At 65.2% G+C, this 111368-nt stretch carries 105 protein-coding genes, 1 tRNA gene, 1 other RNA gene and 1 pseudogene (1 of these 108 running past the window's edge); 50 read left to right on the forward strand and 58 right to left on the reverse strand.

Going from position 1 to position 111368, the window contains the following annotated elements; all coding sequences use genetic code 11:
* The 6 genes from CCOS191_RS00540 to CCOS191_RS00565 form a co-directional block, all read right to left on the reverse strand.
* Nucleotides 1-1635, reverse strand: the 5' portion of a protein-coding gene (locus CCOS191_RS00540) for a DUF7844 domain-containing protein (RefSeq protein WP_046853645.1). The gene continues 324 nt to the left of window position 1, outside the view; the window shows 1635 of its 1959 coding nt (coding positions 1-1635); its start codon is at nt 1633-1635; its stop codon lies off the left edge, out of view.
* Entirely contained in the window at nt 1632-1952 is a 321-nt protein-coding gene (locus CCOS191_RS00545) for a DUF2388 domain-containing protein (protein ID WP_011531558.1), read from the reverse strand. The genes CCOS191_RS00540 and CCOS191_RS00545 overlap by 4 nt, the downstream gene beginning before the upstream one ends.
* A gap of 35 nt (nt 1953-1987) precedes the next feature.
* Nucleotides 1988-2281, reverse strand: coding sequence for a DUF2388 domain-containing protein (locus CCOS191_RS00550; protein ID WP_046853646.1), 294 nt, complete (start codon nt 2279-2281; stop codon nt 1988-1990).
* Nucleotides 2282-2367: 86 nt separating this feature from the next.
* On the reverse strand, nt 2368-2685 hold the full coding sequence (locus tag CCOS191_RS00555; RefSeq protein ID WP_046853647.1) for a DUF2388 domain-containing protein: 318 nt from the start codon (nt 2683-2685) through the stop codon (nt 2368-2370).
* A gap of 297 nt (nt 2686-2982) precedes the next feature.
* On the reverse strand, nt 2983-3195 hold the full coding sequence (locus tag CCOS191_RS00560; protein ID WP_011531561.1) for a DUF1127 domain-containing protein: 213 nt from the start codon (nt 3193-3195) through the stop codon (nt 2983-2985).
* Between the two features lie 374 nt (nt 3196-3569).
* Nucleotides 3570-4958, reverse strand: coding sequence for a NorM family multidrug efflux MATE transporter (locus tag CCOS191_RS00565; RefSeq protein WP_046853648.1), 1389 nt, complete (start codon nt 4956-4958; stop codon nt 3570-3572).
* 155 nt (nt 4959-5113) lie between these two features.
* Between CCOS191_RS00565 and CCOS191_RS00570 the strand changes: the two genes are divergently transcribed.
* The 3 genes and pseudogenes from CCOS191_RS00570 to CCOS191_RS28615 all read left to right on the forward strand — a co-directional run bounded on the left by CCOS191_RS00570 (nt 5114) and on the right by CCOS191_RS28615 (nt 8205).
* Nucleotides 5114-6043, forward strand: coding sequence for a LysR substrate-binding domain-containing protein (locus tag CCOS191_RS00570; protein WP_046853649.1), 930 nt, complete (start codon nt 5114-5116; stop codon nt 6041-6043).
* 182 nt (nt 6044-6225) lie between these two features.
* Nucleotides 6226-7338 (forward strand): annotated as a pseudogene (locus CCOS191_RS28610) (Cache 3/Cache 2 fusion domain-containing protein); the annotation flags it as partial.
* Between the two features lie 135 nt (nt 7339-7473).
* Nucleotides 7474-8205 (forward strand): methyl-accepting chemotaxis protein, encoded by a 732-nt coding sequence (locus CCOS191_RS28615; RefSeq protein WP_371041516.1) that lies wholly within the window; start codon nt 7474-7476, stop codon nt 8203-8205.
* 61 nt (nt 8206-8266) lie between these two features.
* On the opposite strand, the gene hglS is transcribed toward CCOS191_RS28615, so the two are convergent.
* Nucleotides 8267-9652 carry a 2-oxoadipate dioxygenase/decarboxylase HglS gene (gene hglS, locus CCOS191_RS00580; RefSeq protein ID WP_046853651.1) on the reverse strand — a complete coding sequence of 462 codons (1386 nt, stop codon included), beginning with the start codon at nt 9650-9652 and terminating at the stop codon, nt 8267-8269.
* A gap of 145 nt (nt 9653-9797) precedes the next feature.
* Entirely contained in the window at nt 9798-10697 is a 900-nt protein-coding gene (locus CCOS191_RS00585) for a LysR family transcriptional regulator (protein WP_046853652.1), read from the reverse strand.
* Between the two features lie 136 nt (nt 10698-10833).
* On the opposite strand from CCOS191_RS00585, the gene amaB reads away from it, so the two are divergent.
* Both amaB and amaA read left to right on the forward strand, forming a co-directional pair.
* On the forward strand, nt 10834-12324 hold the full coding sequence (gene amaB / locus CCOS191_RS00590; protein WP_046853653.1) for an L-piperidine-6-carboxylate dehydrogenase: 1491 nt from the start codon (nt 10834-10836) through the stop codon (nt 12322-12324).
* A gap of 83 nt (nt 12325-12407) precedes the next feature.
* Complete coding sequence (gene amaA / locus CCOS191_RS00595) at nt 12408-13694, forward strand: L-pipecolate oxidase (RefSeq protein ID WP_046853654.1); 1287 nt, start codon at nt 12408-12410, stop codon at nt 13692-13694.
* A gap of 123 nt (nt 13695-13817) precedes the next feature.
* Here the strand turns inward: amaA and CCOS191_RS00600 are convergent, their stop codons facing one another.
* Nucleotides 13818-15245, reverse strand: coding sequence for a mechanosensitive ion channel domain-containing protein (locus CCOS191_RS00600; RefSeq protein ID WP_046853655.1), 1428 nt, complete (start codon nt 15243-15245; stop codon nt 13818-13820).
* Between the two features lie 272 nt (nt 15246-15517).
* On the opposite strand from CCOS191_RS00600, the gene ycaC reads away from it, so the two are divergent.
* The 3 genes from ycaC (at nt 15518) to CCOS191_RS00615 (ending at nt 18867) form a co-directional block, all read left to right on the forward strand.
* Nucleotides 15518-16147 carry an isochorismate family cysteine hydrolase YcaC gene (gene ycaC, locus CCOS191_RS00605; protein ID WP_046853656.1) on the forward strand — a complete coding sequence of 210 codons (630 nt, stop codon included), beginning with the start codon at nt 15518-15520 and terminating at the stop codon, nt 16145-16147.
* A gap of 118 nt (nt 16148-16265) precedes the next feature.
* A complete protein-coding gene (locus CCOS191_RS00610) occupies nt 16266-16832 on the forward strand; it encodes an antibiotic biosynthesis monooxygenase (protein WP_082120339.1) in 567 nt (188 codons plus the stop codon).
* A gap of 64 nt (nt 16833-16896) precedes the next feature.
* Nucleotides 16897-18867, forward strand: coding sequence for an amidohydrolase (locus tag CCOS191_RS00615; protein ID WP_046853658.1), 1971 nt, complete (start codon nt 16897-16899; stop codon nt 18865-18867).
* Nucleotides 18868-18936: 69 nt separating this feature from the next.
* Here the strand turns inward: CCOS191_RS00615 and CCOS191_RS00620 are convergent, their stop codons facing one another.
* Both CCOS191_RS00620 and CCOS191_RS00625 read right to left on the reverse strand, forming a co-directional pair.
* Nucleotides 18937-19848, reverse strand: coding sequence for a LysR substrate-binding domain-containing protein (locus CCOS191_RS00620; protein ID WP_046853659.1), 912 nt, complete (start codon nt 19846-19848; stop codon nt 18937-18939).
* Nucleotides 19849-20235: 387 nt separating this feature from the next.
* Nucleotides 20236-20520, reverse strand: coding sequence for a DUF6124 family protein (locus tag CCOS191_RS00625; RefSeq protein WP_046853660.1), 285 nt, complete (start codon nt 20518-20520; stop codon nt 20236-20238).
* 502 nt (nt 20521-21022) lie between these two features.
* On the opposite strand from CCOS191_RS00625, the gene CCOS191_RS00630 reads away from it, so the two are divergent.
* Both CCOS191_RS00630 and CCOS191_RS00635 read left to right on the forward strand, forming a co-directional pair.
* Complete coding sequence (locus CCOS191_RS00630) at nt 21023-21301, forward strand: type II toxin-antitoxin system RelE/ParE family toxin (protein WP_046853661.1); 279 nt, start codon at nt 21023-21025, stop codon at nt 21299-21301.
* Nucleotides 21302-21313: 12 nt separating this feature from the next.
* Nucleotides 21314-21598: a HigA family addiction module antitoxin gene (locus CCOS191_RS00635; protein WP_046853662.1), complete on the forward strand. Its 285-nt coding sequence runs from the start codon at nt 21314-21316 to the stop codon at nt 21596-21598.
* A 3-nt stretch (nt 21599-21601) separates the two neighbouring features.
* Here the strand turns inward: CCOS191_RS00635 and CCOS191_RS00640 are convergent, their stop codons facing one another.
* The 4 genes from CCOS191_RS00640 to CCOS191_RS00655 form a co-directional block, all read right to left on the reverse strand.
* Nucleotides 21602-23389, reverse strand: coding sequence for a monovalent cation:proton antiporter-2 (CPA2) family protein (locus CCOS191_RS00640; protein WP_046853663.1), 1788 nt, complete (start codon nt 23387-23389; stop codon nt 21602-21604).
* Between the two features lie 195 nt (nt 23390-23584).
* Nucleotides 23585-24601, reverse strand: a complete 1017-nt coding sequence (locus CCOS191_RS00645) for an alpha/beta hydrolase (RefSeq protein ID WP_046853664.1) — start codon at nt 24599-24601, stop codon at nt 23585-23587.
* 31 nt (nt 24602-24632) lie between these two features.
* On the reverse strand, nt 24633-24884 hold the full coding sequence (locus tag CCOS191_RS00650; RefSeq protein WP_046853665.1) for a DUF2790 domain-containing protein: 252 nt from the start codon (nt 24882-24884) through the stop codon (nt 24633-24635).
* Between the two features lie 178 nt (nt 24885-25062).
* Entirely contained in the window at nt 25063-26550 is a 1488-nt protein-coding gene (locus CCOS191_RS00655; protein WP_046853666.1) for a YifB family Mg chelatase-like AAA ATPase, read from the reverse strand.
* Nucleotides 26551-26749: 199 nt separating this feature from the next.
* On the opposite strand from CCOS191_RS00655, the gene CCOS191_RS00660 reads away from it, so the two are divergent.
* Entirely contained in the window at nt 26750-27016 is a 267-nt protein-coding gene (locus CCOS191_RS00660; protein WP_046853667.1) for a type II toxin-antitoxin system RelB/DinJ family antitoxin, read from the forward strand.
* 9 nt (nt 27017-27025) lie between these two features.
* Here CCOS191_RS00660 and CCOS191_RS00665 read toward each other — a convergent pair whose 3' ends face one another.
* The 6 genes from CCOS191_RS00665 to CCOS191_RS00690 form a co-directional block, all read right to left on the reverse strand.
* Entirely contained in the window at nt 27026-27298 is a 273-nt protein-coding gene (locus tag CCOS191_RS00665) for a type II toxin-antitoxin system RelE/ParE family toxin (RefSeq protein ID WP_046853668.1), read from the reverse strand.
* Between the two features lie 144 nt (nt 27299-27442).
* The gene (locus tag CCOS191_RS00670; RefSeq protein ID WP_046853669.1) at nt 27443-27823 is read right to left on the reverse strand and encodes a DUF2493 domain-containing protein; all 381 of its coding nucleotides are present in this window, start codon (nt 27821-27823) and stop codon (nt 27443-27445) included.
* Nucleotides 27824-27833: 10 nt separating this feature from the next.
* A complete protein-coding gene (mgtA, locus tag CCOS191_RS00675) occupies nt 27834-30545 on the reverse strand; it encodes a magnesium-translocating P-type ATPase (RefSeq protein WP_046853670.1) in 2712 nt (903 codons plus the stop codon).
* An 802-nt stretch (nt 30546-31347) separates the two neighbouring features.
* Nucleotides 31348-31776, reverse strand: a complete 429-nt coding sequence (locus tag CCOS191_RS00680) for a TOBE domain-containing protein (protein WP_031316465.1) — start codon at nt 31774-31776, stop codon at nt 31348-31350.
* A 41-nt stretch (nt 31777-31817) separates the two neighbouring features.
* On the reverse strand, nt 31818-32171 hold the full coding sequence (locus tag CCOS191_RS00685) for a gamma-glutamylcyclotransferase family protein (protein WP_046853671.1): 354 nt from the start codon (nt 32169-32171) through the stop codon (nt 31818-31820).
* 3 nt (nt 32172-32174) lie between these two features.
* Nucleotides 32175-32438 carry an accessory factor UbiK family protein gene (locus CCOS191_RS00690; RefSeq protein WP_046853672.1) on the reverse strand — a complete coding sequence of 88 codons (264 nt, stop codon included), beginning with the start codon at nt 32436-32438 and terminating at the stop codon, nt 32175-32177.
* 406 nt (nt 32439-32844) lie between these two features.
* Here CCOS191_RS00690 and glnK point away from each other — a divergent pair, with 406 nt between their 5' ends.
* The 3 genes from glnK to sutA all read left to right on the forward strand — a co-directional run bounded on the left by glnK (nt 32845) and on the right by sutA (nt 35325).
* The gene (gene glnK / locus CCOS191_RS00695; protein WP_002555808.1) at nt 32845-33183 is read left to right on the forward strand and encodes a P-II family nitrogen regulator; all 339 of its coding nucleotides are present in this window, start codon (nt 32845-32847) and stop codon (nt 33181-33183) included.
* 47 nt (nt 33184-33230) lie between these two features.
* Nucleotides 33231-34565, forward strand: coding sequence for an ammonium transporter (locus CCOS191_RS00700; protein WP_046853673.1), 1335 nt, complete (start codon nt 33231-33233; stop codon nt 34563-34565).
* A gap of 430 nt (nt 34566-34995) precedes the next feature.
* Entirely contained in the window at nt 34996-35325 is a 330-nt protein-coding gene (gene sutA, locus CCOS191_RS00705; RefSeq protein ID WP_023632536.1) for a transcriptional regulator SutA, read from the forward strand.
* Nucleotides 35326-35386: 61 nt separating this feature from the next.
* On the opposite strand, the gene CCOS191_RS00710 is transcribed toward sutA, so the two are convergent.
* Genes CCOS191_RS00710 through lptM form a run of 6 tightly spaced genes read right to left on the reverse strand, consistent with a single transcriptional unit; the run spans nt 35387 to nt 40000 of the window.
* Nucleotides 35387-36082: an HAD family hydrolase gene (locus CCOS191_RS00710; protein WP_046853674.1), complete on the reverse strand. Its 696-nt coding sequence runs from the start codon at nt 36080-36082 to the stop codon at nt 35387-35389.
* Complete coding sequence (xerC, locus tag CCOS191_RS00715) at nt 36079-36978, reverse strand: tyrosine recombinase XerC (protein WP_046853675.1); 900 nt, start codon at nt 36976-36978, stop codon at nt 36079-36081. Before xerC ends, CCOS191_RS00710 begins: the two co-directional genes overlap by 4 nt.
* Nucleotides 36978-37688, reverse strand: a complete 711-nt coding sequence (locus CCOS191_RS00720; protein WP_046853676.1) for a DUF484 family protein — start codon at nt 37686-37688, stop codon at nt 36978-36980. Before CCOS191_RS00720 ends, xerC begins: the two co-directional genes overlap by 1 nt.
* A 13-nt stretch (nt 37689-37701) precedes the next feature.
* Nucleotides 37702-38532 (reverse strand): diaminopimelate epimerase, encoded by an 831-nt coding sequence (dapF, locus tag CCOS191_RS00725; protein ID WP_023632258.1) that lies wholly within the window; start codon nt 38530-38532, stop codon nt 37702-37704.
* Between the two features lie 4 nt (nt 38533-38536).
* Complete coding sequence (gene lysA, locus CCOS191_RS00730; RefSeq protein WP_046853677.1) at nt 38537-39784, reverse strand: diaminopimelate decarboxylase; 1248 nt, start codon at nt 39782-39784, stop codon at nt 38537-38539.
* 9 nt (nt 39785-39793) lie between these two features.
* Nucleotides 39794-40000: an LPS translocon maturation chaperone LptM gene (gene lptM, locus CCOS191_RS26760; protein WP_052752569.1), complete on the reverse strand. Its 207-nt coding sequence runs from the start codon at nt 39998-40000 to the stop codon at nt 39794-39796.
* 207 nt (nt 40001-40207) lie between these two features.
* Here lptM and cyaY point away from each other — a divergent pair, with 207 nt between their 5' ends.
* The 3 genes from cyaY (at nt 40208) to rnk (ending at nt 41326) form a co-directional block, all read left to right on the forward strand.
* Complete coding sequence (gene cyaY / locus CCOS191_RS00740) at nt 40208-40540, forward strand: iron donor protein CyaY (protein ID WP_023630903.1); 333 nt, start codon at nt 40208-40210, stop codon at nt 40538-40540.
* A 1-nt stretch (nt 40541) separates the two neighbouring features.
* The gene (locus tag CCOS191_RS00745) at nt 40542-40760 is read left to right on the forward strand and encodes a DUF1289 domain-containing protein (RefSeq protein ID WP_046853678.1); all 219 of its coding nucleotides are present in this window, start codon (nt 40542-40544) and stop codon (nt 40758-40760) included.
* Between the two features lie 155 nt (nt 40761-40915).
* A complete protein-coding gene (gene rnk, locus CCOS191_RS00750; protein ID WP_046853679.1) occupies nt 40916-41326 on the forward strand; it encodes a nucleoside diphosphate kinase regulator in 411 nt (136 codons plus the stop codon).
* Between the two features lie 5 nt (nt 41327-41331).
* On the opposite strand, the gene CCOS191_RS00755 is transcribed toward rnk, so the two are convergent.
* The 3 genes from CCOS191_RS00755 to CCOS191_RS00765 all read right to left on the reverse strand — a co-directional run bounded on the left by CCOS191_RS00755 (nt 41332) and on the right by CCOS191_RS00765 (nt 44969).
* Nucleotides 41332-44196: a class I adenylate cyclase gene (locus CCOS191_RS00755; protein ID WP_046853680.1), complete on the reverse strand. Its 2865-nt coding sequence runs from the start codon at nt 44194-44196 to the stop codon at nt 41332-41334.
* A gap of 167 nt (nt 44197-44363) precedes the next feature.
* A complete protein-coding gene (locus tag CCOS191_RS00760; protein ID WP_028688612.1) occupies nt 44364-44615 on the reverse strand; it encodes a TIGR02647 family protein in 252 nt (83 codons plus the stop codon).
* Between the two features lie 51 nt (nt 44616-44666).
* On the reverse strand, nt 44667-44969 hold the full coding sequence (locus CCOS191_RS00765) for a hypothetical protein (protein ID WP_046853681.1): 303 nt from the start codon (nt 44967-44969) through the stop codon (nt 44667-44669).
* Between the two features lie 146 nt (nt 44970-45115).
* Here CCOS191_RS00765 and CCOS191_RS00770 point away from each other — a divergent pair, with 146 nt between their 5' ends.
* On the forward strand, nt 45116-45775 hold the full coding sequence (locus tag CCOS191_RS00770; RefSeq protein WP_046853682.1) for a glutathione S-transferase: 660 nt from the start codon (nt 45116-45118) through the stop codon (nt 45773-45775).
* 34 nt (nt 45776-45809) lie between these two features.
* On the opposite strand, the gene argH is transcribed toward CCOS191_RS00770, so the two are convergent.
* Complete coding sequence (gene argH / locus CCOS191_RS00775) at nt 45810-47204, reverse strand: argininosuccinate lyase (protein WP_046853683.1); 1395 nt, start codon at nt 47202-47204, stop codon at nt 45810-45812.
* A 297-nt stretch (nt 47205-47501) separates the two neighbouring features.
* Between argH and CCOS191_RS00780 the strand changes: the two genes are divergently transcribed.
* The 7 genes from CCOS191_RS00780 (at nt 47502) to CCOS191_RS00810 (ending at nt 54015) form a co-directional block, all read left to right on the forward strand.
* The gene (locus tag CCOS191_RS00780; protein WP_046853684.1) at nt 47502-48251 is read left to right on the forward strand and encodes a LytR/AlgR family response regulator transcription factor; all 750 of its coding nucleotides are present in this window, start codon (nt 47502-47504) and stop codon (nt 48249-48251) included.
* A gap of 182 nt (nt 48252-48433) precedes the next feature.
* Nucleotides 48434-49375, forward strand: a complete 942-nt coding sequence (hemC, locus tag CCOS191_RS00785; protein WP_046853685.1) for a hydroxymethylbilane synthase — start codon at nt 48434-48436, stop codon at nt 49373-49375.
* On the forward strand, nt 49372-50142 hold the full coding sequence (locus tag CCOS191_RS00790; protein WP_046853686.1) for a uroporphyrinogen-III synthase: 771 nt from the start codon (nt 49372-49374) through the stop codon (nt 50140-50142). The genes hemC and CCOS191_RS00790 overlap by 4 nt, the downstream gene beginning before the upstream one ends.
* A 46-nt stretch (nt 50143-50188) precedes the next feature.
* Nucleotides 50189-51289: a uroporphyrinogen-III C-methyltransferase gene (locus tag CCOS191_RS00795; protein WP_046853687.1), complete on the forward strand. Its 1101-nt coding sequence runs from the start codon at nt 50189-50191 to the stop codon at nt 51287-51289.
* A complete protein-coding gene (locus tag CCOS191_RS00800; RefSeq protein WP_046853688.1) occupies nt 51286-52524 on the forward strand; it encodes a heme biosynthesis HemY N-terminal domain-containing protein in 1239 nt (412 codons plus the stop codon). The genes CCOS191_RS00795 and CCOS191_RS00800 overlap by 4 nt, the downstream gene beginning before the upstream one ends.
* Nucleotides 52525-52816: 292 nt before the next feature.
* Nucleotides 52817-53314: a disulfide bond formation protein B gene (locus CCOS191_RS00805; RefSeq protein ID WP_046853689.1), complete on the forward strand. Its 498-nt coding sequence runs from the start codon at nt 52817-52819 to the stop codon at nt 53312-53314.
* A 230-nt stretch (nt 53315-53544) separates the two neighbouring features.
* Complete coding sequence (locus CCOS191_RS00810) at nt 53545-54015, forward strand: Rsd/AlgQ family anti-sigma factor (RefSeq protein ID WP_046853690.1); 471 nt, start codon at nt 53545-53547, stop codon at nt 54013-54015.
* 1 nt (nt 54016) lies between these two features.
* Here CCOS191_RS00810 and CCOS191_RS00815 read toward each other — a convergent pair whose 3' ends face one another.
* Nucleotides 54017-54682, reverse strand: a complete 666-nt coding sequence (locus tag CCOS191_RS00815) for an FKBP-type peptidyl-prolyl cis-trans isomerase (protein WP_046853691.1) — start codon at nt 54680-54682, stop codon at nt 54017-54019.
* A 224-nt stretch (nt 54683-54906) separates the two neighbouring features.
* On the opposite strand from CCOS191_RS00815, the gene CCOS191_RS00820 reads away from it, so the two are divergent.
* A complete protein-coding gene (locus CCOS191_RS00820; protein WP_046853692.1) occupies nt 54907-55962 on the forward strand; it encodes an AlgP family protein in 1056 nt (351 codons plus the stop codon).
* Here the strand turns inward: CCOS191_RS00820 and CCOS191_RS00825 are convergent.
* On the reverse strand, nt 55938-56417 hold the full coding sequence (locus CCOS191_RS00825) for a TIGR02444 family protein (RefSeq protein WP_046853693.1): 480 nt from the start codon (nt 56415-56417) through the stop codon (nt 55938-55940). The two genes, CCOS191_RS00820 and CCOS191_RS00825, sit on opposite strands and share 25 nt — an antisense overlap.
* A 50-nt stretch (nt 56418-56467) precedes the next feature.
* Between CCOS191_RS00825 and CCOS191_RS00830 the strand changes: the two genes are divergently transcribed.
* From CCOS191_RS00830 to CCOS191_RS00840, 3 genes are all read left to right on the forward strand, one after another.
* On the forward strand, nt 56468-58378 hold the full coding sequence (locus tag CCOS191_RS00830; protein WP_038707040.1) for an ATP-binding cassette domain-containing protein: 1911 nt from the start codon (nt 56468-56470) through the stop codon (nt 58376-58378).
* Complete coding sequence (locus tag CCOS191_RS00835) at nt 58378-58965, forward strand: mechanosensitive ion channel family protein (RefSeq protein ID WP_046853694.1); 588 nt, start codon at nt 58378-58380, stop codon at nt 58963-58965. The genes CCOS191_RS00830 and CCOS191_RS00835 overlap by 1 nt, the downstream gene beginning before the upstream one ends.
* A gap of 79 nt (nt 58966-59044) precedes the next feature.
* Nucleotides 59045-59677, forward strand: coding sequence for a LysE family transporter (locus CCOS191_RS00840; RefSeq protein WP_046853695.1), 633 nt, complete (start codon nt 59045-59047; stop codon nt 59675-59677).
* A gap of 75 nt (nt 59678-59752) precedes the next feature.
* On the opposite strand, the gene CCOS191_RS00845 is transcribed toward CCOS191_RS00840, so the two are convergent.
* Nucleotides 59753-60505 carry a slipin family protein gene (locus CCOS191_RS00845; protein WP_046853696.1) on the reverse strand — a complete coding sequence of 251 codons (753 nt, stop codon included), beginning with the start codon at nt 60503-60505 and terminating at the stop codon, nt 59753-59755.
* A gap of 3 nt (nt 60506-60508) precedes the next feature.
* Nucleotides 60509-61852: an NfeD family protein gene (locus CCOS191_RS00850; RefSeq protein WP_046853697.1), complete on the reverse strand. Its 1344-nt coding sequence runs from the start codon at nt 61850-61852 to the stop codon at nt 60509-60511.
* Nucleotides 61853-61948: 96 nt separating this feature from the next.
* On the opposite strand from CCOS191_RS00850, the gene CCOS191_RS00855 reads away from it, so the two are divergent.
* From CCOS191_RS00855 to CCOS191_RS00865, 3 genes are all read left to right on the forward strand, one after another.
* The gene (locus CCOS191_RS00855) at nt 61949-62407 is read left to right on the forward strand and encodes an aminoacyl-tRNA deacylase (protein WP_023629227.1); all 459 of its coding nucleotides are present in this window, start codon (nt 61949-61951) and stop codon (nt 62405-62407) included.
* A gap of 59 nt (nt 62408-62466) precedes the next feature.
* Nucleotides 62467-62709 carry a DUF2789 domain-containing protein gene (locus tag CCOS191_RS00860; protein WP_023629226.1) on the forward strand — a complete coding sequence of 81 codons (243 nt, stop codon included), beginning with the start codon at nt 62467-62469 and terminating at the stop codon, nt 62707-62709.
* Nucleotides 62710-62779: 70 nt separating this feature from the next.
* The gene (locus CCOS191_RS00865) at nt 62780-63418 is read left to right on the forward strand and encodes a hypothetical protein (RefSeq protein ID WP_023629225.1); all 639 of its coding nucleotides are present in this window, start codon (nt 62780-62782) and stop codon (nt 63416-63418) included.
* A gap of 6 nt (nt 63419-63424) precedes the next feature.
* On the opposite strand, the gene CCOS191_RS00870 is transcribed toward CCOS191_RS00865, so the two are convergent.
* Together CCOS191_RS00870 and CCOS191_RS00875 are read right to left on the reverse strand one after the other, a co-directional pair.
* On the reverse strand, nt 63425-63862 hold the full coding sequence (locus tag CCOS191_RS00870; protein WP_023629224.1) for a CBS domain-containing protein: 438 nt from the start codon (nt 63860-63862) through the stop codon (nt 63425-63427).
* A 323-nt stretch (nt 63863-64185) separates the two neighbouring features.
* Nucleotides 64186-65916: a dipeptidase gene (locus CCOS191_RS00875; protein ID WP_046853698.1), complete on the reverse strand. Its 1731-nt coding sequence runs from the start codon at nt 65914-65916 to the stop codon at nt 64186-64188.
* A 219-nt stretch (nt 65917-66135) separates the two neighbouring features.
* On the opposite strand from CCOS191_RS00875, the gene CCOS191_RS00880 reads away from it, so the two are divergent.
* On the forward strand, nt 66136-67986 hold the full coding sequence (locus CCOS191_RS00880) for a DUF3857 domain-containing transglutaminase family protein (RefSeq protein WP_046853699.1): 1851 nt from the start codon (nt 66136-66138) through the stop codon (nt 67984-67986).
* A gap of 93 nt (nt 67987-68079) precedes the next feature.
* On the opposite strand, the gene CCOS191_RS00885 is transcribed toward CCOS191_RS00880, so the two are convergent.
* A tRNA-Arg gene (locus CCOS191_RS00885) sits at nt 68080-68156 on the reverse strand.
* 276 nt (nt 68157-68432) lie between these two features.
* Here CCOS191_RS00885 and CCOS191_RS00890 point away from each other — a divergent pair.
* Nucleotides 68433-70961: a dermonecrotic toxin domain-containing protein gene (locus CCOS191_RS00890; RefSeq protein WP_046853700.1), complete on the forward strand. Its 2529-nt coding sequence runs from the start codon at nt 68433-68435 to the stop codon at nt 70959-70961.
* A gap of 3 nt (nt 70962-70964) precedes the next feature.
* Here the strand turns inward: CCOS191_RS00890 and CCOS191_RS00895 are convergent, their stop codons facing one another.
* Complete coding sequence (locus CCOS191_RS00895; RefSeq protein ID WP_046853701.1) at nt 70965-71828, reverse strand: ABC transporter ATP-binding protein; 864 nt, start codon at nt 71826-71828, stop codon at nt 70965-70967.
* Nucleotides 71825-73408, reverse strand: a complete 1584-nt coding sequence (locus CCOS191_RS00900) for an ABC transporter permease (protein WP_231867464.1) — start codon at nt 73406-73408, stop codon at nt 71825-71827. Before CCOS191_RS00900 ends, CCOS191_RS00895 begins: the two co-directional genes overlap by 4 nt.
* 299 nt (nt 73409-73707) lie before the next feature.
* On the opposite strand from CCOS191_RS00900, the gene CCOS191_RS00905 reads away from it, so the two are divergent.
* Complete coding sequence (locus CCOS191_RS00905) at nt 73708-74748, forward strand: ABC transporter substrate-binding protein (RefSeq protein WP_046853702.1); 1041 nt, start codon at nt 73708-73710, stop codon at nt 74746-74748.
* Between the two features lie 28 nt (nt 74749-74776).
* Nucleotides 74777-75682 carry a TauD/TfdA dioxygenase family protein gene (locus CCOS191_RS00910; RefSeq protein ID WP_046853703.1) on the forward strand — a complete coding sequence of 302 codons (906 nt, stop codon included), beginning with the start codon at nt 74777-74779 and terminating at the stop codon, nt 75680-75682.
* A gap of 33 nt (nt 75683-75715) precedes the next feature.
* On the opposite strand, the gene CCOS191_RS00915 is transcribed toward CCOS191_RS00910, so the two are convergent.
* A complete protein-coding gene (locus CCOS191_RS00915; protein ID WP_046853704.1) occupies nt 75716-76621 on the reverse strand; it encodes a LysR family transcriptional regulator in 906 nt (301 codons plus the stop codon).
* Nucleotides 76622-76813: 192 nt separating this feature from the next.
* Here CCOS191_RS00915 and CCOS191_RS00920 point away from each other — a divergent pair, with 192 nt between their 5' ends.
* The 6 genes from CCOS191_RS00920 to CCOS191_RS28305 all read left to right on the forward strand — a co-directional run bounded on the left by CCOS191_RS00920 (nt 76814) and on the right by CCOS191_RS28305 (nt 86452).
* Nucleotides 76814-79147, forward strand: coding sequence for a TonB-dependent receptor (locus CCOS191_RS00920; RefSeq protein ID WP_046853705.1), 2334 nt, complete (start codon nt 76814-76816; stop codon nt 79145-79147).
* 17 nt (nt 79148-79164) lie between these two features.
* Nucleotides 79165-80838, forward strand: coding sequence for an aryl-sulfate sulfotransferase (locus tag CCOS191_RS00925; protein WP_046853706.1), 1674 nt, complete (start codon nt 79165-79167; stop codon nt 80836-80838).
* Nucleotides 80839-81154: 316 nt separating this feature from the next.
* Nucleotides 81155-82597: an NADP-dependent succinate-semialdehyde dehydrogenase gene (gene gabD, locus CCOS191_RS00930; protein WP_046853707.1), complete on the forward strand. Its 1443-nt coding sequence runs from the start codon at nt 81155-81157 to the stop codon at nt 82595-82597.
* A gap of 183 nt (nt 82598-82780) precedes the next feature.
* A complete protein-coding gene (gene gabT, locus CCOS191_RS00935; RefSeq protein WP_046853708.1) occupies nt 82781-84058 on the forward strand; it encodes a 4-aminobutyrate--2-oxoglutarate transaminase in 1278 nt (425 codons plus the stop codon).
* 136 nt (nt 84059-84194) lie between these two features.
* Nucleotides 84195-85532, forward strand: a complete 1338-nt coding sequence (locus CCOS191_RS00940) for a response regulator (RefSeq protein ID WP_046853709.1) — start codon at nt 84195-84197, stop codon at nt 85530-85532.
* Nucleotides 85533-85672: 140 nt separating this feature from the next.
* Nucleotides 85673-86452: a hypothetical protein gene (locus CCOS191_RS28305; protein WP_231867465.1), complete on the forward strand. Its 780-nt coding sequence runs from the start codon at nt 85673-85675 to the stop codon at nt 86450-86452.
* A gap of 6 nt (nt 86453-86458) precedes the next feature.
* Here the strand turns inward: CCOS191_RS28305 and CCOS191_RS00950 are convergent, their stop codons facing one another.
* Nucleotides 86459-87448 (reverse strand): GGDEF domain-containing protein, encoded by a 990-nt coding sequence (locus tag CCOS191_RS00950; RefSeq protein ID WP_046857663.1) that lies wholly within the window; start codon nt 87446-87448, stop codon nt 86459-86461.
* A gap of 141 nt (nt 87449-87589) precedes the next feature.
* The gene (gene desA / locus CCOS191_RS00955; protein WP_046853710.1) at nt 87590-88774 is read right to left on the reverse strand and encodes a delta-9 fatty acid desaturase DesA; all 1185 of its coding nucleotides are present in this window, start codon (nt 88772-88774) and stop codon (nt 87590-87592) included.
* 150 nt (nt 88775-88924) lie between these two features.
* Here desA and dibA point away from each other — a divergent pair, with 150 nt between their 5' ends.
* Entirely contained in the window at nt 88925-90820 is a 1896-nt protein-coding gene (dibA, locus tag CCOS191_RS00960; RefSeq protein WP_046853711.1) for a phosphodiesterase DibA, read from the forward strand.
* Nucleotides 90821-90883: 63 nt separating this feature from the next.
* On the opposite strand, the gene CCOS191_RS00965 is transcribed toward dibA, so the two are convergent.
* The 7 genes from CCOS191_RS00965 to CCOS191_RS00995 all read right to left on the reverse strand — a co-directional run bounded on the left by CCOS191_RS00965 (nt 90884) and on the right by CCOS191_RS00995 (nt 98603).
* Nucleotides 90884-91528: a methionine ABC transporter permease gene (locus tag CCOS191_RS00965; RefSeq protein ID WP_023632119.1), complete on the reverse strand. Its 645-nt coding sequence runs from the start codon at nt 91526-91528 to the stop codon at nt 90884-90886.
* Nucleotides 91518-92627: a methionine ABC transporter ATP-binding protein gene (locus tag CCOS191_RS00970; protein ID WP_046853712.1), complete on the reverse strand. Its 1110-nt coding sequence runs from the start codon at nt 92625-92627 to the stop codon at nt 91518-91520. The genes CCOS191_RS00965 and CCOS191_RS00970 overlap by 11 nt, the downstream gene beginning before the upstream one ends.
* Nucleotide 92628: 1 nt before the next feature.
* Nucleotides 92629-93429, reverse strand: coding sequence for a MetQ/NlpA family ABC transporter substrate-binding protein (locus CCOS191_RS00975; RefSeq protein WP_046853713.1), 801 nt, complete (start codon nt 93427-93429; stop codon nt 92629-92631).
* Nucleotides 93422-94813, reverse strand: a complete 1392-nt coding sequence (locus CCOS191_RS00980; RefSeq protein ID WP_046853714.1) for an LLM class flavin-dependent oxidoreductase — start codon at nt 94811-94813, stop codon at nt 93422-93424. The genes CCOS191_RS00975 and CCOS191_RS00980 overlap by 8 nt, the downstream gene beginning before the upstream one ends.
* Nucleotides 94813-95994: an SfnB family sulfur acquisition oxidoreductase gene (locus CCOS191_RS00985; protein WP_046853715.1), complete on the reverse strand. Its 1182-nt coding sequence runs from the start codon at nt 95992-95994 to the stop codon at nt 94813-94815. The genes CCOS191_RS00980 and CCOS191_RS00985 overlap by 1 nt, the downstream gene beginning before the upstream one ends.
* 136 nt (nt 95995-96130) lie before the next feature.
* A complete protein-coding gene (locus CCOS191_RS00990; protein WP_046853716.1) occupies nt 96131-97372 on the reverse strand; it encodes an SfnB family sulfur acquisition oxidoreductase in 1242 nt (413 codons plus the stop codon).
* 250 nt (nt 97373-97622) lie between these two features.
* Entirely contained in the window at nt 97623-98603 is a 981-nt protein-coding gene (locus CCOS191_RS00995; RefSeq protein ID WP_046853717.1) for an NADPH:quinone oxidoreductase family protein, read from the reverse strand.
* A 157-nt stretch (nt 98604-98760) separates the two neighbouring features.
* Here CCOS191_RS00995 and CCOS191_RS01000 point away from each other — a divergent pair, with 157 nt between their 5' ends.
* Nucleotides 98761-99162, forward strand: coding sequence for a flagellar basal body-associated protein FliL (locus CCOS191_RS01000; RefSeq protein ID WP_046853718.1), 402 nt, complete (start codon nt 98761-98763; stop codon nt 99160-99162).
* On the opposite strand, the gene CCOS191_RS01005 is transcribed toward CCOS191_RS01000, so the two are convergent.
* The 4 genes from CCOS191_RS01005 to CCOS191_RS01020 all read right to left on the reverse strand — a co-directional run bounded on the left by CCOS191_RS01005 (nt 99163) and on the right by CCOS191_RS01020 (nt 104496).
* Nucleotides 99163-100272, reverse strand: a complete 1110-nt coding sequence (locus CCOS191_RS01005; protein ID WP_046853719.1) for an ABC transporter permease — start codon at nt 100270-100272, stop codon at nt 99163-99165.
* A 1-nt stretch (nt 100273) separates the two neighbouring features.
* Complete coding sequence (gene rbbA, locus CCOS191_RS01010; RefSeq protein WP_046853720.1) at nt 100274-102997, reverse strand: ribosome-associated ATPase/putative transporter RbbA; 2724 nt, start codon at nt 102995-102997, stop codon at nt 100274-100276.
* Complete coding sequence (locus tag CCOS191_RS01015) at nt 102994-103953, reverse strand: HlyD family secretion protein (protein WP_046853721.1); 960 nt, start codon at nt 103951-103953, stop codon at nt 102994-102996. Before CCOS191_RS01015 ends, rbbA begins: the two co-directional genes overlap by 4 nt.
* 93 nt (nt 103954-104046) lie before the next feature.
* Nucleotides 104047-104496, reverse strand: a complete 450-nt coding sequence (locus tag CCOS191_RS01020; protein ID WP_046853722.1) for an EVE domain-containing protein — start codon at nt 104494-104496, stop codon at nt 104047-104049.
* Nucleotides 104497-104672: 176 nt separating this feature from the next.
* Between CCOS191_RS01020 and CCOS191_RS28095 the strand changes: the two genes are divergently transcribed.
* Entirely contained in the window at nt 104673-104828 is a 156-nt protein-coding gene (locus tag CCOS191_RS28095) for a hypothetical protein (RefSeq protein WP_011536298.1), read from the forward strand.
* Nucleotides 104829-104836: 8 nt separating this feature from the next.
* Here the strand turns inward: CCOS191_RS28095 and CCOS191_RS01025 are convergent, their stop codons facing one another.
* From CCOS191_RS01025 to CCOS191_RS01035, 4 genes are all read right to left on the reverse strand, one after another.
* On the reverse strand, nt 104837-105445 hold the full coding sequence (locus CCOS191_RS01025; protein WP_046853723.1) for a 5-formyltetrahydrofolate cyclo-ligase: 609 nt from the start codon (nt 105443-105445) through the stop codon (nt 104837-104839).
* Between the two features lie 61 nt (nt 105446-105506).
* Nucleotides 105507-105686, reverse strand: a non-coding RNA gene (gene ssrS, locus CCOS191_RS26925) — 6S RNA.
* Nucleotides 105687-105703: 17 nt separating this feature from the next.
* The gene (locus CCOS191_RS01030) at nt 105704-106021 is read right to left on the reverse strand and encodes a cell division protein ZapA (protein ID WP_046853724.1); all 318 of its coding nucleotides are present in this window, start codon (nt 106019-106021) and stop codon (nt 105704-105706) included.
* Nucleotides 106018-106227: a TIGR02449 family protein gene (locus tag CCOS191_RS01035; RefSeq protein WP_023631616.1), complete on the reverse strand. Its 210-nt coding sequence runs from the start codon at nt 106225-106227 to the stop codon at nt 106018-106020. The genes CCOS191_RS01030 and CCOS191_RS01035 overlap by 4 nt, the downstream gene beginning before the upstream one ends.
* A gap of 146 nt (nt 106228-106373) precedes the next feature.
* Between CCOS191_RS01035 and CCOS191_RS01040 the strand changes: the two genes are divergently transcribed.
* Genes CCOS191_RS01040 through CCOS191_RS01060 form a run of 5 tightly spaced genes read left to right on the forward strand, consistent with a single transcriptional unit; the run spans nt 106374 to nt 111186 of the window.
* Nucleotides 106374-106928 carry a YecA/YgfB family protein gene (locus CCOS191_RS01040; RefSeq protein WP_038707024.1) on the forward strand — a complete coding sequence of 185 codons (555 nt, stop codon included), beginning with the start codon at nt 106374-106376 and terminating at the stop codon, nt 106926-106928.
* Nucleotides 106929-106949: 21 nt separating this feature from the next.
* On the forward strand, nt 106950-108284 hold the full coding sequence (pepP, locus tag CCOS191_RS01045) for a Xaa-Pro aminopeptidase (protein WP_046853725.1): 1335 nt from the start codon (nt 106950-106952) through the stop codon (nt 108282-108284).
* A complete protein-coding gene (gene ubiH, locus CCOS191_RS01050; RefSeq protein WP_046853726.1) occupies nt 108281-109480 on the forward strand; it encodes a 2-octaprenyl-6-methoxyphenyl hydroxylase in 1200 nt (399 codons plus the stop codon). Before pepP ends, ubiH begins: the two co-directional genes overlap by 4 nt.
* A complete protein-coding gene (locus CCOS191_RS01055) occupies nt 109477-109959 on the forward strand; it encodes a DUF4442 domain-containing protein (protein WP_046853727.1) in 483 nt (160 codons plus the stop codon). Before ubiH ends, CCOS191_RS01055 begins: the two co-directional genes overlap by 4 nt.
* Before the next feature lie 9 nt (nt 109960-109968).
* Nucleotides 109969-111186 (forward strand): 2-octaprenyl-3-methyl-6-methoxy-1,4-benzoquinol hydroxylase, encoded by a 1218-nt coding sequence (locus CCOS191_RS01060; RefSeq protein WP_172670912.1) that lies wholly within the window; start codon nt 109969-109971, stop codon nt 111184-111186.
* The last annotated feature ends 182 nt before the right edge of the window (nt 111187-111368 follow it).

Here is a 111368-nt window from a genome sequence, read left to right on the forward strand (position 1 = left end):
CGCCCGCCCGTTCAGGTAGCGTTGCTTGACCTCATCCTGGGCCAGCAGCAGCTGGCGCCGCAGCCCGGCCTGTTCGAGCAGCAGCAAGGCCGCGCTGGTGCGCAGGTCGGCGCGGTCGAACCACTGGCGGCGCTGCTCGGCGTCCAGCGTCAACCAGTCCTCCACCGTCGTCTGTTTGATCGGCAGCTGCTTGCGCAACACCTCGAACATCGCCTGGTAGCGGTCGCGGTAAGAGTCGAAGCGATAGCCCAGGCGCAGCGCTTCGCGTGGATCGTCGAGCACGCTGGTATCGGCCAGTCCCCTGCCCTTCATGACCTCGAGCAGGCCGTTGGGCATGATGCTGTCCAGGTCGTTCAGGCGTGGATTGCCAGTGCCGCTGCGCAGCAGCTTGAGTGACTCCACCGCGCAGTTGTTGGACAGGAAGTAGTAGTTGCCGTCGTAGCTCCAGTGCATCTCGGCGGCCTGGCGCACCAGGTTTTCGATCTCGTCGCGGCTGAGCTTGAGCGGCACCGAGGCCAGGCTGCGCAGCTCGGTCTTGGTGTACTCGTCGATCACCTGCCCCAACGGCAGCACGAACAGCCGCGACGGGTAGGCGCCGACCAGGCCGTCCCAGCTGGACAGCTGCACATCGTTGACGAAGGCGCGGTATGACAGCACCAGGCTCTGGTCGAGGTCCAGGCGACAGGCCGGCCCGCGTGGGCGACCCGGGGCGCAGATCACCAGGCGCAGCATGCTGTGGCCCCAGCGGCTGACCCAGTTCTGGTTGGCTTCGGCCAGCAGGTAGTCGACCTCGTAGACCCGCTCCGGGTCGATCTCGCCCAAGGGTTGGCGGGCGAAGTCGTTGCCGGCGTTGAGGAACGGCAGGCCCTTGGCGCAGGCGTCCTGGCGCGGCGCCCAGTCGAAGTGGTCGCGCAGGTACTGGTTCAGTGCCGGGCGGCGACAGGCGTAGCTCGGGTCGAGGAGGAAGTACTCCATATTGACCGCGACGAACTCCTTCGGGCTGCTCAGCTCGTAGGGATCCGGGCTGCGCACCAGCTGGCCGTTGTGCTGCTCGCGCTCGCCGCGCCGGCCGACGTACTGCGGCCAGCCGGCCAGGTCCAGCAGGCGCGGGTCGTCGCTCAAGGTGAAGCGGCGTTCGGCCTGGCCGCGACAGTCCTGCGGTAGGCCGACCTTGCCAAGCGCGCCCTGCTGGCGCTTGCAGCGGCTGATCAGCTGGCGCTCGGCCTGTGGCCACAGGCGGGCGCGGTCATAGATATGGGTCAGCTCGTGGAGCACGGTGGCGAGCAGTTCTTCGCGGACCGTGCCATGGGGGCGGTTGGTCTTCTCGCGGGCGGCGCTGCCGTCAACGAGGCCCGGCAGCAGGCGCCGGTTGAGATCCAGGCTGGCGACCGGCGAGGCCTGGCCATAGGCATCCTCGGGCATGCGCGAGGTCCAGCTGACCAGGATCTGCCGGTCGAGCTGCTGCTTGAAGCGCGGTGGCAGCTTGGCCATGGCTTCGTCGAGCAACAGTTGGCTGGCCTGCCGTTGCGAAGGGTCGAGGCCGTCGGTCTGCAGCACCAGCTGCAGATCGGCCAGGGCGGGCGTGCCAAGCAGCGTCAGGGCGCAGCCCAGCAGCCAGGCACGCATGCGCTTCACAGGGCGAGGATGGCTTCGGCCAGCACCTGGTCGCTGGCGTCGCGGGCTTCGGGCACACGGGCGCGCAAGGTGTCGAAGGCGGCTTCGAGCTGCGCGCCGCGGATGTCGCCGTTGCTGGCGACGAAGCTGGCGGCGTCGTCGTGGGCTTCACGCACCACTTTCGAGTCGCGGATCGAGGTGGTGGTGTCGGAGGTGAAGTCGATCGAACGGCCAAAGGCGCGGACGATGATGTTGCTGGTGGCCACCAGGGTGTGTGCCTGGGCCAGGTCGGCGAGCAGCAGCATGCCGAGGGTGGCGGCGATCAGCGGTTTACGCATGGAGCATCTCCGGAAATGCAAGGGAGCGGGTGTAGTTATTGGACGAGAATCGCCTCGGCCAGTTCACGGTCGCCGACAGAGTGCCGGGCGCAGCCGTGGCGCAGGGCGTCGAACGCCGCCTCCAGGCGGGCGCCACGGATCAGGCCGTCGCTGGCGACGAACACGGCGGCATCGTCACGGGCCGCGACGATCCGTTTGCGGTCGAAGGGGGCGGCAGTCACCTGGCTGGTGACGTAGCCCGAGATGACCAGGCTCTGGGTGGTGGCATCCATCGCCTGGGCGCTGTTCATGCAGGCCAGGGCGACAAAGGAAAGCAATAGGTAACGCATGGGCTTTGAAGTGGCGATTGTCTCGGGCTGCGAAGGCTACCCCGGATGCACGGCTCGGGGCCAGTGAATCCGGGGCAAAGGCAAGGTCAGATGGCGAGGATGGCGCGCGCCAGCTGCGCATCGCTGGCTTGCAGGGCCGGCAACTGCTGGCGGATGTGCACGAATGCGCTTTCCAGCTTGGCGCCGCGGATGGCGCCATCGCTGCCGACGAAGCTGGCGGCATCGTCACGGGCGGCCTTGACGATCTTGTCGTCGCGGAACGAGGAGGAGATATCGGACGTGGCGTCGGTCGAGGCGGCTACGGCGCCGACGACGGCGTCGGTGGTGACGACGAAGCTGGTGGCGTTGGCGGCACCGGCGAGGGACAGCAGCAACGCGGCGCCAATCAGGTGATAACGGGACATGTTGGTGGACTCCTGCACAGGGTCAAGGTTGGTTCTGGTTATCGGACGCTCGCTTGGCTCGTCACGGTACTTTATATGCCAGGCGCGTAAGACAAGCGTAACACGCGGCGGTTCTGACGCCTGGGCGCGAAAAACAGATCAAATCGTAACTGTATCTATAGAATTTGAGATTTTTAGAACTGTTACGGTTGCTTGCGCAAGTGCTCTACTGCGCGGCTTAAAACAAAAAAACCGCCGCAGTTGCCTGCGACGGGTTCTTGAGAATTCACGGTGCCGGCCTGGGCCGGCGGCCGGCGCTTAGCGCCAGAAAGGCTTGCTCAGCTCTTCGTAGCGCTGCGACTCGCTGATACCGGCGTCGGCCAGCAGGCGGGAGTCCAGGCGCGCCAGTTGGCGGCGGCTGGCCATGCGGCGCTGCCACAGTACCAGGGTGGACAGGACGCGCAGCGGCAGGGCGGCGTTGGAAGCTTGGGCGTTTTCGAAAACCAGGTCGGAACTGAGGGTACGTTCCATGATGTGTCATCCTTCCGCTTGTGGCGGCATTAGGGAGTGATTTAACTGGTGCCCATCTTCCTCCTCTCTCGTCCAGAATAGTAGGTACAGTTCAGGTGTATTGTGATGGGCCAGTTAACTGTTGAAAGCGACTGTTGCACCGGTTATTGAGGGAACTGTACTGGTGCGCACTTTTTTGGTGCGGTTTTGTGGTGTTGGCAGTGAAATAGTCGGCAGGAAGTGAGGTATATAGCAGTACAGTAGTACAGTTTTAGATGGATGCTGGCTTCAAAGTGTTCAGCGATACAGTTGCGGCGCTCGATCTCAAGGGCGCCGCAGGGCCACCGCCAGGCACCTGCCGGCCATCACACGATCCTAAGTGCCACAGCAGTCCCTCAAGCCGACACCGCCGCCCGCCGCGCACGCTCAGCCTTGCCCAGCAGCCGCTTCATCCGCCATTCGAAGCCGAACGTCAGTGCCACCGCCGCGCAGGCCAGCCCCAGGGCCAGCCCCCACCAGATGCCCTGTGCACCGCCACCGAAGGTGAAGGCGAACAGCCAGGCGCTGGGCGCGCCCACCAGCCAGTAGCACACCAGGCCGATCAGGAAGGTGGTCTTGGCGTCCTTCAGGCCACGGATCGAACCCATGGCAATGGTCTGCACGCCATCGAACAGTTCGAACCACGCCGCCACCATCACCAATTGCACCGCCAGCATGAAGATCGCGGCGAAGGCTGGGTCGTTGCGGTCGATGAACAGCCCGACCAGGGCATCCGGCAGCAACCAGAACAGTGCGGCGAAGGCGAACATCAGCGATGCGCCAAAACCAATGCCCACGCGCCCGGCGCTACGGGCCGCCAGCAAGTTGCCGGCGCCGTAATAAAGGCCGACGCGCATGGTCACCGCATAGGAAAGGCCCGTCGGCACCATGAACGCGGTGGAGACGATCTGCAGGGCGATCTGGTGCGCCGCCAGCTCCGTGCTGCCGAGCACGCCCATGCACAGGGCGGCAAAGGCGAACAAGCCCACTTCGACCATATAGGTGCCGCCGATCGGCAGGCCCAGCCGCCACAGCTCGCGCAGTGCCGGCAGGGAAGGGCGCAGCAGGCCCTTGCGCAGCGGGTAGGCGGCATAGGCCTTGTGCCAGCGGATATAGAGTGCGAGCGCGATGGCCATGCCCAGGGTCACCACCGCCGTGACCAGGCCGATCCCCATCAGGCCCAGCTTGGGCAGGCCGAACATGCCCTCGATCAGGGCGTGGTTGAACAGGTAGTTGAACACCGTGCCCACCAGGCTGATGACCATCACCGGCGTGGAGTGGCCCAGGGCACTGGTAAAACCGCGCAGGGCCATGAACGTCATGTAGCCGGGCAGGGCGAGCGGCAGCAGGGTCAGCAGCTGCATCGCCGAGTCGACGTTTTCTGGCTTCTGGCCGAACAGCAGCAGCACCGGCTTGAGGTTCCACATCACCAGCGCCGAGACCAACGCCAGGCCCCAGGCCAGCCACAGGCCGCTCTGCGCCAGGCGGGTGACGCCCTCGATGTCGTTGGCGCCCTTGCGGATGGCCACCAGTGTGCCGACCGCGGCGATCACGCCCAGGCAGAAGATCGACACGAACGAATAGCTTGCCGCGCCCAGGCCACCGCCGGCCAGGGCCTGCGGGCTGATGCGGGCCATCATCAGGGTGTCGGTGAGCACCATCAGCATGTGCGCCAACTGCGAGGCGATCAGCGGCCCGGCCAGGCGCAGCAAAGCCTTGAGTTCGGTGGTGGGCGCGACGTGCATGGGGGCGGTCCTTGTTGATGATTCTGGAAGCGAGCCGTCGATTCTGAGGCTTCGGTCAGCTTTGCACAAAAGGATAAATGCGATCAGTGTCATGAGTATGACTCATGCCTGTATGATCCTTCGCACCGACCCAGCTCCCGTATGACAGGTGCGCCATGATTCGCCAACTGCCTCCACTCTATGCGTTGCGCGCATTTGAAGCCGCTGCTCGGCTGAGCTCGTTCACCCGTGCCGGGGAAGAGCTGGCAATTACCCAAAGCGCGGTCAGCCGGCATATCCGCACCCTGGAGGAGCATTTCGCCTGCCGCCTGTTCGTGCGCAATGGCCGCAGCCTGCAGCTGACCGAAGCCGCACGCATGTTGCTGCCCGGTGTGCGTGATGGTTTCGCCTCGCTGGAGCGGGCCTGCGAAACCTTGCGCGGTGAAGATGACATCCTGCGCATGAAGGCCCCCTCGACCCTGACCATGCGCTGGCTGCTGGCACGTCTGAGTCGCTTCCGCCATCTGCAGCCGGGCAACGAGGTGCAACTGACCAGCGCCTGGATGGATGTCGACCATGTCGACTTCAACCAGGAGCCGTTCGACTGTGCGGTGCTGCTCAGCGATGGCAGCTTCCCGGCGGACTGGGAAGTGCGCCGGCTGTTCTCCGAGTTGCTGATTCCGGTAGGGGCACCGGACCTGCTCGATGACGCGCCCTGGGACGAGCGGCGCCTGGCCGGCATCGAGCTGCTGCACCCCACGCCGGACAAGCGCGACTGGCGGGCCTGGCTGGCGCGCATGGGCCTGACCGACAAGGTCTCGCTCAAGGGCGGGCAGGTGTTCGACACCTTGGAGCTGGGCATGATCGCCGCCGCGCGGGGCTACGGGATCTCCATGGGCGACCTGCTGATGGTGGCCGAGGATGTGGCGCAGCGGCGGTTGAGCCTGCCCTGGCCGACCGCGGTGGCCAGCGGCATGGACTACTACCTGGTGTGGCCACGGACCCGGCCGGGCGGGGAGCGCTTGCGCAGGCTCAGCGTATTTCTGCAGGAGGAGGCGGAGGCGATGGATTTGCCGGCCGTGCAGATCCTTTCGGCGCAGGGCTAGCAACGTTCGAAAGGCCACGGAAAGAAAACGTTTGCGAATATCCCGGCCCCGCACTCAAGTATTTCCTGCAGACGCCGATCAACTTGCACCAGCGTCCCGGAAGAGGACGCGATTCCCCGTTGATAGGAAGCGGGCGGTCAGCGTGATCAGGACGATCCCGGCCTCTTGCCAGGAGCCTTGCCATGTCTCAACCGCGTGCCCGAATCGCCTCGCAACTCGGGATCGCCCTCGCCATCGTGCTGGCGCTGGTGATCACCGGTAGCACCCTGTTCGCCCTGCGTTCGCTGGACGACGCCAACCTCACCACGCGCCAGGCGCACCTGGCCAGCGAGGCGCGGCTGCTGGCCGACCAGCTCGACACCTTCCACGGTTCGCTCAAGGACAACACCCAGCGCCTGAGCGGCCTGTTCGAGCGCCGGTTCGCCACCGGCCTGGCGCTGCACGCGGGGGAAACGGTCAACGTCGCAGGCGCCGCGACGCCCGCGCTGTACCTGGGTGATCACCTGCTGAACAACGATTTCCACCAGGTCGACGAGTTCCAGCAGATGACCGCCGGCGTCGCGACCCTGTTCGTGCGCAGCGGCGACGACTTCGTACGCATCAGCACCAGCCTGACCAAGCAGGACGGCAGCCGCGCCATCGGCACCCAGCTCGACCGTCAGCATCCGGCCTATCCGAAACTGATGGCCGGGCAGACCTACGTCGGCCGCGCCGTGTTGTTCGACCGCAACTACATGACCCGCTACGTGCCGGTGCGCGATGGCAGTGGCCGGGTGATCGCGGTGCTGTTCGTCGGCTTCGACTACACCGACGCGCAGAATGCCCAGTTCGCCAACCTCAAGCGTTTCCGCATTGGCCAGACCGGCTCTCTGGCGTTGCTGGACGAACAGGGCAAGTGGCTGGTGCCACCGGCCGAGGTGCGTGACGGCGAGGCGGCGGCCCAGGCGATCAAGGCGATCAAGCCGGGGGCAGGGCGGTTCTGGAGCAGTGCCGGCGAGCAACTGTTCAGTGTCACCGAGCCGTTCGCCGAAGGCCCGTGGACCGTGGTGGCAAGCATGCCCGAGGGCGAAATCCGCGAAGTGACCTGGAGCGTCGGCCTGCGCCTGGCCATTGGCAGCCTGTTGGCGATGCTGCTTGCGGTGGCCGCGACCCTCTGGCTGCTGCGTCGCAAGTTGCGCCCGCTCGGTGACCTGGTGCGCCAGGCCGAGGCCCTGGGCGCCGGCGACCTCAACGCCCGCCTGAGCGTCACCAGCCATGACGAGATCGGCCAGTTGGCCCGCAGCTTCAACCAGATGGGCGATGCCCTGGCGACCATGGTCGAGCATATCCGCACCGCCTCCGACCAGGTCAGTGGCCGCGCCCGCTCGCTGTCCGGCCTGTCGTCCGGCGCCTGCGAGGGCATGGACCAGCAATCCGGCGAGATCACCAGCATGGCCGGCGCGGTGGAGGAGTTCAGCGCCACCTCGATGAACATTGCCGACAACATGGCCGGGACCGAGCGCATGGCCCGCGATAACGCGCAGCAGACCCGTATCGGTCGCAGCGCCATGGACGAAGCCTCGGTTTCGCTGCGGCAGATCGCCGAAGCACTGGGTGGTACCGCCAGTGTGATGGACACCTTGGGCGCCCGCTCGCAGGAGATCGGCGGCATAGTCGGCGTGATCACCTCGATTGCCGAGCAGACCAACCTCCTGGCGCTCAATGCCGCCATCGAAGCGGCCCGGGCTGGCGAGCAGGGCCGTGGTTTCGCCGTGGTCGCCGACGAGGTCCGCGGCCTGGCCGCGCGCACCCGCCAGGCCACCGACGAGATCTCGGGCATGATCGCCAGCATCCAGCAGCAGACCGGCCATGCCATCAGCACGCTGGAGCAGGGTAACCAGCTGATGCAGGAAGGCCTGGCGCGCAACGACAAGGTGGCCGAAGCCCTGGCGCGCATCGATGAGCAGAGCCGGGTGGCGGGCGAGCAGTTTGCCGTGATCAGCACCGCGACCCAGGAGCAGAGCAGCACCGCGACGGTGCTCAGCCGCAACCTGCAGAGCATCGCCCAGGCCAACAGCGAGCAGCGAGATGTGGCCAATGAGCTGGCCACGACGGCCCGCGAACTGGAAGGACTGGCGGGGCAGTTGCGCCAGGAAGTGGATCGGTTCCGCGTGGGCCGCTAAAACTTACGCGGCAAGCCTGCTCCCACCGACCCTGTGGGAGCGGGCTTGCCCGCGATGACGTTTATAGGGCCGACAGCCCCAACGCCTGCGCACACGCTTGCAACGACCTACGCTCGCTCTGCGCATACAGCGCCAGCTCATCCTGCACCTTCAGCCCCAGCGCCTGCTCGAAGGCCTCGCGGTTGGCGTTGCTGCCATAGTCGGCCTGGTCATCATCCCCCAGGTTGGACTGGAAGATCCCCGCCGCACTCACCGGCAGGAAGTCCTCGTACACCAGCGCCTCGTAATGCACATGCCCGGCGTCGATCAGCCCTTGCAGGGTAGTGGGGCGGCCGGGCTGCCCGCGCGCCGCCAGCCCCTTGTCGGTGGCGAAATAGCGGAAGTAGGCCAGCCCTTGTTCGCGCATCTGACCCAGATCGTCCGGAAATTCGGCGAAATGCTCGGCGAGCAGGGTCATGTAGCGTTCGGCATTGGCCTCGGCCGGCACGCCGCCCAGGGCCGCGCGGGTCGCGTCCAGCAGGCGGTCGTACAGCTGGCGCCCCTTGGGTGTCAGCGCCGCGCCGCGTTGTTCGATCTCGCCGAAGCGCGCCGTGTGGCTGCCCTGGGCATCGCTGAAAGCAACCTTTTCCTGCAGGGCCTTGAAGCTGGTCTGGCGCAGCAGGATCGGCTGGCGGCGGGTGGGCGGCCCTTCGACCACGGCCTTGGGTGGGATGCCCTTGGCCGGCATGCCGAGCTGGATGGCGTCGATGTCCAGGGTGCGCGGGGTCAGGTGGTTGATGTGGGGGCCTTTGAACGCCACCACGTCAGCGATCAGGCGGTGCTGGTCGTGCAGTTGCTGGTACTGCTCGGCGGTGACGGTGGCGTCCTGGTGCCAACGGAAGGTGTGCAGTGCTTCCTGGACGAAGGTCTCGGCATCGCTCGCGTTCAGGCCACCTTCGCGTTCGCATTGGGCGATCAGTTCCAGCACACGGGCGGTGAAGATCTGCCGCTGGTCGAGAATGCCCTGGGCCAGTTTGCGCAGTTGCGGGTTGTGGATAAGTTCCAGGCGCAGCAGCGAAGTGAACACGCGGAACGGGCTGACATGCAGCGACTGCTCGTGCACGGCGCGGAACGCGGTGGAATGTACCGGTACCCCGGCCGAGCTCAGGTCGTAGTAGCCGACGGGTGCCATGCCCATGACCGCGAACAGGCGGGCGATGGTGGCGAGCTCCTCGGCGGTGCCCACGCGGATGGCGCCATGGCGCTCCTGGTCGAGGCGTTCGATCTCGCCGGTCCAGCGCAGGGCCTCAGCCACCTTGGGCTGCGCGGCCATGACCTGCCGGTTGGTTTCGCTCACCAGTTCAAGCAACGTGCCGTACAGGGGGACTTCCTGCTTGTACATGAGCGACATGGCGGCAGAGAACTGCGCACGGATGCTGTCGGGGCTGACGAAATCGTGGGCGGGCATCGCAAGCTTCCTGGGTGAGTAGAGGACACTTACATGAAAGCTGGGAATGGAGCTGCCGTACAAGCGAAAAAAAGTGCGGGTTTCATTCCTTTTTTGATCGACCTTGACGGCCCCATAGCGGGGCAAGCCCGCTCTCACGATGGCGTCAGTGGTCGCGCCGCTGGATCTGCTCGGCAACCCACTCCACCAACGCCCGCACCTTGGGCACCTCCGCCGCATGCTCGGCATACGCCAGGTAATGCGCGCCATTGCTTTTCATCGCATGGTCCCAGGCCAGCACCAGGCTGCCCTCAGCCAGCTCTTTGGCCACCAGGTAACTGGGCACCAATGCCACCCCGCATCCGGCCTGCGCCGCGCTCAAGGCCATGTAGAAGGTATCGAAGCGCGGCCCATGGTAGCTGTTGTCTGTATGCAGCCCTTGCTCCAGGAACCATTCGTGCCATGCCTGCGGTCGCGAGGTGCTCTGCAGCAGCACCAGCTCCGCCACCGCGCTGGCGTCAGGCAGCGTGCGCCCTTGCAACAGCTCCGGGGCGCACACCGGTACCACTTCTTCGCCGAACAGCTCGATGCAGGTCGCCCCGGGCCAGGTGCCCTGGCCATAGAAGAACACCACGTCGGCCGAGCCCTGCAGCAGGGCGAACGGCTCCATTTCGTTGCGGATGTCCAGGTGCAGGTTCGGGTGGCGCTTGCCGAAGCCCTTGAGGTGCGGGATCAGCCAGCGCACGCCGAAACTCGGTTGAGTGGCTACCTTCAATACTTCGGTCTGCGAGCCGTAGCTCAGGACATAGCGGCTGGACATGTCCACCTGGGTAAGGATCTTGTTCACCTCGGCCAGGTACAGGCTGCCGGCCGGCGTCAGTTGCAGGCGGCGGCGGATACGCAGGAACAGGTGATGGCGCAGCATCTCCTCGAGCTGCGCCACTTGCTTGCTCACCGCGCTCTGCGTCAGGTGCAGTTCCTCGGCGGCGCGGGTGAAGCTCAGGTGACGGGCTGCGGCCTCGAAGCACTGCAGGGCGGTCATGGACGGTACCAGGCGTTTGGACATAAGCGGTCTCGGCGGCTGAAATCATTACCTGGTGGAATGATATGCGGAATAAAGGTCGTTTGTTGCACCCGAGTAATCGGATTAATACTGACCCACGACATTTTCAACCCCTTCACCCGATGTAAGGAGAAGCACGATGGTTGCTGGATTGCTCGAGCGCCTTGGCGTTGCCGCCGCGGCTCACACCCAGGGCGATTACCCTGTCCATACCCCCATCGACGGCAGCCAGATCGCCTCGGTGAAGTTGCTCGGCAAGGCCGACACGGTTGCCCGCATCGACCAGGCGCAACAGGCCTTCGAAGCCTGGCGCAGCGTGCCGGCCCCTCGTCGTGGCGAGTTGGTGCGCCTGTTCGGCGAAGTGCTGCGCGAGCACAAGGCCGACCTCGGCGAGCTGGTGTCCATCGAAGCTGGCAAGATCACCCAGGAAGGCCTGGGCGAAGTGCAGGAAATGATTGATATCTGCGACTTCGCCGTTGGCCTGTCGCGCCAGCTGTACGGCCTGACCATCGCCTCCGAACGTCCAGGCCACCATATGCGTGAAACCTGGCACCCGCTGGGCGTGGTCGGGGTGATCAGCGCCTTCAACTTCCCGGTGGCGGTGTGGGCGTGGAACACCGCGCTGGCGCTGGTGGCGGGTAACGCCGTGGTGTGGAAGCCGTCCGAGAAGACCCCGCTCACTGCGTTGGCCTGCCAGGCGCTGTTCGACAAAGCCCTGAAAGCCTTCGGCGATGCCCCTGCAGGTGTAGCGCAACTGGTGATCGGTGGCCGTGACGCAGGCGAAGCACTGGTCGACGATTCGCGCGTGGCGTTGGTCAGTGCCACCGGCAGCACTCGCATGGGCCGCGAAGTGGGCCCCCGTGTGGCGGCGCGCTTCGGCCGCAGCATCCTCGAACTGGGTGGCAACAACGCCATGATCCTGGCCCCGAGCGCCGACCTCGACCTGGCCGTGCGCGGCATCCTGTTCTCTGCCGTGGGCACCGCCGGCCAACGCTGCACCACCCTGCGCCGGCTGATCGTGCACCGTTCGATCAAGGACGACGTGGTCGCCCGTGTCAAAGCCGCCTACAGCAAGGTGCGCATCGGTGACCCGCGCAAGGACAACCTGGTCGGCCCGCTGATCGACAAGCAGTCGTTCGATGCCATGCAGGGCGCGCTGGCCAAGGCCCGCGACGAAGGCGGGCAGGTTTTCGGTGGCGAGCGCCAGCTGGCCGAGCAGTACCCGAACGCCTATTACGTGTCGCCGGCCATTGCCGAGATGCCGGCCCAGAGCGAGGTGGTGCGCCACGAGACCTTCGCGCCGATCCTCTACGTGCTGGCTTACGACGACTTCGAAGAGGCCCTGCGCCTGAACAACGAAGTGCCGCAAGGCTTGTCGTCGTGCATCTTCACCACCGACCTGCGCGAGGCCGAACGTTTCCAGAGCGCTGCGGGCAGCGACTGCGGCATCGCCAACGTCAACATCGGCACCAGCGGCGCGGAGATCGGTGGGGCGTTCGGTGGCGAGAAGGAAACCGGCGGTGGCCGTGAGTCTGGTTCGGATGCCTGGAAAGGCTACATGCGTCGTCAGACCAACACCGTGAACTACTCTCGCGAATTGCCGCTGGCGCAAGGGATCGTGTTCGACTGATGATCGTCGCGGGGGCTTTGCCCCCGTTTCGCCGGCTTGCCGGCGATGGGCCGCAACAAGAATAAAATCTGCTGGAGCCGGTCATGTCCGAACTGCGTCAAGAATGCTTGTGGGAACACGTCACCCAGCCGACCGTTGCCGCCCAGGCCCTGGCCGGCGAGCACAAGGCCGATGTCTGCGTGATCGGCGGCGGCATCACCGGCCTGTCGGCGGCCATCCATTTGCTGGAGCAGGGCAAGACGGTGATCCTGCTGGAGGCCTGGAAGATCGGCCATGGCGGCTCCGGGCGCAACGTCGGCCTGGTCAACGCCGGCACCTGGATCCGCCCCGACGACGTCGAGGCCACCCTCGGGCACAAGCAGGGTGGACGCCTGAACAAGGTGCTCGGCGATGCGCCGGGCGAAGTGTTCGCCATGATCGAGCGCCTGGGTATCGACTGCCAGGCCCGGCACCAGGGCACGCTGCACATGGCACACAATGCCACCGGTATCGCCGACCTCGAAGCCCGCCACCAGCAATGGACCCGGCGCGGCGCGGACGTCGAGTTGCTGACCGGCGCGCAATGCCAGGAATACTGCGGTACCGACAAGATTTCCGCCGCGCTGCTCGACCGCCGCGCCGGCACCATCAACCCCATGGGTTACACCCAGGGCCTGGCCGCTGCCGTGACCCGGCTGGGCGGCAAGCTGTTCCAGCAATCTGCGGTCGAAGGCCTGGAGCGCGATGGCGATGCCTGGCGGGTGAAAACGGCGCGCGGCGCGGTGCGTGCCGACAAGGTGGTGATCTCCACCGGTGCCTACACCGAAGGCGATTGGAGCAACCTGCAGAAGCACTTCTTCCGCGGCTACTACTACCAGGTCGCTTCCAAGCCGTTGCACGGCGCCGCCGCCGACCAGGTCCTGCCCCATGGCCAGGGCTCGTGGGACACCCGCACCGTGCTCAGCAGCATCCGCCGCGACGAACAGGGCCGGCTGCTGCTCGGCAGCCTCGGCCGGGTCGACAACAAGCCCGCGTGGTTCGTGCGCAGCTGGGCCGACCGCATCCAGAGCCACTACTACCCGGCGCTGGGCAAGGTCGAATGGGAGATGCACTGGACCGGCTGCATCGACTTCACTCCAGACCACCTGATGCGCCTGTTCGAACCGGCGCCGGGGCTGGTGGCGGTCACCGGCTACAACGGGCGGGGCAACACCACCGGCACGGTGATCGGCCGGGCCTTTGCGGAGTTTCTGCTCAAGGACGACCCGGACAGCCTGCCGATTCCGTTCTCGCCGATGAAGCCGGTGAGCGCGCCATCGTTGCGCACGGCGTTCTACGAGTCGGGGTTCTCGCTGTATCACGCCGGGCAATGCCTGCGGGTGGTGCTGTAGTTCCTGTGCCGGCCTCATCGCTGGCAAGTCGTGGCGGCGAACCGCAGCTCCCACAGGCTTTTGCACGTACCCTGTGGGAGCCGGCTTGCCGGCGATAGGGCCCGTGCGGGCGACGAAGCTCGGTCATTTGTGCAACCAGCTGAGGAAGCCACCCTTCTTCACCACCGCCGGCTTCTGCAACAACAGCGACTCGCGCTTCTGCCGCCGGAACCGTTGCAGTTTGGTCAGTGCCGACTTCACATCGCCGCTTTCGGCCAGACACCCACGCACCTGTTCCTTGTCGATGCGATACAGCATGCAGCCACTCAAGGCGCGAAACTCGACAGGCGAGGCCTCGTCATCCACCAGGCCCTCGAGCCCGAGCACCTCGCCGGGCCCCATGCGGCCACCCTCGATAAGCCGCTCGCCATCGCGAACCGACGCCAGCACCACGCCGCGACTGATCAGCAGCACATGCTCCGAGCGCTCGCCGATGTCGAGGATCACCTGGTCAGCGAGGTATTCCACCGTGGTCATGCGCTGGCTCAGGGCGTCGCGCTCTTCGTTGCTCAGCGAGCGGAACACCCGCACTTCGTCCAGCAGCTCGCGCTGGCGGCTGCGCACCGGGGCGCCCAGCTCGGTGTTCCAGGTCACGCCGCTGGCTTCCAGGTGGCGGTGGGCGAGGTCGAACAACTGGTTGCGCACCTCGGTCTTGCGCGACATCTCGGCGATGAAGCCGCTGGCCTCGTACTCCACTGACTCCAGTGTCGAAGCCTTTACCGTGACCTTGGGCGCCGGCTTGTCCAGCAGGATGCTGGTGCCTTGCAGGGTCTTCTCCAGCGCATCGAACACCCGTTGTGGGCGTACCTTGGCCGGCACCACCACGCTGATCGACACCCCGTGCACTTCGGCCGGGCGGCTGAAGTTGAGGATCTTGGCCTTGGCCGCCACCGAGTTGGGGATTACCGCCAGGCTGCTGTTGCCAGTGATCAGCCGGGTGGCCCGCCAGTCGATATCGACCACCTTGCCCTCGGTGCCGTCGATCGAGATCGCGTCGCCTATCTGGTAGGGCCGAGTGGTGTTCAGCACGATGCCCGAGAACACGTCGGCCAACGTGCTCTGCAGCGCCAGGCCGATGACGATGGCCATGACCCCTGAGGTGGCCAGCAGCCCCTTGACCGGCAGTTGCATCACATAGGCCGCCGCGGCCACCACTGCGGCTAGGAAGATCAACGCCCCCAGCACATCCTGCAGCAGGCGCCCACCGTGGCTGCCGCGGGCCACCAGCAACTGGCCGAACACCACGGTCACCGTGCGCGCGCCAAACAGCCACCAGCCGATCGCCAGCACCGTGGCCATCAGGTTGCGTGACACGTCGTCGGCCCAGGGGGGCGGTTGCAGCGGGCTCATGCCGGCCGTCAGCAACACCGCGCTGAACAACAGGAAGATCACCAGCCGCGTGGCGATGCGCCAGACCCTGTGCTGCAGCGGGATCAGCTGCCAGAGCAACAAGTCGAGGAAGATCAGCAAGGTGCCGAGCAACAGCGGGTACGACTGGATGAACGCCAGCATGGTGGTCTCGGTGCGGGGGAGGGCTGTGGGTAGTAATAGAGCAGGTTGGGGTGGCGGGCAATGGGGCAACGCCGTCCCTGTGGGAGCCGCGGTTCGCCGCTGCGACTTGCCGGCGATGAGGCCGGTGCAGCCAATGCCGCTTAATCGTTCATAAAACAGAACGCTAAAGCCAAATTTCACTATCTACCGCCGCAAAGGTCCTGGTTTTAATCTTCTCCCATCAACGCGAAACACCCAACCCACTGAAGATCGAAACCCAAGGAGCACCGGCCATGAACAACTTCAAATACAACCGCCTGAACAAAGACGACGCCGCCGTACTGCTGGTCGACCACCAGGCCGGCCTGCTGTCCCTGGTCCGCGACATCGAGCCGGACCGTTTCAAGAACAACGTGCTGGCCCTGGCCGACCTGGCCAAGTACTTCAACCTGCCGACCATCCTCACCACCAGCTTCGAGCAAGGCCCCAACGGCCCGCTGGTGCCGGAGCTCAAGGAACTGTTCCCGGATGCCCCTTATATCGCCCGCCCCGGCCAGATCAACGCCTGGGACAACGAAGACTTCGTCAAGGCAGTGAAGGCCACCGGCAAGAAGCAACTGATCATCGCCGGCGTGGTGACTGAAGTATGCGTGGCCTTCCCGGCCCTGGCGGCCCTTGAAGAAGAGTTCGATGTGTTCGTGGTCACCGACGCCTCCGGCACCTTCAACGAAATGACCCGCGACGCTGCCCACGACCGCATGAGCCAGGCCGGTGCCCAGCTGATGACCTGGTTCGGCGTGGCCTGTGAGCTGCACCGCGACTGGCGCAACGATGTCGAAGGGCTGGCGGCGCTGTTCTCCAACCATATCCCTGATTACCGCAACCTGATCACCAGCTACAACGCCCTGACCGCTGGCAAGTAAGCCGTCGACAGCCTGGCACCCTCGAGGTGCCAGGCAAGGCAGCACACTCATCCAATCCAGCGCTCGTCTGCCGTTGCACAGTGGTTACAGGCCAGCTCACCTCCAGGAAATGTCAGCGATGAACACCGCAACCGAAGGCAACCGCAGCGTCGTTACGCTTGTGATCCAGCACAAGGTCCGTGCCCAGGCGCTGGCGCACTACGAAACCTGGCTCAAGCGCGCCGTGACCACCGCTCGCCAACAGCCCGGTCATCTGGACGTCAATGTCATCCGCCCGGACGACGGCGGCCGCCACTTCACCACCGTGGTGCGCTTCGCCGACGCCGGCCTGCTGCAGGCCTGGGTCAACTCTGCCGAGCGCCAGGCGTTGATCAGTGAAGTGCTGCCATTGTTGGAAGACGGCGACCAGACCCAGGTGCACGATGACCCGGAGTTCTGGTTCACCCCGCCCAGCGTCGGCGCCGCGCAACCGCCGCGCTGGAAGCAGGCCTTGCTGACCTACCTGGTGATCTGCCCGATGACCCTGGTCATTCCGCAATTACTGGCGCCGCTGTTTGCCCGCTATCCGCTGTTGGGTGGCCAGATCACCGGCAACTTGATCACCAACCTGTTCGTCATCCTGCCCGTGGTGTTCTACATCATGCCCTGGGTGACCCGCCGCTGTGCCGGCTGGCTACGCCGCTGAGCGCCCACCGTGATCCATTGCTAGCCTTCAACAGCCTGCCGAAACCACCCGGACGGAGAGCGCCATGAGCCAGGACCCTACCGACCAGAGCCGCCGCAAGTTCCTCGCCACCAGCACCGTGCTCGGTGCCGCTGGCGCCTTGTGGAGCGCATTGCCGTTCACCGATTCCGCCCATGCCGCCCTTTCAGGAGATCCCATGTCCGCCGACCTCATCTTGTTCAATGGCAAGCTGCACACCGTTGACCGCGAGAAGCCCACCGCCAGTGCCGTTGCCATCAAGGACGGCAAGTTCCTCGCCGTGGGCAGCGATGCCGAAGCCATGGCCCACAAGGGCGCCGCTACTCAGATCATCGACCTCAAACAGCGCACGGTCATCCCGGGCCTCAATGACTCGCACCTGCACCTGATCCGTGGCGGCCTGAACTACAACCTCGAATTGCGCTGGGAAGGCGTACCTTCGCTGGCCGACGCCTTGCGCATGCTCAAGGACCAGGCCGAGCGCACGCCGAGCCCGCAGTGGGTGCGCGTGGTCGGCGGCTGGAACGAATTCCAGTTCGCCGAAAAGCGCATGCCCACCTTGCAAGAGATCAACCAGGCCGCGCCGGACACCCCGGTATTCCTGCTGCACTTGTACGATCGCGCCTTGCTCAACCGCGCCGCGCTCAAGGCCGTGGGCTACACCAAGGACACGCCGAATCCGCCGGGTGGCGAGATCCAGCGTGACAAGTTCGGCAACCCCACCGGCATGCTCATCGCCCGGCCCAATGCCACGATCCTCTACGCCACCCTGGCCAAGGGACCGAAGCTGCCGCTGGAGTACCAGGTCAACTCCACCCGCCAGTTCATGCGCGAGCTCAACCGCCTCGGCCTGACCAGTGCCATCGATGCCGGCGGCGGCTACCAGAACTACCCGGACGACTACCAGGTGATCCAGGAACTGGCCGACAACGACCAGCTGACCGTGCGCATTGCCTACAACCTGTTCACCCAGAAGCCCAAGGAAGAGCTCACCGACTTCAAGAACTGGACGCAGAAGGTCAAACCGGGCGACGGCAACGACTTCTTCCGCCACAACGGTGCCGGCGAGATGCTGGTGTTCTCCGCCGCTGACTTCGAGGACTTCCTCGAACCGCGTCCGGACCTGCCGCAGACCATGGAGCAGGAGCTGGAGCCGGTGGTACGCCACCTGGTCGAGCAGCGCTGGCCGTTCCGCCTGCACGCCACCTACGACGAGTCGATCTCGCGCATGCTCGACGTGTTCGAGAAGGTCAACCGCGACATTCCGTTCAATGGCCTGCCATGGTTCTTCGACCATGCCGAGACCATCACCCCGCAGAACATCGAGCGGGTGCGGGCGCTGGGCGGCGGTATCGCCATCCAGGACCGTATGGCCTTCCAGGGTGAATACTTCGTCGATCGCTACGGCGCCAAGGCCGCCGAGCACACCCCGCCGATCAAGCGCATGCTCGACATGGGCGTGCCGGTGGGGGCTGGTACCGACGCGACCCGGGTGTCCAGCTACAACCCGTGGACGTCGCTGTACTGGATGGTCAGCGGCAAGACCGTTGGTGGCCTGGAGCTGTACCCGGAGGGTTTGAGCCGCGAGACCGCGCTGCAACTGTTCACCCACGGCAGCGCCTGGTTTTCCAGCGAGCAGGGCAAGAAGGGGCAGATCAAGGTCGGTCAGCTGGCGGACTTGGCGGCGCTGTCGCTGGACTTCTTCAGCGTCGATGAAGAGGCGATCAAGGGCATCGAGTCGGTGCTGACCGTTGTCGACGGCAAGGTGGTGTACGGCGCCGCCGAGTTCGACAAGCTGGGCCCGGCGCAGGTGCCGGTGTTGCCCGAGTGGTCGCCGGTGGCCAAGGTGCCGGGGCACTGGCGCGCTGGTGCGCCGATGGCGGCGGCGCTGCACCAGTGCGTCGGGCCGTGCGGGGTGCATGCCCACAGCCATGAGAAGGCGCGGCACTCCAGTGTGCCGGTGAGCGATTACCAGGGCTTCTGGGGCGCATTGGGCTGTTCCTGCTTCGCGTTCTGAGGGTGGCCCGCTCCTGCGCAGGTCGTGGGAGCGGCGCTTCGGCGTCCCGACTTGCCCCGCGATGGGCCGTTACGCCATGTCGCTGAAGGCGAATTCCTCCGCCAGATGATCGATCAACGACCGCACCGACGGCAGCAGCCCGCGCCGCGACGGGAAGATCGCATGCACGATGCCGCATCGCGGATGCCAGTTCGGCAGCATCTCCACCAGACGTCCCGCCGCCAGGTCCTCGCGCACCGCCACCCTGGGCAGGTGCGCGATCCCCACGCCCGCCACCACGAAGTGTCGCAAGGCAAACAGATCATCGGTGACCATTCGCGGCGTGTGCGGGATCACCAGGCTGCGGCTCATGTCCTCGCTCTGGAACAGCTCCCACTGGTACTCACGCTGGGCGCTGCCCCAATGGACGCTGGGCAGCTCACTGAGCTGCTGCGGGTCGAAGCCTTCGGCAAGCTGTTCGAGAAACGACGGATGCCCGACCAGGCACTGAGTGCTGTTGCTCAGCACCTTCATCACCATGTCGGTGTTCTCCAGCGGCGGGAAGCGCACCCGCAGTGCTACGTCAAAGCCCTCGTGCAGCAGGTCGACGCGGCGGTTGGTGCTCTCGATGAACAGCTCTACCTGCGGGTACTTGAGCATGTAGCGGGTGAGCATCGGCCCGACCCAGGAGTTGAGCAGGGTGGTCGGACAGCTGATGCGCACCAGCCCACGCGGCTCGCTGCGGTTGCGCTCGATGATCTCGGCGGCGCCCTCTGCCTCGACGCGCATGGCCAGGCAGCGGTTGTAGTAGGCCTGGCCGATCTCGGTCAGCGAGCAATGCCGGCTGGTGCGGTGCAGCAGGCGCACGCCGAGGCGCTCCTCGAGGTCGGCAATGCGCCGGCTGAGTTTGGACTTGGGCATGTCCAGCGCCCGCCCGGCCGGGGCAAAGCCACCGTGCTCGACCACCTGGGTGAAGTAGTAGAGGGAGTTGAGGTCTTCCAAAAGCGGTCTCCGCGACGGGGCAGGGGTGGTTCGCAGTGTACCGGGTGGTGGGGCTGGAGGGCAGGGCGACAGCTTTGTGGCGCCTATGAGATCGAGCGCCGCCCGCGCGGCGCATCGCGGATGAATCCGCTCCTACATTGGTTGCAACGTACCGAACCTGTCACGCCATGGTTGTCCGCCTTGGCGCATGTCTTGAAATGAGTGGGAAGGCAGCAATGCCCACCGAAAAATCGCGTCGAGTGCACAAGGCTTACAACCATGGCCTATCAGGCATGGCCACGTTGCAACGAATGTAGGAGCGGATTCATCCGCGATGCGCCGCGCGGGCGGCGCTCGATCTGATAGGCGCTGCAACTACAACGTTGAACACCTTGAAAGCGCTGCCCGTTAGCAAGACTCGATACCCTCCAGCATCGCCTCGGTCAGGCCCTCGGCCATCTCGATCCCATGCAGGCTGGCCCACAGCAGGCTCCTGCCGGTTTCATCCGTATGCTCCAGCGCCTTGTAGCCGACGTTGTAGGCACTGCGCAGGTACTCGGCGACATGCACCAGGGCGTCGTGGGCGTTGATATTGGGGTTGACCGCGAACAGCGGTGGGTGGCCGGCGTCGCATTTGCCGAAGGCGTGGTGGCGGGTATCGGGAAGGGGTGGGTCGGGGACGATTTTTTTCATTGCAGATTCCTTCTTCAGGTTTGACTGCAACCGTCCGTTTCCACGCAGAGGGCGGCAGTTGTACACGGGGTGGAAATCCGGAAAGAAGGTCACCCGGTAGGCCAGAGGCCTCCCGCATACAACTGCCATTACGGCACCTTCTCAGGACTACCGGGTTTCCACGCCCGATCGCTGAACCGACAGCGACCCGGTCAGCCTAGAGGGCATGATTTCCCCGGACAATCAGAAGGGTATCGACAGACCTTGTAGGGTATTTCTTGGGCTGTAGGCTGACCAGTGGGAAAGGTCCGCATAGCTCGTAGGAAGTGGATGGGGTTGTTTTAACTTGAGGTTGCCAGCCACTCGCAGCTGCTCAGGAACGATCTGACAAGAGATCCAGAGAGCGGGGGCTCTCATCGAGTTGGCCTGAGTGATCAAACTGTGTCCTTCCCATTCCACAGGAGCACATCATGACTCAAGCAGCCTTGATAGGTGTAAGGTATAGCCTTACACTTCTTCAACCATGATTCGGAGTTTCAGGCACAAAGGCCTGAAGTCACTTCACCTGCGGGGTGATACCTCGGGTGTCCGATTTGATCACGTAGCACGTCTGCGGCGTTTACTTGCATCACTGGATGTCGCGCAAAGCCCTTCGGACCTGGACCGTCCAGGCAACCGTCTTCATCTTTTGCGTGGGCAGTTGAACACCTTCTGGGCCGTGAATGTTTCGGGCAACTGGCGTTTGGTGTTCCGTTTTATCGGTACTGATGTCGAACTGGTCGATTACCTGGACTATCACTAAGGGGCTGAAACCATGCCTATGCACAACCCTCCCCACCCCGGCGAAGCCCTGCGCGAAGACGTCCTGCCCGCCATTGGCATGAACGTCTCCTCCCTGGCCCGCCACCTGGGCTACTCACGTGGTCAGTTATCCACAGTGCTCAACGGTCACGCAGCCATTTCAGCCGACCTGGCCTATCGCCTCGAACTGGCCGGGCTTGGCAGTGCCCGTCAGTACCTGGCCGAACAGGCGGCCTACGACCTGTGGCAGGCCGCGCACCGCGAGCATCCACCTATCGAGCGGCTGGCGTTCGCCTGAGCCTCAATCCTCATCCGACGCAAACAACCGCTCCAGCTCCACCCGCGCTTCCTTGGCCGTCTGCATCACCTTGGCCCGGTCGTCGCGTACCTGCCCTTGGGCCTCCAGCACCTGTTCGTCATGCTCGGTGAAGCGGGCGATGCGGTCTGTCGCCTGGGCTTCGGTGAGCCCCAGCCCGACCAGCGCGCGGCGGCTCATCTCCAGGCTGGAATAGAACGTCTCGCGGATCGGGTCGGCACCCACGTCCATCAGCTTGTGCACATGCTGACGGTTACGTGCCCGGGCGATCACCTTCAGGTGCGGGTACAGGCGCTTGGCCCGCTCCGCGGTGTGAATGGCCACCTCGGGGTCGTCGATGGTGATGATGAAATACTCGGCCTCGCCGACCTTGGCCGCGTGCAGCACTTCGGGGCGCAGTGGGTCGCCATAGAACACCGGCACCTGTTCGAACATGCGGGTCATCTCGATGGCGTCCACCGAGGTTTCCAGGGCTATGAACGGGATCTTCTGCGCCCGCAGGATGCGCGCGACGATCTGGCCCATGCGGCCCATGCCGGCGATCACCACGCGCGGGGTGCCAGCGTCGATGGCCTTGTACTGCTCGGGTACCTCGCGGGCGGGCTGCGGGCGCTTGAGGGCGCGGGAGCAGCCGAGCATCAGCAGCGGCGTTAGCGCCATCGACAGGGTGATGGTCATCAGCAGCAGGTCGTAGGTCTGGGTGTCGAACAGGCCCTGGTCCTTGCCCAGCTTGAACACCACGAAGGCGAACTCGCCGCCGGCAGCCAGCACCATTCCCAGGCGCAGGGCGCTGGCGCTGTTCAGGGCACCGGCCAGGCGGCCGACGCCGATCAGCAACGCAAGCTTCACGCCGATCAACAGCAGGGTCAGGCCCAGCAGCACCAGCGGCATTTCCAGCAGCAGGCGCAGGTTGGCGCCCATGCCGACGCTGATGAAGAACAGGCCCAGCAGCAGGCCCTTGAACGGTTCGATCTGCGATTCCAGCTCATGGCGGTATTCGGAGTCAGCCAGCAGCAGGCCGGCGAGGAAGGCGCCCAGGGCCATGGACACGCCGGCCTCCTCCATCAACCAGGCGGTGCCGATCACCACCAGCAGCGCGGTGGCGGTGGACACTTCCGGCAAACCGGTACGGGCGACGATACGGAACAACGGGCGCAGCAGGTAGCGGCCGCCGACGATGACGATGGCGATGCTGGCGAACACCTTCAGGCCATGTTCGAGGCTGTCGCCATGGCTGGTATCCGGGCCGCTGGCGGCCAGCAGCGGTACCAGGGCGATCAACGGGATGGCGGCGATGTCCTGAAACAGCAGGATGGCGAAGGCCAGCCGACCGTGGGGCGCATTGAGCTGCTTGCTTTCGGCCAGGCTCTGCAGGCCCAGCGCGGTGGACGACAGGGCCAGACCAAGGCCGAGCACGATGGCCGCGGGCAGCGTCTGGCTGAAACCGAACAGGGCGATGGCGCCCAGTACCGCGCCGGTCAGGACCACCTGGGCGGTGCCGACGCCGAACACCGATTTGCGCATCAGCCACAAGCGTCGTGGGGAAAGCTCCAGGCCGATGATGAACAGCAGCAGGACGACGCCCAGTTCGGAGATGTGCGCAACGCTCTCGGTATCGCGGATCAGCCCCAGGGCCTGCGGGCCGATGGCCACGCCGGCCAGCAGGTAGCCGAGCACGGCGCCCAGTTGCAGGCGCTTGGCCAGTGGCACGGCGACCACGGCGGCGAGGAGGAAGATGACGGCGGTTTGTAGAAGGCTGCCTTCGTGTGGCATTGCTCGGACTCCTTGAACTGCGTGCGGCAGCGTTTGATGCAACAGCTTATGCCATCGATGAAAGAGGCGGGCATTTTCGGGTGGGGAGCGAAACAGGACAATCCTGGGGTTACAGGAAGCAGCGTTCTGAAAGTAGGACCTTTGCTGGAGCAATCGCGGGGCAAGTCGGCCCGACTTGCCCCGCGATCAACTGGCTTACTGCAGATGAGCTTTCAGCGCCTGTGCCGCCTGGTCCATGGCACTGCGCACATTTGGCACGGTGCTCAGCACATTCAGCAGCCCGTAGTCATGGATCATGCCGTTGTAGCGCACGGCGGTCACCGGTACCCCGGCGGCGTCAAGCTTGCGGGCGTAAGCCTCGCCTTCGTCACGCAGCACGTCCATCTCGGCGGTCTGTACCAGGGCTGGCGGCAGGCCTTGCAACTGCTCGAGGCTGGCGCGCAGCGGCGAGGCGTGGATGTCGTCGCGCTGGCGCGGCTCGGTGGTGTAGCTGTTCCAGAACCACTGCATCATGTTGCGGGTCAGGAAGTGGCCTTCGGCGAACTGGTTGTAGGACGCATTGTTGAAGTTGGCGTCGGTCACCGGCCACAGCAGGGCCTGGAAGCGCAGCTTCGGTGTGCCGGCCTCCTTGGCCTTCAGTGCCACCACCGCGGCCATGTTGCCGCCGACGCTGTTGCCGGCTACCGCCAGGCGGCTACCGTCAACACCGATCTCCTTGCCGTGCTCGGCGACCCAGCGGGTGGCGGCGTAGGCCTGGTTGATCGCGGTGGGGAACTTCGCTTCCGGTGACGGCGTGTAGTCGACGTAGACCGCCGCAGCGCCGGAGCCCACCACCAGGTCACGGATCAGGCGTTCGTGGGTGGGGTAGTCGCCCAGTACCCAGCCGCCGCCGTGGAAGAACATGAACACTGGCAGCTCGCCCTTGGATCCTTCGGGCCGCACCACGCGGATCTCCAGCGGCTGGCCGTCGGCCTGTATGGTCCGGCGTTCGACGCGGATTCCCGACACATCGACCTTCACCCCGGCCTGGGCACCGCTCAGCACCGCACGGGCATCCTTGGGCGCGAGCGTCTCCAGCGGCTTGCCGCCACCGGCGGCCAGGGCGTCGAGGAAGCCTTGGGTGGTGTGCTCGACGCCGGGGCTGCCGACGGCGAAGGCGCTGTTCACGGCAAGGGCCAGCAGGCCGGCGGTCAGGGTGTGGGACAGTTTCATGTTCTAGCTCCTTTGGCGGGCGAGCCGCGGCTCAGTTCTGGTTGGCGAGGACGGTGGGTTGCACGTAGCTCACGGCGCGCAGCTGGCCGCTGCTGTCGCGGTAGGTCAGGGTGGCGGTGCTGGTCTGGCCTTGGGTGCTGACGGGGGCATCGACGCTGACGACCTTGGCGATGTCCAGGTCCATGCCATAGCGGTACGGGGTGGCTTCGCTGGCGAAGCTGGTGACGCTGGTGCCGAGGGCCAGGGTGGTGACAGTGACGGCGAAGGCTTTGCGAAGGATCATGATCGTTCTCCGGGTTCTGCTGAGTGGGGTTGGCGACTGCTTGCTGCTTGAGATGAATAATGCGCGCAAATATTTAGCGCACAAAATATATTTCCGCTATGACGCTGATTGAGTGGGGCTGTCGAAGGGGCTCAGCCTTGATGCAGCGGGTGATTGCGCGGAAAGCCGCCGTAAAAGATCAGGCGCTGGGCCGATACTGCAGCGCCTCCGCCAGGTGCGACCTGGCGATGGCTTGCGCGCCCTCCAGGTCCGCCAGGGTGCGGGCCACCTTCAGCAGTCGGTGCGCTGCCCGCAACGACAGCGTCAGCCGTTCGCAGGCCTGCTCCAGCCAGACCTGGTCGACCGGCTCCAGCGGGCAATGCCGGCGCAGCCCCTTGAGGTCGAGAAAGGCATTGGCGCAGCCCTGCCGGCGCTGCTGCAGCTCCCGTGCCTCGGCCACCCGCTGGCCAACACTGGCGCTGGTCTCGCCGCTGGGCTGGTGAGTCAGCACGGTACTTTCCCGGGCCACCGTCAGGTGCAGGTCGATGCGGTCGAGCAGGGGGCCGGACAACTTGTTGCGGTAGCGCTGGATCTGCTCGCTGCTGCACCGGCAACGGCCGGTGGGGTCGCCCAGGTAGCCGCAGGGGCAGGGGTTCATGGCCGCCACCAGTTGAAAGCGCGCCGGGAAGCGCACCCGGTCCTTGGCCCGGGCCACCACGATCTCGCCGGACTCCAGCGGCTCGCGCAGCACCTCCAGCACGCGCCGTTCAAATTCGGGCAGCTCATCGAGGAACAGCACGCCATGGTGCGCCAGGGTGATCTCGCCGGGTTGCGGTCGGCTGCCACCCCCCACCAGCGCTGGACCGGAGGCCGAGTGGTGGGGGTGGCGGAACGGCCGCTGTGGCCAGCAATCGAGCGGGGCATGGCCGCTGACCGAGCGGATCGCCGCCACCTCAAGCGCCTCGCGCTCGTCCAGCGGCGGTAGCAGCCCGGGCAGGCGGCTGGCGAGCAGGGTCTTGCCGGTGCCCGGCGGGCCGGAGAACAGCAGATTGTGCGCGCCGGCTGCGGCGACCAGCAGCGCCCGCTTGGCAGCGATCTGGCCCTGCACTTCGCTGAGGTCCGGGTAGGGGCGTTGCTCCAGCAATAGGCCATTCGCGGTATAGGGTGACAATGCCGGTTGCGCATTCAGGTGGGCCACCAGTTCCCGCAGATGCCCCACCGCGTACACCACCAGGCCGCTTGCCAGGCTCGCCTCTTCGGCGTTTTCCCTGGGCACCACCAGCGCCCGACCCGCGTCTCGCGCCGCCAGTGCCGCAGGTAATACGCCCTGTACCGGACGCAACGTACCCGACAGCGCCAGTTCGCCCAGGCATTCGATGCCGTCGAGGGCGGCAACCGGTACCTGGCCATTAGCGGCCAGGATGCCCAGGGCGATGGCCAGGTCGTAGCGGCCACCGTCCTTGGGCAGGTCGGCCGGGGCGAGGCTCTGGGTGATGCGCCGGGCCGGGTAGTCCAGCCCGGAGTTGACGATGGCGCTGCGTACCCGGTCCTTGCTCTCCTTGACCGTGGTCTCCGGTAGACCGACCAGGGTGAGCGTGGGCAGGCCGTTGGCCAGATGGGTTTCGACGCTGACGGCGGGTGCTTGCACCCCCACCTGGGCGCGGCTGTGGACGAGGGCGAGGGACATTAGGGCTCCGTGTTTGCAGGTGATTGGCCGCCTCCTGCGGCCCGGCAAAGCTTAGTGGTCCTCCTGTGCAGGTGGACGAGAAGAGTGCGTCGAGGTTTTTCCGGGTGAGCCCGATTTTCTGACGGCTGTATCTGGACGGGGCCACATTGAGGTCTAGAATGTGGTCACAACGTAGCTACAAAGTGTTTGAGGTGGATCCATGGCCCATACCGAAGTCGTTCGCACACGCATCGATAGTGAATTGAAGACCAACGCGACAAGAATCCTGGAGGAAATGGGCATCACCGTTTCCCAAGCCATCCGCATGATGCTGGTCCAGGTTGTACAGACCAAGGCGTTGCCTTTCGAAGTGAAGGCCTTGACGTTGAATGAGCGAGCCCGCCAGGTAATGGAAGTCCAGGACCGTGAGCGTACCGTGCAGGTGCATGACAACGCTGAGGCGTTGTTCAAGGAATTGGGTATCTGAACCAAGGGTCTATTCGAACAGGTAGCTGTGCGGGCCGGTCTGTTCCAAGGTGATGGTTCCGGCCTCGATGTCGCATCGGTAGATCAGCCACCAGTCATGACTGAGGAGGCAGCACCAGCGACCGGGCGCTCCCACCAGTTGGCCATCGCAGTGCCTGGATGGCAGCGGGAGCTGCTTTTCCAGGCGTCGCACGACATCCTTGAAGGCGGCAAGGTCTGTTCCTCTGTTCAGTTGCCACCGAAAGTCGGCGCGAAATTGCTCGGTGGTCTGGATCTTGAACACTGGGGCCTCCCGCCGGTTTGCGACGGGAGTATTGGCAGGGGCTGGTACTCCGGGTTCGCTTGAAAGCCGCAGCCTGCGGCCAGCCAGAGCTTAGTGGTGTTCCCTGCCTGTTGGCCGCAAAGAGTGCGTCGAATTTTGTCCGGCCTAGCCCCCGGGACTGTGGGCGCCCGCCGTCCGTGGCTGCCTGCCGCAGATCACCGGAATCCCCGAACCCCGCGCCCGGGCCAGCAGCTCCTCGGTATCGTCGCCGCCCGGCAGCGCCAGCACCAGGTCGGGCCGGCTGTCGCGCAGCATGAAGACGTTGCGCAGGCGCTCGGCCAGCTTGCCGTGCAACTGCCAGTTGGGCGGATAGCGCACGATGTCGGCGCCCTGTTCGCGGGCCCAGCCTTCGATTTCGCCGCCCAGGTGCTGGCTGCCGCCGTGGATCAGCACCCGGATCGGTTGCTGGCGCTGGAGGGCGTCCAGCGCCTGGCGGCAGCGTTGGTTGTCGGCGTAGTTGCGCCCCGCGCAGATCAGTACGCGCATGTCCACCCCCTCAGAACCACTGGCCGAAGCGGCGGATGTACAGGGTCTTCATGCCCTGGGCCACCAGGCAGTAGCCGAGCAGGGTAGCGGCCAGCCATGGGAAGTACTCCCACGGCAGCGGCACCAGCCCGACCATCGCCCCCAGTGGCGAGAACGGGATGTAGATGCCCAGGCACATCACCAGGCCGGTGGCCAGGATCACCGGCAGCGCCGCGGTGCTCTGGAAGAACGGCACCTTGCGGGTGCGCAGCATGTGCACCACTAGGGTCTGCGACAGCAACCCCTCGATGAACCAGCCGGACTGGAACAGCGCCTGCATTTCCACGCTGTTGGCGGCGAACACGTACCACATCAGGGCAAAGGTGGTGATGTCGAAGATCGACGAGGTCGGGCCGATCCACAGCATGAAGCGACCGATGTTGCGCGCATCCCACTTGCGTGGCTCGCGCAGGAATTCCTTGTCCATGCGATCCCACGGCAGCGACAGCTGGGAGAAGTCGTACATCAGGTTCTGCAACAGCAGGTGGATCGCCAGCATCGGCATGAACGGGATGAACGCGCTGGCCACCAGCACCGAGAACACGTTGCCGAAGTTGGAGCTGGCGGTCATGCACAGGTACTTCATGATGTTGCCGAAGGTTTCGCGGCCCTTGAGCACGCCTTCCTCCAGCACCATCAGGCTCTTTTCCAGGAGGATGATGTCGGCCGATTCCTTGGCGATGTCGGTGCCGCTGTCCACCGAGATGCCCACGTCGGCATCGCGCAACGCCGGGGCGTCGTTGATGCCGTCACCGAGGAAGCCCACGGTGTGGCCATTGGCTTGCAGCGCCTTGAGCACCCGCGACTTTTGCAGCGGAGTGAGCTTGGCGAACACCGTGCGTTCTTCGACCAGGGCCTTGAGCTGGGTGTCGTCCAGGCGCTCGATGTCTTGGCCGAGCAGCGGCTGGCCGGGCTCCAGGCCCACTTCGCGGCAGACCTTGCAGGTGACCACCGGGTTGTCGCCGGTCAGCACCTTCACCTTCACGCCCATCTCGCGCAGGGCGGCGATGGCCGGGCCTGCGGTTTCCTTGGGCGGGTCGAGGAAGGTCAGGAAGCCACGAATCACCAGCTCGCGCTCGTCATCGGTGTGGTACTGGGGTTTGCCGTCAACGGCCGGAATATCACGGGTGCCAACCAGCAGCACGCGGAAACCTTCCTGGTTGTAGGTGCTGGCGGTGGCCAGCAGTTGCTGGCGTCGCCCTGCATCCAGAGTGACACGCTGGCCGCCTTCTTCCACATGGGTGGCGATGGCCAGCATTTCCTCGACGGCGCCCTTGCTCACCAACAGGTGATCGCCCAGGGCATCCTTGACGATCACCGACAGGCGCCGACGGATGAAGTCGAAGGGCAGTTCGTCGACCTTGGCGTAGGCATAGGGCGGCTGGAAGCCCTGGTCTTCGCCGGCAAAGCGCAGCACGGCCTGGTCCATCAGGTTTTTCACGCCGCTCTGGTGGTGGCTGTTGAGCCAGGCCAGCTCCAGCAGGCGCGAGTCCTTGTGGCCGCTGGGGTCGACGTGGTGTTCGAGGATGATGCGGTCCTGGGTCAGGGTACCGGTCTTGTCAGTGCACAGGACATCCATCGAACCGAAGTTCTGGATGGCGTTAAGGCGCTTGACCACCACCTTGCGCCGGGCCATGGCCACGGCACCTTTGGCCAGGTTGGCGCTGACGATCATCGGCAGCATCTCCGGGGTAAGGCCCACGGCAACGGCCAGGGCGAACAGGAAGGCATCGCTCCAGTCGCCCTTGACCACGCCGTTGAGCATGAACACCACCGGTACCATCACCAGCATGAAGCGGATCAACAGGCGGCTGACGCTGTTCACGCCACGGTCGAAGGCGGTCTGGCTGCGCGAGCCGACGATGGCCTTGGCCAGCGAACCGAAGTAGGTGCGCTTGCCGGTGGCCACCACCACGGCGCGAGCGCGGCCGCTGACCACGTTGGTGCCCATGAAGCCGATGTTGGGCAGGTCGAGCAGGCCGCTTTCATCGCTGGCGCTGCCTCCGGCGGACTTCTGCGCGACGTGGCCGAGGGTGTCGTACTTCTCCACCGGCAGCGCCTCGCCGGTCAGTACCGCCTGGCTGATGAACAGGTCGCGGGACTCGATCAGGCGGATATCGGCGGGGATCATGTCGCCGGCCGCCAGTTGTACGATGTCGCCGGCCACCAGTTCGTTCATCGGCACTTCGCGCAGGCGCGCCGGCTGGTCGTGGCGCTCGCGGCGCAGCACGCTGGCGGTGGTGCGGACCATGGCCTTGAGGGCGTCGGCGGCCTTGCCCGAGCGATACTCCTGCCAGAAGCGCAGCAAGCTGCTGAGGCTGACCATGGTCATGATGATGATGACCTTGGTCAGGTCCGCTTCTTCCAGGTCGCCTGCGCGTACCGGCAGCCAGTAGTCGGTGACGAAGCTGATGCCGGCGAGGGTGAGCAGCACGTAGATGAAGGGGTTGTGCAAGGCCTTGAGCAATTGCACCAGGGCCGGTTGCGGCTTGTCATGGGCGACTTGGTTGGCGCCGTCGCGCTGCAGGCGCTTGGCGGCTTCGTGCTCGGTCAGGCCCAGTTCGCTGGCATCGAGGTTGGCCAGGGTCACGGCCAGGCCGTTGCGTGCCTCGCGGGCGGCGCGCATGGACAGGCGGGTGTCTTCGCCGGCTTTGCTGCGGGTGTTGCGGTCTTTTACGGTCATTTGGCTGTGCTCCTGCCGCAGGAGGCGGCACGACACACAGTCGACTCACGGTGGGGAAGGTGAGTGAACGTGTCCCGTGTCGCAATGATTCAAACAATGAAAAACGTGGTTTTTCCGACGTTTACGTGTTCGCTGGCGAATGCCGGAAATAAGATCGGCAGCGAACTTTCTACTGGCTGATTCCATGGTTGGTTAATTCAATTTGTTAAGTAGCGGGCAATAGAAATCCAACGAACTTGAATTACTTAAAGTTCGGAAGTTTCTAAAGATTTAAATGGCGTCAGTTCAGCGAACGGACAGCATCGCGCGCGTCACTGCAGGCAGCAACGGGCGCGCTATCGACTGGGCGGTTTCAGGGATGAAGACAAGCCCCAGCCGCGGACAGGACGGTACGGGGCCTTGTGCGCAAAGGCGCGCAGGCGAGGGGTAGCGATATCAAGGTTCATGAGCTTGCCTCCGACCGGGCGGGCACCCGGGGCGGCAAGCTACGGCGGAGCATCAGGCTCTGGCGCGGCTTGCCCGACCTAGGGGCGGGCCCGGAGTTCCGGTTCAAGTGCCTGGCGGCCAACGGCTGCCAGACAGCGACTAGATACTGTGTCCATTGAATTCTTCGTGAGTTGAAATAAAGGCCCGCTTTTCGGGGCGGGTGAACTTTATGCAAAGCATAGCGGGGAAGTCAACCGGGAAGACGTAACTTAAACAAGTTTCATCTGCTGGGAGGGGAATTAATCCAGTGTGCCGCGCGATTAGCATCGCGGGGCAATCCCGCTTCTACCTGAACAAGGTAGAAGCGGGCATTCGATCAAGGCTTGGCACCCAGGATGATGTGCGAGGCCTTGATCAGCGCGGTGGCCTTCACACCCGGCTTCAGGCCAAGTTCCTGCACCGCTTCACGGGTGACGATGGCATACACCTCGGTGCCGCCGGACAGCTTCAGCACCACCTCGGCATTCACCGCGCCGTCGCCGACCCGCAGCACTTCGCCTTCGAGGCTGTTGCGCGCCGACAGCCTGTAGCCAGCGGCATCGGTCATCAGCACCACCCACGGTGCCTTGACCAGTGCCACGGCCTGCTTGCCGACGTTGATGTTGAGGTTGTGCAGGCTGGCCATGGTGACCACCGCCACCAGTTTCTCGCCGCCGCCGAGGGTCAGCTCGACCTCGGCATTCACCGCGCCAGGCTGGACGGCGCTGACGGTACCTTCGAAAACATTGCGTGCACTGACTTTCATGGGGAAGCACTCCGTGTGATCAATCACGACGCCCGAGGCATTCAGGCGCGTACGTAAACCCAGGCTGTCAGCCCCGAGGCGAGGCTGACGGCGATACGCTTGTAGTCCGACACTTCGTAGCGATCGGCGGCGGCCAGCTCTTGTTCGCTGATCTGGAAGACCATGCCAGCGACGCTGTCTTCGGCCCGCTCGCTGGGGGAGACGATGGGGTGATGGCTCTTGCCGCTGGTGGCCAGCACTTCAGGGTCGGTAATCTGCACCCAATCCTGGCGATAGCCCGGCATGCGGTCGGCCTGGCCGGCCAGTTCACGGCCGAAGTTGGCCAGTTGTACCGCCTTGTCCTGCAAGGTGCCGTAGGAGAACAGCAATACCGGGTAATCGCTGGACGGTTGCATGGTTTATTCCTGAGCGGGTGGGGCGATCCGTGCTTCCAGCTCGGCGAATTGCTGCTCGAGGGCTTTGAGACGGGCGCGGGTGCGGGCCAGCACCACCATCTGGCTGTCGAACTCCTCGCGGCTGACCAGGTCGAGCTTGCTGAAGGCACCCTGCATCAGCACCTTGAACTGGCTTTCCAGTTCGGCGCGGGGCGCGGCGGTGTCGCCGCTGAACAGGCGCGAGGCCTGGTCGCTCAGGGCATCGAGGAAGGCTTTGGGCGCGAGCATGTCTGGTATCCGCTGATCACTGAAAGGGCAGCAGTGTAGCACGGGGCTTTTGCCCGCTTGCCCTGCACGCTTTTCGCGCAGGGCGGCCAAAAGTCGCGCACCGATTTTGTGCACTTTTTCGCTGCTGGCAACTGGCCAATCCCTACCGATTCACGCAACTCCCTGTTTTCCCGATCGTTGTTTGAACTGGCAAGGTTTCTGCAAAGACCCAAGTGAGCCATGCACTGATGCAGTCCCTTGTGACCAGGCAGTGCGCAGGCGGAGCCGCAAGGTCCTTCGTCACAGGCGGATCGTGTGTCGGCGGGGAGAATGGAGCCGACGACGCGTTACAAAGCCAGGCGCTGCGCTTAGACTTGAGACGGGTTTGTTTTCCTGGGGCAAGTCCATCAAATCGGGAGAGAGTTTCATGAAGCTAGTCACTGCCATCATCAAGCCGTTCAAGCTGGACGACGTGCGCGAGTCGCTGTCGGAAATCGGCGTGCAGGGCATCACCGTGACCGAAGTCAAAGGCTTCGGCCGGCAGAAGGGTCACACCGAGCTGTATCGCGGCGCTGAATACGTGGTCGATTTCCTGCCCAAGGTGAAGATCGATGTCGCCATCGACGACAAGGACCTCGATCGGGTGATCGAAGCCATCACCAAGGCAGCCAACACCGGCAAGATCGGCGACGGCAAGATCTTCGTGGTCAATCTGGAGCAGGCGATCCGCATCCGTACCGGCGAAACCGATACCGACGCGATCTAAGCGCCAAGCAAAGCCTCACCAAACCCAACGCCCCAGGAGAAAACAACATGACTCTGCGCAAGATCGCAGGGCTAGGAGCCCTATTGTCCCTCGTAATGCCAGGGCTGGCCCTGGCCGAGGAAACTGCCGCCCCCGTGCTGAACTCCGGCGACACCGCCTGGATGCTCACCGCGACGGCACTGGTCCTGTTCATGACCATCCCGGGCCTGGCCCTGTTCTACGGCGGCATGGTGCGCTCGAAGAACGTGCTGTCGGTGATGATGCAGTGCTTCGCCATCACCGGCCTGATCAGCATCCTCTGGGTCATCTACGGCTACAGCCTGGCTTTCGATACCGCCGGTATGGAAAAGGGCGTGCTCAACTTCAATTCCTTCATCGGTGGCTTCTCCAAGGCCTTCCTCAGCGGCGTCACGCCGTCGGGGCTGACCTCGGCCACCGCGCTGTTCCCCGAGGCAGTGTTCATCACCTTCCAAATGACCTTCGCCATCATCACCCCGGCGCTGATCGTCGGTGCCTTCGCCGAACGCATGAAGTTCTCGGCGATGCTGATCTTCATGGGCGTGTGGTTCACCCTGGTCTATGCGCCGATCGCGCACATGGTCTGGAGCGGTGACGGTGCGCTGATGTGGGACTGGGGCGTGCTGGACTTCGCCGGCGGCACCGTGGTGCACATCAACGCCGGTATCGCCGGCCTGGTCTGCTGCCTGGTGCTGGGCAAGCGCAAGGGCTACCCGACCACGCCGATGGCCCCGCACAACCTGGGCTACACCCTGATGGGCGCGGCCATGCTGTGGATCGGCTGGTTCGGCTTCAACGCAGGTTCCGCCGCCGCGGCCAACGGCACTGCCGGCATGGCCATGCTGGTGACCCAGATCGCCACCGCCGCCGCCGCCCTGGGCTGGATGTTCGCCGAGTGGATCTTCCACGGCAAGCCAAGTGCACTGGGCATCGCCTCGGGCGTGGTCGCCGGTCTGGTCGCCATCACCCCTGCCGCGGGTACCGTCGGCCCGATGGGCGCCCTGGTGATCGGCCTGGTGTCTGGCGTGGTCTGCTACTTCTGCGCCACCAGCCTCAAGCGCAAGCTGGGCTATGACGACTCCCTCGACGCCTTCGGCGTGCACGGTATCGGCGGGATCATCGGCGCGCTGCTCACCGGTGTGTTCGCGGCGCCTGCCCTGGGCGGCTTCGGTGCGGTAACCGACATCGCCGCACAGTTCTGGATCCAGGCCAAGGGTGTGATCTTCACCGTGGTCTACACCGCCATCGTCACCTACGTGATCCTCAAGGTCCTGGACCTGGTGATGGGTCTGCGGGTCAGCGAAGAAGAAGAGTCGGTCGGCCTCGACCTGGCTCAGCACAACGAGCGCGGCTATAACCTGTAACCGCCATGCTGGAAAACTTGCCCGGTTCGCCGGGCATTTTTTTGCCTGTAGTTTGCCGATTCGCGCCGGGCAAACGGTTTCTCTGTCCTGATCGCGACGTAGGTAGAAAACTTACAAGTCATTGGGCGTTTCTGGTGCTTTGCTTTTTCTGCGAGCGCGCTAGAATGCGCGCCGAAGGGGCCGGACGAGTAGTCCACACACTTCGCTACCCTTTGCTAGGCTTGCCAATAGCCTGTGGCCAGCAAGGGTTCAAAGGATTTTGTCAGGCCTTGCCAGGAGCAAGGCCTGCAGGGTGCCAGGCCCCCCATGAGGGGGTGGACACCCAGGGCAGTGGCCAATCCACGGCCAGTTGAATTTTCACTGGTGGCTGCCGGTCTACGGCTGCACCGGTCTATAACTAACCTGCTTTTCGCAAGTCATGAGGTAGAACATGAGCGACGACGATCTGGAAAATGATGACCTCGAAGTAGGCGACGAAGACGAGGCTGATGACGGCCTGGAAGCTGCGGCCGACGATGGCGCGGAAGATGCCGGCGATGACGACAGCAGCCCGGCACCCGCTGCCAAGGGCAAGTCCAAGGCGGCTGTCTCGGTAGACGAGATGCCGAGCATGGAAGCCAAGCAGAAGGAGCGCGACGCGCTGGCCAAGGCGATGGAAGAGTTCCTTTCGCGCGGTGGCAAGGTGCAGGAAGTGGAGGCCAACGTGGTCGCCGATCCGCCCAAGAAGCCGGACAACAAGTACGGCAGCCGCCCTATCTGAGTGGCTGAACGCAAAGAAGCCCGCCGTCGCTGCGGGCTTTTTTGTGGGCGCCGACTGTCAGTCAGCGCCAGCGCGCGAGCACGTCTGGCAACTGCGACAAACGCTGGATCTCCGCATCCGGCGCCTGTTCGCCGCTCCAGGGCTTGTGCTGCGGATTGAACCACACCGCCCGCAGCCCGGCGCGCTGGGCGCCGGCGATGTCGTCGCCCGGATGGTCGCCGACGTGCACCGCCGCCCCTGCGTCCACCTCGCCGCGCTTCAGCGCTTCGAGGAACGGTGCAGGGTCCGGCTTGCCTATCCCTAGGTCTTCTGCACACAGGGCGAAGCGGAAGTAGTCCGCCAGGCCGAGCCTGCGCACGTCGGCATTGCCGTTGGTGACCACGCCGAGGGTGTAGTGATGGCGCAGGATCTCCAGCACCGGCTGCACCTCGGGGAACACCTCGACCTGGTGCCGCGCATGCAGGAACACCTCGAAACCTTCGTTGGCCAGTTCCTGGGCGTGTTTCTCGCTGTAGCCGACCTCTTCCAGGGCATGGAACAGCACCCTCCGGCGCAGGGCGCTGATACGGTGCTTGAGGCCCGGCTCGGCCTGTACCAGGCGCTCGCGGATGGCGAACAGGTGCTCGACCGGCACGCCACCAAGAATCGGCGCGTTGGCTTCGAGCCAGTCGCGCAGGACGACTTCGGCGCTGGCGATGACCGGTGCGGTATCCCAGAGGGTGTCGTCCAGGTCGAAGGTGATCAGCTTGATGCTCATGAGTCCGTGTCCTTGCTGCGTTTGGCCCGGGGGTGGGCGCTGTCGTACACCGTGGCCAGATGCTGGAAGTCCAGGTGGGTGTAGATCTGCGTAGTGCTGATGTCGGCGTGGCCGAGCATCTCCTGCACCGCGCGCAGGTCCTGTGACGATTCCAGCAGGTGGCTGGCGAAGGAATGGCGAAGCATGTGCGGGTGCAGGTGCTGGCCGAGCTCGCGCTCGCCGGCGGCCTTGACGCGCAGCTGGATGGCCCGGGGGCCGAGGCGCTTGCCCTGGCGGCTGAGGAACACCGCAGAGTCCCGCGGGCCGGCGATGCCGCGCAGCTTGAGCCACGCCTGCATCGCCTCGCGAGCCTTGCGGCCGACCGGCAATACGCGGCTCTTGCCGCCCTTGCCTTGCACCTGCACCAGCCCGGCGGTCAGGTCCAGGTGTTCGAGGTCGAGCCCGGTCAGCTCCGACAGGCGCAGGCCGGACGAGTAGAACAGTTCGAGGATCGCCTGGTCACGGCGTGCGATGAATTCGTCGTCGACACCGCCATCGAGCAACTGCAGGGCGCGGTCGGTGTCCAGCACCTTGGGCAGGCGCCGCTCACCCTTGGGTGGCGCCAGGCCATTGGCCGGGTCGTGCTGGCAATGGCCTTCGCGGTTGAGGTAGCGGTACAGCCCGCGCACCGCCGAGAGCAGGCGCGCCAGGCTGCGCGAGGACTGGCCGTGATGGTGCTGGCGGGCAACGAGCTGACGCAGTTGCTGGACCTGCAGGGCCGCCCAGCCGGTGATGCCCTGGGCGTTGCAGAACTCGATGACCTTCTCGAGGTCACGGCGGTAGGCCAGCAGGGTGTGCTCGGACACCTGGCGCTCATTGCGCAGGTGTGCGCAATAAGCCTCCAGCTGGCGTTCCATCAGCGCACCGAGCGCAGTGTCTGGGTGAAGCGCGGCACCACACGGCCGAGCACTTCGGCGATGTAGCTGAGGAATAGGGTGCCGACGCTGCTTTTGTAGTGCTGCGGGTCGCGGCTGCCGATTGCCAGCACGCCATGCAGGCCCTGGTACTCCAGGGTGGCCACGGCGCTGGAGCCGACTTCCTTGTGCTGATCGTTGCCGAACAGGAACGCCAGCTCGTGCTCGCGCAGACTACCGCTGATGGTCTTGCCGCCGCCGATCAGGCCGCCGATGGCTTGCTGCGCCTCGGCCCCGGAAACCCAGCGCCCCACGGGCGCCGCGTTTTCGCCGAACAGGATCAGGCTGACGAAGGGCACCTGGAACTCCTGGCGCAGGCTGTCTTCGACCGCCATCACCACCTCTTCCAGGGTGCTGGCGTCGAGCAGGTCGAGGATCAGCCGGCGGGTCTTGTCGAACAGCCGGTCGTTGTCGCGGGCCACGTCCATCAGTTGCGACAGGCGATGGCGCATCTCGATGTTGCGGTCGCGCAGCAGCTTGAGCTGGCGCTCCACCAGCGACACGCTGTCGCCGCGCTGGTGAGGAATGCGCTGTTCGACCAGCAGTTCGTCATGCTCGGCGAAGAAGGTCGGGTGGGCGCGCAGGTAGGCGACCACCGCTTCGGCATCGAGCTCACTGGCCTGCGGGGATGCAACGTTAGGCTGATCGGTCATGGCGGATACTCGCTTAGAGACGAACTTGTCCTTCGAACACACGAACGGCGGGGCCGGTCATCAGCACCGGTTTGCCGGGGCCGGCCCACTCGATGCTCAAGCGCCCGCCTGGCAGGTCGATGGTCACCGGTGAGTCCATCCAGCCTTGGCTGATCGCCGCCACGGCGGCGGCGCAGGCGCCTGTGCCGCAGGCCTGGGTCTCGCCCGCGCCACGCTCCCACACGCGCAGGTTGGCACGGTGGCGGTCGACTACCTGGATGAAGCCGGCATTGACCCGCTGCGGAAAGCGCGGGTGATGCTCGATCTTCGGGCCCAGCTCATGGACCGGCGCGCTGCGCACATCGTCCACGCGCAGCACCGAATGCGGGTTGCCCATGGAAACCGCGGCGATCTGGTGCACCTGGCCGTCGACTTCGAGTGCATAGCTGGTCGCCTGCTCATCGGCGATGAACGGGACCTCGGCCGGCGTGAAGCGCGGCGGGCCCATGTCGACGCAGATCTGCCCGTCGTTGCGCACATCGAGGACGATGATGCCGCCCTTGGTCTCGACGCGGATGCGCTTCTTCGCGGTCAGGCGCTTGTCCAGGACGAAACGGGCGAAGCAGCGCGCGCCGTTGCCGCACTGTTCGACCTCGGAGCCGTCGGCGTTGAAGATACGGTAGCGGAAGTCGACATCCGGGTTGTTCGGCGCCTCGACGATCAGCAGCTGGTCGAAGCCGATGCCGGTGTTGCGGTCACCCCATTGCTTGGCGTGCTTGGGTTGGATGTGTGCGTGCTGGCTGACCAGGTCGAGGACCATGAAGTCGTTGCCCAGCCCGTGCATCTTGGTAAAACGCAGCAGCATGGGTTCACTCCGGCAGCAGGCTTTCGCCGGCGAACAGTTCGGTGACGGTCTCGCGGCGACGCACTTCGAAGGCCTGGTCGCCATCGACCAGCACTTCGGCGCAGCGGCCACGGGTGTTGTAGTTGGAGCTCATGACGAAACCATAGGCGCCCGCGGAGCGCACGGCCAGCAGGTCGCCCTCGGCCAGGTCCAGCACGCGGTCCTTGCCCAGGAAGTCGCCGGTCTCGCAGATCGGTCCGACCAGGTCGTAGGCCCGGCCTTCGCCTTCGCGGGGCTTGACCGCGCTGACGTCCATCCAGGCCTGGTACAGGGCCGGGCGGATCAGGTCGTTCATCGCCGCGTCGATGATGGCGAAGTCCTTGTGCTCGGTGTGCTTGAGGTACTCCACGCGGGTCAGCAGCACACCGCCGTTGGCGACGATGTAGCGGCCCGGCTCGAACACCAGGGCCAGGTCGCGGCTGCCGACGCGCTCGCGGATGGCCTTGATGTAGTCGGCCAGCTCCGGCGGCTGCTCGTCGCGATAGCGCACGCCGACACCGCCACCCAGGTCGAGGTGACGCAGGTGGATGCCGCACTCGGCCAGGCGGTCGACCAGCACCAGCAGGCGGTCGAGGGCATCGAGGAACGGCTCTACGGTGGTCAGCTGCGAGCCGATATGGCAGTCGACGCCGACCACGTCGAGGTTCGGCAACTGCGCGGCGCGCACGTAGATGGCCTCGGCGTCGGCAATGGCGATGCCGAACTTGTTTTCCTTTAGGCCCGTGGAGATGTACGGGTGGGTACCGGCGTCGACATCCGGGTTCACGCGCAGCGACACCGGCGCGACCTTGCCCATCTCGGCGGCCACCACTTGCAGGCGCCCGAGCTCGTCGGTGGACTCGACGTTGAAGCAGTGCACGCCCACTTCCAGGGCGCGGCGCATGTCTTCACGGGTCTTGCCGACGCCGGAGAACACCACGCGATCGGCGCGCCCGCCAGCGGCCAGCACGCGCTCCAGTTCACCGCCGGAGACGATGTCGAAGCCCGCGCCCAGGCGCGCCAGCAGGTTCAGCACGCCCAGGTTGGAGTTGGCCTTGACCGCGAAGCAGACCAGGTGATCCACCCCGTGCAAGGCATCGGTGTAGCTGCGGTACTGCGCCTCGATATGGGCACGCGAGTACACGTAGGTGGGCGTGCCGAAGCGTTCGGCGATCGCCGACAGGGCCACCCCTTCCGCGAACAGCTCACCGCCGCGGTAGTTGAATGCATCCATGGGATTTCCTTACTGCGCGGGCGACTCTTCAGGCTGCTCTTGCTGCTGCTCCAGCACCGGTTGCGGCTGGACAGGCTTGGCATGCTGGTGCGACTTGCGCGGGCCTTTGCCGTCCTTGCCGTCTTCCGGCAGGTACAGGGGGCCTTTCTGACCGCAGGCCGAAACCAGGCAAGCAACCGCGACCACTGCCGCGAGGGAGGAAATCAGGCGTTTCATGGGTGAAATCCTTGGAAATATGCAGTATTGCGGCCGAGTATACCGAGCGACCACCTGATTGCCTATGCAAGGGGCGCCCCCGCTCGGCGGGCGTAGGCGACCGAAGGACATGCGGCTTTTTCTTACAGCTATTAGCTTGTAGCTTGAAGCTTTCGCCCTTATCGTGCCCGGCTTGCGTGTGTACAGCCATTTTTCGAGGTCCCTGCAATGAGTTTGAGCGAAGCGCGTTTCCACGACCTGGTCGACGCGACCCAACAGGCCCTGGAAGACCTGTTCGATGAAAGCGGCATGGACCTGGACATGGAAAATTCCGCCGGCGTCCTGACCATCAAGTTCGACAACGGCAGCCAGCTGATCTTCAGCCGCCAGGAGCCGCTGCGCCAACTGTGGCTGGCGGACAAGTCCGGTGGTTTCCACTTCGACTATGACCAAGAGAGCGGCAAGTGGGTGTGCGAGAAGAGCGAAGAGCTGCTCGGCGAGATGCTCGAGCGCATCGTCTGGGAGCGGGCCGGCGAGAAGCTGGACTTCGACGAGATCTGAAATGAGCGAACAGCCCAGGCCGCCCAAGCCGCTCTACAGCAATGTGAGCCCGGCGGTGCCGTCACCTTGTATCAGCATATGTCGGCTGGATGAGCGCAAGGTGTGCACCGGTTGCCACCGCCACGTCGAGCATATCCGTGAGTGGCGTGCGGCCGATGACGAGCGGCGCCGGCAGATCTGCCGCGAGGCGCTGGCCCTGAAAGCGGGGGCCCAGGCATAGCCACAATGGCGGTGTGGGCTTGAGTATTTGCCCCGCTGTGTTAGTGTCAGGGTCTGCGTCGGTGACGCCAAGCATTTCACAAACCCCGCCCTTGGGCGGGGTTTTGCTTTATCTGCCTTTAGAAAATTGCCTGTTCAAAGGAGTCTGACTGGATCATGAGCACCAAGCCTTCCCTCATCCTCACCCGACTGGACGTGCAGCGTCTCGAGCGTCTGCTCGACAGCCTCGATGAAAGCACCCCGGGTGTGCTCGCCCTGCAGGACGAGCTGGACCGCGCCGAGAACGTGGTGGGTCACGAGGAAGTCCCGGCCGGCGTGGTGACCATGAACTCCCGCGTGCACTGCCGCGAGATCGCCAGTGGCAAGGATTACCACCTGACCCTGGTGTATCCGAAGGACGCGGGTCCTGAAGGCAACGTCTCGATCCTTGCGCCGATCGGCTGCGCACTGCTCGGCCTGTCGGTGGGTGACCAGATCGACTGGCCGGCGCCGGGCGGAAAGACGCTCAAGCTCGAGCTGCTGGCAGTCGAGTATCAGCCGGAAGCGGCAGGGGACTTCGATCTCTGAGTTGATCAGGGTTCCAGCCGCGCCTGCAGCTGTTGCAGCCCATCGTTGAGTGCCTGTTCGAGCTCGCGCTTGTAGCGCAGGCAGAGGCTGGTGGACCCTTGCTCGTCCTCCAGCAGTTCGGACAGGTCGAGGTCGGTGATGTAGCAGCGGTAACTGCCGCTGCCGCGGCGCTGGCGCAGGATCTGTCGCGCGACCACGGCATACAACTGGTCGCCATGCTCCAGTTCGGAAAACTCCTGCTGGTCGCAGTAAAGGGTGACGTGCACCCCATCGCCCGTGCCGGCCTGGAGGATCGCCTGGACTTCGAAACAGGTCTGGTTCTGGCTGTCCGCGGGTGCCGGCCTGGGTTCCAGGCTGCGCGCCTTGCCTGTGCCGGATGGCAGCAACTGGTAGTAGAGGATGTCCAGTGACGCTTGTTGCAGGCTGTCCAGGGGCAGCAGGGCATCGCGGCGCATCACCATCGCTTGCAGGAAGCGCTGCAATGGCAGCAGCAGGTGCGGCTCGTCCTGTTGCGGCAGCCGCTGCTGCCAGAGCGCATTGTGCTCGTCGAGCACGTACAGGTCGGCCCAGCCTTCGAGCAGACGGTAGAACACCTGGATGCAGCCGGGTTGGCCCTGGGCCAGGACCAGTGGCAGGTCGTGGTCCTGCAGGGCGTGGGTGTCCAGGTGCAATGGGCTGTAGCTGCTGCGCTCCTCGCCGAGCGCCGCCAGCACGGTGTCGTGGTCGGCGAGGCTGGCCAGGGTGACCTGGCCGGGCTGCAAGTCGAGGATGTGGGTGTGCTGGGCCACCTGTAGCAAATAACGGTGATTCAGGCCTTGATCGAGCAGCCGTTGCACGGTGTCGAAAATCTCCTCGACCCGCTGGCTGATGGCTTGGGCGCGGTTGTGGCAATAGCAGCGCACCCGCACCCGCGGGCGATGGCTGCGCTGGCCCAGGCTGTTGAGGAAGTCGCGCAGGCAGCGCACCAGCGCATGCTCGCCGTCGTAGCGCTGGACCAGTACCTCGTTCCAGCTGTTGAGGGTGATCTGGTCGAGGGTCAGTACCAGGTTCTCGCGCACCCCGGCGTAGCTCAGCGAGTCGGTGCGCTCGGTGGTCATCAGGATGTTCAGGTCGCGGTGATGACGCAGCGGGTCGACGCCGACATTCACCAGCAGCAGGATCTCGTCGGCCACGCTCGGCTGCAGCAGGCGCACCTCGCTGACTGTCTCCAGAGGCAGGGGAATACTCTGCTGCAGGCTGCCGATCAGGTTGAACAGCTCGAACTCGCTGAGGTCGCTGGCGCCCGGGTGCAAGGCCAGGCGCGTGCTGCTGTCGATCACGCCATTGCGGTGGGCCCAGGTGAGCAGTTCGAGCAGTTCGCGGCAGCGCTTGATCGGGCTGAAGTGCTCCCACTCGTGTACGCCCAGGTTGCCGTTGTACAGCCCCCAGTGGTGTGTGCCCGGTTCCTTGCGGTTGGGTGACTGCACCAAGGTGAGGGTGTCCTCGGCCAGGTCCGGGGCGATGCCCGGGTTGATCACCTCGATCTTGCCGGCCCGGCGTTCGAAGGCGGCGTAGAGGCGGCGGCCAAGCACATTGAGGTCACGCTGGTCGGCCCGGCTGTTGGCGTTCTGCTGGCGGGCAAACTGGGTCAGGAAGCGATAGCTGTGGTTCAGCTCGGCCACCAGTTCGCGGCGCTCGACGGCCACCTGGCGTACTTTCCACTGGCTGCGGCTGTCGAGCAGCGCCAGCTGGCGCTCGTCCCAGCCCCATTCCTCGGCCAGGCGCCCCAGCAACTGGCGCTGCCAGCCCCCGCTACGGCTGCGACCCAGGTCGCCGAGTTTCTTGTTCACCTTCAGATACAGGCTGCGCCGTACCAGTTCCAGGCGTGCCGGCTCGTCACGCAGGAGCAGGTAGCGCTCGATGCGGCGGTAGACCATCACATAGGGGTCGAGCTCATCCAGGTCCAGCTGGTTGGCGAACACAGCCTGCTTGTAGTCCAGGCTCAGGCAGCGCACCTGCGGGTGTTCGCTGGCGTAGGCCTCGGTGAGCAGCAGCTTGAGCAGCGACTTGTAGGGTGAGTCGATGCCCTTGAACAGCTGCCACAGCCCGGCGCCGACGAACTCGCCCGACGGGATATGCGCCAGGTGGCCGAGGTCGAGGTCGTCCTGGGCACGGATGAAGCGCTTGGACAGCAGGGTCTGGGTGTAGTCGCGGTAGTTGTGCTCCTGGTACACCGGCACCAGCCACCACAGTGGCGTGCGCCCGGCCAGCCAGATGGCGGTGCGGTAGAACTCGTCGAGCAGCAGGTAATGCTGGGTGGTGCCGCAGTCGTCGGAGCTTAGCTGGCTGTCGCGCTCGCCCTGGACGAAGCCCCGGGGTTCGATCAGGAAGAAATGGGCTTCGGCGCCCTGGCTGGCCGCCCAGGTTTCGAGCAGCTGGCACTTGCGTCGCAGGTCGGCCACGGCCTGCTCGTCCAGGTCCGGTGCATGGCACACCCACAGGTCCATGTCGCTCTGTTCGGCCTGGGCCAGCGTGCCGAGGCTGCCCATCAGGAACAGGCCGTGGATCGGCTGCGGCGGCTTGCCGTGGCGTGGCTTGTAGGTGAACGAGCGGGTCAGGCGCTGGGCTTCGGCAAGCAGTTCGTCGTCGGGCTCGAAACCGGAGACACCGGCGGGGGTGGTGCCGGAAACATAGCCTGGCAGCAGCGGATGATTGACGTGGAAGAACAGCGGCAGCAGCGTGAGAACCTGCTGCTGGCGTGTGGATAACCCTTCCATCGCCCGTGCCAGACGGCCCTGGTTGATCTTCAGGAAGCGCGCGCGCAGCTTGGCCAGCTCCTTGCGGTCGATGCCTTGTTCCAGGTCGGGGCGGATTTCGTGGGGGTGGTTCATTGCGCGCTCAGGCAGGCTGGGGAAGCACTGGCGAGTTTAGCCTGAGTGGTGCGGTCGGATAAGGGGTTGCTGGCTTTTTGACGTCAGATTCGCAACACCTGTGCAAGCCATCGACGGTTAAGCCCACTCCTGCAGGTCTGCCGAGCTGCAGGAGCGGTAGCAGGGGTTCAGGCTGGCTGGGCGGATTTCGATTTGAGGATGGTCAGCAAAAGCCGGACGCTTTCAGCGGCATCGTTACCGAGGCTGGTCAGGTAGCCACCATCGGGTTGGTCGGTGAGCCCTTTGTCATGCAGGCGCTTGGCGGCGGCGACCAGGGCGGGGGAGGCGTCGCTGCTAACCTTGATGCCTTCCTGGTGGTTGTCCAGGTTGAACTGGGAAAGGACTTCCAGTTCGGCGATCAGTTCGGGGGTAAAAGGCATGGGCAACTCCTGACTTCGAGACAAGGATGGAAGTCAGGAGTGTAGTCACGCTTATTCGATGTCGCCTTGATCCGCCTCAGGTGGCAGCTCCGGCAGGGCGCGCAGGGCGGTTTCGTACCACTCGGTATCGAACGGGCGATCTTCGTCGAGCATGGCGTCGATCTCGATGGCCAGCACGTGGGCCATGAGGTTGAGGATGTCTTCACGCTCATAGCCGACCAGGGTCAGCTTGTTGAAGGTGGCCTTGGCGGCTGGCGGCTCGCCGCTTTCGATCTGGTTCTCGATCGCCTGGGTCAGGGTGGCCTCGGCGAAGTCTTCTTCATCATTGCTGTCGATGTCTTGGGGTTCGCTCATGGCGGTGCTCCTGTGGTGAGGCGCACAGTGTGCCACGCCTGCGCTGGCAATGCCCGGCCATCAGCGCCGGGCATGGCACTGGCCAAGGGTGGGCAAGGGAGCTATAACAGCCGGGCCAACCCCATACGGCCTTGGAGGCTGTCTCAATGCTCAAGCTTCATGGATTCGCGGTCAGCAACTACTACAACATGGTCAAGCTGGCCTTGCTGGAGAAAGGCGTTCCCTTCGAAGAGGTGCCGTTCTTCGGCGGCCAGTTGCCTCAAGCCCTGGCCATCAGCCCCCGTGGCAAGGTGCCGGTGCTGCAGACCGAGCACGGTTTCATCAGCGAGACCGGGGTCATCCTCGACTACATCGAGCAGACCCAGCCGGGCAAGGCGCTGCTACCGGCCGATGCCTTCGGGCAGGCCAAGGTGCGCGAGCTGCTGCGAGAGGTCGAGCTGTATATCGAGTTGCCGGCGCGTACCTGCTACGCCGAGGCGTTCTTCGGCGCGGCGGTCGAGCCACTGATCAAGGAGCGGGCGCGGGCCGACCTGCTGGCGGGTTTTGCCACCCTCAAGCGCAATGGCAAGTTCGCGCCTTATGTGGCCGGTGAGCAGCTGACCATCGCCGACCTGATGTTCTGTTTCTCGGTCGACCTGGCCTGTGCGGTGGGCAAGAAGGTGCTGAACATTGACTTCCTGGCGGATTTCCCGGAAGCGAAGGCGCTGTTGCAGTTGCTGGGCGAGAACCCGCACATGGCGCGGATCGTGGCTGACAAGGATGCGGCGATGCCGGCGTTCCTCGAAATGGTCAAGAGCAAGCGCTGACTGGAATCGGGGCCGCAAAGCGGCCCCAGATTGCTTAGCGCGAAGCCAGCAGTGCCTGGCCGCGAGCCACTGCCGCGCGCACCTGCGCCGGCGCGGTGCCGCCGATATGGTTGCGGGCGTTGACCGAACCTTCCAGGGTCAGCACGGCAAACACGTCCTGCTCGATCTGGTCGCTGAACTGGCGCAGCTCGTCCAGGCTCATCTCGGCCAGGTCCTTGCCGGTATCGACGCCATGTTTCACCGCGTGGCCGACGATCTCGTGGCAGTCACGGAACGGCAGGCCGCGGCGCACCAGGTAGTCGGCCAGGTCGGTGGCGGTGGAGAAGCCGCGCAGGGCCGCCTCGCGCATGATCGCGTGCTTGGGCTTGATCGCCGGGATCATGTCGGCGAAGGCGCGCAGCGAGTCGCGCAGGGTGTCGGCGGCGTCGAACAGCGGCTCTTTATCTTCCTGATTGTCCTTGTTGTAGGCCAGCGGCTGGCCTTTCATCAGGGTCAGCAGGCCGGTCAGGGCGCCGAACACGCGGCCGCTCTTGCCACGCACCAGCTCCGGTACGTCGGGGTTCTTCTTCTGCGGCATGATCGAGCTGCCGGTGCAGAAGCGATCAGGCAAGTCGATGAACTGGAATTGCGCGCTGGTCCACAGCACCAGCTCTTCGGAGAAGCGCGACAGGTGCATCATGGCGATGCTGGCGGCGGCGCAGAATTCGATGGCGAAGTCGCGGTCCGAGACGCCGTCCAGCGAGTTGCCGGCCACGGCTTCAAAGCCCAGCAGCTTGCAGGTCAGCTCGCGGTCGATCGGGTAGGTGGTGCCGGCCAGCGCGGCGCTGCCCAGGGGCATGCGGTTGGCGCGCTTGCGGCAGTCGACCAGGCGCTCGTAGTCGCGGCTGAGCATTTCGAACCAGGCCAGCAGGTGGTGGCCGAAGGTAACCGGCTGTGCGGTCTGCAGGTGGGTGAAACCGGGCATGATGGTCTCGGCTTCACGCTCGGCCTGCTCCAGCAGGCCCTTTTGCAGGCGGGTGATCTCGGCCAGGATCAGGTCGATCTCGTCACGCAGCCACAGGCGGATGTCGGTGGCCACCTGGTCGTTGCGGCTACGACCGGTGTGCAGCTTCTTGCCGGTGATGCCGATGCGATCGGTCAGGCGCGCCTCGATGTTCATGTGCACGTCTTCCAGGTCGACGCGCCAGTCGAAGGTGCCGGCCTCGATCTCACCCTGGATGGTCTTCAGGCCATCGATGATGGTGTCGCGCTCGGCGTCGCTGAGTACGCCGACCTGCGCCAGCATGGTGGCGTGGGCGATCGAACCCATGATGTCGTGGCGGTACAGGCGCTTGTCGAAATCGACCGAGGCGGTGAAACGGGCGACGAAGGCGTCGACGGGCTCACTGAAGCGGCCGCCCCAGGACTGATTGGTCTTGTCGGTGCTCATGGATTCACTCGTTGAAGGCGTGAACGGAAAAGTGGCGCCGATCATAGCAGGGTTGCGCCCGCCGCCGCAGGGCGCTGGTCGCGAGAATCGTCCGGTAACAAGGGGGTGCGGCATATTCAACGATTGAACGGCAGTGTTCCACGGAGCGTCTACAGTTGGACAAAGGACTGGCGGTGAATCTGCCAGGACAGTGAATCTTTGGCCTTCGCACCGGTCTGTAGCGTGACCGCGTTTCGGTCGCCCCACACTTGTCTACGCTATACCCGTGCGAGACTCACTCAGGAATCCAGCGCAATTATGAATGTCCTGATCGTTGATGATGAACCCCAGGCCCGCGAGCGCCTGAGCCGGCTGCTTGGCGAGCTGGAGGGTTACACCGTGATGGAGCCCAGCGCCACCAACGGCGAGGAGGCCCTGACCCTGATCGAAAGCCTCAAGCCCGACGTGGTGGTGCTGGACATCGGCATGCCGGGCCTCGATGGCCTGCAGGTCGCCGCCCGGCTGTGCGAGCGCGAATCGCCGCCGGCGGTGGTGTTCTGCACCGGCGACGACGAATACGGCAGCGAAGCGTTCAGGGACAGCACCCTGAGCCATGTCGAGAAACCCATCCAGCCCCCGGCGCTGCGCGATGCCCTGCGGCGCGCCGAAAAGCCCAATCGCGCCCAGCTGGCGGCGCTGACCCGCCCCGCAGGCGACACCGGCGCAGGACCGCGCAGCCATATCAGTGCCCGTACGCGCAAGGGCATCGAGTTGATCCCCATTCCCCAGGTCATCTATTTCATCGCCGACCACAAGTACGTCACCTTGCGCCACGAGGCAGGCGAAGTGCTGCTCGACGAACCGCTGAAGGCCCTGGAAGACGAGTTCGGCGAGCGTTTCGTGCGTATTCACCGCAACGCGCTGGTTGCCCGTGAGCGCATCGAGCGGCTGCAGCGCACGCCGCTGGGGCATTTCCAGCTCTATCTGAAGGGGCTCGAGGGCGATGCCCTGACCGTCAGCCGGCGGCATGTGGCCGGGGTGCGCAAGATGATGCAGTCCTTGCACTGAAACCCTTTGACTGCGTGGGAGTGGCGATGCGGCGACCCGACGTGCCCCGCGATGAGGTGTAATGCCCGCCATCGCAATCGCGGGTCAAGCCGCTCCCGCGTGGCGCTTTGCTGATCTGAATCTGCGGGCACGCCCGGAGGAGCTGTTATCATCGGCGGCATTTCTCTGGTTCGGGGCGTTTCATGTCCACTCGCGAAATCCGCATTGCCACCCGTAAAAGTGCCTTGGCCCTGTGGCAGGCCGAATACGTCAAAGCCCGCCTGGAACAGGCGCACCCAGGCCTCGTCGTGACCCTGGTGCCCATGGTCAGCCGTGGCGACAAGCTGCTCGACGCGCCGCTGGCGAAGATCGGCGGCAAGGGCCTGTTCGTCAAGGAGCTGGAAACCGCCCTGCTCGACAACGAAGCCGACATTGCCGTGCATTCGATGAAAGATGTGCCCATGGACTTCCCTGAAGGCCTGGGCCTGTACTGCATCTGTGAACGTGAAGACCCGCGCGATGCCTTTGTTTCCAACACCTTCGCAAGCCTCGAAGCCCTGCCGGCCGGCAGTGTCGTCGGCACTTCGAGCCTGCGTCGCCAGGCGCAATTGCTGGCGCGTCGGCCCGATCTTCAGATCCGCTTCCTGCGCGGCAACGTCAATACCCGCCTGGCCAAGCTCGATGCCGGCGAATACGACGCCATCATCCTCGCCGCCGCCGGCCTGATCCGCCTCGGCTTCGAGGACCGCATTACCGCCTCCATCAGTGTCGATGACAGCCTGCCGGCTGGTGGCCAGGGCGCGGTGGGGATCGAATGCCGTAGCGCTGATACCGAGATTCATGCCTTGCTGGCGCCGCTGCACCATGCCGACACCGCTGACCGGGTGGTGGCCGAGCGTGCCCTGAACAAGCGCCTCAATGGTGGCTGCCAGGTGCCGATCGCCTGCTACGCGGTGCTTGAAGGCGAACAGCTGTGGCTGCGGGGCCTGGTTGGTCAACCCTCCGGTGGCACCCTACTGGTGGCCGAAGCCCGCGCTGCGCGCGTGGATGCCGAGGCCCTGGGCGTACAGGTCGCCGAAGACCTGCTCGGGCAGGGCGCCGAGGCGATCCTCAAGGAAGTCTACGGCGAGGCCGGCCACCCGTGAGCCCCTGGCGCCTGCTGCTGACCCGCCCTGAAGAGGACTGTGCGGCACTGGCGCAGACGCTGGCCGACGCGGGTATTGCCAGCGCCAGCCTGCCGTTGCTGGTGATCGAGGCGCTCGCGCCGGACCCGTCGCAGGTGCAGCACCTGCCGACGATCGCCGAGGCTCAGGCCATCATCGTGGTCAGCAAGCCGGCGGCCCGCCTGCTGCTGGAGCGGCTCGCCCAGGCGGGAGTGAAGCCGCCTTGCGCAGGTTGGTTTACGGTAGGTGAGGCGACGGCGCGAATTCTTCAGGACCATGGGCTGCAAGTGGCCTTTCCAGCGGCCGGTGACGACAGCGAGGCCTTGCTCGGGCTGCCCGCCTTGCGCGAGGCTATTGCCGCGTCAGCGAGGCCTCGCGTACTGATCGTGCGCGGCCTCGGAGGTCGTGAACTGTTGGCAGAGCGTCTTGCCGAGCAAGGTGCTAGTGTCGATTATCTGGAATTGTATCGCCGCTGCCTGCCCGACTACCCTACCGGAACCCTCGCCCGACGCATCGATGGGGAACGCCTCAATGGCCTGGTGGTCAGCAGTGGGCAGGGTCTGGAACACTTGCATCGTCTCGCGGCTGCGGACTGGCCGCGGTTTTCCCGATTGCCGCTGTTCGTGCCCAGCCCGCGGGTAGCCGAACAGGCCCGGGCACTCGGGGCGCTGGATATTGTGGATTGCCGTGGCGCCAGCGCCGCGGCCTTGCTGGCAGCCGTGCAGCGAACCGCTGCGCCTGCCCCTTAAGGCGCTAAGCTAGAGAGCGATGCGCCACCATGCAAAGGATGGATACGTGAGCGAAACTGTCTTGTCCAACACCGAACAGCCCTCGGCGCCCGAAGCGCCGGAACCCACCTCCGCCAAGCCCGCCCGACGCTCCGGCAACGGCTTGGCGCTGCTGGCCCTGCTGCTGGGCGCCGCAGGCGTCGCGGTCGGCGGCTGGGGCGTCTGGCAGGTTCGCCAGCTGCAAGGCAGCGAGCAAGGCCAGGGCGAACACCTGCAAGCCCTCAACCAGCGCGCCGACGCGCTGCAGCAGCGCGAGCAGCAGCTCAGCGCGCAACTGGCCAGCCTGCCGGCGGCCAGCGAACTGGAAGACCGCCGTCGCCTTGTGGCGCAACTGCAGGGCGACCAGCAGCGCCTGAGCCAGCGCCTGGAGACCGTACTGGGCGAAAGCCGCAAGGAATGGCGCCTGGCCGAGGCCGAGCACTTGCTGCGCCTGGCCACTCTGCGCCTGTCGGCATTGCAGGACATCACCAGTGCCAAGGCGTTGGTCGAGGGCGCCGATGAAATTCTTCGTGAGCAGAGCGACCCGGGCGCCTTCGCCGCCCGAGAGCAGTTGGCACGCAGCCTGGCGACGCTTTCCAGCACCCAGCAGCCGGACCGTACCGGCCTGTTCCTCAAGCTCGCCGCGCAGCGCGAGCTGGTCCAGCAGCTCAGCGCCCAGTCGCCGGAGTTCGACAGCCAGGCCGACGCCATGGGTGCCCTGACCGCCGATGGCGACGGCGCCAGCCGTTGGTCTCAGTGGTGGGCGGAAATTTCCAAGTACTTCCAGATCGAGTTCAATGCCGACGACAACGTCCGCCCGCTGCTGTCCGGCCAGTCGCTCAACCAGCTGCGCCTGGCGCTGAGCCTGACCATCGAACAGGCGCAGTGGGCGGCGCTCAATGGCGAAGCCAAGGTCTACACCCAAGCCTTGGACGATGCGCGCAGCGTGTTGCTGGCCAACTTCAACCCGGACAACCCGCAGAGCAAGGCAATGCTCGACAACCTCAACCAGCTGGCCGACCAGCCGGTGTCGGTGGTCACGCCTGACCTGAGCGAGAGCCTGGCTGCGGTGCAGGCCTATATCCAGCGTCGTCACCTGCCGGCCACCGCCGAAGGGGCCAAGCCATGAAGCGCGTCTACCTGCTGGCAGTGCTGGCGATCGTCATTGCCGCGGCGCTGGGCATCGCGATCGCCAAGCACAGCGGCTACGTGCTGATCGCCTACGGCGGCTTCCGCTACCAGTCGGGGCTGTGGGCGGCACTGGGCGCGCTGGTCGGGATCGTCCTGTTGTTGTTGCTGGTGCGTTACCTGGTCGGGCTGGTACTGACGTCCTCCGGGGTGGTCAACCCATGGTCGCGGCGCAACCGCAGCCGGCGCAAGCGCATTGCCGTCGAGCAGGGGCAGCTGGACCTGGCCGAGGGGCGCTGGGCGAGTGCCCAGCGCCACCTGCAGCGTGCCGCCGAATCCGATCGCCAGCCACTGCTTTACTACCTCGGCGCCGCCCGTGCCGCCAACGAACTGGGCCGGGTCGAGGAGCGTGACCAGTTGCTCGAGCGCGCTCTGGAGCGCCAGCCCCAGGCAGAGCTTGCCGTGGCCCTGACCCATGCCCAGTTGCAGATGGACCGCGGCGAAGGTGACGGGGCGCTGGAGGCCCTGCAGGCCATGCAGGAGCGTCATCCGCATAATGCGCAGGTGCTGCGCCTGCTGCACCGTCTGCACCTGGAGCGTGGCGACTGGCCGGCGCTTATCCGCCTGCTGCCTGACCTGCGCAAGCACAAGGTGCTGCCAGCGGCCGAACTGGCCGATCTGGAGCAGCGGACCTGGGGCCAGAACCTGGGCCTGGCGGCGACCCGTGACGAGGACCCGCAGGCGGCGCGCCAGGCGCTCGAGCGCGCCTGGCAGCAGTTGACCAATGCCCAGCGCCAGGAGCCGCAGCTGGTGTCGGCCTATGCCGAGCAGCTGCGCCAGGTCGGCGCCCAGGGCGAGGCCGAGCAGGTGTTGCGCGGCGCGCTCAAGCGCGGCTACGAAAGCCATCTGGCCCGTTTGTATGGGCTGGTGCGCGGTGAAGATCCTGCGCGCCAGTTGCAGACGGCCGAGGGCTGGCTGAAGGAGCACCCGCAGGACCCTAGCCTGTTGCTTACCCTGGGACGCCTGAGCCTGCAGAATCGCCTGTGGGGCAAGGCCCGTGACTACCTGGAGAGCAGCCTGCGCATGGAGCGCAATCCAGAGGCTTGCGCGGAGCTGGCGCGGCTGCTGGCCGGGCTTGGCGAGACCGAGCGCAGCAACCAGCTGTTCCAGGAAGGCTTGGGGCTGCTGGATGAACGTCTGCTGGCGTTGCCGCTGCCGGAGGGGGTTCGGGCCTGAAGGGGCCTGGATTCGCCCCACGCAGAGCTCATTGCCCTCGTGGGCCGGTGCCTGGCACCGGCTTTGCGGGTGATCGCGGGCAAGCCCGCTCCAGCAGGGGCGGGGCATTGCCCTGGGATGTGCAGGTCAAGGTGCTGAATTTTCCTTCGCTCGTGTCGGAATGTTCCCACTTCCCGTGAAAATGATTCCCTATCCATTCAGCGACTTGTCTGTGCTGTAGCGACTTGATACAAAGCGCCCCTTTCCTCTACCGTTTCAAACCACATCTCTTCTTTTCGGATCACCTTCGCCCATGTCGCTGGCCTGCCTGCGCAGCTTTTTCTTTCCCGCCTTCCTGGCCGCCGTCGCTGTGCTGGTGGCGTCGTTTCGCCTCGAGAACGTGGTCGGCCTCGACCCTTGCGCGCTGTGCTTCAGCCAGCGGCTGATGTTGGGGCTCTATGCACTGGCTTGCCTGGCCGCGGTCATCCACGCCGGTCAGCAGCGCTTGCATGCCTGGCTGGCCTTGGGGTTCTCGGTTGCCGGCGCATTGCTGGCCGGTCGGCATGTCTGGTTGCAGGCCGAGCCGTTGCCGGTCAGCGGTTGTCATCTGCCGCTGGCGCACCTGATGGAGCGCCCATGGGGCGAGATCCTGCGAACCTTCCTGTTGGGCAGCCCGGACTGCGTGTCGATCAACTGGAGCTTTCTCGACCTGACCCTGCCTGAATGGAGCCTGCTGGCATTTCTGTTGCTGGCCGCGCAACCGCTGTCGTGGCTGGTGGTGTATCGATTGCGCCACGGCGCGGTGGCTTGATCCAGCGCAACGAGCCGGGGATTGCGCGACCAGTGGTGGCCGGCAGAGGGATTAAACGCTTGTATGAACTTAGTCTGCTGCGTACCTTGATGGGCAGGTCGCGCGGGAATAATCTCCCAGCACGCATACCGAAAATACAACTGCTCGATGCCGTTTGCTGATGTCACCTTTGTGCCACGGTGTTGTGTCGCGAGGTGCAGCGGCATCTACCCAGAAGGGAAGAGATCGCCATGCTCGATAGTTGCCAGAACGCCCAGGAACGCTGGGGCGGTGTTCACAAGCTGATCGATCGTTGGCTGGAGGAGCGCCAGGAGCTGGTGCAAGCCTTCCGCGCCCTGCGCGATGCCAAGCCGGCGTTTGCCGACAAAGAGAAGAATCGCGATTTCTGCGCGGTGCTGGTGGACTATGTCTCGGCCTGGCATTTCGAAGTCAGCGAGCAATTGGTCAGTGAAGCCAAGGCATTTGGTGATACCGGTGCGTTGGAACTGGCAAAGCAGATCAACCCACGCATCGATGACAGCACCCAGATCGCCCTGGCTTTCAATGACCATTGCGAGAAAGGCGAGTGCAGGGATACCGAGCGTTTTGCCGAGAAGCTGGCCAAGCTCGGCGGCCTGCTGCACGAGCGCTTCGAACTGGAAGATTGCCTGATCGAGGTGTTGCACAACGCCCACAAGCAAGAAGACGCGGTGCAGGCCTGATTCAGTCGGCCACGTCCAGCAGTTCGATCTCGAACACCAGTGGGGTATAGGGTGCGATCAGGTCACCCGCACCGTCGGCGCCGTAGGCTTGCGCCGACGGGATCACCAGGCGCCATTTGGCCCCCGCTTTCATTCTTGGCAGCGCCACCTGCCAGCCCTCGATCACCGAGTCCAGTTTGAACCACTGCGGTTGCAGGTTCTGGTCGAACACCGTGCCATCCGGCAGCTTGCCCACATACCGTACTTGCACGCGTCCATTGGTCTTGGGCTGCGCACCGCTGCCGCTGGCCAGTTCGCTGTAGAGAATGCCCTCGGGCAACTCACGTACCCCGGCCTTGGTCCGCTCACCCGCGATAAAGCGTTTTTCGGCCTCCACCAGCTTGTCCACCTGGGCCTGCTCGGCGGCGGCGTTGGCTTGTGTTTCGTGCTGCTCGAGGATGGCCTGCATGCGTGACTTGGCGATCCGTGGCGGCTCGCCCTGGTAGGCTTGGCGCAGCCCTTCGACCAGTGCGTCGAGCTGCAGGCCGGGTACTTCCTGACGCAGCCGTTCACCGAGGCTGGAGCCCAGGCTGTAGGCCAGGTCGCTGTCGTTGGTGGGGGCGGTTTCGGCGTTGGCCAGGGAGAGCGGCATCACCAGGCACAGGCCGAGAATCAGATAACGAGGCATGGAGGTCTCCTGCGGCAATGAGCGCGAAGTATGCCAGCGTTGTTGACCCGAGATGTGTAAATATCGGCACTGCACTAATGGGCAACTACACTTGTTTCCAGCTGCAAGACAACAACTTTGCCCAGGCATGCAACGCGGCGCTACTGAGACTGTCAACATGCCCTAGCGGCGGTAGCAGCAGAAGCATAGTATGAGCCGCACTCTCGTCAGCCAGGAGGTAAACCATGTCGGCCAAAAAGAAGCCAGTAAGTACGCCGTTGCACCTGCTCCAGCAACTTTCGGGCAGCCTGCTCGAACATTTGGAAGATGCCTGCTCCCAAGCGCTGGCGGATGCCGAGAAACTCTTGGCCAAGTTGGAAAAACAACGTGGCAAGGCCCAGGAGAAACTGCACAACGCCCGCCTGAAGTTGCAGGACGCCGCCAAGGCCGGTAAAGCCAAGGCACAAGGCAAGGCACAAAAAGCCGCGGGTGAACTTGAACACTTGCTCGATTCGCTCAAGGATCGCCAGGCGCAGACCCGTACTTACATCCAGCAACTCAAACGCGATGCGCAGGAAAGTCTGAAACTGGCCCAGGGTGTCGGCAAGGTGCGTGAGGCGGCCGCCAAGGCCTTGGACTCGCGTACTGCGGCACCGAAAGCCGCCGCGAAACCTGCAACCAAATCCGCAGCCAAACCTGCTGCCGCCAAAGCACCGGCGAAGACCGCCGCCGCGAAACCTGCCGCCAAGCCAGCGGCCAAACCGGCTGCCGCCAAAGCACCGGCGAAGACTGCAGCTGCGAAGCCTGCAGCCAAGCCAGCGGCCAAACCGGCTGCCGCCAAGGCACCGGCGAAGACCGCCGCCGCGAAACCTGCCGCCAAGCCAGCGGCCAAACCGGCTGCCGCCAAAGCACCGGCGAAGACTGCAGCTGCGAAGCCTGCAGCCAAGCCAGCGGCCAAACCGGCTGCCGCCAAGGCACCAGCGAAGACTGCCGCTGCGAAGCCTGCCGCCAAACCGGTTGCTGCCAAGGCACCCGTGAAGACCGCTGCCGCCAAATCAGCGGCAAAACCAGCGGCCAAGCCTGCTGCCGCCAAGGCCCCGGCCAAGCCCGCAGCAACCCGGCCCGCCGCGAAACCGGCAGCCAAGCCAGCAGCCAAACCAGCCGCTGCCAAAGCTCCAGCCAAGCCTGCCGAAAGCAAGCCAGCCACTCCGGCCGCCAACGCCACCCCGGCGCCTGCGACCAGCGCGACCGCGCCTGCAGCCAGCGGCACTTCGACTCAGTCGCCGACTTCGGCGTCCTGAAGCCCACGGGCCGCGACGCGCAGCTGATGCAGCGCGTCGTGGTTCCTGGCCAGGTCTGGCGCCAGCCAGGCCAGCCAGTCCGGCGCCGCGCCCGCTTGCGCCGGCCACTCTCGCGCCAACGCCTCCAGGCGCTCCAGCAAGGTGCGTTCAGCCTGCAGTTCCAGAGCTTTCACCTGCTCACGCATCACGCTCAGTTGCGGGTCAGCCAGCGCGTGTTCGCGCCATTGCCGGCGCAGCGCGCGTAACGGCATCACAACGTCGCGCTGCCAGGGCCGGGACAGCGCCAGCAGGGTGGCAATCCGTTGTTCGTCGGGGACTACGCCGCGGGCCTGCAGCCAGGTGCCGCAAAGCAGCAGGCAGACATCGCCGCCCAGTTCCTGGAGGGCCAGACAGGCCGCCTCGACACCCGGCCGGGCATAGAGGGCCAGGGCATGATTCCACAGGTCGGTGTGCATGGTTTCACTCGCGCCAGTGATCGGGGAAGCTGGTAGACTCCGCGACCATCATGATCAGACTATCGAACCTCACTTTACAGCGTGGTCCCCAGCGCCTGCTAGAAGGCGCCGAGATGACCCTGCACACCGGCCACAAGGCCGGCCTGATCGGTGCCAACGGTGCCGGCAAATCCAGCCTGTTCGCCTTGCTGCGCGGCGAGCTGTCGCCCGATGCCGGTGACTGCCAGCTGCCCGGCGACTGGCGCATCGCCCACATGCGCCAGGAGGTCGATACCCTCGACCGTATCGCCGTGGACTATGTCCTCGATGGCGACGTGCGCCTGCGCAAGGTCCAGGCCGAACTGGCCGCCGCCGAACTGGCCCACGATGGCACTGCCCTGGCGCGCCTGCACAGTGAACTGGACAGTGCCGACGGCTATACCGCCGATGCCCGCGCCCGCAAGCTGCTGGCCGGCCTTGGCTTCAGCAACGAGCAGATGGACCGCCGCGTCGGTGACTTCTCCGGTGGCTGGCGGATGCGCCTGAACCTGGCCCAGGCACTGATGTGCCCGTCCGACCTGCTGCTGCTCGACGAGCCCACCAACCACCTGGATCTCGACGCCATCCTCTGGCTGGAGGATTGGCTCAAGGGCTACCCGGGCACGCTGCTGCTGATCTCCCACGACCGCGACTTCCTCGATGCCGTGGTCGACCATGTGCTGCACGTCGAACAGCGCAAGCTCAATCTCTACAAGGGCGGCTACAGTGCCTTCGAGCGCACCCGCGCCGAACGCCTGGCGCAACAGCAGCAGGCCTACGAGAAGCAGCAGGCGCAGCGCGCGCACATGGAAAAGTACATCGCCCGCTTCAAGGCCCAGGCCACCAAGGCCCGCCAGGCGCAGAGCCGGATCAAGGCCCTGGAGCGCATGGAGGAGCTGTCGGCGGCCCACGTCGATTCACCCTTCGATTTCGTCTTCCGTGAGTCGGAGAAGATCTCCAGCCCCCTGCTCGACCTGTCCGAAGGCCGTCTGGGCTATGGCGACAAGGCCATCCTCGAGAAGGTCAAGCTGCAGCTGGCGCCGGGTGCGCGCATCGGTCTGCTTGGCCCCAACGGCGCGGGCAAGTCGACCCTGATCAAGAACCTCGCCGGTGAGCTGCAGCCATTGTCCGGGCGCCTGGTGCGTGGCGAAAACCTCGCCGTCGGCTACTTCGCCCAGCATCAGCTCGACTCGCTGGACGACAAGGCCAGCCCGTTGCTGCACCTGCAACGCATCGCACCGGGCGAGCGTGAGCAGACCCTGCGCGACTTCCTTGGTGGTTTCGACTTCCATGGCAATCGTGTCGACGAGCCGGTGGTCAACTTCTCCGGTGGCGAGAAGGCCCGCCTGGCCCTGGCGCTGATTGCCTGGGAGCGGCCGAACCTGTTGCTGCTAGACGAACCGACCAACCACCTGGACCTCGAGATGCGCCTGGCGCTGACCATGGCGCTGCAGGAGTTCGCGGGTGCCGTGGTGGTGGTCTCCCACGACCGTCACCTGCTCAAGAGCACCACCAACGACTTCCTGCTGGTGGCCGACGGCAAGGTCGACACCTTCGATGGCGACCTGGACGACTACAGCCGCTGGCTGGTCGAGTTCCGCCAGCGCAACGCGCCGGTGAGCAGCACGCCGGCCAACCCGGACAAGACCGACAAGAAAGCCCAGCGCCAGGCTGCCGCGGCCCTGCGCCAGCAGTTGGCGCCGCACAAGAAGGCGGCCGACAAGCTGGAGGCCGAGCTCAACCAGGTGCACAAGGACCTGGCCGAGGTCGAGACCGCCCTGGGCGACGGTGGCGTGTACGAGGCCGCGCGCAAGGATGAACTGCGCGACCTGCTGGCCCGCCAGACCAAGCTCAAGCAACGCGAAGGCGAGCTTGAGGAGGCCTGGATGGAAGCCCTGGAAACCCTCGAAAGCATGCAGGCCGAACTCGAGGCGCTGTCCTGATGGAGGAGCTGCGCTCGCTGTTGCCGGGGCAGTGGATGGACTCGATGTGGCTGGGGCTGCAGATTCTGCTGATCCTGATCGCAGCGTTCATCCTGCAGCGCATGGTCGCTCGCGGGTTGAGAAGCCTGGGCGAACGCTACCCGTTGCCGCACGAGCTGATGGTGCCGGTGCGCGGCGCCTTGCGCTGGCTGATCATGGGCAGCGCGCTGCTGTTCGTGCTCGAGCGCCTGGGTGTATCGGCCACGGTGTTGTGGACCGCGCTGTCGGGCTTCGTCGCGGTGGCGGCGGTGGCGTTCTTCGCTATCTGGAGCGTGCTGTCCAACCTGCTGTGCGCGGTGCTGATCTTCACCGTCGGGCCGTTTCGTATCGGCGATGTGGTCGAGCTGGTCGACACCCTCGACAAACCGGGAGTGAAGGGCCGGGTGATCGCCATCAACCTGCTGTACACCACGCTGATGGAAACGCCGGAAGCGGGTGGCGCGCTGGTGCAGGTGCCCAACAGCCAGTTCTTCCAGAAAGCCGTGCGCCGTTGGCGTGGCGCCGAGGCCGCCACTGCGGTCAAGCCGGAATCGCCCGAAACCGATTGAAGCCGCAGAATTTACTGGTTATTTTTTCGCCAGCACCGTAGCTTAACGCTTTGTAACAAATGTTCGAGCGAGGTGTGCGATGTCGATGGAAACGTGGTTGGCCTTCTTTGCCGCGTGCTGGGTGATCAGCCTGTCGCCGGGTGCCGGGGCGATCGCCTCGATGTCCAGCGGGCTGCAGTACGGTTTCTGGCGTGGTTACTGGAACGCCCTGGGCCTGCAACTGGGCCTGATCGTGCAGATCGCCGTCATCGCCGCCGGTGTCGGCGCCATCCTCGCCGCTTCCGCCACGGCCTTCCAGGTCATCAAATGGTTCGGCGTCGCCTACCTGGTGTACCTTGCCTACAAGCAATGGCAAGCCCTGCCGATGGACATGAGCGACGAGTCCGGGGTGCGGCCTATCGGCAAGCCGCTGAGCCTGGTGTTTCGTGGCTTCCTGGTCAACGTCAGCAACCCCAAGGCGCTGGTGTTCATGCTTGCGGTGCTGCCGCAGTTCATTAATCCGCACGAGGCGTTGCTGCCCCAGTACGTGGCGATCACCGTGACCATGATCAGCGTCGACCTGCTGGTGATGGCGGGTTACACCGGCCTGGCTTCGCGGGTGCTGCGCCTGTTGCGCACGCCCAAGCAGCAGAAGCGCCTGAATCGTACCTTTGCCGGATTGTTCATTGGCGCGGCGACGTTCCTGGCCACTCTGCGCCGGGCGCCGCTCTGATTTCGAACGTCCGATGATCATCGCGGGGCCAGTCGCATCGGCGCACTGCGGATGCGACTGGCCCCGCGATGGTTTTCAGCGCTGCTTGTCCACCAGCCCCTTGAGCAGATCCATCGGCATCGGAAACACGATGGTCGAGCTCTTGTCCCCGGCAATCGAACCCAGCGTCTGCATGTAGCGCAGTTGCATCGCCCCCGGCTCCTTGCCCAGCATCTGCGCCGCCTGCATGAGTTTCTCCGACGCCTGCAACTCACCTTCGGCATGGATCACCTTGGCCCGTCGTTCACGCTCGGCCTCGGCCTGGCGGGCGATGGCGCGGATCATCGATTCGTTCAGGTCGACGTGCTTGATCTCGACGTTGGCCACCTTGATGCCCCAGGCGTCGGTCTGTGCGTCCAGCACTTCGCGAATATCCGAGTTCAACTGTTCGCGCTCGGCCAGCAGTTCGTCCAGCTCGTGCTTGCCGAGCACCGCCCGCAAGGTGGTCTGGGCCAGCTGGCTGGTGGCGGCGAGGAAGTCCTCGACCTGGATGATCGCCTTCTGCGGGTCGAGCACGCGGAAGTAGAGCACGGCGTTGACCTTGACCGAGACGTTGTCGCGGGTGATCACGTCCTGGGGCGGCACATCGAGGACCACGGTGCGCAGGTCGACGCGCACCATCTGCTGGATCCCCGGAATCAGGATGATCAGGCCCGGGCCCTTGACCTGCCAGAAGCGCCCGAGCTGGAACACCACGCCGCGCTCGTACTCGCGCAGGATGCGCAGCGCCGACAGCAGCAGTATGGCCAGCAGCACCAGCACGGCGCTGAAACCGAATTGCATGAACATCGTCTACTCTCCTTGCGCCGTGGGCGCAGTGGCGCTGACCTCCAGGGTCACGCCATGACGGGCCGTCACCCGCACGTGCTGGCCAGGTTGCAGAGGTGTCGCGCACTGCACCTGCCATTGTTCGCCCTGGGCCTGTACCGAGCCGCAGAACGGGTTGTCGGTGCGCACCTGCGTCACCGTGACCAGGCTGCCCACCAGCCCGGCATCGCCGCTGACCAGGGCGCGCCGGCGCGCTTTCAGCGCCATGCCCAGCACGCCGCCGAGCAACAGTGCCGAGAGCACCGCCAGGCTGATGATCAGCGCCAGCGGGATGCCGAAGCCGGGGGCATCGGTGTCCATCAGGATCACCGCCCCGACGACGAAGGCGACGATGCCGCCGAAGCCGACCACACCGAAGCTGGGCAGGAACGCCTCGGCGACCATGAACGCTACCCCGAGCAGGATCAATGCCACCCCGGCATGGCTCACCGGCAACAGTTGCAGGGCATACAGCGCCAGCAGCAGACAGATGCCGCCGACCACGCCGCCGACCCCGGAGCCCGGGTTCATGAATTCGAACAGCAGGCCGTACACGCCGATCATGATCAGGATCAGCGCCACGCTGGGGTTGGTGATCACTGCGAGCAGGCGGGTGCGCCAGTCCGGCAGGTGTTCGGTCACGCTGGCCTCATGGGTGCGCAGTTGCACGGTCTGGCCTGCGACGAGCAGTGACTTGCCATCGAGCTGGCGCAGCAGGTCGGGGAGGTCGTTGGCGATCAGGTCGATTACCTGCAAGCGCTGGGCTTCGCTGGCCGACAGGCTGACGGCCTCGCGCACGGCCTTCTCCGCCCAGTCGGCGTTGCGCCCGCGCAGCTGGGCCAGGCCACGGATGTAGGCCGCAGCGTCATTCACCTGTTTGCGTGCCAATGCGCCTTCTTCGCTGTTCGTGGCGGGTTGTTCAGCTTTGCCGGGAGCGCCGATCTGCACTGGCGTCGCTGCGCCGAGGTTGGTCCCTGGGGCCATGGCCGCGATATGGCTGGCGTAGAGGATGTAAGTGCCGGCGCTGGCTGCCCTGGCGCCACCCGGGGCGACGTAGGTGGCCACCGGCACGGGGCTTGCCAGGATGGCCTTGATGATCTGGCGCATGGCGCTGTCCAGCCCGCCGGGGGTATCGAGGCGGATCACCACCAGTTGCGCGCCTTGTGCCTGCGCCTGGTCTAGCCCACGTAGCAGATAGTCAGCGCTGGCCGGGCCGATGGCATCATCGACGCTCAACAGCCATACATTTGCGCCAGGCGCGCTCTGGCCACTCGGCACGAAGCCGAGGATCAACAGCAACAGCAGCATGCGCCAGCGCTGGGCGATCACCTGTCGTCACCTCATGCGGACCTGTCTTTGAAGTTTAGTCGTGGCTGCTGGGCCACGGCCTAAACTTGAGGATGGGGGCAAAACCGGAGGTGCATCATGCGTATGGCCAAGACCCTTCAGCAGCGCCTGGACCAGGCCAACTGCGACTACGACATCATTCCCCATCCCCATTCGGCCACCAGCCTGGAGTCGGCGCGCACGGCCGGCGTACCCGCCGAGCGGGTCGCCAAGTCAGTGATGCTCGATGACCGCCATGGCAACTTCATCATGGCCGTACTGCCGGCCAACCGGCATCTGGACATGACCGAGGTGCGCATGACCGGCGCCTGGCAACTGACCCGCGAGAGTAACCTGCCGAGCCTGTTCGGCGATTGCGAGCGCGGCGCCATCCCGGCCCTGGGCGACGCCTACAACATTCCCATGCTGCTCGACCGGAGTCTTACCCGCCAGGGCGATGTCTACCTCGAGGCAGGTGACCACGATCATCTGATCCACATGAGCATGGAGCAATACTTGAAGCTGGTGCCGCACGCCGAAGTGCGCGAATTGAGCTGATGCTCGCAACCAACGCCGGGTTGGCGTCGTGGACGACCCGCCCGGCCCGAGGAGGAATCATGGAAGCACCGAACCATCCATTTGCCGACCTGTTCAAGCAATTGGGGCTGGCGGACGATGCCACCAGCATCGACCAGTTCATCACCACTCATTCGCCGTTGAAGAACGAGATCAAGCTGGTGGACGCACCGTTCTGGACCGAGGCGCAAAGAACCTTTTTGAAGGAAAGCATCATAGAGGACGCCGATTGGGCGGTACCCTTCGACCAACTCAACGAAGCACTGCGTCGCCCCCGCAAATAAAGCGCCGAGCGGCACCTGATGGGTGATCGGGCCGTTGCTATGCTCAGGTAAAACAAGAGGGGATGGCGCAATGAAAGATCCCTACGCACCAGGATTCTGGTGCACCGTGACGATCCTGGGCACCCTGACCGCCGGCTACTTCTACGGTATCCGGCACACCCACCAGATGAACCAGGCCGTGCAGTTTCTCTATGCCGCCGCCGCCGTTACCGCGGCGGTGGCGCTCTGCGGCCTGGCCTGGATCGCCTGGCAGCATTTGCACCTGAACAAGCGTGAGGTGGCCCAGGGGCGAACGTTGCTGACCATCTGGAACACCAAGGTCGCCCTGCGCCGGGTCGAGACGGTGTTCGACCGCTACTTCTGGGGCAGCTACTGGCACTCCGGGCGCACCTTCGAGGAGGTGATGGGTGAGCTCAAGGGCACACCGTTGGAGCAAAGCCTCGACGCCCTCAAGCGCCAGTGCCGGGAACTCGACCGTGAGGTGCACGACCACCACCATCACTGGCTGGCCAATGCCCGCGACCTGTCCAGCGTGGCCACGGCGATGGCCCGCGAGCGCTACCAGCTGGACCTGTGCGATGCCCCGGTGCGCGACGGCGGCAATACCGCCGTGCTCAATCGCGATCTGGAAGTGCTGGTGTACACCTGGTCGGCGCGCCTGCGCAGCTTCGACCATCAGCTGGACGAACTGGAGCGCGCTTACCACTAGGCGGGATCATTCCCCGCGGATGTACTGCTCGAGCTGCAGGATCAGGTTGGCCTGCTCGGCGATGGTTTCCTTCACCAGGTCGCCAATCGACAAAAGCCCCAGCAGCTTGCCGTTATCCACAACGGGCAGGTGGCGCAGATGGCGGTTGGTCATCAGGTTCATGCAGTACTCGAGGTTCTGCTTGGGCTCCACGGTGACCACCGGCGAACTCATGATTTCCCGTACCGGCGTGGCAGCCGATGAGCGCCCCTTGAGCACCAGTTTGCGCGCATAGTCGCGCTCGCTGACGATACCTACGACCTGGTCGTTTTCCATCACCGGCAATGCACCGACGTTCTTCTCCGCCAGCAGCTTCAAGGCATCCAGCACCGAGTCATCAGGGCTGATGGTGTAGACGGTCTGGTGCTGGGACTTGGCTTTGAGGATTTGTTCGACGTTCTTCATACGGGCCTCGGTGGGTGAAAAAGCGCGGTGTCGGAGTAAATAAAGCATCCGGCACGGCGCTCTGCACGGCAATGCAGGAAACGGCATCGAGGTGATTGAAAAACGTCATCGGTGAAGCGGGGCTGCTGCGCCGCCCAATCGCCGGCAAGCCGGCTCCCACATCGATCGCGCCATCTTCAAGGTCAGCGCTGTACCTGTGGGAGCCGGCTTGCCGGCGATGAGGCCAGTGCAAGCAACACAAGACTGTTGCTTGCAGCGGCAGTTCTCCAGGGGCTGAGGGCGCTAGCCAGTGAAAGGGCCGCAAAGCGGCCCTTTGAGAAGGCTCAGAGCTTCGGCATCTGCCCGATCCGCGCCACCATCTCGCTGACGATCTGCAGGTCGAGCATGAACTGCTCCACGGTCTTGAACTCGTTGTCGTTGTGCCCGGTGTACTTCACATCCGGCATGGCCAGGCCGAACTGCACGCCGTTGGGCAGGTCGTGCACCGAGGTGGCGCCGGCGGAGGTGCCGTACTCGTGCTTCATGCCCAGGTTCTCGCTGGCCACGGCCAGCAGGGCCTTGACCCACTCGCCCTCGGGGTTGCGGTACATCGGCTCGTCCATGCTGTAGTCGAAGGCCACCTTGGTCTTGCTCTTGGCAACCCAGCTGTCGAGCTTGCCGGAGATCTCACCCTTGAGGGTGTCGAGCGACTTGCCTTTGGGAATGCGCAGGTTCACCGCCAGCTTCAGCGCCTTGTCATCCAGGCCGACGAAGGTCAGCGAGGTGGTCAGCGGGCCCATGAAGTCGTCCTTGAAGCCCACGCCAAGCTTGTTGCCCAGGTAGTCCAGGCCCCAGTTGTCGGCGGCGTAGCGGGCGGCGTCGGTGATGTGGTTGTGCTTGAGCGGCACGTCCTTGCCCAGGCCGTTGAGGAAGTCGAGCATGCGCGCCACCGGGTTGACCCCGGACTCGGGCTCGGAGGAGTGTGCCGAAACGCCAGTCACGGTCAGCAGCACCTGCTTGCCGTCGACCTTGGCGTCGATGCTGAAGTCACCGCCATGGCGCTTGACGTAGGCTGCGCCGGCTTTTTCCAGGGCCTTGGCCAGTTCGGCCGGCTTTTCGCTGGTCAGGGTCGCTACCGAGCTGCCGGGGATCTGGTTGGTGGCCAGGCCGCCGGTGAGGTTGATCACCTCGGCGCCTTTGCCATCACCGGCACGCTTGGCGAAGGTGGCCATGACGGTGCCATAGCCCTTCTCGGCGATCACCACCGGGTAGCCGCCGTCCAGCGCGAGGTTGTAGTCAGGGGTGGCGTTGCGTTCGAAGTAGTAGGGGATGGCATCACCGGTGGTTTCCTCGGTGGTGTCCACCAGCAGCTTGAACTGGCGCGCCAGCGGCAGCTTTTCGTCCTTGGCTACTTTCAGCGCGTAGAGCGCGACGACGATGCCGTTCTTGTCGTCCTCGGTGCCGCGGCCGTACATGCGGTCGCCCACCAGGGTGACCTTGAACGGGTCGAGCTTGGTGCCGTCCTTGAGCTTCCAGTTTTCCGGGGTGACCGGCACCACGTCGGCATGGGCGTGGATACCGATGACTTCCTTGCCCTCGCCGAGGGTGATCTCGTAGACGCGGTTGTCGATATTGCGGAACTGCAGGCCGAAGCCCTCGGCCAGGGCCTTGATCTTGTCGGCGATCTTGAGAAACTCCGGGTTTTCGTGCTGCGGCACGCCCTCTTTGCGCACGGTCGGGATCTCCACCAGCTCGCGCAGGGTCTCCTTGGCGGCCTTGCCGTACTTGATGCGGGTGTACAGGCCCAGCAGGCGGTTGATTTCGTCCTGCTGCTCGGCTGACAGCGGCTTGCCGGCCAGGTACAGCTTGAGGGTGTCGTCCAGCTTGTCGGCCTTGGCCAGGTCGCTGCCGGCCAGCTTGCCGAGGAACTGCTTGAAGTCGGCCGGATCGCTGCCGTCGTAGGCCTTGATGATGGCGGCGGACTGCTGCTGGGAGAGGTTGGCCTGGGCCGGGATCGAGAACATGGCCACGCTGGCCAGCAGGAGCGATGCGGCGGATAGCTTGGTAAATGGCATGGGTGTGCGCATTCCTTTGCAAGGGGTGGAGGGTGACCGTTTACGCAAACGGAAGATGCCCACGCTATCACCAATGACTACTGGCGCGGGAGAGGTGGCAATGTGCATTTCTGCACAAACGTGCAAGCTTTCATCTACGGCGCGGCCTGCAGCTTTATGACAAAAATGCGTATCATTAGCGTTTTTTGTAATAACCCGTTTTACGAGAGAAGGATCCTCATGTTCACGTCTTACCTTGCACCCCTGGCCGGGGTGCTGGCCTTCACCCTTGCCTGCATCACGCCCGCCCAGGCCCGGGACGATGGCACCGACCACTCTGTCACCCTGGAAAAGGTCGAACAGACCTTCACCGTGCAGACCGACGGCAGCTTCCAGGTGGCGGTCGAGTCGGTCTCGCGCATCAACGAAGAGCGGGCCATCCAGGCCAAGGCCCAGCAGCCGCTGAGCTACAACCGCTCGTACGAAACCCTGGAGGTCGACGAAGCCTTCACCCAGAAGCCAGACGGGCGCAAGGTGATGGTCGATGCCTCGCAGATCAAGGAGCAGCAGGAGCAGGCGCCCACCTACGCGCCGATGTTCCAGGACTCCCGGGTCAAGGTGGTGATCTTCCCCGAAGTGGCCGTCGGCGATCGCCTGGTGCTGCGTTACAAGCGCCATCGCAACACTGCGCTGTTCCCCGGCCACTTCGAGGACCTCACCGGCCCGGATTTCCACCCCGTGGAGCAGTTCTCGCTGATCTACGACCTGCCGGCGGATCTGCCGCTGTACGCTGATGCTCGTGGCTTCAAGGCGTCCACGCCCAAGGCCGGCAAGGGCCGCAAGGTCTACCGCTGGGACTTCGTGCCCGCCGACAGGGCCAGGATCGAGGCGAGCGCCGTGTCCTACCTGGACTACGGCCAGTACCTCGCGGTGTCGACCTTCAAGGATTACGCAGGGCTTGCCGCCAGCTACCAGGCGCGCGCCGGCGTGGAAGTGACGCCGGCCATCGCCGCACTGGCCGAGCAGTTGACGGCGAACCTGCCCGATGCCCGGGCCAAGGCGCTCAAGCTCAGCGACTGGGTACGTGAGAACATCCGCTACGTGGCGGTCTATGTCGGTGCCGGCGGGGTGGTTCCGCATTCGGCGCAGAGCGTGCTGGACAACCGCTATGGCGACTGCAAGGACCATGTCGCCCTGCTCGAAGCGTTGCTCAAGGCCGCGGCCATCGAAAGCTCGCCTGCCCTGATCAACCTCGGCAACGCCTATCACTTGCCCAAGGTGCCGACCCTGGGCGTGCTCAACCATGTGTTGACCTACATACCGAGCCTGGACCTGTACCTGGACTCGACCGACCCGTCTGTGGCCGCCGGCTACCTGCCGCTGATGGACCTGGACAAGACCACGCTGCTGACCGCCTCGGGCGAATTTGGCAAGACCCCGGCTTCCCAGTTTGGCAAGCAGGTCGGTGAGATGCTGTTCAAGGTCAAGGGCACGGGCGCTGCGGACTTCACCGGTGCTTCGACGGTCGAGGGTTGGGCCAGCGAGGTCAACCGCTATGGCGCCAAGTCGATGAAACCGGCCGACCTCGACCGCATGGTCGAGCAGGTGCTCAATGCCTACGGCCAGCGGGGCAGCGGCAAGATCCTGATCCAGCCATCGGTGGCGCCGGAGCACTTCCATAGCCAGGTCGAGGGTCATACCGAGAACCTGGTGAACCTGCCAGGCCCAGTGGGGCTTCCGGCACTGAGCAGCCTGGTCGGCGGTATCTCGCAGATGGTCTATGGCTTTGCCGCCGAAAACGAACGCACCCAGGGCTTCGTCTGCATTTCCAACGAAACGGTGGAGAAGGCGCGCTTCGAGTTTCCTGCCGAAGTCACTGTCCTGGCGACGCCCAAGGCCGTTACCGTGAAGGAAGGCAGCTTCGACTACAGCGCCCTTTACACTCGCGATGGCAACGCCGTGGTGGTCGAGCGGCGCATGCAGTTCAAGCATCCGAAGGCGGTGTGCACGCCTGAAGAATTCAAGGCAATGAAGCCGGTCATTGAAACCATGGTCAGGGACCTGCAAGGCCAGATCATCGTGCAGGGCTGAGGCCCGGAAACGCAAAAGCCCCGCCAGAGTGATCTGAGCGGGGCTTTTGTTTGCCGCCATCGGTGAAAACACACGGGTGGCAGCGCGAAGTCATGGCGCACTCGGCGGGATTCGAACCCACGACCCCTGCCTTCGGAGGGCAGTACTCTATCCAGCTGAGCTACGAGTGCAACGGGGCGCATGATACCCATCTGTGTCGGTGACGTCCATGGCCTTGATACAGGGTTGTTTTTCCATGACACCGGACATGTTCCGGGTGATCCAGACCTGCGCCTGCGTCGAGAGCCTGGTGTGGCCGACATCGGGCTGCGCCGGGCAGGGGCATCGTATCTTTACGACAGCAACATGCATTGCCAGGGTAGGTCCGGGTGGTACTGCGATAGTGCCGAAAGGCTCACGGAGCGCGGTTCAATCGAGAGCCACCCCGCTGCCAAGTGAATCTCAGCATGCCCCTCGACCTCGACCATTTCGCTCGCAGCCTGGCTTCGCTGGGCGACGCGCGGGCATTGATGGACAAGGCTCAAGCCTATCTTGATGGCTGGCCCGACCCCTACCGATTGGCGCATGAGCACGCCGCCACCTACTTGCTCAAGCACATGGGCAAGCCTCTGGACCCGGACCAGGTCTGGTGGCATGTGTTCGATAGCGCGGTCGGTGCCGCCACGACGACAGGTTGGCGCCATAGCGGTCCGCCCCGGCAATCCACGCGTTTCACCGAGCTGTTGATACGTCGCTTCGGCGGCGGCTTCCAAGGCGCTCCCGACACCCTGGCGACCTACGGTGGCTTTTACACCCAGGGGCCTGGCGCCGGGCAGTATGGTGCTGAGAACGAGGTGGCACTGTTGCCGAAGACGGTGATGGACTACCTGTGGACTCTGGATTTCGCTGACGAGACAAGGGAAAAGACGGAACGTTTCTGGGGCAAGGAGGGGCTGGACTTTCCTGTCCTGGCCCGCGCGTGTTTTCTGGCCGCGATCGACCACGGTGTCGGCGTCGGTCTGCTTGAACCGGTCGACAAACAGAATCTGCGGGATTGGCTTGGCATCGCCACAGGTACACCCCTGACGCTGGCGGCACTGTCCCACTCAGGACATGGCGCGCAGTTTGCCGTGTGCCACTTTCCGGTCGGCAACGGCCACTTGGTCACCTTGCGTCACAGCTCGGGACGCGTGGTGTTCTACGCCCCTTCGCTGGAACGCTCTCTTCGCGCATTTGCCGATCATGAGGCAATGGTTCGCTGGGTCGTCGACCGCGTGCAGGCCGATGACGCGCAGGCCTGGCTGGACGCAGTGGAACGGGCCGACCCAGGCATGCCCCTGGGCACGCGGACGGCGAGGCTGTCGGCGGTGCGCGACCAGAGCGGTTCCCCAGGGCGTGCGCTATGGCCGTTCGGCGAGGGGCAGGCATTGCACCTGCCAGACCTGTTCGACACCCTGATGTTGTGGGCCAAGGCAGACCTCGGCCTGACCCTGCACAACCTGGTCAGCAACGCTGACCTGCGCAAGCAGCTCTGGCGCGGTTATCTGGGGGCGTTTATCAACGTCTTCGGCAGCTTCTCGCTGATGGCCTGGCCCATCGGCCTGGTCATGCTGGGCGCGGGGGGCGCCCGTCTTACGCTGGATATCGACACGGCAGTCCGCGCTAGCTCCCAGCGCGAGCGCAGCCAGGCAATACTTGACTCGATAGCTGATGCGCTGGTGATTATCTTTGCCATGATCGAGACAGGGCTGGGCCTGCGGGCCCTGAAGTACCGCGAACCACCGCACTTCGCGGGGATCGCGGCGGCCTTCCTGCAACCGGCGAGGGAAGCGCGACGCGTTCGCCAGCTACTCGACGACCTGGACAGCAACCTCATTGTGGATGACCCGATCCAGACAGGCGGCTTGTTGCAAGGTGTGAGTATCGATGGGCAAGGACGGGGATGGATTCGGGTGGGCGAGTCGGTGTTGCCTGTTCATTACAGCGGCACCTGGTCAAGCTGGATGGTGCTGAAGGACCTGGACGACCTCGAGATCCGCGAAAGCCTGATGGTGCGTCGCGGCCTGGACGGGAACTGGTGGCTGTACGCACCGGAGGGTGACCCAGGTGCGCTGACAACGCAGTTCTGGAGTACCTACATGGAACCCGACAAGGTGCTTGGGCAGAGGCTGTCACTGGCGCTGCTCGATCGCCAGGCACGCTTGCTGGAGGGCGCCGGCTTGCCGGAGTACAGAGGGCATATGGCACCGGTCGACGCATACGGGCACCACTATGTCGAAGTGAGCGGCAAGCGCTTCTATACCTTCAGGCAGGAAGGCGCGTTGCATAACGACCTGGCCATGGAGTACAGCAGTCACATGGCCAAGGTGAACGACCTGTTCAGGGGTGACCGTACCCGCTTGCAGGGCTTTGCCAGCGAAATGCTGGACGACTTCATCGACAGGCTGGCCGACTCTCTGGAGCTTTTGCCCGGCAGCCAGGCTTCGCTGCTCTGGCGCGGAGGGCGGGGTGGCCGGGTCGCGCTGGGAGCACGATACCGGGAAGGGGCGATCAAGGTGGGCGATTTACTGGTCTCGACCGACTTTACCTCGTTTACTGAAAGCCCCTATATCCCCCGCCGGTTCATGCTGCCCAAGGAGGTTGTCGATCTGCCGCTTGCCGAGGTGGCGGGGCATTTCGACGAACACACGGTGTTGTACGAACTGCTCGGGGGCCAACAGCTCAGCGGTCGGCCGGTGGCGCCGCTGTCGCTGAACTGGCAAGAGGCGGAAGTGTTGTTCAAACCCGGCTGCACGTTCTTGATCGACGACATCAGCAGCGTGCAGGGCGAGCAGTTTCGCTTCCTCAAGTTCAGGCTCCGCGAGGTCAACCACAATCCAGGCTCGCCCGTCTTCGACATGCGCAGTGGTCAACCGTTCGAGCGAGTGGCCTATGCCGAGCAAGTGGGCAATGCGCCGTGGCTCGAGCGATTTTTCCCGGCTGCCGAATGGTCTTGATGCCTACAGTGCGATGAGCTCCGGGCGCAGCCCCTCCACCCCCACGGGGGCAGGCTTTATGTAAGCCTGGTCGCTGGTGATCTGGTGCAGGACCTTTTCCCGCAGGCCATGCAGCGCCACGCCGGTACGCCGGCGCGGGTGCGGCAGGTCGATCGGCACCACGGCCTTGATCCGCCCGGGGCGAGGCTCCAGCACCACCACGCGGTCGGCCAGGTAGGTCGCCTCCTCGGCATCGTGGGTGACCAGCAGGATGGTGATCCCCGCGCGTTCACGAATAGCCAGCAGCTCGTCCTGCAGTTGTTGACGGGTCAAGGCATCGAGGGCGCCGAAGGGCTCGTCCAGCAGGAGGATCCGTGGGCTGGCCACCAAGCCGCGAGCAATGGCCACCCGCTGTGCCATGCCGCCGGAAAGCTGGTGCGGATAGGCTGACTCGAAGCCGACCAGCCCTACCAACTGCACGTACTCGTGGACACGCCGGGCGCGCTCGCCCTGAGTGAGCTTTTCATTGACCAACCCCAGGCCGATATTCTGCGCCACCGTCAGCCAGGGAAACAGGCGGTGCTCCTGGAACACGATGCCGCGTTCACCGCCGATGCCGTTGACCGGCTGGCCATCGACGCGGATCTGGCCGCTGTAGTCGTTGTCCAGGCCCACCAGCAGGCGCAGCAGGGTGGACTTGCCGCAGCCCGACGAGCCGACGATGGCGATGAATTCGCCCTGTTCGATCGACAGGTCGAAGTCGCGAATGGCTTCGAACGGCTGGCCATCGACGCTGAAGGTCTTGCCGACTTTCTCGAAGCTGACCAGCGGCGGTGTGGCATCAGCTTGGTTGGCCGCGTGCAGGGCCGGGGTGATGAAGGCATTCATGCGGATCTCCAGCGCGTGGCGCGCGATTCGAGGCGTTGGCCGAGGTGGCCGAGCAGGGCGCCGACCAGGCCGATCAGGACCATGGCGGCCATCACCTGGTCCATGCGGAACAATTGCTGGGCGCCGATCATCAGGCTGGCGATGCCGCCGTCCGAAGGCATGAAGTACTCGGCGCCGATGGTGCCGAGCCAGGCGTAGATCAGCGCCAGGCGCAGCCCGGCGAAGATCGCCGGCGTGGCGCCGGGCAACACCAGCAGACGCAGCCGGTGCGGCAGGTCCAGGCGCAGGGCCTGCGCCGCCTCGCCCAGCTGTGGCGGGAGGCTGGCGATGCCGCGTTGGGTGGCGATCAGCAGCGGGAAGAACGCCGCCAGCGCGACGAACACCAGCTTGGCGCCTTCACCCAGGCCGAACCAGGCGGTCAGCAGCGGCACCCAGGCGAACAGCGCCACCTGGCGCAACGCCGACAGGCTCGGGCCGAGCAGGCGCTCGGCGTTGGCTGACAGGCCCAGCAGCAGGCCCAGGGCGAACCCCGCGCCACCGCCGATCAACAGACCGGCCAGGGTGCGTTGCAGGCTCAGACGCAGGGCCTCGGGTAACGAACCGTCGAGCAGGCCTGCGTACAGGCTGCGCAGCACATCCAGCGGAGAAGAGAGGATGTTGGCATCGACCCAGCCAAGGCTGTTGGCGGCCTGCCACAGCAGCAACAGCCCCGCAGGCAGCAGCAGGCTTTGCCAGCCGCGTGGCACCTGTCCGCGCAACTGCTCGCCAGTGGCCGGTTGCGGCCAGTGCAACAGGCTGCGTTCCAGGCGCGAGAAGCCGCGATCCATCAGTGCGCCGACCAGGCCGATCAGCAGGATGCAGAGGAACACCAGGTCGAGCATGAACAACTGCCGCCCCCAGACCATCAGGTAGCCGATGCCTTCGCTGGAGGCCAGCAGTTCCACAGCCAGCAGCGAGGTCCAGCCAGTGGCCAGGGCCAGCCGCACACCGGCGAGAAACGCCGGTAGCGCGGCGGGCAGCAACAGGTGCAGGAACAGCAGGTGAGGAGGCAGGCGCAGGACAGCGGCGGCCTCGCGCAGTTTGGGTTGGGCGTCGCGCACGCCAACCAGGGTGTGCAGCGTGACCGGCACCACCACCGCCTTGACCAGCACTACCAGTTTGAGCAGCTCGCCGATGCCGAAGAACAGCATGAACAGCGGGATCCAGGCCAGGGTCGGGATTTGCGCCAGGGCGACGAAGGTGGGCAGCACCAGAGTCTGCGCCCGTCGCGACCCGCCCAGCCAGGTGCCCAGCAGCAGGCCGCTGGCGATCCCTGCCAGCAGCCCCCAGATCAGGCGCTGCAGACTTATCCACAGGTGACCCCAGAGTTCGCCTGAGCCGAACTCCAGCGCACTCTGCCAGACCAGCGCGGGGGCGGGCAGGATCTGTTCGCTCATCCAGTGCTCACGGCTGGCGACGACCCACAAGGCCGCCACCGCCAATGGCACGATCCACGGCAGGTAGAAGCGGCCTTGCGTCGCGAAAGGGCTGCGTAGCGGCACCCACAGGCGCCGCAGACTTGCGCTCAAGACTTCGCTCATCGGGGCATCTCCCAAACCGTTCCTTGTTTATTCGTTTATGGAATTAAAAATTCACATAAATTGCATTCAAGAGATAAGAGCATGCGGCCGGTGCATGCGAAAGCCCCGTCCCATTGCGTTTTCCTCATATTTTCCATGCGTTTCCTGCAAGCCCGTCGCAGGCCCGCATGGCGTCTGGTTTATGTCTTCTGGTTACTAAAAAATGAAGTTTTGATCTTTGTAGGTTCTAACCGGACCTGCCTAGCTTCTGCCCCATAGCGCCGGCCATCGCCGGTGGCAGCCTGCCAAGGAGCCTTGCCATGAAAACCACCTTCCGCCACCTGCTCAGCCCGTTGCTCGCCGCCTTGTTGAGTGCCGTGCCCGTGGCAGCCCATGCCGCCCAGCCGGATGTGATCCGTATCGCCGTGCCCGACCTCAGCGCTGGCAGCAAGCCCAGTGCCGGCGGCGTGGTGGATGTACTGCGCGACCAGCAACTGCTGGAGAAAGAGTTTGCCAAGGACGGCATCCGCATCGACTGGCGCTTCTTCAAGGGCGCAGGCCCCGTGGTCAACGAAGCCCTGGCCAACGGCCAGGCGGACTTCGCCTACCTGGGCGACCTGGCCGCGATCATCGGCAAGGCCAGCGGCCTCGACACCCGCGTGCTGTCGGCAGGGGTGCGCGGTGTGAAGAGCTACCTCGGCGTAGTCCCGGGCTCGGGCATCCACAGCCTGCAGGATCTCAAGGGCAAGCGCGTGGCAGTGTTCCGCGGCACCGCCAACCAGCTGTCGTTCGCCAGTGCCCTGGCCAGCCAGGGGCTGTCCGAGCGTGAACTGAAAGTGATCAACCTCGACTTCAACGCCGCCAATGCCGCCCTGGCCGCCAAGCAGATCGACGCCACCTGGGGCCTGTCCAACCTGTTGTCGCTGCGCGAGCGGGGCCTGGTCGAGTTGCCGGTCAACTCACGCAACCTGCAAGGGGCCGGCAGTACTCAAGCGGTGTTGCTCGGCACCGGCGCGTTCATTCGCCAGCACCCTGACCTGGTGCAGCGCCTGGTCAATGCCCAGGAACAGGCGGCGAAGTGGCTGCGCGACGAGCGTAACCGCGAGGCCTATGTGGACCTCGTGGCCAATACCGCCAACTGGCCGAAGTCGATCCTGCGCGACGACCTGGCCGAGGAAAACCTTGCCGAGTACTTCGACCCACGCCTGGACGCTGGCTTCGTCGGCCTGCTGCAACAGGGCGTCGACCTGGCCGCCAAGGAGCGCCTGATCCGCCACGGCTTCCAGGTGGCCGACTGGGTCGAACCACGCTTCATCGATCACGCCCTGCAACAGGACCAGGCCGTCCAGGCCGCCCGCTGACCCGACAACAACCCTGAGGAGCACGACCATGAGCAACGCCGCATTGGCCACCGCGCCGCAAACCCTCGAACTCGATATCCACCCCGTTGCCGGGCGCATCGGCGCCGAGATTCGCGGCATCAAGCTGTCCGCCGACCTCGACCCGGCCACCGTCGACGCCATCCAGGCGGCGCTGGTGCAGTACAAGGTGATCTTCTTCCGTGGCCAGGAGCATCTGGACGACGTCGGCCAGGAAGCCTTCGCCCAACTGCTCGGCGACCCCATCGCCCACCCCACGGTGCCCGTGGTCGACGGCACCAGCTACCTGCTCCAGCTCGATGGCGCCGAGGGGCAGCGGGCCAACTCCTGGCACACCGACGTGACCTTCGTCGATGCCTACCCTAAGGCCTCGATCCTGCGCAGCGTGGTGGCCCCGGCCTCCGGTGGCGACACGGTGTGGGCCAACACCGCTGCGGCCTACCAGGAACTGCCCGAACCGCTGCGTGCCCTGGCCGACCAGCTGTGGGCGGTGCACAGCAACGAGTACGACTACGCCAGCGTGAAACCGGATGTCGATCCGGCCAAGCTGGAGCGCTACCGCAAGGTGTTCACTTCGACGGTGTACGAGACCGAGCACCCGGTGGTGCGCGTGCATCCGGTCAGTGGCGAGCGCGTGCTGCAACTGGGGCATTTCGTCAAACGCATCAAGGGCTATTCGCTGGCCGACTCGCAGCATCTGTTCGCGGTACTGCAGGGGCATGTGACACGCCTGGAAAACACCGTGCGCTGGCGCTGGCAGGCCGGGGACGTGGCGATCTGGGACAACCGCGCAACGCAGCACTATGCGGTGGATGACTACGGTACGCAGCCGCGCATCGTGCGTCGGGTGACCCTGGCCGGCGAGGTGCCGGTGGGGGTGGATGGGCAACTGAGCCGGACCACGCGCAAGGGCTGAGACCGTTGGGGGCCGCAAAGCGGCCCCTGTTCGCTACAACTCGGCGTCACAGGCCACCAACTGCCTCACCAATCCCTGCGCCAGCGCCGACAAGCCATACCCCACCCGGCTCACCACCCCATAGCGGGTGTAGAACGCCTCTTCCTGTTCCGGTGCCAGGTCCGCCAGCTTGAGCGCCACCAGCCCTTCGTACGGACGCAGGTTCGCGCTGCAGGCAATGCCGATGGTGTCCGAGTGCAGCACCACATTGAGCAGCGCATAGCCATGCTCGCATTCCACGCTGGGCAGGAAGTCTTGCCGCCCACTGAGGTCGCTGAGGATCTTGCGGATATTCGGCGGGCGGAAGGTGGTCGCCAGCGGATAGTCGAACAGGTCCTGCGCCCGCACTTCGCCACGCTCGGTCAGCGGATGCCCGGCGCGGCAGCAGAAATGCCAGCGTTGTGGCGTGAGCTTATGCACCTGGTAATCCGGGTCGGCTTCGAACTGGCGGGTGTCGGCGACGAAGAACTCGATCTCCTCGGCGATCAGCCGGCGGTTCAAGGCCTGCCAATTGTCCACCTGGAAGCAGGTGCGCGCCGCCGGGTACTCGGCGACGAAGCGTGCAACCGCCCGCGGCACCAGCCCGCCGGCGGGCGCCGGCCCCGAGCCAAAGCGCACCACGCCGGTGGTGGCGCCGTTGAACTGGTTGATCTCGTTGACCAGATTGTGCGCCCCATGCACCAGGCGCCGCGAATGCTCCAGCACCAGCAGGCCCTGGCGGGTCGGCGCCAGTTCCTTGCTGGCGCGGTCGACCAGGCGGCAGCCGACGTTGTGCTCCAGCGTCTGGATGCTGCGGCTGAAAGCCGATTGCGAAAGGTTCACCGCAGCCGCCGCGGCGACGAAGCTGCGGTGCTCGACAAGGGCGATGAAGTGGCGGAGCTGGCGCAGGTCGATATGCATTTTCTACATGGAAACTTTCGGTGGAATGCAATTGCTGGGAAGGGTTGGGAACCTTATAAAGGGAGTCTCTTATTCCACGAAATATGAATTACAAATATTTATATCTCTTAAAAGAATATAAGCCAGCCTGACCGCGATTCGGTTCCGCCAACGGAAATGCTCGCCTGGGCCCTTGCCTCAAGGAGCATCTGCATGTCCCGACTTTCCCGTTGGCCCGCGCGCGCCTCGTTGTTCGCCCTGCAACCCCTGGCGGCTGGAGTGCTGCTGGCCGCTTCCGGCAGCAGCTTTGCCGATGAGCCCAACGCCGCCCCAGCCGTGACGCAGGAAGCCCAGCTCGGCACGGTCACCGTCAATGCCCGGCGACGCGAAGAGACCGCGCAGAGCGTGCCCACGCCGATCAGCGTGCTGGGCAGCGAAACCCTCGAGACCCAGCGCATCTACCGCGTGCAGGATTTGCAGCAACTGGTGCCGAGCACCAACGTCGCCTATGTGCACGCCCGCCAGTCGAGCATCTCCATCCGCGGCCTGGGCAACAACCCCGCCAGCGATGGCCTGGAAGGCAGCGTCGGGATCTACCTCGACAACGTCTACCTCGGTCGCCCGGGCATGGCGGTGTTCGACCTGCTCGATGTCGAGCAGCTGGAAGTGCTGCGCGGTCCGCAGGGGACGTTGTTCGGCAAGAACACCACTGCCGGGGTGCTCAACATCACCACGCGCAAGCCGACCTTCCACCAGGAGGGCAGCGTGCAGTCATCGCTGGGCGAGGATGGCTACTGGCAGACCCAGGGCAGTTTCTCCGGCCCTTTGACCGATACCCTCGCCGGGCGCATCAGCGCTTATCACACCGAGGACGACGGCTATGTGAAGAACGTCTACAACGGCCACGATCTCAACGGCGGCAAGCGCCAGGGCTTTCGCACCCAGTTGCTGTTCAAGCCCAGCGAAACCTTCAATCTGCGCTGGATCGGCGAATACAACGAAGAGAACTCCGACAACGGCATCCTCAGCCTGTACAGCACCGGGCCGACCATCAACGGCGTGAACCGTTACGAGAGCCTGGCCGCCCAGGCCGGCGCCACCCTGGTGTCGGGCAAGGATCGCAAGGTCAACTTCGACGCTGACCAGATGGTCAAGGTGTTCCAGGGCGGTACTTCGGTGGAAGCCAACTGGACCCTGCCCAACGACTTCACCCTCACCTCGATCACCGCCTACCGCTGGTGGGACTTCACGCCGCGCAACGACGACGGCCTCAACGTACCGGTGTTCCACAGCGCCGGGGTTTCGGTCCGTGACAAGCAGTACTCCCAGGAAATCCGCCTGGCTTCGCCAACCGGCGGCTTCTTCGACTATGTACTCGGGGCCTACTATTTCAAGCAGGACCTGGACAACAAATCGTTCACCTACAACGGACCGCAAGCCGACATCTGGAACCTGACCCCGGCTGGCGCCCTGGCCAACGTCACCACAATCGGCAACGGCCACATCGATACCGACAGCTACGCGTTGTTCGCCCAGGGCACCTGGCACCTGACCGAGCGCCTGGATTTCACCGCCGGGGTGCGTGGCACCTACGAGGAGAAAAGCGCCTGGGTGACCCGCGACGCGCCGTCCGGCGGCGCGGCCGTTACCGGTGCGGCGGCCGCGGCTCGCCAGGGCCGGGTGGGCGCCTACGATTCAGGTGACCTCAACCAGTACAGCTTCGCCCCTTCCGGGCTGCTCAGCCTGAGCTACCGCTTCAGCGACGCGGTGCTGGGCTATGCCAGCCTGTCCCACGGCGAGAAGTCCGGTGGCGTCAACCTCACCGTCGGCGCCGCGCCAAGGCTGGGCACAGACTCGCTGCTGGTGGGTACCGAACGCGCCAACAACGCCGAACTCGGCATCAAGAGCACGCTGCTGGACAACCGCCTGCAGCTCAACACCAACCTGTTCTGGACCGAAGTGCACGGCTACCAGGCCAACGTCTATGACGAGGCCAACCGCGTGCAGTACCTGGCCAACGCCGGCAGCGTGCGCTCGCGGGGCCTGGAGTTCGAGGCCACGGCCCTGCCGGTCCGCGGGCTGACCGTGAATTTCAATGGCTCGTGGAACGACGTGCGCTACACCGAGTACGACGACGCACCGTGCCCGCCGGAGGTGAGCCTGGCCAATGCCGCCGCCACTTGCGACCTGTCCGGCCACCAGGTGGTCGGCGCCTCCAAGTACATCGCCAACCTCAACGGCCAGTACAAGTGGCAGCTGACCGAGCGTATCGAGCCCTACGTCACTGCCAGTTACGCCTTCCGCTCCAGGGCCGTCGGCACCATCGACGACTCCGACTACGGCCAGATTCCCAGCTACGCCATCGTCAACCTGTCCACCGGCGTGCGCCTGGACCAGAGCGACGGCGTGCTCGACCTGTCGCTGTGGGTGAAGAACGCCGGCGACAAGACCTACTTCACCAGCCTTTGGAACTCCGCCAACGGCGGCTATGCCGGCGTGCTGGGCACCCCGCGCACCGTGGGCGCCACCGCCCGTTACGACTTCTGAGCACAAGGAGCTTTGCCATGAACGCCAAGACCCAACCCCACGACCTGCCCGAAGGCGCCTGCCTCACCGCCAAGGTACCCGACCGCGACGAAGCCCTGCTCGGCGACGTGGTGGTCAACCCATACCGTCTGGCGCCGTTGACCGCGATCATCCGTGATGGCGGGCGCACCCTGAGCGCCGCCCATGTGCGGGTGCTGGGACGCGGCGAGCGCGGTATCGATATTGTCTACGACGTGTCCGACCGCTCGCTGTGGACCTACGGCGGCATTCCGGTGTTCGGCCTGTACCCCGACCACGTCAACCAGATCGAGGTGAGCTACAAGCTCGATGGCGAACGCATCCGCGAGCATTACGAGATCTACGCTCCGGCGGTGCGCCTGCCGGTGGTGGCGAAGCAGACGGCGGCGCTGCCCGAGGTCGAACCGGTCAAGGTCGCGCCTGGCTTCGAGCAGCGGCTGTACCTGTTCAATCACCTGCTGGCCGAGATCCCCGGCGGGCGTGCCTTCAAGTGGAACGGCCTGGGCGGCGCCGCCGAGTGGGACTCGGTGGGCAACAACTGGATCGCCGACAGCAACGGCGATGTGCGCTGGTACCTCGATATCGAGCAGATCCACGACTCCAACCACCGCGACGGCCTGGGCGGGACCATGGGCTTCCACCAGACCCGCGACGGCAAGCTGATCTGGGGCCAGGGCCAGACCTACTCCAAGTACGACCTGCTTGGCCGGCGTATCTGGCAGCGCAACCTGCCGGACAAGTTCGCCGACTTCTCCCACGAGATCCGCGAGACGCCCAACGGCACCTACCTGCTGCGGGTCGGCACCAGCGACTACCGCCGCCCGGACGGCAAGCGCGTGCGCTCGATCCGCGACCATATCATCGAGCTCAACGAGGCCGGTGACGTACTGGACTTCTGGGACCTGAACCAGATCCTCGACCCGTACCGCGGCGAGCTGCTGGAAACCCTGGGCAAGGCCGCGATCCAGCTGCCGGACGGCGTGCAGAAACAGGACGAGCGCCTGGCCAACGAGCTGGCCGAGGGCGACCTGCCGTTCGGCGATACGCCGGGGGTAGGTACCGGACGCAACTGGGCTCACGTCAACGCCATCGACTACGACGCCGATGACGACAGCATCATCGTTTCAGCACGGCACCAGGGCGTGGTAAAGATCGGTCGCGACAAGCAGGTGAAGTGGATTCTTGCCGCGCCCCAGGGCTGGCCGGCGCGCCTGCAGGACAAGGTGCTCAAGCCCGTGGGCGAGGGCTTCGAGTGGTCCTGGACCCAGCACACCGCCTGGCTGACCGGACGCGGCACGCTGACCGTGTTCGACAACGGCTGGGGCCGGGACTTCGGCCCGACCAAGCTGGCGGGCAACTACAGCCGGGCGGTGGAGTACAAGATCGACGAGGCCAAGGGCACGGTCGAGCAGGTCTGGCAGTACGGCAAGGAGCGTGGTGACGAGTGGTACAGCCCGATCACCTCGGTGGTGGCGTATCGGGCCGATACCGATACCCAGTTCATCTATTCGGCTTCGGTGAACTTCCTCACGCCCCAGAAGCTGACGACCAGCGTGCTCAATGAAGTGCGTCGCGGCACCCAGGAGGTGGCGGTGGAGCTGAAAGTGCACAGTCGCCAGCCGGGCAGCGTGGGCTACCGGGCGCTGGTGATCGACCTCGACAAGGCGTTCTGACCCTTCCTTCTGACCGATGGTCTAACCTCTTACGGCCCAATCGCGGGGCAAGCCCGCTCCCACAGGAACCCTGCGCTCCTTGTGGGAGCGGGCTTGCCCCGCGATTGGGCCGTTTGCCAGGGGGGTGTTCAACCACTCGTTCTTTTTTTCGAACAGCCTATTGTCCAACCCCCCAGCGCCCGCTTAGCATTCCGTTTGAGATTTCAAACGCTCGGCACCCAGGCGTCGAACACCCTGGTGCACGAATTCCTGACGGCCGCCCCCGCATTGAGGGCGCCTTTTCAACAATCAAAATTCGCAGTAAAGGGAAGCCGACATGCAGCTCAAAGACGCTCAGTTGTTCCGCCAGCAGGCCTTCATCAACGGTGAATGGCTGGATGCGGACAGCGGTCAGACCATCAAGGTGACCAACCCGGCCACCGGTGAAGTCATCGGCAGCGTGCCGAAGATGGGCGCCGCCGAGACCCGCCGCGCCATCGAGGCCGCCGACAAGGCACTGCCGGCCTGGCGCGCACTGACTGCCAAGGAGCGTGCCGGCAAGCTGCGCCGCTGGTTCGAGCTGATGATCGAGCACCAGGACGACCTGGCCCGCCTGATGACCACCGAGCAGGGCAAGCCGCTGGCCGAAGCCAAGGGCGAGATCGCCTATGCCGCCTCGTTCATCGAGTGGTTCGCCGAAGAAGCCAAGCGCGTCTACGGCGACGTCATCCCTGGCCACCAGCCGGACAAGCGCCTGATCGTCATCAAGCAGCCGATCGGTGTCACCGCCGCCATCACCCCGTGGAACTTCCCGGCCGCGATGATCACCCGTAAAGCCGGCCCGGCCCTGGCCGCCGGTTGCACCATGGTGCTCAAGCCCGCTTCGCAGACCCCGTACTCCGCCCTGGCCCTGGTCGAGCTGGCCACCCGTGCCGGCATCCCGGCTGGCGTGCTGAGCGTCATCACCGGCAGCGCCGGCGAAGTCGGCTCCGAGCTGACCGGCAACTCCCTGGTGCGCAAGCTGTCGTTCACCGGCTCGACCGAAATCGGTCGCCAGCTGATGGAAGAGTGCGCCAAGGACATCAAGAAAGTTTCCCTGGAGCTGGGCGGCAACGCGCCGTTCATCGTGTTCGACGACGCCGACCTGGACAAGGCGGTCGAGGGCGCGATCATCTCCAAGTACCGCAACAACGGCCAGACCTGCGTCTGCGCCAACCGTATCTACGTGCAGGACGGCGTCTACGACGCCTTCGCCGAGAAGCTCAAAGCCGCCGTGGCCAAGCTGAAGATCGGCAACGGCCTGGAAGAAGGCACCACCACTGGCCCGCTGATCGACGGCAAGGCTGTCGCCAAGGTTCAGGAGCACATCGAGGACGCCGTCGCCAAGGGCGCCAAGGTGCTGTCCGGTGGCAAGCTCATCGAAGGCAACTTCTTCGAGCCGACCATCCTGGTCGATGTGCCGAAAACCGCCGCCGTCGCCAAGGAAGAGACCTTCGGCCCGCTGGCGCCGCTGTTCCGCTTCAAGGACGAGGCCGAAGTCATCGCCATGTCCAACGACACCGAGTTCGGCCTGGCCTCGTACTTCTACGCCCGTGACATGAGCCGCGTGTTCCGCGTCGCCGAGGCCCTGGAATACGGCATGGTCGGCATCAACACCGGCCTGATCTCCAACGAAGTCGCGCCGTTCGGTGGCATCAAGGCCTCGGGCCTGGGCCGCGAAGGTTCCAAATACGGTATCGAGGACTACCTCGAGATCAAATACCTGTGCATCAGCGTCTGATCACCAGGTAAGCGGTTTTACCTCTGCCAGCGGGGCGCGAGAGCGACGTCTCGCTGGCCTTTTTGACATAGCGGTACCCGGTGGCCAGGGCATGCGTGACAGTCGATCAACGAATACTGTGCACGCCTGCGTCCAGCCACCCCCGAATAAAAGCGCCGCAGAACCGGCGCAATTGAGGGCACTATGAGCAAGACCAACGAATCCCTGATGCAACGTCGTGTCGCCGCCGTCCCACGTGGCGTTGGCCAGATCCACCCGATCTTCGTCGATACCGCGAAGAACTCGACGGTGATCGACGTTGAAGGCCGCGAACTGATCGACTTCGCCGGCGGCATCGCCGTACTGAACACCGGCCACCTGCACCCGAAAGTGGTCGCGGCCGTGCAAGAGCAGCTGACCAAGGTCAGCCACACCTGCTTCCAGGTGCTGGCCTACGAGCCTTACGTCGAGCTGTGCGAGAAGATCAACAAGCTGGTACCAGGCAACTTCGACAAGAAGACCCTGCTGGTCACCACCGGCTCCGAAGCCGTTGAAAACGCCGTGAAGATCGCCCGTGCCGCCACCGGCCGTGCCGGCGTGATCGCCTTCACCGGCGGCTACCACGGCCGTACCATGATGACCCTGGGCCTGACCGGCAAGGTCGTGCCGTACTCCGCCGGCATGGGCCTGATGCCAGGCGGCATCTTCCGCGCCCTGTTCCCGAGCGAACTGCACGGTGTCAGCGTCGACGACGCCATCGCTTCGGTCGAGCGCATCTTCAAGAACGACGCCGAGCCGCGTGACATCGCCGCGATCATCCTCGAGCCGGTACAAGGCGAAGGCGGCTTCCTGCCTGCGCCGAAAGAACTGATGCAGCGCCTGCGCTCCCTGTGCGACCAGCACGGCATCCTGCTGATCGCTGACGAAGTGCAGACCGGCGCTGGCCGTACCGGCACCTTCTTCGCCATGGAGCAGATGGGCGTCGCGCCTGACCTGACCACCTTCGCCAAGTCCATCGCCGGCGGCTTCCCGCTGGCCGGTGTGTGCGGCAAGGCCGAGTACATGGACGCCATCGCCCCGGGCGGCCTGGGCGGCACCTACGCCGGTTCGCCGATCGCTTGCGCCGCAGCCCTGGCGGTGATCGAAGTGTTCGAGGAAGAGAAACTGCTGGATCGCAGCAAGGCCGTTGGCGAGCGCCTGACCGCCGGCCTGCGTGAAATCCAGAAGAAGCATTCGATCATTGGCGATGTCCGTGGCCTGGGCTCGATGATTGCCGTGGAAGTCTTCGAGAAAGGCACCCACACCCCGAACGCCGCCGCCGTTGCCCAGGTGGTCGCCAAGGCGCGTGACAAAGGCCTGATCCTGCTGTCCTGCGGCACCTACGGCAACGTCCTGCGTATCCTGGTACCGCTGACCGCCGAAGACGCCCTGCTGGACAAGGGCCTGGCCATCATCGAAGAGTGCTTCGCCGAACTGGCCTGAAATATGTGACACGTTTCAGAAAAAAACCCGCCTCGGCGGGTTTTTTTGTGCCGTTCGTAGGCATCAGGCGCTAAGGTTGTACGAGGAATCCGTGGAAGCTGCGATGGATCGCGCGTCATTTTCTGGAGACTCGCTCATGAGCGCTGCCGACCCCCTACCCCCTTGCGTGCTGATTGCCGAGGGTGACCCCTGGGTACGCGACATGCTTAGCGAAATGCTGCTCAGCGTGCGCTGCGATGCGCGCTTGCAGGTTTGCGCCGATGGCTCGCAGGCGCTGAGCGCGCTGGCGAGCAAGCCAGACCTGATCATTGCCGCCCGCGAACTCGCCGGCCTCGATGGCCTCGACCTGCTGCGCAAGGTGCGCGCCAAGGGCGACAGGCCTGGATTGCCATTTATCCTCATGAGCGATCGCACTGACAGCGCCAGCGTGCGCGAGGCCGTGCCACTGCAGCCCACTGCGTACCTCAGCAAGCCGCTCGACCTGGACAACCTGCGCAAGCGCCTGGAAAACCTGCTGCTGGAGGTGGGCGAGCAGATTGCCTGCCCGGTGCCGCCGCTGCAGCCCGGCGTGCAACTGCCGGCGTACCTTGAGCAACGCCGCGCCAGCGCCGATGGCGGCCCGCTGTTCGCCGATGTGCAGGTGGCGATCAAGCGTGCCCTCAACCCCCATGGCCTCAACCTCAAGGTGCTCGAGGAAGAGGTACGCAACGACCCGCAGATCACCGGCGTGCTGATCGCTGCCGCCAACAGCGCCGCCCTGCACCGCGAAGCGCCGGTGCAGACCTTGCTGCAGGCGCTGAACAAGCTTGGCAGCACCCAGAGCATGAACCTGATCCTCGGGCTAACGCTCAAGCGCAGCGCGAGGTTGAGTGACCCCTTGTTGGCGCGGCATGCCGCGCACTACTGGAACCTTTCGCTGCATGCCGCCGACTACGCACGCACCCTGGCGCGCATGCTCGAAGTGGACGAAGGGCGCTGCTACTGCGCGGGTCTGTTGCATTGCCTGGGCGACCTGGCGGTACTGCGCACCTTGCAGGAGTGGCGACTGGCCGGCGGCGAGCTGGACGAGGACCAGGTGGAGCTGTCGCTCAACGAGTTCGGCGCACCGTTCGGTTCGGCCCTGCGCACCCGCTGGCGCTTGCCGCTCGATCTGCGCGAGCTGATCGCCGCGGTGTATCAACTGGGTGGCGGCGTCTACTCCCGGGAGATCCTGGCGATGAACCTGGCCGGGCAACTGTCGCGACTCAGGCCCAGCGAGGGGCTGGAGAAGATCGCCAGCAGCAAGACGGCGCGGTTGCTCAAGCTGGGATTGCCGGAGTTGTCGCGGCTGCGCAAGGTGGATCCGGAGGCGCTGGCACGGGAGGAGGCCGAGCGTCTGGTGGCGGAAGCTGCTGCGAGCGAGCCGGAGGTTGCCCCGGTTATTGCGCCGGCTACTGATGCAGGCCCGGCCGAAGATGAGGAGCGCCAGGCTTGATCAGCGCGCCGCCGGGATTGCATCAGGCTTGGGAGCATTCCTACAGATATTGCGGACGGTTGTTCGTATCCAGAGAAGTCCTTCAGGCGTAGCTTTCCCTCCACTCCAACAACGGAATGGCAGGAAGGTTGCGGCTGAAGATGAGCACGTACAGACACCGTGGTCTGCGCTATCAGGTCTTTCGATCGCAAGCGCGAAAGCTGGCCCAGGAAGCATTCTGCAAGAGCCAACGTGCGCCCAGACCTGGACTTGATGTCGACAAGGTATGTTTCGAACCTATTGGTCACAGGGCTTTCGAGGCTTTTCAGGGCTGGGGCGAGCAGACCCACCACTTTCCTTGGGAGGAGGTGCCGCGATGGACGGACTTCGACCTCAAAGGCTTCGACCTGTCGTTGTGGTCTGCGCGAGAGCTCTGTGGGCTCTGCTATGCCAGCCCCCGGCGGAGCAGGCGCTGCATCAAGATCATCCTGCTGGAGGGCAAGCCGGGCCCGGAGAACCCATTGAGGGGGCTGGTGGCGTCACTGTCGTTGTTGGCGGTTGCAGAGTACGCAAGGATGCTCAAGTACTCGCGAATTGAGGTTCAACAGCCGGACCCGGGGGCCGAGCCCCTGTACCAGTCGCTTGGCTTCGCTCGCGATCCAGGCGGAAGTCTCGTGATATCCGTTGCGGCAATGAGCCCGCAACGTACTTTCCACATCTCGGAGGTGCCTGTGAGCTATTCGAAAGATTCCAAGAGGGCTGCACTGATCAAGCGCTACACGGCCCAGGCTATTGCTCTGGCGGGTGAAATCACCGATCAGCAACGACATTTTCTCGAAGTTGGATTCAAGGAAGGTCTGGAGAAAGAGCCAGAGGGGATACTGGCTGGGCCACGTAGCGGGCCGATCGATTATGAATGGAGTGCCTCAGCCGCGAAGTGACCCGCTTCAGCCTTTCACGATCTGGTTCTTGCCCTGGCGCTTGGCACGGTACATGGCCGCATCCGCCCGGGCGAACAGGTTGTCGAGCGTTTCATCCTCATCTTGCAGCCCGGTCAGCCCCTGGCTTACGGTAACTCCGTAGGTCTGCTCTCCATGGCTGAAGCTCAACCGCTGGATTTCCCGCTGCAACCGCTCGGCAATTTGTTCGGCCACCTGTGCGGTGCAACCGGGGAACACGGCGGCGAACTCCTCTCCCCCTATGCGCCCGAACTGATCGCCCCGACGTAGCACGGCCTTGCCGCTGTCGGCGATGCGCTGCAGTACCTGGTCACCTTCCTGGTGACCATAGCTGTCGTTGATGTGCTTGAAATCGTCGATGTCCAGCAGCAGGAAGGCCATCGGCGTGCCGTCCTCGCGGGCGCTGTCGAAGGCCTGCTGAGCGCACTCGAAGAAATGCCTGCGGTTGCTGCTCTGCGTGAGCACATCGGTGGTGGCCAGACGCTGCAACTCACCTTCGAGCTGCTTTTTCTCGGTGATGTCCTCGGCGATACCGACGATGATCACCCGCTGGTCACCCTCGCGCTGCTGGTTGATATAGCACTTGTCGCTGAGCCAGCGCACCTCGCCGGCGGCGTTGAGGATGCGGTACTCGCGGTCCTCGACGGTACCCTTGACCAGCACCTGGGCCAGGCTGCGCTCGGCGTACTCCAGGTCGTCCGGGTAGATGGCGTCGCGCCATTCGTTGTAGTCGGCCAGCACCAGGCTGGCCGGACGGCCGAAGATGCGTTCGTAGGCGGGGCTGACGTAGAGCACCTGGCGGGTTTCCCAGTCAAAGGCCCAGAGCACGGCGTTGACGCTGTCGAGCAGCGAGCTGTACAGCTGTTCGCGTTCGCTCAGGCGGGCCACTTCGCCTTGAGCGTGCAACAGGGCAAGCAGGGTTTGAGCAGCTTCGGGGCGCGGGGTGCCGGTAGAAGTGGGTGGGAGATCTTTGGCCATGAGCACGGAACGGTTCTCGACGATGGGCGTGCGGCCACGGTCCGGCCCGCCACGCGGGCGATATGCCGGATTTGAGTCGATTGCAGGGGGGTAAGTTCCGGTCGGCACGCCCCGCTGCGGGGCATGCCGATCAACGGTGGCTCAGGCGCCGTTGGGGCGCAGCGAGTAGGTCTTGAGCTGGGCGGCAAAGTCACGCAGCGACTGGATGCCACTGGCCTCGGCCTCGTGTACCCAGTCCTTCATGGCGGCGAGCATGTCGTGGCCGTTGGCGCTGGTGCGCGCCCAGATCTGCTGCAGCGCCAGGCGCTTTTCGTAGATGGTCTTGAGTGCCTGGCTGTGGGCCAGCAGCGACTCGATGCGCACGTGGTGGCGATCCTGCAGCAGGCTGGTTTCCCGCGAGAGCAGGCGCTTGGCACGGCGGAAGCGGTGGCGTACCGAAGTATCGACCTTGTCCAGCTCCTGCTTGACCAGCGGGCCGATCACCAGCTTGCGGTACTGGGCCATGATCTGGAAGCGGTTGTTGAGGATGGCCATGGCGGTGTCCATGTCCAGCGATGCCTTGCCCTCCACCCGGTGGGCAATGGGCGCCACGCGTTGCACCTTGGCCAGGCGCAGCATGCTCAGCAGGCGGATCCACATCCAGCCCATGTCGAATTCCCAGCGGCGTACCGAGAGCTTCGCCGAGTTGGGATAGGTGTGGTGGTTATTGTGCAGCTCCTCGCCGCCAATGATGATGCCCCACGGCACCAGGTTGGTGGCGGCGTCGCGACATTCGAAGTTGCGATAGCCCACGGCGTGGCCCAGGCCATTGACCACGCCGGCGGCCCAGAACGGGATCCACATCATCTGGATCGCCCAGATGGTGATGCCGATGGTGCCGAACAGCAGCAGGTCGATGACTGCCATCAGCGCGATGCCGCCGAGCTTGTAGCGGGTGTAGAGGTTGCGCTCGATCCAGTCGTCCGGGCAGTTCTTTCCGTAGATGCGCAGCGTCTCCTCGTTGCGCGCTTCTTCCCGGTACAGCTCGGCGCCCTTGCGCAGCACAGTGCCCAGGCCCTTGTGCACCGGGCTGTGCGGGTCGTCGGGGGTTTCGCACTTGGCATGGTGCTTGCGGTGGATGGCGGTCCACTCGCGGGTGTTCTGCGCCGTGGTGAGCCACAGCCAGAAACGGAAGAAATGCTTGAGGCCCGCGTTCAGCTCCAAGGCGCGGTGGGCCGAGTAGCGGTGCAGGTAGATAGTGACGCTGACGATGGTCACATGGGTCATCAGCAGGGTGACGGCGACCAGTTGCCAGGCCGACAAGTCGAGCAGACCGTAATACCACATAACGGGAAATACCCTCGGAAAACAGGCGGAACAACGCTGGCATTATCCTTTGGCGGGGAAATAAAACCAGTCGCGCTTTTGGATAGGAAGTCACAGGGTGTTTCAGCCCCTATAATGCCCCTTCTTTTTTCATGGGCTCATCCACCCGACATGTCTGTTTCCGTTCGCGACGCCTTGCGCATGGCCGGGCTTTACGTGTTGCTTTCGATTCTCTGGCTGGCGCTGTCCGAGCTGGTCCTGCACGGCATGACCGAGGACCCGCTGGCCCTGGCCGTGGGGCGACAGATCAACGTCGTGCTCTGGGTCTTGCTCAGTGCCGCGCTGATCTTCGTTTCCCGCGCGCGCCTGCTCGATTTCATCGGCATCGGCGCCCGCCTGCGCAGCGAGGACCGCGAACGCCTGCGCATGGCCGCGGCGGTGTTCGACAGCACCCTGGAAGGGGTGCTGGTGACCGATCGCAACGGCCTGATCGTGCACGTCAACCGGGCGTTCATGCGTATTACTGGCTACCAGCAGGAAGAAGTCATCGGTCAGCGTCCGAGCAAGTTCAAGTCCGGGCGGCATGGCGCGCCGTTCTACCAGCAGATCTATGCCGCGCTGGCGGAGCAGGGCGAATGGAGCGGAGAAATCTGGAACCGCCGTAAAAGCGGGGAGATCTACCCGCAATGGCAGACGATCTGTGCCATTCGTGACGACAGTGGTGACCTCAGCCATTACGTCGCGGTGTTCAGCGACATCAGCGTGATCAAGCACACCGAGCAAGAGCTGGCCTACCTTGTCCATCACGACCCGCTCACCGGCCTGCCCAATCGCCTGCTGTTCAATGATCGCGCCATGCAGGCGATGGCCGCGGCGCAGGCCAACAAGCGTGGCTGCGCCTTGCTGCTGCTCGACCTTGACCACTTCCAGAGCATCAACGATGGCCTCGGCCACACCATTGGCGACCAACTGCTCAAGCTGGTTGGCGAACGCCTGCGCGAGGTGCTGGGCAACGGCGTGACCCTGGCGCGCCTGGGGGGCGACGAGTTCGGCGTGCTGGCCGAGAGCTGCCAGCAGGTCGGCCAGGCCGGCAAGTTGGCGCAATCGATCATCGAACGCTTGAAAGAACCGTTCTGCTTCGAGGGTAACCGCCTGTTCATCAGTGCCAGCATCGGCATCAGCCTGTTCCCCAACGATGCACTGAGCGCCGAGCAGCTGCTGCGCAACGCCGATTCGGCGCTGTTCAAGGCCAAGAGCAATGGCCGCGCCTGCTATGCGCTTTACACCGAGGAGCTTACCGCCCATGCCCAGCAGCGAGTCGAGACCGCCGGTGAATTGCGCCGGGCGCTCGAACAGCAGGAACTGCGGGTGTTCTTCCAGCCGGTGCACGACCTGTTCACCGCGCGGATGATCGGCGTCGAGGCGCTGGTGCGCTGGCAGCACCCTGTGCGTGGCCTGGTTCCTCCAGGGGAGTTCATCCCCATCGCCGAGCGTACCGGGCTGATTGCCGAAATCGACGCCTGGGTGTTGCGCCAGGCGTGTACGCAGATGATGCAGTGGCAGGCCGAAGGGCGGCAGCTGGCGTTCGTGGCGGTGAACATCTCCAGTCGCCTGTTCAGCCAGCGTGACCTGTACCGCCAGGTGGCCGATGCGCTGCACGATACCGGGCTGGATCCGTCGCTGCTCGAGCTCGAAGTGACAGAGAGCGCGGTGATGGAAGACCCCGAGGTCGCCCTGGAACAGCTGCATCGCCTGCGCGAGCTGGGCGTGACCTTGGCCATCGACGATTTCGGCACAGGCTATTCGTCATTGCTGCGACTCAAGCGCATGCCCGTGCAGAAGCTGAAGATCGATCAGGGTTTCGTCGCGGGTTTGCCCCATGACGAAGATGACATCGCCATCGTGCGGGTGATCATCGCCCTGGCGCGGAGCATGGGCATGCAGGTGCATGCCGAGGGCGTCGAGCAGGCCGAGCAGGCGCGCTTCCTGCTGGAGCAACAGTGCCAGCTGGGGCAGGGGTACTGGTTCGGGCGGCCGGTGCCGGCGGCGGAGCTGCACTGGGGCTGAGATCGTATCGCGGGGCAAGCTCACGTCCACTGGTCGTGGGAGCGGGCTTGCCCTGCGATAGGTTCAACGCTTGTTCAAACCTTTGGCCAAACGGTCTCCACCCAGCTGGATCACCGCCACCAGCGCCACCAACATCACGATCACGGTCAGCATGATCTGGCTGTCGAAGCGCTGGTAGCCGTAGCGATAGGCGATATCCCCCAGGCCTCCGGCACCGATCGCCCCGGCCATGGCCGAGGAGTTGATCAGCGTCACCAGGGTGATGGTGAAACCGCCAACGATCCCCGGCAACGCCTCGGGCAGCAGCACGTGCCAGACGATGTGCCAGCGCCGGCAGCCCATGGCCTGTGCCGCTTCGATCAGGCCGTGGTCCACCTCGCGCAGGCTGACCTCGGCGATGCGCGCGAAGAACGGCGTGGCGGCGATGGTCAGCGGCACCACGGCGGCCCACACGCCATAGGTGGTGCCGACCACCAGGCGGGTGAAGGGGATCAGCGCGACCATCAGGATCAGGAACGGGATCGAGCGGAACAGGTTGACGATGGCGCCCAGCACCCGGTTCAGCGCGGCGGCCTCGAAGATCCCGCCCTTGTCGCTGGTGACCAGCAGCACTGCCATCGGTACCCCGACGACCAGCGCGACCAGCGAGGACACGCCGACCATCAGCAGGGTGTCGAGCAAGCCTTGCAGCAGGCGATCAATCCACATGGCCGAGTACCTCCACATCCACGGCCCAGCGGCGGGCGCGTTCGAGCAACTGGTGGGTGTCCAGCGGCGAGCCGCGCACGGCCAGGATCAGTTGCCCCAAGGCATGCTCGCCGATGGTCTCGACGCCGCCCTGGAGCAGCCGCACGCGTCCGCCCAGATCGCTGAACAGGGCGCTCAGCTCCGGCTCGCCCACCAGGTCGAGCTTGAGCACCACAGCCGCGTCGCGGCTGATCGGCTGGGCACGCAGACTGGCTTGCAAGGCGGCCGGCAATTTGGTCTGCAGCGGTGCGAGCAGGGTACGGGTGACGTCGTGGCGCGGTGTGCCGAACACTTGCCAGACCTCGCCCTGTTCGACGATCTCGCCCCGCTCGAGCACCACTACGCGCTGGCAGATATCGCGGATCACCGCCATCTCGTGGGTGATCAGCACCACGGTCAGGCCCAGGCGTTGGTTGATGTCGCGCAGCAGCTCGAGGATCGAGGCAGTGGTTTCCGGGTCCAGCGCGGAGGTGGCTTCGTCGCACAGCAGGATCTCGGGGTCATGCACCAGCGCCCGGGCGATGCCGACGCGCTGCTTCTGCCCGCCCGACAGTTGCGCGGGGTAGACATGGTGCTTTTCCGCCAGGCCGACGAGTTCCAGCAGCTCGCGGACCTTGCGCTGGCGTTCGGCCTTGGCCACGCCGGCCACCTTCAGCGGCAGCTCGACGTTCTGCCACACGGTCTTGGCCGACATCAGGTTGAAGTGCTGGAAAATCATGCCGATGCGCCGGCGCAAGGTGACCAGGCGGTCCTCGTCGAACGGCGCGATATCCACCTGGTCGATCAGCACCCGGCCCTGGCTGGGCTGTTCCAGGCGGTTGATGGTGCGCAGCAGCGAAGACTTGCCGGCACCGCTGCGGCCGATGATGCCGAAGATCTCGCCGCGGCGGATGTTCAGGTCGATGCCTTGCAACGCCGGCTGGACCTGGCCCGGATAGGTCTTGCCCAGGCCGATGAAGCGGATGTGTGCCTGGTTCACTTCAGGGCGCAGGGCCGTTTCCTCGGCCTTGAACGGTTCGACGGGCGGGATGGGCGCCCTCAGGGCGCTGGCCTGGGCCATGTCAGCCTTCCCAGCCGGCCTGGTAGAGCTTGCCGTGGGCCTTGTCGAGGGCGGCGCGCACGACCGGCGAGTGTTGGTAGATATCGACGAACTTGGCCAGGCGCGGGTCGTTTTTCTCCTGTGGGCGGATAACGAACTGGATCACGTACTCCTTGTTCTCCAGGCCGTCGAACAGCAGCGCCGAGGTGGCGTCAAAGGTGTTGGCCAGGCGGATGTACGCCGGGTAGCCCTGCACCAGGTCGGCGTCGTCATAGGCGCGCACCAGCTGCACCGCTTCTACCTGGAGAATTTTGATCTTCTTCGGGTTGGCGATGATGTCGTCCTCGGTGGCCTTGTAGCCCACGCCCTGCTTGAGGGTGATCAGGCCGGCCTTGGCCAGCAGCTGCAGGCCACGGCCGCTGTTGATCGGGTCGTTGGCGATGGCCACGCTGGCGCCTTCGGGCAGCTCGGCAAAGCTTTTGTACTTTTTCGAGTACAGCCCGACGTTGTTGATGATCCCCGGTGCATAGGGGACCAGGTTGAAGCCGGCGGCGGCCTTGGCGTTTTCCAGGAAGGGGATGTGCTGGAAGTAGTTCACGTCGATGTCGCCGCTGTTGAGGCTGACATTCGGCGCGATCCAGTCGCTGAATTCGATCAGCTTCACTTCCAGGCCTTGTTTTTGGGCTTCTGCCACCGCGGCTTCCAACGGGATGGCGAAGGCGGCGGTGGTGCCGATCTTCAGTGGCTCCGCGGCGAAGGCAGCGGCGGACAGGCCGAGGCCCAGGGCGATGGCCGCGACGGGCCGGAACAATTTTTCAAGCATGGTGCAGGGCTCCAGTCGGGGCAGGGGTGGGGGTGTTGCGGTAGGAGGATCCGGGATGGTCGGAGGGCAAGTGCGGATGGTCGCTGGCGAACAGCTTCTCGCGCAGGGTGCCTTCGGCGTAGCCGGTCTTGTAGCGGCCACGGCGTTGCAGTTCGGGTACTACCAGGTCGATGAAAGCCTCGAAGCTTTCCGGGGTGACGGTGCGGGTCAGGTTGAAGCCGTCCAGGCCGGTGTCGTCGAGCCAGCCGATCAGTTGCTCGGCTACCTGCCCGGGGTCGCCGACCAGGGTCACGTAGCGGCCGCCCAAGGCGTGCTGCTCCAGCAGGCGGCGGCGAGTCCAGGCGCTGTCCTGCAATTGGCGGGTGGCGGACTGGATCGCATTGCCCTTGGCGAAACCGATGGGTTCGTCCAGTTCGTAGCGTGAGAAATCGATACCGGTGGAGCTGGCGAAATGCGCAACACCTGCCTCGGCGCTGGCGTAATGCAGGTACTCGGTATGCAGGGCGCGGGCTTGGTCTTCAGTTGCGGCAACGATCACGGTGATGCCCATGAATACCTTGACCGCCTGCGGGTCGCGACCAGCGGCTTGCGCCGCTGCGCGCACCTTGTCGACCTGGGCGCGGGTGGCGGCCTTTTCCTGGCCGCTGATGAACACGCATTCGGCATGGTTGCCGGCAAAGGCCAAACCGCGCGCCGAACTGCCGGCCTGGAACAGTACCGGTGTGCGCTGCGGCGAAGGCTCGCACAGGTGATAGCCCTCAACCTTGTAGAACTCGCCATGGTGCTCGACCTTGCGCACCCTGTCCGGCCGCGCATACACGCGCTGCTCGCGGTCGGCGACCACGGCATCGTCGGCCCAGCTGCCTTCGAGCAGCTTGTACAGTACCTGCAGGTACTCGTCGGCCTGGTCGTAGCGGCGGTCGTGCTCGGGTTGCTGTTCCAGCCCCATGGCCCGGGCGGCACTGTCGAGGTAGCCGGTGACGATGTTCCAGCCGACCCGGCCGTTGCTCAGGTGGTCGAGGGTGGAGAGGCGCCGGGCGAACAGGTAAGGCGCTTCATAGGTCAGGTTGGCGGTGAGGCCAAAGCCCAGATGCCTGGTAACGGCGGCCATGGCCGAGACCAGCAGCAGCGGGTCGTTGACCGGCAGCTGGATCGACTCCTTCAGCGTCACGTCCAGCGACTGGCCATAGACATCGTAGGTGCCGACGATATCGGCGATGAACAGCCCATCGAACAGCCCCCGCTCCAGCAGGCGGGCGAGGTCGGTCCAGTAGTCGAGGGTCTTGTACTGGGTCGAAGTGTCCCGCGGGTGGGTCCACAAACCGTGGTTGATGTGCCCGATGCAGTTCATGTTGAAGGCATTGAGCAGGATCTGCTTGGCCATCAGATGGTCCCTCGGCGCGGCGGCTTCTCGTCGTTGAGGTAGTAGTTGCCGATGGCGTGGTACTTCCAGCGCACCGGGTCGTGCAGCGTGTGCACCCGGGCGTTGCGCCAGTGGCGGTCGAGGTTGTGCTCGGCCAGGGTGGCCTGGCTGCCGGCCAGCTCGAACAGGGTGGTGCCGGCGGCCAGGGAGATCTCGGTGCTGATTGCCCGGGCCTCGGCGACGGCAATCGAGGCGGCGGCCAGGGTCTCGGCGTTGCTGTCGGCCTGGGCGATGTCGAGGATTTCACCCGCGCGTTCGAGCAGGGCCTCGGTGGCATGCAGGCGGATTGCCAGATGACCGAAGCTCTTCAAGGTGAGCGGGTCGTCGCTGGCCTTGTCGAGGCCGGAGTCGATCCAGGGTCGGCTGCGGGTACGCACGAAGTGCAGGGCGTCCTCGTAGGCGGCGCGGGCGATACCGGTGTCGATCGCGGCATGGAGGATCTGCGCCAGCGGGCCGACCGTGGTCGGGCGCTCGAAGGCGCTCTGGAACGGCACCACGTCTTCGGCGCGGACCGGCACATGGTTGAACACCACCGAGCCGCTGCCGGTGGTGCGCTGGCCAAAGCCGCTCCAGTCATCGATCACCTCGATGCCCTGGCTGTCGGCGGGCACGAAGGCCAGGTGCGATACGCCCTGCTCGTCGATCACCAGGGTCGGGATGCGCTGGGCGTAGATCGCGCCGGTGCAGTAGAACTTGCGGCCATCGATGCGGTAATGGTCGCCGTCGCGGCTCAGGCGGGTGGTGCGCTCGTGGGCGTTCTTCGTGCCGAGCTCGGCCAGGGCGTTGCCGAAGCGGCGGCCGGCGAGGACTTCGGCGTAGAGGCGTTGCTGTTGCTCGGGATTGCCGTTCACCCGCAGCACTTCCAGGGCGTAGAAGTGGTTCTGCGGGATCTGCCCGAGCGAGGCGTCGGCCTGGGCGATGCGGGCGATGACCTTGGCCAGGGTGGCGCTGGACACGCCGGCACCGCCAAAGGCCTTGGGCACGCTGATGCCCCACAGGCCGGACTGCACGAAACGTTCGAGTTCGGCATGCGGCAGACGGCGCTCGCGGTCGCGCAGGGCGCTGTCTTCGCGCAGGTAGTGGGCGAGTTCGTCGGCGACGGCCAGGGCCTGGGCGTCGGTGGTGATGATGGATGCAGTCATTGTGCTCTCCGGGCACTTGGGGCCGCTGTGCGGCCCTTTCGCCGGCAAGCCGGCTCCCACAGTGAGACTTCACAGAAATCCTTGTGGGAGCCGGCCTGCCGGCGAAAGGGCTGCACCGCAGCCCCTGGGCCGTGAATCAGATCCAGGAATGGCGGGCAGGCAGGGTGCCGTTGAGGTGGTAGGCGCCGACGGCGTGGTACTTCCAACGCACCGGATCGTGCAGGGTGTGGACCCGGGCGTTGCGCCAGTGCCGGTCGAGATTGAACTCGGCCAGGCTGGCGCGGCTGCCGGCCAGCTCGAACAGCTTCTCGCTGGCCTGCAGCGAGATCTCGGTGGTGAGCACCTTGGCTTCGGCCACGGCAATCGAGGCACGGGCCGCGGCGGCGGCATCGATCACACCGGCGTTCACTTCGTCGAGGACCCTGGCGGCCTTGCGCAGCAGGGCTTCGGCGGCGTGCAGTTCGAGCTTCAGGCGGCCGATGTCGGCGATCACATAGGGATCGTCGCTGTTGCGTTCGACCTTGGCCTCGATCCAGGGCCGGGACTTCTCCCGCACGAACTGGATCGTGTCCTCGATGGCCGCTTCGGCGATGCCGGCGTCGATGGCCGCCTGGATCAGCTGCGAGGCGGCGCCCTGGATGCTGGGCTCTTCACGCAGGCGCCAGTTGTCCACCACCAGGTCGGCGTCCACCGGCACCTGGTCGAGCAGCACGGTGCCGCTGGCGGTGGTGCGCTGGCCGAAGCCGGACCAGTCGTCGACGATGCGCAGCCCCGGGCTGCCGCGACGAACGAAGGCCAGGCGTTGCCGGCCGTCATCGTCCAGGGCTTTTACCGCTACCCAGTGGGCGTACAGGGCACCGGTGGAATAGAACTTTTCGCCACTGATGCGATAGCCGTCGCCTTCGCGGGTAATGCGCGCCTTGAGCGTCAGGGTGTCCTTGGTCCCGCGCTCGGGGCCGGCATTGCCGATGCGCCAGCCGTCGAGCACGGCGCGGAAGATCGCTTCCTGCTGCGCCTGGGTGGCGGTAAGGCGCACCAGTTGCAGGATGCCGAACTGGTTCTGCGGAATCTGCCCCAGCGCCGGGTCGGCGGCACTGATCAGGCGGAACACTTCGGCGATGGTTTCGAACGACACCTCGGGACCGCCGAAGGCCTTGGGCACGCTGATGCTGCCCAGGCCGCTGCGGGTGAACTGCTCAATCTCGGCCCATGGCAGCTTGCGCTGCTGGTCACGTTTGGCGGCCTGCTGGCGGGCCACCTCGGCCAGTTCGCGGGCGGCCTGCAGGGCCTCTTCGTCGTTGCGCAGCACCTTGGCCGGCAGCAGCAGCGGCGAGCTGTCGTGATCGCTGTGGAATCGGGTAGTTGGTTGGCTGGACATCAGTACCGCTCCTTGGCTGCACTCAATGCCCTGGCGTTATGCACTGGGGTGATTGTGATCCTGACCATTCCTAACCTCACAAAGTTGAAAGCGTCGCCTCAGCTGATGGCGACAGACGTTTGCTGGTCCGGTGGTCCGGTCGATATACCCTATTCGTTTAGAAAAAGTTTATGAACTACCGTTTAGGAATATGAATAGAAGAACTGCGGGGTCTGCCCTGTCACTGTGAGCCAGTGACAGGGCAGAAAGGTCAGCGCTGAACCGTTACCACCAGCTTGCCCGCTGCCTGGCGTTGCGCCAGACGTTCGATCGCGGCGCCGCCCTCGGCCAGCGCGTAGGTCTGCGACACCAGCGGTTTCAGCTTGCCCTCGGCATGCCAGGCGAACAGCTGGCGGAAGTTGGCGGCGTTGTCCTCCGGCTGGCGCTGGGCAAAGGCGCCCCAGAACACCCCGACCACCGCCGCGCCCTTGAGCAGCGCCAGGTTTACCGGCAACTGCGGGATCGTCCCGCTGGCGAACCCCACCACCAGCAACCGGCCGTTCCACGCCAGCCCCCGCACAGCCTGGTCGAACAACTCGCCACCGACCGGATCGTAGATCACATCCACGCCCTGGCCGCCGGTCAGGCGCTTGATCTCGTCCTTGAGGCTGGCCTGGCTGTAGTCGACCAGCTCGTCGGCCCCGGCCGCCTTGGCGATCGCCAGCTTCTCGGCACTGCTGGCCGCCGCGATCACCCGTGCCCCGAGGGCCTTGCCGATTTCCACCGCCGCCAGGCCGACGCCACCCGAGGCACCGAGCACCAGCAGGGTTTCACCGGCCTTGAGCTGGCCGCGCTGGGTGAGTGCGTGCATCGAAGTGCCGTAGGTCATGCCGAACGCGGCGGCGGTGGTGAAGTCCATGCCCGCCGGGATCGGCAGCACGTTGTAGAACGGCACCGCCACTTGCTCGGCGAAAGCGCCCCAGCCGGTCAGGGCCATGACCCGGTCGCCGACCTTGAACGCGCCGGCTTTTTCGCCAACCGCAGCCACCACGCCGGCAGCTTCCGCCCCCGGCGAGAACGGCAACGGTGGCTTGAACTGGTACTTGCCCTCGATGATCAGGGTGTCGGGGAAGTTGACCCCTGCGGCGTGCACGTCGAGGAGGATCTCGTTCTTCTTCGGCACGGGGCTGGCGACCTCTTCCAGGACCAGATCCCGCGCCGGGCCCAGGGCTTTGCACAACAAGGCTTTCATCAGGGCTATTCCTTTGCGTGTGGTGGCCGATAAGTGTAGGAGGGCCACCCCGAGGGTCAACGAGCATGGTCGGCCCTGATGAGCTGGCATAAGCCCGGGCTTGGGTTTGGCCGGCGCGCTGGGTAAGCTGGCGGCAACTGTATTGAGGAGCGAATTCGTGAAAGCGTGGATCTTGATGGTGCTGGCCCTGATGCTGCCGGCGGCGGCCATGGCCGAGGAAAAGGAAGGCGAGCCCAAGGTCGCCTATATCAGCCTCAGCCCGCCCTTCGTTGGCAACTACGCCCTCGACGGCGGCCCCAAGCTGCGCGTGTACAAGGCCGACGTCGCCCTGCGTGTGACCGGGGATGCCGCCGCCACGGCGGTCAAGCACCACGAACCGCTGATCCGCAACCAGTTGGTGGCGCTGTTCACCCAGCAGGGCGTGGACAACATGAGCAACGTCGAGGCCAAGGAAAAGCTGCGCCAGGAAGCCCTGAAACAGGTGCAGCAGGTGATGGAGTCCGAAGAGGGCAAGCCGATTGTCGAGGACCTGCTGTTCAACAACCTGATCGTGCAGTGATCAGGCGGCGAGGCTGCGGCGAAAGCGCGCCAGGGCCACGCCGAAGAACACCAGGCCGATCGCGGCCAGCGCCGCGATGTCCGGCCACACCACGCTCAGCCCAGCGTCGCGGAACAGGATCGCCGCGCCGAGGCTGACGAAGTGGGTCGAGGGCGAGCCCTGCATGACCCACTGCAGCCACTGCGGCATGCTGTCCAGCGGCGTGCTGCCCCCCGACAGCAGCAGCATCGGGATGATCACCGGGATCGCCAGCAGGCCGAACTGCGGTGTCGAGCGCGCCAGGGTGGCGAGGAAGATGCCCAGTGCCGTGCTGGCGAACAGGTACAGCGCAGTCACCCCCAGGAACAGCCCCATCGAGCCCGCCAGCGGCACGCCCAGGGCGCCCTTGACCACCACTTCCAGCGATATCCAGGTACAGGCCACCACCACCAGGGCGTTGCTGGCGATCTTCGCCAGCATGATTTCCAGTGCCGTCAGCGGCAGCACCAGCAGGTGGTCGAGGGTGCCGTGCTCGCGTTCGCGCAGCAACGCGGTGCCGGTGAGGATGATGGCCAGGATGGTGATGTTGTTGACGATCTGGATCACCGCCAGGAACCAGCCGCCTTCGAGGTTGGGGTTGAACAGCGCCTTCGGATTGAGCAGTGCCGGGCTGCTGGTGCTGCGGCCTGCGTATTCGAGCAGCTCGCGTTCGAAGATCCGCCCGATGTAGCCCGCGCCCATGAAGGCCTGGCTCATGGCCGTGGCATCGACGTTGACCTGCAGCTCCGGCGAACGCCCGGCCAGCAGGTCGGCCTGGAAGTTCACCGGCACGTTGATCACGAAGGTGTACTGGCCGCTGTCCATCGCCTGGTCCAGGCGATCCGCCGGCAGTGCCACGGCGGGCTGGAATTCGGGCGGTTGCAGCGACTCGGCAAGCTTGCGCGAGATGGCGCCGTGGTCTTCGTCGACCACTGCGACACTGGCGTTGTGCACGCCTATTACCGAACCTGCGGCAGGCATGTAGATCGCCACGCTGAACGCGTACAGCAGGAACAGCAGCAGCACGCTGTCATGGCGCAGGCTGGTTAGCTCCTTCAGGCCCAGGCGCAAGGTGTGGGAGAGCCGGCTCATTTCAGGCCTCCTGCTTTTTCAGCATGATCAGGCTCAGCCCGGTGAAGGCGGCAAAGAAGCCCAGCAGCGCCAGGCACTGCGGCCACAGCTCGCGCAGGCCCAGGGCCTTGGTGAAGGTGCCGACGGCGATGTCGAGGAAGTAGCCGGCCGGGAACAACTGGCCCATCAGCGCCGCCGCGCCCTCCAGCGACGAGCGCGGCACGATCAGCCCCGAGAACTGGATGGTCGGCAGGCTGGTGATGATCAGGGTGCCGAGGATCGCCGCGATCTGCGTGCGGGTGAACGCCGAGATCAGCAGGCCCAGGCTGGTGGTCGCCAGCAGGTAGGCCAGGCCGCCGCAGGCCAGGGCCAGCGGGCTGCCCTTGAGCGGCACGCCGAATAGCCAGCGGTTCATCGCCACCAGCAGCGCCAGGTTGACCAGGCTCACCGCGAGGTACGGCGCCTGCTTGCCGAGCAGGAACTCCAGGCGGGTCAGGGGTGTTGCGTAGAAGTTGGTGATCGAGCCCAATTCCTTTTCCCGCACGATGCCCAGTGCGGTAAGCATGGCCGGGATGAAGGCCAGGATCAGCGCCATGACGCCGGGGCCGATGGCGTTCACGCTGACCACGTCCTGGTTGTAGCGAAAGCGCGTTTCCAGGCGCACCGGCTGCTGGCGCAATACAGGGTTCGGGCCGAGTGCCGCGAGCTGTTCAAGGTTGGCCTGGTGCACGGCCTCGACATAGTTGCGGCTGGTCTCGGCGCGAAACGGCATGCCACCGTCAAGCCAGGCCGCAACCACCGGCTGGCGCCCGGCGTGCAGGTCGCGGCCAAAGCCCGGCGGGATCTCCAGGGCCAGCTTGATCTCCGAGCGCTGCAAGCGCTGGTGCAGCTGGCGGGCATCGCGGATCGGCGGCCGCTCGGCGAAATAGCGCGAGCCACGGAAGGCCTCCAGGTAGGCGCGGCTCTGCGGGCTCTGGTCCTGGTCATAGACGGCGAAGGCGAGGTTTTCCACATCCAGCGAGATGCCATAGCCGAAGATCACCATCATGAACAATGCCCCTGCCAGGGCGAAGGCCAGGCGCACCTTGTCGCGCAGCAGCTCTTTGCCTTCGCGGCTGGCTACGGCCAGCAGGCGGCGCAGACTGAAGGCCTGGCGCAGGGCGGGCGCTGGGGCAGCGGCCTGTTCCAGCGTGGCGTCGGCTTGGGTCTGGGTGGGCGCGTCCTGGGCCTGTTCGAGGCAACGCACAAAAGCGTCTTCCAGGGTGTCGCCGCCGAACTGGATTTGCAGGGCCTGCGGTGTGTCGCAGGCCAGCACCCGGCCGGCGTGCATCAGCGAGATACGGTCGCAGCGCAGGGCTTCGTTCATGAAGTGGGTGGACAGGAAGATGGTCACGCCCTGCTCGCGGGACAACTCCACCAGCAGGCGCCAGAAATCGTCGCGGGCCGCCGGATCGACGCCCGAGGTTGGTTCATCGAGGATCAGCACTTCCGGGCGGTGCAGCACCGCCACGGCCAGCGACAGGCGTTGGCGCAGGCCCAGGGGCAGGGCGCCGGAAGGCTGGTCGGCGATGGCGCCAAGGTCGAAGCGCTCGATGAGTTCGGCGATGCGCGGCGCGCTGTCGGCCTTGGCCAGGTCGAACAGGCGAGCATGCAGCTCGAGGTTCTGCCGGGCGCTCAGCTCGCCGTACAGGGAATAACTCTGGGACATGAAGCCAACCCGCTTGCGCGTGGCCAGGTCGCCGGCATCCACCGGGCGGCCAAGCAGGCTGGCGCTGCCTTCGCTGGCCGGCATCAGCCCGGTGAGCACCTTCATGGTGGTGGTCTTGCCGCAGCCGTTGGAACCGAGGAAGCCGAAAATCTCGCCGCGGCCGATGGCGAAGCTGACCTTGTTCACCGCAGTGAAGTCGCCGAAGCGCAAGGTCAGGTCGTGGGCTTCGATGGCGATCGGCCCATCATCGACCTGGCGTGGCGGAATCCGCAGCGGCTCGGGTTGCTCGCGGCCGGCCCCCTGGAAGTGGGTGAAGGCATCGTCGAGCTTGCCACTGGGCGTGGCAGCAGCCAGCTCACGGCTCAGGCCGGCAGCCAGCAGGCGACCGGCATCAAGCATCAGGCAGTGCTCGAACTGCTCGGCCTCCTCCATGTAGGCGGTGGCCACCAGCAGGGTCAGTTGCGGGCGCTGGGCGCGCACCTGCTCGACCAGTTCCCAGAAGCGCCGCCGTGACAGCGGGTCGACGCCGGTGGTCGGCTCGTCGAGGATCAGCAGGTCAGGCTCGTGGATCAGCGCGCAGCACAACCCCAGCTTCTGCTTCATGCCGCCCGACAGCTTGCCGGCCGGCCGCTCGGCGAAACGTTCGAGGTCGGTGGCGCGCAGCAGGCTGGCCATGCGTTGCTCGCACTCGGCCCGACCTAGGCCGAACAGGGTGGCAAAGAAGCGGATGTTCTCGCGGATGGACAGCTCCGGGTACAGGTTGTTGCCCAGGCCCTGGGGCATGAACGCGACCTTGGGGTACAGCGCGGTGCGGTGGCGGCGTTGGCGGATCGAGCCGCCGAGCACCTGCAACTCACCCTGTTGCAGGCGCTTGACCCCGGCAATCAGCCCGAGCAGGGTCGACTTGCCGGCGCCGTCCGGGCCGATCAGGCCGCAGCGGGTGCCGGCCGGCAGGTTAAACGCGAGGGGGTGCAGGGCCTGCAGATCGCCATAGCGGTGGCTGACGCCGTCGGCCTGCAGCGCTGTCGCCGCGTTCATTGCAGGTTGGCCGGCCAGCCCACGTCGGCGGTGCGCACGTACCCGGCGCCGGGCATACCCGGCTTGGCCTGGGGCACGGCGCTCGGCTCGGTCAGGCGCAGCTTGACCCGGAACACCAGCTTTTGCCGTTCGTCACGGGTCTCGACCTGTTTCGGGGTGAACTGCGCCTTGGCCGCGACAAAGGCGATCTTCGCCGGCAGGGCCTGCTCGGGCAGGGCGTCGAGCACGATCCGCGCCTGGTCGCCCACGGTCAGCCGGCCGGTGGTGGCGGCGGGCAGGTAGAGATTCATGTACTGGTCGCTGGGGTCGATCAGCATCAGCACCCGGCCACCGGCACCGAGCACCTCGCCAGGCTCGGCCAGGCGCAGCTGGATGATGCCGTCGATGGGGGCACGCAGGCTGCTGTCGTCGATTTCGCTGGTGAGCTGGGCGACCTGGGCCTCGGCGGCGCCAATGGCCGCCTTGATCGCCGCCAGCTGGGCGCGGGCGGCGACCACGGCAGAGGTGGCGGTGTCGTAGCGAGCCTGCTGCTGGTCGAGCAGTTGCTGGCTGGCGAACTTGCGCTGGTAGATTTCGCGCACCCGCTTGAGCTCCTGGCTGGCCAGCAGCAGTTCGCTCTGGCGCAGTTGCACGCTGGCCTGGGCGGCGGCGTAGTTCTCGCGGGCGCGCAGCACTTCGGCCTCGGCCTGGCTGCGCTGGGCCTCCATGGTGCGGGTGTCGATGCGTGCGAGCAGTTGGCCGCGGGTGACCTTGTCGCCTTCATCGACCAGCACCTCGGCCAGGCGCCCGGGGACCTTGCTGGCGATCTGCACTTCGGTGGATTCGAGGCGCCCGTTACCCATGCTCAGGCCTTCGGGCAGGCGGTCGTGAAGGGACTTCCAGTAACCCAGCCCGCCGGCCGCCAATAGCAGCAACACCAAGGCGGAGGCGAAGATTCTGGGGGCTTTTCGATTCATCGGTCTGCATCCTGCGGCTTGCACGCCTTATCCTGGCGCGACGCGCGTCCTGGCGCGTTGATATTGGTCAAACCCCTGACAATAGACGCACAATCAGCTCAGCGCGAGGATCGCCGCCCATTGTTCTGCGGTCACCGGCATCACCGACAGGCGGCTGCCCTTTTGCACCAGTGGCAGTTCCTCCAGTGCCGCCTGCTGCTTGAGCAAGCCCAGGCCGAGTACCTGGCGGAAGGTCTGCACATGCTCGACATCCACCGCGCTCCACGGGTTCTTCTCGGCGCTGGCCTTGGCATCGTGGTAGTGGCTTTGCGGGTCGAGGGCGGTCGGGTCCGGGTAGGCCGCGGCGCTGATCCGGGCAATGCCGGCGATCCCTGGTTGCGGGCAGCTGGAGTGGTAGAAGAAGAACTCGTCGCCTACGCTCATGGCCCGCAGGAAATTGCGCGCCTGGTAGTTGCGTACCCCGTCCCAACGGGCACTGCCCAGGCGTGCCAAGGCTTCGATGGAGAGCTCGTCGGGCTCGGATTTCATCAGCCAGTAGGCCATGGATGCTGCTCCTGAAAGAGTTTGAAATAACTCGTTGCATGAAACCGACAGTCGGTTGGCGTCAACGTTTGCCTAGCGACTCATGTTGTCGGAAAATGCGCCGATTTTAAGCTATACGCTCCGGCAGCCATCAAGAAAGCCGCCGAGCCTGGACAGTTGTTCTTGGGGGGCAATCAATGAAACAACGTAAACCGGACCTGCTCTGGATCCTGGCCTTCATCTTCGGCCTGGGCGTGGTCACCACCGGTTACGCGCAAGGTTTGTGGGAGCGCAAGCTCGATGCCGCCTATCAGCAGGCGCCCGTCGATCCGGCGCAGCAACAGCACCGCTGATCGCGGGTTCACTTCGCCGCCAGGTACCAACCACGGTCTGACACCGTGCCTTGCAACGGTACATCCCAGCTTGCCTGGTTGAGCTGCTCCACCTTCTGGCATTCATGCGCCAGCCCCAGCAGCAATGGTTTTTTCCAGGCCTTGCGCCGGCCCTGATAGGCCAGGCTGCGGTCATAGAAGCCCCCGCCCATGCCCAGGCGTCCCCCCATCTCATCGAAACCGACCAGCGGCAGCAGGATCAGGTCCAGCGCCCAGATCGGCCTTTGGCGTTTGCGCTCGACTACAGGTTCGGCGATGCCGAAGCGGTTGGGCCGCAGCCTTTCCCCTGGCTCGAAACGCTGGAACACCATGCGTGTGGCGGGCCAGGCGTGCAACACGGGCAGGTACACGTGCTTGCCGCGCCTGTGCGCCTCGCGCAGCAGCAGGCGCGGGTCGATCTCGCCGTCATTGGGCAGGTACAGGGCGATATGCCGGGCGCGGCGGAACAGTGGATGCTGCGCCAACTGGCGATAGAGGCCTTCGGCGGCCTGGCGTTGCTGGGCGGGTGTGAGGGCGCGGCGGGCATTGCGCAGGAGGCGGCGAAGCTGGGGGCGGGTAAGCGGCGCGGTGTCGGTCATGGCACGGGCGATCCCTGAAGAAACGAAAAGCCCGCCGTGGAAGGCGGGCAGTTCTGAAAGCAGGCTCCCCGACAAGACCGCTATCGGTGTAGCCCTTGAACCCGAAAGTTCAAGGTGGAGATTGCAGGGGGCGTTAAGGCTTTCCGTCGGGCGGACATGCACACCTGCCCCAGCGTGCAACCCCCGTGGTTGTGCGTATCGGCTCAGGGACATAACCGACTGGCGCATCCCCCAGGGAGTGGCGCCAGTATACCAATCTCAGTCGTTTTTGCTAACCGGATCGTCGGAGAGGGCTTGGTCGACCCGTTCCAGCAGGTCACGCACCTGTTCGCGGGTGGTGCCGCCGCTGGCCACTTCGGGGCGTTCCTGGCGGTGCAGCAGCTCGTGGGTGATGTTCAGCGCGGCCATCACGGCGATACGGTCGGCGCCGATCACCTTGCCGCTGCTGCGGATCTCGCGCATCTTGCCATCCAGGTAGCGGGCGGCGCCGACCAGGTTGTTGCGCTCCTCGGGCGGGCAGATGATCGAGTATTCCTTGTCGAGGATCTGGACGGTGACGCTATTGCTTGAACTCATGAGTCTTGCTCCAGGGCCTTGAGGCGCAGGATCATCGATTCGATCTTGCGTTTGGCGATCTCGTTCTTTTCGATCAGGTGGGCGCGCTCCTCGCGCCAGGATCGTTCCTGAGCTACTAAGAGTGCGTTTTGCCGCTTTAGTTGCTCGACCCGTTCGATCAGCAACTCGAATCGGCTCATCAGCGCTTGCAGGTCGTTCTCTTGCATGGATTGCACTCGATTCCTTGACTCGCCTGGCGATCATGCCTGCCCCAAGGGCGCGACGGCCAGTGCCGATGGTCTTGGCGCGCCTGCCGGTGCTAGGATACAAGGTCTCCATTCTAGTCATTGCGCCGTCTGGCGCCTAGCTGCCCATGCCCAATACCCAATCGCCCTACATCGCCTTCGCCATGTTGCTTTCGAGCAATGGCCACCCAGTCACCCCCGCCGAGCTGCACGGCCTGCTGATCGGCCGCAGCTGCGCCGGCGCCGGCTTCGATGCCGATGCCTGGCTGGCCGACGCTGCCCAGCTGCTCGAGACCGAGCCCGGTGACACTGTCCGCAACGCCCTGGTCGGCCTGCAAGAGATGGTCAAGGCCGAGCTGACCGGCGACGACGTCGCCATCGTCCTGCTGCTGCCTTCCGATGATGCCGCACTCAGCGACCGCGCCACCGCGCTGGGCCAGTGGTGCCAGGGCTTCATCACCGGTTTCGGCCTGAACGCCGGTGGCAAGGACTTGTCCACCGATGCCAAGGAAGTGCTCCAGGACCTGGTGGCCATCTCGCAGGTCCAGGAAGCGCTGGAAGAATCCGAGGACGGCGAAAGCGACTACATGGAAGTCATGGAGTACCTGCGCGTCGCCCCGCTGCTGCTGTACACCGAGCTGGCCAAGCCCGAAGCGCCCGCGCCAAAGCCATCGCTGCACTGATCTGATCGGGGTCGTTTGCCCATGAGCCACATACCCAAGGCGGAGTACGCCCGTCGGCGCAAGGCGCTGATGGCGCAGATGGTCCCCAACAGCATCGCCATCCTGCCCGCCGCCGCGGTCGCCATCCGCAACCGCGACGTCGAGCATGTCTATCGTCAGGACAGCGATTTCCAGTACCTGAGCGGCTTCCCCGAGCCCGAGGCGGTGATCGCGCTGATCCCGGGCCGCGAGCATGGCGAGTACGTGCTGTTCTGCCGCGAGCGCAATCCCGAGCGCGAGCAGTGGGATGGCCTGCGGGCCGGCCAGGAAGGCGCGGTGCGTGATTTCGGCGCCGACGATGCCTTCCCCATCAGCGATATCGACGAGATCCTGCCGGGCCTGATCGAGGGCCGCGAGCGGGTCTACAGCAACATGGGCGGCAACCCCGAATTCGACCGCCGGCTGATGGAGTGGATCAATGTGATCCGCTCCAAGGCCCGCCTGGGCGCCCAGCCGCCGAACGAGTTCGTTGCCCTGGATCATCTGCTGCACGACATGCGCCTGTATAAATCGGCGGCGGAAGTGAAGGTCATGCGCGAGGCCGCGGCGATCTCCGCCCGTGCCCATGTGCGCGCCATGCAGGCCTGCCGCGCCGGGCTGCACGAGTACAGCCTGGAAGCCGAGCTGGACTACGAGTTCCGCAAGGGCGGGGCGAAGATGCCGGCCTACGGCTCGATCGTCGCCGCCGGGCGCAATGGCTGCATCCTGCACTATCAGCAGAACGACGCACCGCTCAAGGACGGTGACCTGGTTTTGATCGATGCCGGTTGCGAGATCGACTGCTACGCCAGCGACATCACCCGCACCTTCCCGGTCAGCGGGCGCTTCTCGCCCGAGCAGAAGGCCATCTACGAGCTGGTGCTCGCGGCCCAGGCCGCGGCGTTCGCCGAGATCGCCCCGGGCAAGCACTGGAACCATGCCCACGAGGCGACCGTGCGGGTGATCACCGAAGGGCTGGTGGCGCTGGGCCTGCTCAAGGGCGAGGTGCAGGCGCTGATCGACAGCGAGGCCTACCGAGCCTTCTACATGCACCGCGCCGGACACTGGCTGGGCATGGACGTGCACGACGTGGGCGAATACAAGGTCGGTGGCCAGTGGCGCGTGCTCGAGCCGGGCATGGCGTTGACCGTCGAACCGGGCATCTATATCGCGGCCGACAACCAGGCCGTGGCGAAGAAATGGCGCGGCATCGGCGTAAGGATCGAGGACGACGTGGTGGTAACCAGACAAGGCTGTGAAATCCTCACTTCAGGCGTGCCGCGCACGGTCGCCGAGATCGAGGCACTGATGCACGAAGCCCGCAAGGACGCCGCATGAACCGGGTCAACCTGGCGATCATCGGTGGCGGCCTGGTCGGCGCCAGCCTGGCCCTGACGCTGCAGGCCGCGGCCAAGGCGCGGGGCTGGACGATCCTGCTGATCGAGCCGTTCGCCCCGGGCGACAGCTTTCAGCCCAGCTACGACGCGCGTTCCTCGGCACTGTCCTACGGCACCCGGCAGATCTACGAGCGGCTGGGGTTGTGGCAGGCCATCAGCCGCCGCGCCGAGCCGATCCGGCAGATCCAGGTATCCGACCGTGGCCGCTTCGGCGCCACGCGCCTGGATGCGCTGGAGGAAGGCGTGCCGGCACTCGGCTACGTGGTGGAGAACGCCTGGCTCGGCCAGTGCCTGTGGCAGGCCATCGACAACGAGGTGGTCAGCTGGCGCTGCCCGGCGCAAGTGCAGGCGATGCAGGCCATCGCCGGAGGCTATCGGTTGCAGCTGGACGACGACACCGTGCTGGAATGCGACCTGGCGGTGCTGGCCGATGGTGGCCGTTCGGGCCTGCGCGAGCAGTTGGGCATCCATGTGCGCCACACGCCGTATGACCAGAGCGCGCTGATCGCCAACATCACCCCAGGCGAGGCCCATGCCGGGCAGGCGTTCGAGCGCTTCACCGAGCAAGGGCCGATGGCCCTGCTGCCGCTGGCGGACAACCGCTGCGCGCTGGTCTGGACCCGCCAGGGCATGGATGCCAAACGCCTGGCCGAGCTCGACGAGCGCAGCTTCCTGCGCGAACTGCAGGAGGCCTTCGGCTATCGCCTCGGCGCCCTGCGCCAGGTCGGTGCCCGTCATCTCTATCCGCTGTCGCTGGTCGAGGCCGAGGAGCAGGTGCGCCCGCACCTGGTGGTGCTGGGCAATGCCGCCCACAGCCTGCACCCGATCGCAGGCCAAGGCTTCAACCTGTCGCTGCGCGATGTGCAGTCGCTGGCGGACGCCTTGCTGGCCGGCCCGGCGCTGCCGGGCGATCTGCCCACGCTGCAGGCCTATCACCAGCGCCAGCGCCTCGACCAGGCCCTGACCATCGGCTTCTCCGACCAGGTCACCCGTGTGTTCGGCAGCAGCCAGCCGCTGCTGGCGGCCGGGCGCAACATCGGCCTGCTCGGGCTGGACCTGCTGCCGCCGGCGAAAAGCTGGTTCGCCCGCCAGGCCATGGGCCTCGGCACTCGCCCCGACCCGCGGGGCCGCCCATGAGCGCTGCGCGCCGGCTCGCACGGCGAGCGCGGATGCTGCGCTGGTTGCTGAACTTCTACCCGCCCTACCTGGGCGCCGGCATCCACATCCAGGAAATCAGCCCGGACATGCGCAGCGTCAAGGTACGCATGAAGCTGACGCGGTGGAATCGCAACTACGTCGGCACCCAGTTCGGTGGCAGCCTGTACGCGATGGTCGACCCGTTCTACATGCTGCTGCTGATCGAGCAGCTGGGGCGCGAGTACATCGTCTGGGACAAGGCTGCCTCCATCGATTTCATCTCGCCGGGCAAGGGCCCGGTGTATGCCGAATTCCACATCGACGACGCGCTGCTGGACGAGATCCGCCAGCAGACCGCCAGCGGCAAGAAGTACCTGCCGCGGTTGCAGGTGGAGATCCGCGATGGCGCCGGCGAGCTGGTGGCGCGGGTCGACAAAACTTTATACGTGCGGCTCAAGCCGCAAGCGAGGCAGGCGTAAGGCATGGAAATGCGCGCAGATCTGTTGATTGTCGGTGCCGGCATGGTCGGCAGCGCCCTGGCCCTGGCCTTGCGCCACAGTGGCCTGGAGGTGCTCCTGCTCGACGGTGGGCCGTTGTCGGTCAAGCCGTTTGACGGCGAGGCGCCTTTCGAACCAAGGGTCAGTGCCCTGTCGGCGGCCAGCCAGCGCATTCTTGAGCGCCTGGGGGCCTGGGAGGGCATCGCCCGGCGCCGTGTCTCGCCGTACTCGGACATGCACGTGTGGGATGGCAGCGGCACCGGCGAGATTCATTTTTCCGCGGCCAGCGTGCATGCCGAGGTGCTGGGGCATATCGTCGAGAACCGTGTGGTCCAGGACGGCCTGCTGGAGCGCCTGCACGACAGCGATGTCGGGCTGCTGGCCAATGCCCGCCTGGAGCAGTTGCGCCGCTCCGGCGACGAATGGTTGGTGACCTTGGCCGATGGTCGCAAGCTGCGCGCGCCGCTGGTGGTCGCCGCTGACGGCGCCAATTCGGCCGTACGTCGCCTGGCCGGTTGCCAGACCCGCGAATGGGATTACCTGCATCACGCCATCGTCACCAGCGTGCGTTGCAGTGAGGTGCACCGCGCCACGGCCTGGCAACGTTTCACCGACGAAGGCCCGCTGGCGTTCCTGCCGCTGTCGCGTGATGGCCGCCAGGACTGGTGCTCGATCGTCTGGTCGACCACGCCGGAGCAGGCCGAGCAGGCCATGGCGCTGGACGACGCGGCGTTCCGCAAGGCGCTTGAGCGTGCCTTCGAAGGCCGTCTGGGTGACGTGCTCGAGGCTGATCCGCGGGTCTGCGTGCCGCTGCGCCAGCGCCATGCCAAGCGTTATGTCGATGAAGGGCTGGCGCTGATCGGCGATGCCGCCCACACCATCCATCCGCTGGCGGGGCAGGGGGTCAACCTGGGCTTCCTCGATGCCGCCGTGCTGGCCGAAGAGCTGGTACGTGCCAGCGAGCGCGGCGAGCGCCTGGCCGATGTGAAGGTGCTGAGCCGCTTCGAACGGCGGCGCATGCCGCACAACCTGGCGCTGATGGCGGCGATGGAGGGTTTCGAGCGGCTGTTCCAGGCCAACCCGTTGCCGCTGCGCTGGTTGCGCAACAGTGGGTTGAAGCTGGTGGAGCAGATGCCGGAGGCCAAGGCGCTGTTCGTGCGTCAGGCATTGGGGTTGTCCGGAGACCTGCCGGAGTTGGCCAAGGCCTGAGGGTCGCTGGGGCCGCCTTGCGGCCCAATCGCCGGCAAGCCGGCTCCCACAAAGGCCTGCATTGTCACTGTGGGAGCCGGCTTGCCGGCGATTGGGCTGCGCAGCAGCCCCTTGCAACATTCGGTAACGGCTAAGCAGATGAGCGGGAAAATGGGATTCACTACCATTTGCACCTCTCAACC

The sequence above is a fragment of the Pseudomonas sp. CCOS 191 genome, from assembly GCF_001007005.1.
Classification (GTDB): Bacteria; Pseudomonadota; Gammaproteobacteria; order Pseudomonadales; family Pseudomonadaceae; genus Aquipseudomonas; species Aquipseudomonas soli.

Coding starts and splice junctions, on each gene's coding strand:
- CCOS191_RS00710 (WP_046853674.1), bottom strand. CDS start 36,082: ATGAGCATCAAGCTGATCACCTTCGACCTGGACGACACCCTCTGGGAT.
- CCOS191_RS01030 (WP_046853724.1), bottom strand. CDS start 106,021: ATGAGTTCAAGCAATAGCGTCACCGTCCAGATCCTCGACAAGGAATAC.
- pepP (WP_046853725.1), top strand. CDS start 106,950: ATGAGCCACATACCCAAGGCGGAGTACGCCCGTCGGCGCAAGGCGCTG.
- amaB (WP_046853653.1), top strand. CDS start 10,834: ATGGTTGCTGGATTGCTCGAGCGCCTTGGCGTTGCCGCCGCGGCTCAC.
- rnk (WP_046853679.1), top strand. CDS start 40,916: ATGAGCACCAAGCCTTCCCTCATCCTCACCCGACTGGACGTGCAGCGT.
- CCOS191_RS00720 (WP_046853676.1), bottom strand. CDS start 37,688: ATGACCGATCAGCCTAACGTTGCATCCCCGCAGGCCAGTGAGCTCGAT.
- CCOS191_RS00780 (WP_046853684.1), top strand. CDS start 47,502: ATGAATGTCCTGATCGTTGATGATGAACCCCAGGCCCGCGAGCGCCTG.
- CCOS191_RS00625 (WP_046853660.1), bottom strand. CDS start 20,520: ATGAAAAAAATCGTCCCCGACCCACCCCTTCCCGATACCCGCCACCAC.
- sutA (WP_023632536.1), top strand. CDS start 34,996: ATGAGCGACGACGATCTGGAAAATGATGACCTCGAAGTAGGCGACGAA.
- CCOS191_RS00890 (WP_046853700.1), top strand. CDS start 68,433: ATGCCCCTCGACCTCGACCATTTCGCTCGCAGCCTGGCTTCGCTGGGC.
- CCOS191_RS00920 (WP_046853705.1), top strand. CDS start 76,814: ATGTCCCGACTTTCCCGTTGGCCCGCGCGCGCCTCGTTGTTCGCCCTG.
- hemC (WP_046853685.1), top strand. CDS start 48,434: ATGTCCACTCGCGAAATCCGCATTGCCACCCGTAAAAGTGCCTTGGCC.
- CCOS191_RS00870 (WP_023629224.1), bottom strand. CDS start 63,862: ATGAAGAACGTCGAACAAATCCTCAAAGCCAAGTCCCAGCACCAGACC.
- CCOS191_RS00640 (WP_046853663.1), bottom strand. CDS start 23,389: ATGCCACACGAAGGCAGCCTTCTACAAACCGCCGTCATCTTCCTCCTC.
- CCOS191_RS01005 (WP_046853719.1), bottom strand. CDS start 100,272: ATGAGCCGGCTCTCCCACACCTTGCGCCTGGGCCTGAAGGAGCTAACC.
- CCOS191_RS00765 (WP_046853681.1), bottom strand. CDS start 44,969: ATGAGCGAACCCCAAGACATCGACAGCAATGATGAAGAAGACTTCGCC.
- CCOS191_RS00875 (WP_046853698.1), bottom strand. CDS start 65,916: ATGCCATTTACCAAGCTATCCGCCGCATCGCTCCTGCTGGCCAGCGTG.
- CCOS191_RS01055 (WP_046853727.1), top strand. CDS start 109,477: ATGAGCGCTGCGCGCCGGCTCGCACGGCGAGCGCGGATGCTGCGCTGG.
- CCOS191_RS28095 (WP_011536298.1), top strand. CDS start 104,673: ATGAAACAACGTAAACCGGACCTGCTCTGGATCCTGGCCTTCATCTTC.
- CCOS191_RS00995 (WP_046853717.1), bottom strand. CDS start 98,603: ATGAAAGCCTTGTTGTGCAAAGCCCTGGGCCCGGCGCGGGATCTGGTC.
- lptM (WP_052752569.1), bottom strand. CDS start 40,000: ATGAAACGCCTGATTTCCTCCCTCGCGGCAGTGGTCGCGGTTGCTTGC.
- CCOS191_RS00940 (WP_046853709.1), top strand. CDS start 84,195: ATGAGCGCTGCCGACCCCCTACCCCCTTGCGTGCTGATTGCCGAGGGT.
- CCOS191_RS00865 (WP_023629225.1), top strand. CDS start 62,780: ATGAAAGATCCCTACGCACCAGGATTCTGGTGCACCGTGACGATCCTG.
- dibA (WP_046853711.1), top strand. CDS start 88,925: ATGTCTGTTTCCGTTCGCGACGCCTTGCGCATGGCCGGGCTTTACGTG.
- CCOS191_RS00820 (WP_046853692.1), top strand. CDS start 54,907: ATGTCGGCCAAAAAGAAGCCAGTAAGTACGCCGTTGCACCTGCTCCAG.
- glnK (WP_002555808.1), top strand. CDS start 32,845: ATGAAGCTAGTCACTGCCATCATCAAGCCGTTCAAGCTGGACGACGTG.
- CCOS191_RS01020 (WP_046853722.1), bottom strand. CDS start 104,496: ATGGCCTACTGGCTGATGAAATCCGAGCCCGACGAGCTCTCCATCGAA.
- CCOS191_RS00895 (WP_046853701.1), bottom strand. CDS start 71,828: ATGAATGCCTTCATCACCCCGGCCCTGCACGCGGCCAACCAAGCTGAT.
- CCOS191_RS00660 (WP_046853667.1), top strand. CDS start 26,750: ATGGCCCATACCGAAGTCGTTCGCACACGCATCGATAGTGAATTGAAG.
- CCOS191_RS00655 (WP_046853666.1), bottom strand. CDS start 26,550: ATGTCCCTCGCCCTCGTCCACAGCCGCGCCCAGGTGGGGGTGCAAGCA.
- CCOS191_RS00980 (WP_046853714.1), bottom strand. CDS start 94,813: ATGGCCAAGCAGATCCTGCTCAATGCCTTCAACATGAACTGCATCGGG.
- CCOS191_RS28305 (WP_231867465.1), top strand. CDS start 85,673: ATGAGCACGTACAGACACCGTGGTCTGCGCTATCAGGTCTTTCGATCG.
- CCOS191_RS00555 (WP_046853647.1), bottom strand. CDS start 2,685: ATGTCCCGTTATCACCTGATTGGCGCCGCGTTGCTGCTGTCCCTCGCC.
- CCOS191_RS00985 (WP_046853715.1), bottom strand. CDS start 95,994: ATGACTGCATCCATCATCACCACCGACGCCCAGGCCCTGGCCGTCGCC.
- CCOS191_RS00975 (WP_046853713.1), bottom strand. CDS start 93,429: ATGCTTGAAAAATTGTTCCGGCCCGTCGCGGCCATCGCCCTGGGCCTC.
- CCOS191_RS00615 (WP_046853658.1), top strand. CDS start 16,897: ATGAGCCAGGACCCTACCGACCAGAGCCGCCGCAAGTTCCTCGCCACC.
- dapF (WP_023632258.1), bottom strand. CDS start 38,532: ATGCTGCTGCGTTTTACCAAGATGCACGGGCTGGGCAACGACTTCATG.
- CCOS191_RS00610 (WP_082120339.1), top strand. CDS start 16,266: ATGAACACCGCAACCGAAGGCAACCGCAGCGTCGTTACGCTTGTGATC.
- CCOS191_RS01025 (WP_046853723.1), bottom strand. CDS start 105,445: ATGACCGACACCGCGCCGCTTACCCGCCCCCAGCTTCGCCGCCTCCTG.
- CCOS191_RS00690 (WP_046853672.1), bottom strand. CDS start 32,438: ATGCTCGCGCCCAAAGCCTTCCTCGATGCCCTGAGCGACCAGGCCTCG.
- CCOS191_RS00970 (WP_046853712.1), bottom strand. CDS start 92,627: ATGGCCCAGGCCAGCGCCCTGAGGGCGCCCATCCCGCCCGTCGAACCG.
- CCOS191_RS00650 (WP_046853665.1), bottom strand. CDS start 24,884: ATGATCCTTCGCAAAGCCTTCGCCGTCACTGTCACCACCCTGGCCCTC.
- CCOS191_RS00570 (WP_046853649.1), top strand. CDS start 5,114: ATGATTCGCCAACTGCCTCCACTCTATGCGTTGCGCGCATTTGAAGCC.
- CCOS191_RS00910 (WP_046853703.1), top strand. CDS start 74,777: ATGAGCAACGCCGCATTGGCCACCGCGCCGCAAACCCTCGAACTCGAT.
- CCOS191_RS00550 (WP_046853646.1), bottom strand. CDS start 2,281: ATGCGTTACCTATTGCTTTCCTTTGTCGCCCTGGCCTGCATGAACAGC.
- lysA (WP_046853677.1), bottom strand. CDS start 39,784: ATGGATGCATTCAACTACCGCGGCGGTGAGCTGTTCGCGGAAGGGGTG.
- rbbA (WP_046853720.1), bottom strand. CDS start 102,997: ATGAACGCGGCGACAGCGCTGCAGGCCGACGGCGTCAGCCACCGCTAT.
- CCOS191_RS00600 (WP_046853655.1), bottom strand. CDS start 15,245: ATGCTGGCGTTCATCCAGTCGTACCCGCTGTTGCTCGGCACCTTGCTG.
- CCOS191_RS00915 (WP_046853704.1), bottom strand. CDS start 76,621: ATGCATATCGACCTGCGCCAGCTCCGCCACTTCATCGCCCTTGTCGAG.
- cyaY (WP_023630903.1), top strand. CDS start 40,208: ATGAGTTTGAGCGAAGCGCGTTTCCACGACCTGGTCGACGCGACCCAA.
- CCOS191_RS00860 (WP_023629226.1), top strand. CDS start 62,467: ATGGAAGCACCGAACCATCCATTTGCCGACCTGTTCAAGCAATTGGGG.
- ubiH (WP_046853726.1), top strand. CDS start 108,281: ATGAACCGGGTCAACCTGGCGATCATCGGTGGCGGCCTGGTCGGCGCC.
- CCOS191_RS00770 (WP_046853682.1), top strand. CDS start 45,116: ATGCTCAAGCTTCATGGATTCGCGGTCAGCAACTACTACAACATGGTC.
- xerC (WP_046853675.1), bottom strand. CDS start 36,978: ATGGAACGCCAGCTGGAGGCTTATTGCGCACACCTGCGCAATGAGCGC.
- CCOS191_RS00670 (WP_046853669.1), bottom strand. CDS start 27,823: ATGCGCGTACTGATCTGCGCGGGGCGCAACTACGCCGACAACCAACGC.
- CCOS191_RS28615 (WP_371041516.1), top strand. CDS start 7,474: ATGGCCGGCGCGGTGGAGGAGTTCAGCGCCACCTCGATGAACATTGCC.
- CCOS191_RS00950 (WP_046857663.1), bottom strand. CDS start 87,448: ATGGCCAAAGATCTCCCACCCACTTCTACCGGCACCCCGCGCCCCGAA.
- mgtA (WP_046853670.1), bottom strand. CDS start 30,545: ATGACCGTAAAAGACCGCAACACCCGCAGCAAAGCCGGCGAAGACACC.
- CCOS191_RS00880 (WP_046853699.1), top strand. CDS start 66,136: ATGTTCACGTCTTACCTTGCACCCCTGGCCGGGGTGCTGGCCTTCACC.
- CCOS191_RS01035 (WP_023631616.1), bottom strand. CDS start 106,227: ATGCAAGAGAACGACCTGCAAGCGCTGATGAGCCGATTCGAGTTGCTG.
- CCOS191_RS00990 (WP_046853716.1), bottom strand. CDS start 97,372: ATGTCCAGCCAACCAACTACCCGATTCCACAGCGATCACGACAGCTCG.
- gabD (WP_046853707.1), top strand. CDS start 81,155: ATGCAGCTCAAAGACGCTCAGTTGTTCCGCCAGCAGGCCTTCATCAAC.
- CCOS191_RS00645 (WP_046853664.1), bottom strand. CDS start 24,601: ATGAAACTGTCCCACACCCTGACCGCCGGCCTGCTGGCCCTTGCCGTG.
- CCOS191_RS00835 (WP_046853694.1), top strand. CDS start 58,378: ATGGAGGAGCTGCGCTCGCTGTTGCCGGGGCAGTGGATGGACTCGATG.
- CCOS191_RS00745 (WP_046853678.1), top strand. CDS start 40,542: ATGAGCGAACAGCCCAGGCCGCCCAAGCCGCTCTACAGCAATGTGAGC.
- amaA (WP_046853654.1), top strand. CDS start 12,408: ATGTCCGAACTGCGTCAAGAATGCTTGTGGGAACACGTCACCCAGCCG.
- CCOS191_RS00635 (WP_046853662.1), top strand. CDS start 21,314: ATGCCTATGCACAACCCTCCCCACCCCGGCGAAGCCCTGCGCGAAGAC.
- CCOS191_RS00800 (WP_046853688.1), top strand. CDS start 51,286: ATGAAGCGCGTCTACCTGCTGGCAGTGCTGGCGATCGTCATTGCCGCG.
- CCOS191_RS01060 (WP_172670912.1), top strand. CDS start 109,969: ATGCGCGCAGATCTGTTGATTGTCGGTGCCGGCATGGTCGGCAGCGCC.
- CCOS191_RS00845 (WP_046853696.1), bottom strand. CDS start 60,505: ATGTTCATGCAATTCGGTTTCAGCGCCGTGCTGGTGCTGCTGGCCATA.
- CCOS191_RS00825 (WP_046853693.1), bottom strand. CDS start 56,417: ATGCACACCGACCTGTGGAATCATGCCCTGGCCCTCTATGCCCGGCCG.
- CCOS191_RS00545 (WP_011531558.1), bottom strand. CDS start 1,952: ATGCGTAAACCGCTGATCGCCGCCACCCTCGGCATGCTGCTGCTCGCC.
- CCOS191_RS00560 (WP_011531561.1), bottom strand. CDS start 3,195: ATGGAACGTACCCTCAGTTCCGACCTGGTTTTCGAAAACGCCCAAGCT.
- CCOS191_RS00830 (WP_038707040.1), top strand. CDS start 56,468: ATGATCAGACTATCGAACCTCACTTTACAGCGTGGTCCCCAGCGCCTG.
- ycaC (WP_046853656.1), top strand. CDS start 15,518: ATGAACAACTTCAAATACAACCGCCTGAACAAAGACGACGCCGCCGTA.
- CCOS191_RS00810 (WP_046853690.1), top strand. CDS start 53,545: ATGCTCGATAGTTGCCAGAACGCCCAGGAACGCTGGGGCGGTGTTCAC.
- CCOS191_RS00925 (WP_046853706.1), top strand. CDS start 79,165: ATGAACGCCAAGACCCAACCCCACGACCTGCCCGAAGGCGCCTGCCTC.
- CCOS191_RS00755 (WP_046853680.1), bottom strand. CDS start 44,196: ATGAACCACCCCCACGAAATCCGCCCCGACCTGGAACAAGGCATCGAC.
- CCOS191_RS00805 (WP_046853689.1), top strand. CDS start 52,817: ATGTCGCTGGCCTGCCTGCGCAGCTTTTTCTTTCCCGCCTTCCTGGCC.
- gabT (WP_046853708.1), top strand. CDS start 82,781: ATGAGCAAGACCAACGAATCCCTGATGCAACGTCGTGTCGCCGCCGTC.
- CCOS191_RS00905 (WP_046853702.1), top strand. CDS start 73,708: ATGAAAACCACCTTCCGCCACCTGCTCAGCCCGTTGCTCGCCGCCTTG.
- CCOS191_RS00700 (WP_046853673.1), top strand. CDS start 33,231: ATGACTCTGCGCAAGATCGCAGGGCTAGGAGCCCTATTGTCCCTCGTA.
- CCOS191_RS00630 (WP_046853661.1), top strand. CDS start 21,023: ATGATTCGGAGTTTCAGGCACAAAGGCCTGAAGTCACTTCACCTGCGG.
- argH (WP_046853683.1), bottom strand. CDS start 47,204: ATGAGCACCGACAAGACCAATCAGTCCTGGGGCGGCCGCTTCAGTGAG.
- CCOS191_RS00760 (WP_028688612.1), bottom strand. CDS start 44,615: ATGCCTTTTACCCCCGAACTGATCGCCGAACTGGAAGTCCTTTCCCAG.
- CCOS191_RS00900 (WP_231867464.1), bottom strand. CDS start 73,408: ATGAGCGAAGTCTTGAGCGCAAGTCTGCGGCGCCTGTGGGTGCCGCTA.
- CCOS191_RS00685 (WP_046853671.1), bottom strand. CDS start 32,171: ATGCAACCGTCCAGCGATTACCCGGTATTGCTGTTCTCCTACGGCACC.
- desA (WP_046853710.1), bottom strand. CDS start 88,774: ATGTGGTATTACGGTCTGCTCGACTTGTCGGCCTGGCAACTGGTCGCC.
- CCOS191_RS00840 (WP_046853695.1), top strand. CDS start 59,045: ATGTCGATGGAAACGTGGTTGGCCTTCTTTGCCGCGTGCTGGGTGATC.
- CCOS191_RS00585 (WP_046853652.1), bottom strand. CDS start 10,697: ATGTCCAAACGCCTGGTACCGTCCATGACCGCCCTGCAGTGCTTCGAG.
- CCOS191_RS00680 (WP_031316465.1), bottom strand. CDS start 31,776: ATGAAAGTCAGTGCACGCAATGTTTTCGAAGGTACCGTCAGCGCCGTC.
- CCOS191_RS01015 (WP_046853721.1), bottom strand. CDS start 103,953: ATGAATCGAAAAGCCCCCAGAATCTTCGCCTCCGCCTTGGTGTTGCTG.
- CCOS191_RS01040 (WP_038707024.1), top strand. CDS start 106,374: ATGCCCAATACCCAATCGCCCTACATCGCCTTCGCCATGTTGCTTTCG.
- CCOS191_RS00565 (WP_046853648.1), bottom strand. CDS start 4,958: ATGCACGTCGCGCCCACCACCGAACTCAAGGCTTTGCTGCGCCTGGCC.
- CCOS191_RS00855 (WP_023629227.1), top strand. CDS start 61,949: ATGCGTATGGCCAAGACCCTTCAGCAGCGCCTGGACCAGGCCAACTGC.
- hglS (WP_046853651.1), bottom strand. CDS start 9,652: ATGCCCGCCCACGATTTCGTCAGCCCCGACAGCATCCGTGCGCAGTTC.
- CCOS191_RS00965 (WP_023632119.1), bottom strand. CDS start 91,528: ATGTGGATTGATCGCCTGCTGCAAGGCTTGCTCGACACCCTGCTGATG.
- CCOS191_RS00815 (WP_046853691.1), bottom strand. CDS start 54,682: ATGCCTCGTTATCTGATTCTCGGCCTGTGCCTGGTGATGCCGCTCTCC.